Source organism: Komagataeibacter europaeus, from assembly GCF_002173515.1.
Classification (GTDB): domain Bacteria; phylum Pseudomonadota; class Alphaproteobacteria; order Acetobacterales; family Acetobacteraceae; genus Komagataeibacter; species Komagataeibacter europaeus.
Genome location: NZ_CP021467.1, coordinates 65,001 through 180,343 on the forward strand (window position 1 = coordinate 65,001; position 115,343 = coordinate 180,343).

Annotated in this window: 94 protein-coding genes, 1 tRNA gene, 2 rRNA genes and 6 pseudogenes (2 of these 103 cut by a window edge); 61 read left to right on the plus strand and 42 right to left on the minus strand. The window is 58.2% G+C overall.

Annotation, left to right across the window (positions count from 1 at the left end; all coding sequences use genetic code 11):
• The 3 genes from S101446_RS00305 to S101446_RS00315 form a co-directional block, all read left to right on the plus strand.
• Window positions 1-2,426 (plus strand): 23S ribosomal RNA (locus S101446_RS00305) (it extends 313 nt beyond the left edge of the window).
• 114 nt (window positions 2,427-2,540) lie between these two features.
• Window positions 2,541-2,656: ribosomal RNA gene (gene rrf, locus S101446_RS00310) — 5S ribosomal RNA — on the plus strand.
• Window positions 2,657-2,677: 21 nt separating this feature from the next.
• Window positions 2,678-2,754: transfer RNA gene (locus tag S101446_RS00315), tRNA-Met, on the plus strand.
• A 155-nt stretch (window positions 2,755-2,909) separates the two neighbouring features.
• On the opposite strand, the gene S101446_RS00320 is transcribed toward S101446_RS00315, so the two are convergent.
• Window positions 2,910-3,800, minus strand: a complete 891-nt coding sequence (locus tag S101446_RS00320) for a LysR family transcriptional regulator (RefSeq protein ID WP_087607217.1) — start codon at window positions 3,798-3,800, stop codon at window positions 2,910-2,912.
• Between the two features lie 392 nt (window positions 3,801-4,192).
• On the opposite strand from S101446_RS00320, the gene S101446_RS00325 reads away from it, so the two are divergent.
• The 26 genes from S101446_RS00325 to S101446_RS00460 all read left to right on the plus strand — a co-directional run bounded on the left by S101446_RS00325 (window position 4,193) and on the right by S101446_RS00460 (window position 28,757).
• Window positions 4,193-5,152, plus strand: a complete 960-nt coding sequence (locus S101446_RS00325) for an MFS transporter (protein WP_341865149.1) — start codon at window positions 4,193-4,195, stop codon at window positions 5,150-5,152.
• A gap of 493 nt (window positions 5,153-5,645) precedes the next feature.
• On the plus strand, window positions 5,646-6,842 hold the full coding sequence (locus S101446_RS00330; protein ID WP_196778589.1) for an AAA family ATPase: 1,197 nt from the start codon (window positions 5,646-5,648) through the stop codon (window positions 6,840-6,842).
• A complete protein-coding gene (locus S101446_RS00335; RefSeq protein ID WP_087607218.1) occupies window positions 6,839-9,061 on the plus strand; it encodes a S8 family peptidase in 2,223 nt (740 codons plus the stop codon). Before S101446_RS00330 ends, S101446_RS00335 begins: the two co-directional genes overlap by 4 nt.
• Before the next feature lie 99 nt (window positions 9,062-9,160).
• Window positions 9,161-10,354 (plus strand): nucleotidyltransferase domain-containing protein, encoded by a 1,194-nt coding sequence (locus S101446_RS00340; RefSeq protein ID WP_208620528.1) that lies wholly within the window; start codon window positions 9,161-9,163, stop codon window positions 10,352-10,354.
• A 486-nt stretch (window positions 10,355-10,840) separates the two neighbouring features.
• Window positions 10,841-11,833 carry a CBASS cGAMP-activated phospholipase gene (locus S101446_RS00350; protein WP_087607221.1) on the plus strand — a complete coding sequence of 331 codons (993 nt, stop codon included), beginning with the start codon at window positions 10,841-10,843 and terminating at the stop codon, window positions 11,831-11,833.
• 255 nt (window positions 11,834-12,088) lie between these two features.
• Complete coding sequence (locus S101446_RS00355; protein WP_087608783.1) at window positions 12,089-14,158, plus strand: ParB/RepB/Spo0J family partition protein; 2,070 nt, start codon at window positions 12,089-12,091, stop codon at window positions 14,156-14,158.
• 138 nt (window positions 14,159-14,296) lie between these two features.
• A complete protein-coding gene (locus S101446_RS00360) occupies window positions 14,297-15,499 on the plus strand; it encodes a DUF932 domain-containing protein (RefSeq protein ID WP_087607222.1) in 1,203 nt (400 codons plus the stop codon).
• 83 nt (window positions 15,500-15,582) lie between these two features.
• Window positions 15,583-16,014, plus strand: a complete 432-nt coding sequence (locus tag S101446_RS00365; RefSeq protein WP_087607223.1) for a hypothetical protein — start codon at window positions 15,583-15,585, stop codon at window positions 16,012-16,014.
• The gene (locus S101446_RS00370) at window positions 16,014-17,060 is read left to right on the plus strand and encodes a DUF7146 domain-containing protein (RefSeq protein WP_087607224.1); all 1,047 of its coding nucleotides are present in this window, start codon (window positions 16,014-16,016) and stop codon (window positions 17,058-17,060) included. Before S101446_RS00365 ends, S101446_RS00370 begins: the two co-directional genes overlap by 1 nt.
• A 361-nt stretch (window positions 17,061-17,421) precedes the next feature.
• Window positions 17,422-18,351 carry a DUF2493 domain-containing protein gene (locus S101446_RS00375; RefSeq protein ID WP_087607225.1) on the plus strand — a complete coding sequence of 310 codons (930 nt, stop codon included), beginning with the start codon at window positions 17,422-17,424 and terminating at the stop codon, window positions 18,349-18,351.
• 193 nt (window positions 18,352-18,544) lie between these two features.
• Window positions 18,545-18,985: a hypothetical protein gene (locus S101446_RS00380; RefSeq protein ID WP_087607226.1), complete on the plus strand. Its 441-nt coding sequence runs from the start codon at window positions 18,545-18,547 to the stop codon at window positions 18,983-18,985.
• A 599-nt stretch (window positions 18,986-19,584) separates the two neighbouring features.
• Window positions 19,585-19,911 (plus strand): DUF736 domain-containing protein, encoded by a 327-nt coding sequence (locus tag S101446_RS00390; protein ID WP_087607227.1) that lies wholly within the window; start codon window positions 19,585-19,587, stop codon window positions 19,909-19,911.
• Window positions 19,912-20,247: 336 nt separating this feature from the next.
• Window positions 20,248-20,400 carry a hypothetical protein gene (locus S101446_RS17930; RefSeq protein WP_162900377.1) on the plus strand — a complete coding sequence of 51 codons (153 nt, stop codon included), beginning with the start codon at window positions 20,248-20,250 and terminating at the stop codon, window positions 20,398-20,400.
• 264 nt (window positions 20,401-20,664) lie between these two features.
• Entirely contained in the window at window positions 20,665-20,865 is a 201-nt protein-coding gene (locus S101446_RS00400) for an XRE family transcriptional regulator (protein ID WP_456303536.1), read from the plus strand.
• Between the two features lie 130 nt (window positions 20,866-20,995).
• Window positions 20,996-21,259, plus strand: coding sequence for a DNA -binding domain-containing protein (locus tag S101446_RS00405; RefSeq protein WP_087607229.1), 264 nt, complete (start codon window positions 20,996-20,998; stop codon window positions 21,257-21,259).
• Between the two features lie 140 nt (window positions 21,260-21,399).
• Window positions 21,400-21,618 carry a transcriptional regulator domain-containing protein gene (locus S101446_RS18285; protein ID WP_087607230.1) on the plus strand — a complete coding sequence of 73 codons (219 nt, stop codon included), beginning with the start codon at window positions 21,400-21,402 and terminating at the stop codon, window positions 21,616-21,618.
• Window positions 21,619-21,637: 19 nt separating this feature from the next.
• Window positions 21,638-22,186, plus strand: a complete 549-nt coding sequence (locus tag S101446_RS00415) for a DUF2285 domain-containing protein (protein ID WP_244184318.1) — start codon at window positions 21,638-21,640, stop codon at window positions 22,184-22,186.
• A gap of 223 nt (window positions 22,187-22,409) precedes the next feature.
• Window positions 22,410-22,661, plus strand: a complete 252-nt coding sequence (locus S101446_RS00420) for a helix-turn-helix transcriptional regulator (protein WP_087607231.1) — start codon at window positions 22,410-22,412, stop codon at window positions 22,659-22,661.
• Window positions 22,658-23,749, plus strand: coding sequence for a replication initiator protein A (locus S101446_RS00425; protein ID WP_208620530.1), 1,092 nt, complete (start codon window positions 22,658-22,660; stop codon window positions 23,747-23,749). Before S101446_RS00420 ends, S101446_RS00425 begins: the two co-directional genes overlap by 4 nt.
• Complete coding sequence (parA, locus tag S101446_RS00430; protein ID WP_087607232.1) at window positions 23,746-24,384, plus strand: ParA family partition ATPase; 639 nt, start codon at window positions 23,746-23,748, stop codon at window positions 24,382-24,384. The genes S101446_RS00425 and parA overlap by 4 nt, the downstream gene beginning before the upstream one ends.
• Window positions 24,381-24,623, plus strand: coding sequence for a hypothetical protein (locus S101446_RS00435; RefSeq protein WP_087607233.1), 243 nt, complete (start codon window positions 24,381-24,383; stop codon window positions 24,621-24,623). Before parA ends, S101446_RS00435 begins: the two co-directional genes overlap by 4 nt.
• The gene (locus S101446_RS00440) at window positions 24,620-25,120 is read left to right on the plus strand and encodes a DUF2840 domain-containing protein (protein WP_087607234.1); all 501 of its coding nucleotides are present in this window, start codon (window positions 24,620-24,622) and stop codon (window positions 25,118-25,120) included. Before S101446_RS00435 ends, S101446_RS00440 begins: the two co-directional genes overlap by 4 nt.
• Window positions 25,117-25,674 (plus strand): S26 family signal peptidase, encoded by a 558-nt coding sequence (locus tag S101446_RS00445; RefSeq protein ID WP_087607235.1) that lies wholly within the window; start codon window positions 25,117-25,119, stop codon window positions 25,672-25,674. The genes S101446_RS00440 and S101446_RS00445 overlap by 4 nt, the downstream gene beginning before the upstream one ends.
• Window position 25,675: 1 nt before the next feature.
• On the plus strand, window positions 25,676-26,014 hold the full coding sequence (locus S101446_RS00450; RefSeq protein WP_087607236.1) for a DUF736 domain-containing protein: 339 nt from the start codon (window positions 25,676-25,678) through the stop codon (window positions 26,012-26,014).
• Window positions 26,015-26,018: 4 nt separating this feature from the next.
• Entirely contained in the window at window positions 26,019-26,735 is a 717-nt protein-coding gene (locus tag S101446_RS00455) for a lytic transglycosylase domain-containing protein (RefSeq protein ID WP_087607237.1), read from the plus strand.
• 282 nt (window positions 26,736-27,017) lie between these two features.
• Window positions 27,018-28,757, plus strand: a complete 1,740-nt coding sequence (locus S101446_RS00460; protein WP_087607238.1) for a relaxase/mobilization nuclease domain-containing protein — start codon at window positions 27,018-27,020, stop codon at window positions 28,755-28,757.
• A 13-nt stretch (window positions 28,758-28,770) separates the two neighbouring features.
• Here S101446_RS00460 and S101446_RS00465 read toward each other — a convergent pair whose 3' ends face one another.
• The gene (locus S101446_RS00465; protein WP_087607239.1) at window positions 28,771-29,199 is read right to left on the minus strand and encodes a type II toxin-antitoxin system VapC family toxin; all 429 of its coding nucleotides are present in this window, start codon (window positions 29,197-29,199) and stop codon (window positions 28,771-28,773) included.
• Window positions 29,199-29,453, minus strand: coding sequence for a type II toxin-antitoxin system Phd/YefM family antitoxin (locus S101446_RS00470; protein WP_010517990.1), 255 nt, complete (start codon window positions 29,451-29,453; stop codon window positions 29,199-29,201). Before S101446_RS00470 ends, S101446_RS00465 begins: the two co-directional genes overlap by 1 nt.
• A gap of 288 nt (window positions 29,454-29,741) precedes the next feature.
• On the opposite strand from S101446_RS00470, the gene S101446_RS00475 reads away from it, so the two are divergent.
• The 12 genes from S101446_RS00475 to S101446_RS00530 all read left to right on the plus strand — a co-directional run bounded on the left by S101446_RS00475 (window position 29,742) and on the right by S101446_RS00530 (window position 41,801).
• Window positions 29,742-31,733 carry a conjugal transfer protein TraG gene (locus tag S101446_RS00475; RefSeq protein WP_010517992.1) on the plus strand — a complete coding sequence of 664 codons (1,992 nt, stop codon included), beginning with the start codon at window positions 29,742-29,744 and terminating at the stop codon, window positions 31,731-31,733.
• A 7-nt stretch (window positions 31,734-31,740) separates the two neighbouring features.
• Complete coding sequence (locus tag S101446_RS00480) at window positions 31,741-32,187, plus strand: hypothetical protein (RefSeq protein ID WP_010517994.1); 447 nt, start codon at window positions 31,741-31,743, stop codon at window positions 32,185-32,187.
• A gap of 145 nt (window positions 32,188-32,332) precedes the next feature.
• Complete coding sequence (gene trbB / locus S101446_RS00485) at window positions 32,333-33,337, plus strand: P-type conjugative transfer ATPase TrbB (protein ID WP_087607240.1); 1,005 nt, start codon at window positions 32,333-32,335, stop codon at window positions 33,335-33,337.
• The gene (locus tag S101446_RS00490) at window positions 33,334-33,702 is read left to right on the plus strand and encodes a TrbC/VirB2 family protein (protein WP_034933525.1); all 369 of its coding nucleotides are present in this window, start codon (window positions 33,334-33,336) and stop codon (window positions 33,700-33,702) included. The genes trbB and S101446_RS00490 overlap by 4 nt, the downstream gene beginning before the upstream one ends.
• Window positions 33,702-33,980, plus strand: coding sequence for a VirB3 family type IV secretion system protein (locus tag S101446_RS00495; RefSeq protein WP_087607241.1), 279 nt, complete (start codon window positions 33,702-33,704; stop codon window positions 33,978-33,980). Before S101446_RS00490 ends, S101446_RS00495 begins: the two co-directional genes overlap by 1 nt.
• A 15-nt stretch (window positions 33,981-33,995) precedes the next feature.
• Window positions 33,996-36,449 carry a conjugal transfer protein TrbE gene (gene trbE / locus S101446_RS00500; protein WP_087607242.1) on the plus strand — a complete coding sequence of 818 codons (2,454 nt, stop codon included), beginning with the start codon at window positions 33,996-33,998 and terminating at the stop codon, window positions 36,447-36,449.
• The gene (trbJ, locus tag S101446_RS00505; protein ID WP_034933520.1) at window positions 36,446-37,249 is read left to right on the plus strand and encodes a P-type conjugative transfer protein TrbJ; all 804 of its coding nucleotides are present in this window, start codon (window positions 36,446-36,448) and stop codon (window positions 37,247-37,249) included. Before trbE ends, trbJ begins: the two co-directional genes overlap by 4 nt.
• Before the next feature lie 5 nt (window positions 37,250-37,254).
• A complete protein-coding gene (gene trbL / locus S101446_RS00510; protein WP_034933517.1) occupies window positions 37,255-38,682 on the plus strand; it encodes a P-type conjugative transfer protein TrbL in 1,428 nt (475 codons plus the stop codon).
• A gap of 5 nt (window positions 38,683-38,687) precedes the next feature.
• Window positions 38,688-39,371 carry a conjugal transfer protein TrbF gene (trbF, locus tag S101446_RS00515; RefSeq protein ID WP_087607243.1) on the plus strand — a complete coding sequence of 228 codons (684 nt, stop codon included), beginning with the start codon at window positions 38,688-38,690 and terminating at the stop codon, window positions 39,369-39,371.
• Window positions 39,368-40,369 (plus strand): P-type conjugative transfer protein TrbG, encoded by a 1,002-nt coding sequence (gene trbG / locus S101446_RS00520; protein ID WP_007397924.1) that lies wholly within the window; start codon window positions 39,368-39,370, stop codon window positions 40,367-40,369. Before trbF ends, trbG begins: the two co-directional genes overlap by 4 nt.
• Window positions 40,366-41,565, plus strand: a complete 1,200-nt coding sequence (locus S101446_RS00525; RefSeq protein WP_029329795.1) for a TrbI/VirB10 family protein — start codon at window positions 40,366-40,368, stop codon at window positions 41,563-41,565. The genes trbG and S101446_RS00525 overlap by 4 nt, the downstream gene beginning before the upstream one ends.
• A complete protein-coding gene (locus S101446_RS00530; RefSeq protein WP_007397926.1) occupies window positions 41,562-41,801 on the plus strand; it encodes a DUF2274 domain-containing protein in 240 nt (79 codons plus the stop codon). Before S101446_RS00525 ends, S101446_RS00530 begins: the two co-directional genes overlap by 4 nt.
• 1 nt (window position 41,802) lies before the next feature.
• Here the strand turns inward: S101446_RS00530 and S101446_RS00535 are convergent, their stop codons facing one another.
• From S101446_RS00535 to S101446_RS00590, 13 genes and pseudogenes are all read right to left on the minus strand, one after another.
• Window positions 41,803-42,447 (minus strand): LysR family substrate-binding domain-containing protein, encoded by a 645-nt coding sequence (locus S101446_RS00535; RefSeq protein ID WP_228120804.1) that lies wholly within the window; start codon window positions 42,445-42,447, stop codon window positions 41,803-41,805.
• A gap of 84 nt (window positions 42,448-42,531) precedes the next feature.
• A pseudogene (locus S101446_RS18710) lies at window positions 42,532-42,723 on the minus strand (LysR family transcriptional regulator); the annotation flags it as partial.
• Between the two features lie 178 nt (window positions 42,724-42,901).
• Entirely contained in the window at window positions 42,902-43,792 is an 891-nt protein-coding gene (locus S101446_RS00540) for a CopD family protein (RefSeq protein ID WP_034931184.1), read from the minus strand.
• Window positions 43,789-44,166, minus strand: coding sequence for a copper homeostasis periplasmic binding protein CopC (copC, locus tag S101446_RS00545; protein WP_010517558.1), 378 nt, complete (start codon window positions 44,164-44,166; stop codon window positions 43,789-43,791). The genes S101446_RS00540 and copC overlap by 4 nt, the downstream gene beginning before the upstream one ends.
• Before the next feature lie 99 nt (window positions 44,167-44,265).
• The gene (locus tag S101446_RS00550; RefSeq protein WP_007397930.1) at window positions 44,266-45,537 is read right to left on the minus strand and encodes an aminotransferase class III-fold pyridoxal phosphate-dependent enzyme; all 1,272 of its coding nucleotides are present in this window, start codon (window positions 45,535-45,537) and stop codon (window positions 44,266-44,268) included.
• A 65-nt stretch (window positions 45,538-45,602) separates the two neighbouring features.
• Window positions 45,603-46,778 (minus strand): methanobactin export MATE transporter MbnM, encoded by a 1,176-nt coding sequence (locus S101446_RS00555; RefSeq protein WP_208620531.1) that lies wholly within the window; start codon window positions 46,776-46,778, stop codon window positions 45,603-45,605.
• A gap of 1 nt (window position 46,779) precedes the next feature.
• Window positions 46,780-47,685 (minus strand): MbnP family copper-binding protein, encoded by a 906-nt coding sequence (locus S101446_RS00560; protein WP_157132976.1) that lies wholly within the window; start codon window positions 47,683-47,685, stop codon window positions 46,780-46,782.
• A complete protein-coding gene (gene mbnC / locus S101446_RS00565; protein ID WP_010517452.1) occupies window positions 47,682-48,257 on the minus strand; it encodes a methanobactin biosynthesis protein MbnC in 576 nt (191 codons plus the stop codon). The genes S101446_RS00560 and mbnC overlap by 4 nt, the downstream gene beginning before the upstream one ends.
• Window positions 48,244-49,065, minus strand: coding sequence for a methanobactin biosynthesis protein MbnB (gene mbnB, locus S101446_RS00570; protein WP_010517450.1), 822 nt, complete (start codon window positions 49,063-49,065; stop codon window positions 48,244-48,246). Before mbnB ends, mbnC begins: the two co-directional genes overlap by 14 nt.
• Window positions 49,066-49,119: 54 nt before the next feature.
• Window positions 49,120-49,218, minus strand: a complete 99-nt coding sequence (gene mbnA / locus S101446_RS18680; RefSeq protein ID WP_082770916.1) for a methanobactin — start codon at window positions 49,216-49,218, stop codon at window positions 49,120-49,122.
• Window positions 49,219-49,343: 125 nt separating this feature from the next.
• On the minus strand, window positions 49,344-51,524 hold the full coding sequence (locus S101446_RS00580) for a TonB-dependent receptor domain-containing protein (protein WP_087607244.1): 2,181 nt from the start codon (window positions 51,522-51,524) through the stop codon (window positions 49,344-49,346).
• A gap of 145 nt (window positions 51,525-51,669) precedes the next feature.
• The gene (locus S101446_RS18685; RefSeq protein WP_029329788.1) at window positions 51,670-52,161 is read right to left on the minus strand and encodes a DUF2946 family protein; all 492 of its coding nucleotides are present in this window, start codon (window positions 52,159-52,161) and stop codon (window positions 51,670-51,672) included.
• Window positions 52,162-52,519: 358 nt separating this feature from the next.
• Window positions 52,520-53,689, minus strand: coding sequence for a site-specific integrase (locus S101446_RS00590; RefSeq protein ID WP_034931190.1), 1,170 nt, complete (start codon window positions 53,687-53,689; stop codon window positions 52,520-52,522).
• Window positions 53,690-54,156: 467 nt separating this feature from the next.
• Between S101446_RS00590 and S101446_RS00595 the strand changes: the two genes are divergently transcribed.
• On the plus strand, window positions 54,157-55,524 hold the full coding sequence (locus tag S101446_RS00595) for a hypothetical protein (protein WP_087607245.1): 1,368 nt from the start codon (window positions 54,157-54,159) through the stop codon (window positions 55,522-55,524).
• 59 nt (window positions 55,525-55,583) lie between these two features.
• On the opposite strand, the gene S101446_RS00600 is transcribed toward S101446_RS00595, so the two are convergent.
• Complete coding sequence (locus tag S101446_RS00600; RefSeq protein ID WP_087607246.1) at window positions 55,584-56,483, minus strand: LysR family transcriptional regulator; 900 nt, start codon at window positions 56,481-56,483, stop codon at window positions 55,584-55,586.
• Window positions 56,484-56,599: 116 nt separating this feature from the next.
• On the opposite strand from S101446_RS00600, the gene S101446_RS00605 reads away from it, so the two are divergent.
• A complete protein-coding gene (locus S101446_RS00605; protein ID WP_087607247.1) occupies window positions 56,600-57,523 on the plus strand; it encodes an alpha/beta hydrolase in 924 nt (307 codons plus the stop codon).
• A gap of 218 nt (window positions 57,524-57,741) precedes the next feature.
• Here the strand turns inward: S101446_RS00605 and S101446_RS00610 are convergent, their stop codons facing one another.
• The 4 genes from S101446_RS00610 to S101446_RS00625 all read right to left on the minus strand — a co-directional run bounded on the left by S101446_RS00610 (window position 57,742) and on the right by S101446_RS00625 (window position 60,479).
• Entirely contained in the window at window positions 57,742-58,125 is a 384-nt protein-coding gene (locus S101446_RS00610) for a DUF2513 domain-containing protein (protein ID WP_087607248.1), read from the minus strand.
• Between the two features lie 243 nt (window positions 58,126-58,368).
• Window positions 58,369-59,211, minus strand: coding sequence for a PhzF family phenazine biosynthesis protein (locus S101446_RS00615; RefSeq protein WP_087607249.1), 843 nt, complete (start codon window positions 59,209-59,211; stop codon window positions 58,369-58,371).
• A 27-nt stretch (window positions 59,212-59,238) separates the two neighbouring features.
• Window positions 59,239-59,775: a sugar O-acetyltransferase gene (locus tag S101446_RS00620; protein ID WP_087607250.1), complete on the minus strand. Its 537-nt coding sequence runs from the start codon at window positions 59,773-59,775 to the stop codon at window positions 59,239-59,241.
• Window positions 59,772-60,479 (minus strand): DUF1349 domain-containing protein, encoded by a 708-nt coding sequence (locus tag S101446_RS00625; protein WP_208620532.1) that lies wholly within the window; start codon window positions 60,477-60,479, stop codon window positions 59,772-59,774. Before S101446_RS00625 ends, S101446_RS00620 begins: the two co-directional genes overlap by 4 nt.
• A gap of 68 nt (window positions 60,480-60,547) precedes the next feature.
• Here S101446_RS00625 and S101446_RS00630 point away from each other — a divergent pair, with 68 nt between their 5' ends.
• Entirely contained in the window at window positions 60,548-61,111 is a 564-nt protein-coding gene (locus S101446_RS00630) for a TetR/AcrR family transcriptional regulator (protein WP_087607251.1), read from the plus strand.
• On the opposite strand, the gene S101446_RS00635 is transcribed toward S101446_RS00630, so the two are convergent.
• Together S101446_RS00635 and S101446_RS00640 are read right to left on the minus strand one after the other, a co-directional pair.
• Window positions 61,080-62,387, minus strand: coding sequence for an FAD binding domain-containing protein (locus S101446_RS00635; RefSeq protein ID WP_087607252.1), 1,308 nt, complete (start codon window positions 62,385-62,387; stop codon window positions 61,080-61,082). The genes S101446_RS00630 and S101446_RS00635 overlap by 32 nt on opposite strands.
• Window positions 62,384-64,516, minus strand: coding sequence for a xanthine dehydrogenase family protein molybdopterin-binding subunit (locus S101446_RS00640; protein WP_087607253.1), 2,133 nt, complete (start codon window positions 64,514-64,516; stop codon window positions 62,384-62,386). Before S101446_RS00640 ends, S101446_RS00635 begins: the two co-directional genes overlap by 4 nt.
• Before the next feature lie 151 nt (window positions 64,517-64,667).
• Between S101446_RS00640 and S101446_RS00645 the strand changes: the two genes are divergently transcribed.
• On the plus strand, window positions 64,668-65,249 hold the full coding sequence (locus S101446_RS00645) for a TetR/AcrR family transcriptional regulator (RefSeq protein WP_087608788.1): 582 nt from the start codon (window positions 64,668-64,670) through the stop codon (window positions 65,247-65,249).
• 192 nt (window positions 65,250-65,441) lie between these two features.
• Here the strand turns inward: S101446_RS00645 and S101446_RS00650 are convergent, their stop codons facing one another.
• Window positions 65,442-66,956, minus strand: a complete 1,515-nt coding sequence (locus tag S101446_RS00650) for an FAD-dependent oxidoreductase (protein WP_208620533.1) — start codon at window positions 66,954-66,956, stop codon at window positions 65,442-65,444.
• A 67-nt stretch (window positions 66,957-67,023) separates the two neighbouring features.
• Here S101446_RS00650 and S101446_RS00655 point away from each other — a divergent pair, with 67 nt between their 5' ends.
• The 4 genes and pseudogenes from S101446_RS00655 to S101446_RS00670 all read left to right on the plus strand — a co-directional run bounded on the left by S101446_RS00655 (window position 67,024) and on the right by S101446_RS00670 (window position 70,206).
• Window positions 67,024-67,476 (plus strand): MarR family winged helix-turn-helix transcriptional regulator, encoded by a 453-nt coding sequence (locus tag S101446_RS00655; RefSeq protein ID WP_087607255.1) that lies wholly within the window; start codon window positions 67,024-67,026, stop codon window positions 67,474-67,476.
• Between the two features lie 281 nt (window positions 67,477-67,757).
• The gene (locus S101446_RS00660; RefSeq protein WP_087607256.1) at window positions 67,758-68,675 is read left to right on the plus strand and encodes a DUF3883 domain-containing protein; all 918 of its coding nucleotides are present in this window, start codon (window positions 67,758-67,760) and stop codon (window positions 68,673-68,675) included.
• 244 nt (window positions 68,676-68,919) lie between these two features.
• Window positions 68,920-69,153, plus strand: coding sequence for a transposase (locus S101446_RS18715; RefSeq protein ID WP_087607257.1), 234 nt, complete (start codon window positions 68,920-68,922; stop codon window positions 69,151-69,153).
• Between the two features lie 134 nt (window positions 69,154-69,287).
• A pseudogene (locus S101446_RS00670) lies at window positions 69,288-70,206 on the plus strand (IS630 family transposase).
• Window positions 70,207-70,218: 12 nt separating this feature from the next.
• Here S101446_RS00670 and S101446_RS17530 read toward each other — a convergent pair.
• On the minus strand, window positions 70,219-70,824 hold the full coding sequence (locus S101446_RS17530; RefSeq protein ID WP_208620534.1) for a hypothetical protein: 606 nt from the start codon (window positions 70,822-70,824) through the stop codon (window positions 70,219-70,221).
• A 224-nt stretch (window positions 70,825-71,048) separates the two neighbouring features.
• Window positions 71,049-71,309: a hypothetical protein gene (locus tag S101446_RS00680; RefSeq protein ID WP_087607259.1), complete on the minus strand. Its 261-nt coding sequence runs from the start codon at window positions 71,307-71,309 to the stop codon at window positions 71,049-71,051.
• 193 nt (window positions 71,310-71,502) lie between these two features.
• Here S101446_RS00680 and S101446_RS00685 point away from each other — a divergent pair.
• The 4 genes and pseudogenes from S101446_RS00685 to S101446_RS00710 all read left to right on the plus strand — a co-directional run.
• A pseudogene (locus S101446_RS00685) lies at window positions 71,503-71,996 on the plus strand (IS5 family transposase); the annotation flags it as partial.
• A 69-nt stretch (window positions 71,997-72,065) separates the two neighbouring features.
• Window positions 72,066-73,165 (plus strand): annotated as a pseudogene (locus S101446_RS17535) (IS3 family transposase); the annotation flags it as partial.
• Window positions 73,166-73,232: 67 nt separating this feature from the next.
• A protein-coding gene (locus tag S101446_RS00705) for an IS3 family transposase (RefSeq protein ID WP_118963845.1) occupies window positions 73,233-74,419 on the plus strand; the annotation gives its coding sequence in 2 pieces (ribosomal slippage) (window positions 73,233-73,491 and window positions 73,491-74,419; 1,188 coding nt in all).
• A gap of 57 nt (window positions 74,420-74,476) precedes the next feature.
• Window positions 74,477-74,740: pseudogene (locus S101446_RS00710) on the plus strand (transposase); the annotation flags it as partial.
• A gap of 137 nt (window positions 74,741-74,877) precedes the next feature.
• Here S101446_RS00710 and S101446_RS17540 read toward each other — a convergent pair.
• Window positions 74,878-76,407: a hypothetical protein gene (locus tag S101446_RS17540; RefSeq protein ID WP_157684786.1), complete on the minus strand. Its 1,530-nt coding sequence runs from the start codon at window positions 76,405-76,407 to the stop codon at window positions 74,878-74,880.
• A 537-nt stretch (window positions 76,408-76,944) separates the two neighbouring features.
• Here S101446_RS17540 and S101446_RS00720 point away from each other — a divergent pair.
• Both S101446_RS00720 and S101446_RS00725 read left to right on the plus strand, forming a co-directional pair.
• Window positions 76,945-78,201 (plus strand): phosphoribosyltransferase-like protein, encoded by a 1,257-nt coding sequence (locus tag S101446_RS00720; RefSeq protein ID WP_087607263.1) that lies wholly within the window; start codon window positions 76,945-76,947, stop codon window positions 78,199-78,201.
• 254 nt (window positions 78,202-78,455) lie between these two features.
• On the plus strand, window positions 78,456-79,574 hold the full coding sequence (locus S101446_RS00725) for a reverse transcriptase family protein (protein WP_157684787.1): 1,119 nt from the start codon (window positions 78,456-78,458) through the stop codon (window positions 79,572-79,574).
• Between the two features lie 376 nt (window positions 79,575-79,950).
• Here the strand turns inward: S101446_RS00725 and S101446_RS00730 are convergent, their stop codons facing one another.
• From S101446_RS00730 to S101446_RS00745, 4 genes are all read right to left on the minus strand, one after another.
• Window positions 79,951-80,958, minus strand: a complete 1,008-nt coding sequence (locus S101446_RS00730; RefSeq protein WP_087607265.1) for an aldo/keto reductase — start codon at window positions 80,956-80,958, stop codon at window positions 79,951-79,953.
• 455 nt (window positions 80,959-81,413) lie between these two features.
• Complete coding sequence (locus S101446_RS00735) at window positions 81,414-84,431, minus strand: type I restriction endonuclease subunit R (RefSeq protein WP_087607266.1); 3,018 nt, start codon at window positions 84,429-84,431, stop codon at window positions 81,414-81,416.
• A 51-nt stretch (window positions 84,432-84,482) separates the two neighbouring features.
• Window positions 84,483-85,793 (minus strand): restriction endonuclease subunit S, encoded by a 1,311-nt coding sequence (locus S101446_RS00740; protein ID WP_087607267.1) that lies wholly within the window; start codon window positions 85,791-85,793, stop codon window positions 84,483-84,485.
• A complete protein-coding gene (locus S101446_RS00745; protein WP_087607268.1) occupies window positions 85,790-88,183 on the minus strand; it encodes a type I restriction-modification system subunit M in 2,394 nt (797 codons plus the stop codon). Before S101446_RS00745 ends, S101446_RS00740 begins: the two co-directional genes overlap by 4 nt.
• Before the next feature lie 406 nt (window positions 88,184-88,589).
• On the opposite strand from S101446_RS00745, the gene S101446_RS00750 reads away from it, so the two are divergent.
• From S101446_RS00750 to S101446_RS00765, 4 genes and pseudogenes are all read left to right on the plus strand, one after another.
• Window positions 88,590-89,786, plus strand: coding sequence for a DUF932 domain-containing protein (locus S101446_RS00750; protein ID WP_087607269.1), 1,197 nt, complete (start codon window positions 88,590-88,592; stop codon window positions 89,784-89,786).
• Window positions 89,787-89,868: 82 nt separating this feature from the next.
• Window positions 89,869-90,309, plus strand: a pseudogene (locus S101446_RS00755) (hypothetical protein).
• A complete protein-coding gene (locus tag S101446_RS00760) occupies window positions 90,296-91,342 on the plus strand; it encodes a DUF7146 domain-containing protein (RefSeq protein WP_087607270.1) in 1,047 nt (348 codons plus the stop codon). Before S101446_RS00755 ends, S101446_RS00760 begins: the two are co-directional and overlap by 14 nt.
• 323 nt (window positions 91,343-91,665) lie before the next feature.
• Entirely contained in the window at window positions 91,666-92,592 is a 927-nt protein-coding gene (locus S101446_RS00765; protein ID WP_087607271.1) for a DUF2493 domain-containing protein, read from the plus strand.
• Between the two features lie 18 nt (window positions 92,593-92,610).
• Here S101446_RS00765 and S101446_RS17545 read toward each other — a convergent pair whose 3' ends face one another.
• From S101446_RS17545 to S101446_RS00815, 11 genes are all read right to left on the minus strand, one after another.
• Window positions 92,611-93,201 carry a hypothetical protein gene (locus S101446_RS17545; RefSeq protein ID WP_157684788.1) on the minus strand — a complete coding sequence of 197 codons (591 nt, stop codon included), beginning with the start codon at window positions 93,199-93,201 and terminating at the stop codon, window positions 92,611-92,613.
• Window positions 93,202-93,458: 257 nt separating this feature from the next.
• A protein-coding gene (locus S101446_RS00770) for an IS3 family transposase (protein WP_087607272.1) occupies window positions 93,459-94,597 on the minus strand; the annotation gives its coding sequence in 2 pieces (ribosomal slippage) (window positions 93,459-94,354 and window positions 94,354-94,597; 1,140 coding nt in all).
• A 536-nt stretch (window positions 94,598-95,133) separates the two neighbouring features.
• Window positions 95,134-95,739 carry an invasion associated locus B family protein gene (locus S101446_RS00775; protein ID WP_244184321.1) on the minus strand — a complete coding sequence of 202 codons (606 nt, stop codon included), beginning with the start codon at window positions 95,737-95,739 and terminating at the stop codon, window positions 95,134-95,136.
• Window positions 95,740-95,825: 86 nt separating this feature from the next.
• Entirely contained in the window at window positions 95,826-102,416 is a 6,591-nt protein-coding gene (locus S101446_RS18295; RefSeq protein WP_167376408.1) for an autotransporter-associated beta strand repeat-containing protein, read from the minus strand.
• Window positions 102,417-103,014: 598 nt separating this feature from the next.
• Window positions 103,015-103,203, minus strand: a complete 189-nt coding sequence (locus S101446_RS00785; RefSeq protein ID WP_279629053.1) for an IS630 transposase-related protein — start codon at window positions 103,201-103,203, stop codon at window positions 103,015-103,017.
• A gap of 81 nt (window positions 103,204-103,284) precedes the next feature.
• Window positions 103,285-104,613 carry an MFS transporter gene (locus S101446_RS00790; RefSeq protein WP_087607276.1) on the minus strand — a complete coding sequence of 443 codons (1,329 nt, stop codon included), beginning with the start codon at window positions 104,611-104,613 and terminating at the stop codon, window positions 103,285-103,287.
• A 27-nt stretch (window positions 104,614-104,640) separates the two neighbouring features.
• Window positions 104,641-106,308, minus strand: coding sequence for a GMC oxidoreductase (locus S101446_RS00795; protein ID WP_087607277.1), 1,668 nt, complete (start codon window positions 106,306-106,308; stop codon window positions 104,641-104,643).
• A 44-nt stretch (window positions 106,309-106,352) separates the two neighbouring features.
• Window positions 106,353-107,450 (minus strand): Gfo/Idh/MocA family protein, encoded by a 1,098-nt coding sequence (locus S101446_RS00800; protein ID WP_087607278.1) that lies wholly within the window; start codon window positions 107,448-107,450, stop codon window positions 106,353-106,355.
• Between the two features lie 16 nt (window positions 107,451-107,466).
• Window positions 107,467-108,510, minus strand: a complete 1,044-nt coding sequence (locus tag S101446_RS00805) for a sugar phosphate isomerase/epimerase family protein (protein ID WP_087607279.1) — start codon at window positions 108,508-108,510, stop codon at window positions 107,467-107,469.
• Entirely contained in the window at window positions 108,507-109,448 is a 942-nt protein-coding gene (locus tag S101446_RS00810; protein ID WP_208620536.1) for a sugar phosphate isomerase/epimerase family protein, read from the minus strand. Before S101446_RS00810 ends, S101446_RS00805 begins: the two co-directional genes overlap by 4 nt.
• A 123-nt stretch (window positions 109,449-109,571) precedes the next feature.
• Window positions 109,572-110,585, minus strand: a complete 1,014-nt coding sequence (locus S101446_RS00815) for a LacI family DNA-binding transcriptional regulator (protein ID WP_087607280.1) — start codon at window positions 110,583-110,585, stop codon at window positions 109,572-109,574.
• A gap of 598 nt (window positions 110,586-111,183) precedes the next feature.
• Here S101446_RS00815 and S101446_RS00820 point away from each other — a divergent pair.
• The gene (locus S101446_RS00820) at window positions 111,184-113,517 is read left to right on the plus strand and encodes a TonB-dependent receptor (protein WP_408884624.1); all 2,334 of its coding nucleotides are present in this window, start codon (window positions 111,184-111,186) and stop codon (window positions 113,515-113,517) included.
• Between the two features lie 431 nt (window positions 113,518-113,948).
• On the plus strand, window positions 113,949-115,343 hold the 5' portion of the coding sequence (locus S101446_RS00830; RefSeq protein WP_087608790.1) for a carboxylesterase family protein. 225 nt of this gene lie beyond the right edge of the window; the window shows 1,395 of its 1,620 coding nt (coding positions 1-1,395); its start codon is at window positions 113,949-113,951; the stop codon falls past the right edge of the window.

Here is a 115,343-nt window from a genome sequence, read left to right on the forward strand (position 1 = left end):
GGGTGATAGCCCCGTATGCGTAGTGTCAGGAATGATCCTTGAGTAGGGCGGGACACGTGAAATCCTGTCTGAACATGGGGGGACCACCCTCCAAGCCTAAATACTCCCTGGTGACCGATAGTGAACAAGTACCGTGAGGGAAAGGTGAAAAGCACCCCGACGAGGGGAGTGAAATAGACCTGAAACCGAATGCCTACAAGCAGTCGGAGCCTCTTATGGGGTGACGGCGTACCTTTTGTATAATGGGTCAGCGAGTTTCTGTTTGCAGCAAGCTTAAGCCGTTAGGTGTAGGCGCAGCGAAAGCGAGTCTGAACAGGGCGACGAGTTGCTGGCAGAAGACCCGAAACCGAGTGATCTAGCCATGGCCAGGCTGAAGGTGCGGTAACACGCACTGGAGGGCCGAACCCACGCCTGTTGAAAAAGTCGGGGATGAGCTGTGGCTAGGGGTGAAAGGCCAATCAAACTCGGAAATAGCTGGTTCTCCGCGAAATCTATTGAGGTAGACCGTCGAGTATTACCCCGGGGGGTAGAGCACTGGATGGGCTAGGGGGGCCCAAAGCCTTACCAAACCTAACCAAACTCCGAATACCCGGAAGTATGAGCTCGGCAGACAGACAGTGGGTGCTAAGGTCCATTGTCGAGAGGGAAACAGCCCAGACCACCAGCTAAGGCCCCCAAATCGTGGCTAAGTGGGAAAGGATGTGGGGATTCCAAAACAACCAGGAGGTTGGCTTAGAAGCAGCCATCCTTTAAAGAAAGCGTAATAGCTCACTGGTCTAATAGAAACCCTGCGCCGAAAATGTAACGGGGCTCAAGCCACGTGCCGAAGCTGTGGGTGCATACTATGTATGCGCGGTAGCGGAGCGTTCCGTAGGTCTGTGAAGGAGACGGGGTGACCCTCTCTGGAGATATCGGAAGTGCGAATGCTGACATGAGTAGCGACAAACAGTGCGAGAAACACTGTCGCCGAAAGTCCAAGGGTTCCTGCGCAAGGTTAATCCGCGCAGGGTGAGCCGGCCCCTAAGGCGAGGGCGAAAGCCGTAGTCGATGGAAACCGGGCAAATATTCCCGGGCCTGCCAGAAGTGACGAATGCAATATGTTGTCGGGTCTTATCGGATTGATCCGGCTTTTGGCGCATTCCAGGAAATAGCTCTGGCATATAGACCGTACCCGAAACCGACACAGGTGGACTGGTAGAGAATACCAAGGCGCTTGAGAGAACGATGCTGAAGGAACTAGGCAAATTACTTGCGTAACTTCGGGATAAGCAAGACCCGTCAGTGGGCAACCATTGGCGGGTGGCACAGACCAGGGGGTAGCGACTGTTTAGTAAAAACACAGGGCTGTGCGAAGTCGAGAGACGACGTATACGGCCTGACGCCTGCCCGGTGCCGGAAGGTTAAGAGGAGGTGTGCAAGCACCGAATTGAAGCCCCGGTAAACGGCGGCCGTAACTATAACGGTCCTAAGGTAGCGAAATTCCTTGTCGGGTAAGTTCCGACCTGCACGAATGGCGTAACGACTTCCCCGCTGTCTCCAGCATCGGCTCAGCGAAATTGAATTCCCCGTGAAGATGCGGGGTACCCGCGGTCAGACGGAAAGACCCTATGAACCTTTACTGCAGCTTTGCAGTGGCATCAGAGACATTCTGTGTAGGATAGGTGGGAGGCTTTGAAACCGGGGCGCCAGTTCCGGTGGAGCCATCCTTGAAATACCACCCTGACTGTTTCTGATGTCTAACCGAGGCCTGTTAGCCAGGTCCGGGACCCTGCATGGTGGGCAGTTTGACTGGGGCGGTCGCCTCCCAAAGTGTAACGGAGGCGCGCGATGGTGGGCTCAGGTCGGTCGGAAACCGACTGTCGAGTGCAATGGCATAAGCCCGCCTGACTGTGAGAGTGACAGCTCGATCAGAGACGAAAGTCGGCCATAGTGATCCGGTGGTCCCGCGTGGAAGGGCCATCGCTCAACGGATAAAAGGTACTCTAGGGATAACAGGCTGATCTCCCCCAAGAGTCCACATCGACGGGGAGGTTTGGCACCTCGATGTCGGCTCATCACATCCTGGGGCTGGAGCAGGTCCCAAGGGTTCGGCTGTTCGCCGATTAAAGTGGTACGTGAGCTGGGTTTAGAACGTCGTGAGACAGTTCGGTCCCTATCTGCCGTGGGTGTTGGAGACTTGAGAGGATTTGTCCCTAGTACGAGAGGACCGGGATGAACATACCTCTGGTGCACCGGTTGTCGCGCCAGCGGCACAGCCGGGTAGCTAAGTGTGGACGGGATAACCGCTGAAAGCATCTAAGCGGGAAACCCACCTCAAAACAAGGTCTCCCCGAGGGCCGTGATAGACCATCACGTCAATAGGCCAGGTGTGGAAGCGCAGCAATGCGTGCAGCTAACTGGTCCTAATCGCCCAACAGGCTCATTCCATCGCCACATGACGTGGCAACATACATGCACAGCAGTCATCCACTCTTCAACACACCATAACAGCACCAACCCATCACATCCTCTCAGCCCCTCCCAAAGGGATGACTGGATGACCTGGTGGCCATGGCGGGGAATGATCCACCCGATCCCATCCCGAACTCGGCCGTGAAACACCCCAGCGCCCATGATACTGTGCCTCAAGGCACGGGAAAGTCGGTCGCCGCCAGGTCTTCCAGTCACCCCTCACCACCGCGGGGTGGAGCAGCCCGGTAGCTCGTCAGGCTCATAACCTGAAGGCCGCAGGTTCAAATCCTGCCCCCGCAACCAAAACTTATCCAATATCATCAGCATGTTAAGCCGTCCTCAAGGGCGGCTTTCTGCGTTTGGGACATACGCGCAGGATGCGTATAGGATGCAGATGGGAGTGAAACTCCAGCGTAGTTTGGGCTGATTTCACGTGTGCGTGAACCGCCAGAGCGAGGTCATTTGGGCGGGAACAGATTCGCCGTCATGAACTCGATAAACACCCTGAGCTTCGGTGAGAGATAGGGGCTGGACGGCCACAGAAGACGGAAGACCCCCGAATCTTCGGTATGGTCGGACAGCACAGGAACGAGGTGTCCTGTCCTGAGATGCTCGTGAAGCACAAAATCCGGCAGGCTGACGATACCCAGCCCGGCTTCGGCCATGCTGATCAGCGGCTCCAGCGCCGAGGCAACGACGGTTGCCGGTGGCTCAATAGTCCCAGCCATGCGATCCTGCCGCAGGGGCCATGCTTCCAGTTTCCCGGTGGTGGGATATCTGTGGCGCAGGCAGGCATGATGCGCCAGATCAGCCGGTTTGATGGGTATCCCACGGCGATCCAGATAGGCGGGGCTGGCAACCAGCCGGTGATGGAACGTGCCGACGATGCGGGTCATCAGGCGTGAGTCCGCGGCATCTCCGGTTCGGAGAACCACATCGAAGCCTTCGCCGATGACATCCACGAGACGATCGGTGAAATCAAGATCGGGCTCGATTTCCGGATAGGCCTGGATAAAGGCGTTGACCGCCGGCATCAACAGCATGCCGACCATGGGGAGGCTCACGCGCAGACGTCCCGATGGTGCGGCGTGTGTATCCGCCAGTTCCTGTTCTGCAGCCTCAACCTCTCCCAGAATCCGACGGCAGCGCGCCAGAAAGAGATGACCTTCCTGGGTCAGCGTGATCGTTCGCGTGCTGCGATGAAACAGCCTGACGCCGAGACGCCCTTCAAGACGGGCAATGGCCTTGCCGACCGCAGAGGCAGACAGGCCCAGTTGCTGACCGGCGGCCGTGAAGCTGCGTGTTTCGGCCGCCTGAATGAAAATGGGAAGAGCACCCAGACTGTCCATCGCATGATCCGGCTATTGCGGACATCTCTGTCCATTGTGTGTGGAACTATAGCCTGATTAATCCGGAGCAGGGACCATCTTATCGTGAGGGCAACGAGGGGCCAGAGCGGCAGACAGCTCTGCGCCACGGCATGCTTTGAGATGGATGACTCCATGACCTCAGAAACCACAGAATGCAACCTGTCCACATCGGAGCGCCTGCCGTTGGCGGGCCTCCTGGCCCTGGCCACATCTGGCTTCATCACCATCCTGACCGAGGCTCTGCCAGCAGGCCTGTTACCGCAGATGGGTAGTAGCCTGAACGTAGCGGATGCGATGGTCGGGCAACTTGTCACACTTTACGCAATCGGTTCCCTTGTCGCGGCCATCCCGCTGACCAGCGCCACGCAGGGATGGCGACGGCGCAGATTGCTGCTTCTGGCTATTGGTGGCTTTGCTGTCGTCAATACGGTCACGGCCGTCTCAACCAGCTATGTCCTGACCCCGCCGCCCGTTTTCTGGCAGGGGTATCGGCCGGACTGCTGTGGGCGCTGCTGGCGGGCTATGCCAGCCGGATGGTGGCACCCGCCTTGCAGGGACGGGCCATCGCTGTTGCAATGGTCGGGACACCGCTTGCCCTGTCATTCGGCATTCCTCTCGGTACCCTTCTCGGGACGGTTGTGGGGTGGCGTTACACTTTCGGTATCATGACCGTGCTGACCGTCGGGCTGCTGGGCTGGGTCGTGGCCGCGGTGCCGGACTTTCCCGGCCAAGGTCAGGGACGACGTCTGACGCTCAGGCATGTGTTCCTGATGCCGGATGTGCGGACAATCCTGTCTGTCACGCTACTGTTCGTCCTGGCCCATAATATCCTCTACACATATATCGCGCCTTTCCTGCTGCAGGCCGGCATGGGCGGACAGGTGGATAGGGTGCTGCTGGTATTCGGTCTCACCGCTCTGGTCGGGATCTGGCTGATCGGCGCCCTCATCGATCACTGGCTGCGGGCGCTGGTCCTGGCGAGTATTGCTCTTTTCGTGATCGCAGGCTGCACATTGGGTTTTGCAGGGACCAGTCCGATTGCAATTTACATCGGAGCCGGTCTGTGGGGGCTGGCCTTTGGTGGCGCGGCCACGCTGTTCCAGACGGCGTCCGCGCGTGCAGCAGGCGAGGGGGCCGATATCGCCCAGTCGATGATCGTGACCGTATGGAACGCGGCCATTGCCGGCGGCGGGATCATCGGGGGTCTGCTTCTCGACCATCTTGGCACGACCGTCATTCCGTGGGCAGCAACAGTTTTGCTGCTCTGTGCCCTGATGATCGTCGTGATGGCGTCAGGAAGCGGGTTTACACGCATGCCACGCAATGGCTGACTGAACGCGCTTTTTACTCCCCCGATAGCTGGCTGGGACCGATGCACATATTCTTCTTTAGAAAATCAAGAACTGCCCTGATCCGCGCGGACAGCGTGCCACGATGTCCCAGATAGACGGCTTGCACATCGACAAATCTGTCGATCTGAAAAGTGCTCAAGCATTGAGGTCAGCCGCCCAGCGATGATGTGTGGATCAACTTGAAACGCCGCAAGGTGCGCCAGCCCCGTACCCGGCAGTGCGAGTTCCAGCATCGTGTCGGGTTGGAGTGCCACGAAAGCGCCGAGAGAATGGACAGGGAATGACTGTGAACGTTGAGGAAGAGACGTTCTCTTTGATCATAGACTTCCTGCCTTGATGCGCCCGCTCTCATATATGGTCATGGCTGATCATGACCGCGCCAAGAGTGGTGAGTGGGCGATTGGTCCTGATCGCTCAGAATATCTTTCCAGCAGACAGAAAATATGAGAGAATAATTTTAGTCCATTTTTGAATGAAAAAAAGTGGTTTATATGAATGGGTTACAGTGTTTATGGACGATTCTAGTGGATTGAAGTCTGATTTAGCCCAGATTGTTCGGCTCGCCTTGGCCGAGCAAACGGAGGACGTACGCCTGTTCGCCGCACGGCTAGTTAGAAAATATCGAGGGACTGAACCTGAGTTGGCAGCACAGGTAGATATGTTCCTTCGTTCCAAACCGCATCGCACCGGAGCTCCGTTACGGAAGGCAGTTACACCATCCTCTCCGGAACAGGCTTTGCCAGTGGACGATGAGTCGCGCTTGTCACTGCTTAAAGAGTTTACGGATCTTCCAGATCAGGAAGCGCCACTGCTTTCTCCCGGATTGGAGGAAATGCTTGGACAGTTGATCTTGGAGCGTAAGCAAGCTGAGCGTCTTGTCGCAGCGGGCTTGGTGCCAACACGCTCTGCAATATTTGTTGGCCAACCTGGACTGGGTAAGACACTCACTGCGCGTTGGTTGGCATCTCAGCTAGGTGTACCGCTGTATGTACTCGATCTTACTGCGGTTATGAGTAGTTTGTTGGGGCGTAGCGGTAACAATTTACGCGCAGCTCTTGATTTTGCTAAACAACGCCCTTGTGTGTTGTTGCTTGATGAAATCGATGCAATTGCCAAGCGACGTAGCGATGATTCCGATGTGGGTGAACTCAAGCGTCTTGTGACAGTGATTTTGCAGGAAGTTGATGAGTGGCCTTCTACCGGGGTGTTGTTGGCCGCAACTAATCATCCAGAGCTGATTGATCCTGCGTTATGGCGACGGTTTGACTTGGTTGTCGAATTTAAGACACCTGAGCCCGTAGCGGTCAAAGAAGCTATTAAACGGTTCTTGGGACCTGATTTCGCGTTGTTTGCTCGGTGGGTAGATATTCTGACCTTCGCGTTTCGTGGACAGTCCTTTAGCGATATAGGAAGAGAGATACAGCGCTTTCGGCGAGCAGTAGCATTGGGAACAGCTCCAGATGTCGATTTAATTGAGGAATTCATTAAAGCTCGCGCTCTATCATTGGATCGACAGGGGCGTATCGATATGGCTGTTTTACTCGCTAAACAAACACGCCTGTCTCAGCATAGTATTTCGGATATTACAGGTGTGAGCCGAGATACTATTAGAAAATACACGACTGACGGTCCTGCCGTCGTTCCTAAAAAGCGGAGACGTGAAGGATGAGTCAGACCAATTTTTTGATAGGACGAGGCGAACTCCTTACTTATGATATTAAAGGTCCTCGACGGAAGATAACGAAAGCTGAAGTTTATACGCTGCAGCAAGCGAGAACACGTTTGGTGCCGCAATTTATCGAAACATCGATAAATCTCGATAGGTTGCCCTCCAAAGCCTGTCCGGGCGATTTGAGTGTGGCCCGTCTCGCCTTGAATCCCAGTTACATCGCGCGTTCTTTTTATCCTGTCGCAATGTTGCGCAGTGCTGGTCTTGAGTCGGTCGGGAGTAGAGCTGTAAAACTGACCCCGGAGGCTTGGGCAAAAAAGGGTTCTCCGCGCGAGTCAACGACCACGGAGCTTTTTGTGGTGGGACGGCGAAAAGCGTTTCGTCAGTTGGCAGATTGGGCTGGAGAAGTTGAAGAAGGGTCCAGTGAAGCCAAAGACCTTTCTCATATTGAGAATTTTTCTGCATTTGAGTCAACAGATCGCATTGTGTCATTCGAAAAATCCCAAGATCGTTTTTTCGAAGTGGGTGTTCATCTGTTACCCGGAGATAACTCTCAATTTGTACAACGCGCATTTGCCAAATATGCGACCGACGTTGGCGTAAAGCTGCACCTCGATCTGGCATTTAGCGCAGGGAATCTATGGTTTCTTCCTGCAGAGGGCGATAGTGAGAGCATCAGGCACCTAGCTGAGTTCTCTTTTGTACGTGTAATTCGTTCCATGCCCAAGTTGCGTGGTATGCGTCCGATACAACGGGCTTCTGGGGTGACTGTGCCGTGTAGCCTGCCCACGGAGCAGCCGCTGTCGTCAGAGCCTAAAGTCGCCATTTTGGATGGTGGTTTGCCGACAAATAGCAGTATCACTCCGTGGATAAATACTTATCGCGTCATGGATGAGCATGCGGAAGATGATCCAGGCGGCATTGAGCATGGGCTTGCAGTCACGTCGGCATTCCTTTTTGGACCGATCATACCCAATAGCACTCCGTCTCGGCCTTATTCTTATGTTGATCATCTCCGCGTTCTGGATCGTGAAACTGATTCAGAAGACCCATTGGAATTATATCGTACGCTGGGGTTTGTGGAAGAAGTTCTTCTGTCTCGATATTATCAGTTCATCAATTTGAGTTTGGGACCGGATCTCCCAATTGAAGATACAGATGTACACGCGTGGACTTCTGTGATTGATGATTTGTTGAGCGATGGCGATACATTGATGACCATAGCCGTTGGAAATAACGGCGCTATGGATCGCTCCACAGGTAACGCACGTGTTCAGGTGCCATCGGATTGCGTGAATGCGTTGTCCGTAGGGGCTGCTGACAACGTTGATAAAACTTGGGGTCGGGCCGCTTACAGCGCCGTTGGACCCGGTCGTAGTCCAGGCGTAGTAAAACCTGATCTTATGGCTTTTGGTGGGGCCGCAGAAAATTCTAAATATTTTCATGTTCTGGCATCGGGAGCCAAGCCGTCCCTAGTGCCTCAATTGGGAACAAGTTTTGCATCACCATATTTATTGCGCAATGCTGTTGGAGTTCATGCGGTTCTTGGGTCGGATTTATCGCCGCTCGCTATTAAAGCGTTGCTTGTTCATAGTGCTGATCCCTCTGAACACGATAAAATTGAAGTCGGTTGGGGTAAAATTCCAGAAGATTTGATGGAAGTTATTACTTGTCCGTCTGGCGTGGCGCGGGTGGTCTATCAAGGCGAATTAAAACCCGGGAAATATTTACGCGCGCCGCTTCCAATACCAACTGGTGGTCTACAAGGTAAAATACGCTTGAAGGCAACATTTTGTTACGCGTCTCCGACGGATCCGCAGGATGCTGTTACCTATACTCGAGCTGGTTTGGATATTGTCTTTCGTCCCAGTGATAAGAAGGTAAAAGAAGGTAAAGCGAACGCCGATACAAAAGGCTTTTTCGATATGAAAAAATACGCAACCGAAGAGGAGCGTCGTTCGGATATGGGGAAATGGGAAACTGTTCTACATGGCGATAAACGTATGCTCGGGCGTAGTCTCGATAGCCCAGTGTTCGACATTCATTACAATGCGCGTGAATCAGGACATGCTACGACAAGCGCTGAGAAAATTCGTTATGCTCTAATTATCACAGTAGAAGCTGCTAAACATCCTGATCTCTATAATGATATTTTGCGCAGTTATACAAAGGCACTTGTGCCAATTCAGCCAAAAATAACCCTGCCAATTCGAACATAGGAATTGTTCAAATTGGGATTTCTTATTTTTCAAATTGACTAAATGTTTCGACATTTTTGCGAATGGGTTCGGCCCATTTGATCAGAGGTTGCAATGTATATGGAACGGCGCCCTGCGCTCAGAAAGGTAGAGATTTTTGGGCTCTTGGAGCGGCTTTGTGAGCGACTGGAGCCAAGTGAAACCCAAACTAATCGTGCCCAATCCAGTTATGAAGCGGTGGGCCGGTGGTTGGCCGATGCTGAAGATAACCGGCTTGCCACCAGCGGTATTTACTTGCAAGGCTCGATTGCGCTAGGAACCACGGTAAAGCCGATTGGCCAAAATGAGTACGATGTTGACTTAGTTTGTCATCTTCCTGCTTTCGGTCAGTGGTTGCCGCCCGCTCTGTGCAAGCAGATAGTAGGTGATCGATTGAAGGCCAATCAGCGTTATAATAATATTCTTCAGGAAAAGCCGCGTTGCTGGCGACTAAATTATGCAGATGAATTTCATCTGGATATAACCCCGTCCATTCCAAACGCGAATTGTGCCAACGGCGGAGAGTTGGTACCTGATAAAGCGCTTTCTACGTGGAAGCCTAGCAATCCCAAAGGATACCGAGACGCATTCAAGCGTCGGGCCGAGCTGGTTCCGCAGATGCGTCTTCTCATGAGCTATGCGGAAGATCGAGCACGCGCGGACGCGGACATTGAACCGTTCCCTGAGCGTCCTCGCTTTAAAGGGCTTTTGTGTCGGATTGTGCAAATTGCAAAGAGACATCGCGATAGTTATTTTCTCGAACGTAATATGTCTCTCGCGCCGATTTCAGTAATTATCACTACACTTGCCGCATGGAGTTACGAACACTGTGTTCGGACGATGGTGTTCGACAGCGAGCTGGATGTTTTGCATGCCGTGATTCGTCATATGCGCACTTTTATCCTATCGAATACGATAGAAGGACGCGTCTATTGGGCTATCTGGAACGAAACAACGGAGGGTGAGAACTTCGCTGAACGTTGGAATGCGGAGCCCGCCAAGGCAGCAGCTTTTTTTGAGTGGCACGCTGCAATAATGCTGGATCTAGAACGGTTGAGTGCTGCTGAGGGGCTCGATGGTTTGGGTAGAACCCTTGCATCATCGTTTGGACAGGCTCCTGCGCGAGAAATTATCCAGGAGATGCTCGATAGCATGTCGACCGCGCGATCCGCCCGTATGCTGGCCGTTGCTCCAGCGATTGGTTTGACAACTGCAAAAGTGCCTGTGGCTCGAGCGACATCGGTCCGCAGTAATACGTTTTATGGGGCGTCATAGTCTCGATGCGCTTCGATCTTCCTCGGCCACTGACACCTTCACAGCAGTATATCGCGCTACGGTCTAACCCGATCTGTGAAGGTCACGGGAAACTGCGCGGTAATATTCTTACGTGGAACTTTCTGGTTACGCCTACGCCCTTGAGCAGGTTGTATCATGCCCGGATAGAATATCGGCAAGGGAAGGCACCGGCAGTCTATATTGACCAGCCTGATCTTACGATTTTGGCTGAGGGAAGAAAACTACCGCACGTATATGAACAATTGCCAACGCGGCTTTGTCTTTATCTTCCAAACTCGGGCGAGTGGGGAAATTGGATGCGGCTAGACCAGACGATCGTACCATGGACGGCACTCTGGTTGTTCTATTTCGAAGCATGGCTGCTGTCCAATGAATGGTCAGGTGGCGGACTACATCCTAGAGTGCGGGACCGATCCGATAGTCATAAACCGAAGCGTAATATTCTGATATCAAATAGAAAACGTCATGAACATGCAAGATGATCAGGATAAGTCTTATCGTATTCTGTGTTTGGATGGAGGGGGAATCCGAGGAGTATTTCCTGCAGCTTTCCTTGCCCGACTTGAGGAATACATCGAGCATCCGATCGGTCAATACTTCGATTTGATAGCAGGCACGTCGACCGGCGGCATTATAGCTGTTGGTTTAGGCTTAGGACTTTCTGCAAACGAGATTCTGAAACTTTATGAGGAGCGTGGACCGGCAATCTTCGATCAGCAGCACGGCACTATTGGTAATTGGCTCCGTCAGCGCTGGCGAAGCGCGCGGCACTGGGTTGGCAGCAAATATGAGGCGACAGAACTCCGCGCTGCTCTCGACGGCATTCTCGGAGAACGGCGTCTTGGGGAAAGCGCAACTCGATTGCTTATCCCTGCGTGGCACCCGATATTGGAACGCGTTTACATCTACAAGACGGCCCACCATCCGCGGCTGGAGACTGATTTTAGGCAGTTGGCCGTAGATGCAGCGATGGCTACTGCTGCGGCTCCGACATTTCTGCCTGCACATAATACATCTGATCAAGTCGAGCTTATTGACGGTGGTGTCTGGGCCAATAATCCGATTGGCGCAGCGGTGGTCGAGGCGGTCGGAACGCTGGGATGGCCCGCCAAGAGACTGAAAGTGCTTAGTATCGGGACTATCGCAGAAGTTAATGCCCCGCCTCGATGGGCTGGAAAATTGCCGATGGCTGCTCATGTCACTCGGCTGTTCATGGCAGGTCAATCTCATAGTGCGCTCGGCGCTGCAAAAATCCTTACAGGAGATGGCCACGGCCATCAAGCTATTTGGCGTGTAGACCAGATAGCCCCATCAGGTCGTTACACATTAGACAATGCTGGTCGTATTGCTGAAATGAAGAATCGCGCAGTAGTGGAGGCGCGTGAGAAGCTTCCTGAACTTCGACGGAATTTTTTTGATAAACCTGCCGATAAATTTGTGCCATATCATCTGCTATAAACCTGCGTAAGGATAGTAAATCATTATCTCTTTAGGCTCAGGTTACATAGATAGAGCGTAATGGTTGCAACGAGGCAGATCTTCAAGGAGAGAAGCCTTCTGCGTTCTCGTCTTTATTCTTCTTTCCTGCCGGGAAAGGAGGAGAGCGTGCTTGTTCGGGTATAGCCTTCAGAGGCAGAGGGCTGCGGGGATTTTCGTGACGGGTTGAGAGGGTGGGAGAGAGGCTCCTGTCCGCCCGTCATGGAGCTTTTCGCCATGGCGACCGCTATTCCCAAAATCACCCTGAGTTCCTCCCGTGACATCCCCTTCAACCGGCTGGTGCTATCCCAGTCCAACGTCCGGCGTGTGAAGTCCGGTCTGTCGATCGAGGAACTGGCCCGCGACATCGAGCGCCGCGGGCTGCTGCAGAGTCTGAACGTCCGCCCTGTTCTCGACGACACCGGGGCCGAGACCGGTACCTATGAAGTGCCTGCCGGTGGACGACGCTTCCGTGCCCTCGAACTGCTGGTGAAGCAGAAGAAACTGGCGAAGATGGCCCCGGTACCGTGCGTCGTGCGCGAGGCCGGGTCGGCCATCCTCGCCGAGGACGATTCCCTGGCCGAGAACGTTCAGCGCGTGGCCCTGCATCCGCTGGACCAGTTTCGCGCCTTCCGTGACATGCTGGAGAAAGGCATGTCCGAGGAGGAAATCGCCGCAGCGTTCTTCGTCGCACCGGCCGTGGTCAAACAGCGCCTGCGGCTGATGACCGTGTCCGACAAGCTACTGGATATCTACGAGCAGGACGGCATGAAGCTGGAACAGCTGATGGCCTTTTCCATCAGCGATGACCATGCCCGCCAGGAGCAGGTCTGGGACATCGTGTCCCAGAGCCATAACCGTGAACCCTATGTCATCCGCCGCATGCTGACAGAAAAGACTGTGCGGGCCTCGGACGCCCGTGCCCGCTTCGTCGGGCTGGAGGCCTATATCGCAGCGGGCGGTCATATCATGCGCGACCTGTTCGAGGCCGATGACGGCGGCTGGCTGCAGGATCCGGGTATTGTGGACCGGCTGGTCATGGAAAAATTGCATGCAGCCGCAGAAGATATCCGTGCCGAGGGCTGGAAATGGGTCGAGGCGGCCCTGTCGTTTCCATGGGGGCATACCCGGCAGTTCGCGGAAATTGATGGCACGGAAGTGCCACTGGCCGATGAAGAGACGGTCCGCCTCGAAGCCCTGCGTGTCGAGCAGGAAACCATCGAGGCCGAATACGCCCAGGCCGATGAATATCCCGATGAGGTGGATGCAAGGCTGGGCGAGATCGAGCAGGCCATTCTTGCTCTGGAGGAACGACCTCTGGCGTTCGATCCTGCCGACATGGCGCGGGCCGGAGCCTTCGTCAGCCTTGCCAGCGATGGCATGCTGCAGGTCGAGCGGGGCTTCGTCCTGCCCGAGGACATGCCGGCCGAGCCCGAAGAGACCGATGATGCCGATGGATACGATCATGCTGGGTATGATGGGCGGGACCACGATAGCACAGGCCATGGTTACCAGGAGGGGGAGGGCGACAACATCGCTCCCGACGTCGAGCCCGAGGAAGAAGACGGGATCAAACCACTGCCTGACCGGCTTCTCACCGAACTGACGGCCTGGCGCACGCTGGCCCTGCGGGATGCTTTTGCCAGCAACCCGCACATCGCGCTGACCGAAATGCTGCATACGCTGGTGCGTGATGTTTACTGGCAGACATCGGGTGCGGACTGCCTGGAAGCCTATGTCCGGGAAATTTCTCTGCCGGTCCATTCGCCTGACATGCCGGGCAGTCTGCTGGCCCATGCGCTGCGCCAGCGCAACGAGGGCTGGAAGCATGATCTGCCGGATGACGAGGATGCGCTGTGGCGCTGGATCGACGGGCTGGATGATGCCAGCCGCATGGCGCTGCTGGCCCATTGCCTGTCCTTTGGGGTCAACGCGCTCTACGAGCGCATGCCCGCCTACGGCGCGGTGTCCCAGCGCAGCGTCACCGAGCGTCTCAAGCGTGCAGACCGTCTGGCATCGGCCCTCAGCCTCGATCTGGTCGAGGCGGGCTGGCAGCCCACGGTCGAGAACTATCTCGGCCGGGTGACCAAGGCGCGCATCCTGCAGGCTGTGCGCGAAGCACGCGGTGACGAGGCGGCAGAGCGCATCGCCCACCTGAAGAAGCCCGACATGGCGCGCGAGGCCGAGCGGCTGCTTGAGGGTTCCGGCTGGTTGCCCGAGGCATTGCGGACCGTGGGACTGACAGATCAGGTACAGGTTGAAACAGTAACGGCAGGCGGGGATATGGAAGCCATTGCCGCCGAATAGCGTAATGGATTTTTGGAATGGTGAGACAGCGGCTTCCGGTGCCCGGAAGCCGCTTTTTTCATGTCCGGCGCCCCGGAAAGAGGGAGAGGTCGGCTTCGCCTTGGGTGCCGAATAACCGGCATCAGAGGAGAGTTTTCCATGACCACAACCACCATCCTGCCCCCTGCGTCCCGTGGCGCCGCGTCTGGCGGCTTCCGGATCGATCCTTCGCGTGGGGAGCGCAGCGCCCGCGTATCGTCCGAATGGTTCTCGCGGCCCGATGACGAGCGCTACCTGTCCCTGTCTGACCTGCATGCCGCCACACTTGCCCGTGCCGAGCGCGCCACCGCCCGCACGGTGGAAAGCCGCGCCATTCGCGTGGAAGCATCCCGCGACGATGCCGAGCGCCTGACTTTGACCGTTCCGGGACAGCATGAGCCAATCGCACCGACCCACTGGTCCTTTGGCCAGATGTGCAGTCTGGTCGGTGCGCCGTCGTCCTATCTGCGCAATCTTCCCGCCCCACTGGCGGCGATCAACCTGCAGCACGGCCTGCTGTCGCATCGGGCCGAACTGGTCAAGACGCTGGAAACCGAAGACGGTCGGGTGGAACTGCGCGCCGTCACGGGGCCGGATTACGGCCGCATCTGGGACCATGAACTGGTCGGCGCGGTGCGCAAGATCGCCGGCGACGGCACGGGCGATACCAACTGGAAGGTGCCCGGTGTGATCGACTGGGCTACCATGACCCATAATCCGTACGTGGACATCACCAGGGAAACCACGACGCTGTATGCGTCAGACAGGGACGTGTTCCTGTTTCTTGTCGACGATACACACCCGATCGAGGCGGGCCGCCTGCCGAACGGCGATCCCGATCTCTATTTCCGGGGCTTCTACGCCTGGAACTCGGAAGTCGGCAGCAAGAGCCTCGGCATTGCGTCATTCTATCTGCGCGGGGTGTGCCAGAATCGCATGTTGTGGGGCGTGGAAAATTTCGAACAGATCACGATCCGGCATAGCAAGTTTGCAGCGTCCCGTTTCGTGCATCAGGCGACACCAGCCCTGCGGAATTTCGCCACAACCAGCCCGGCCTCGTTCGTCTCCGGCATTCAGGCTTCGCGTCGGGCGCTGGTGGCAAAAACTGATGAGGACCGCGAAAGTTTCCTGCGTCGTCGTGGGTTCTCCAAACCGGAAACCACCAGGATCATCGAAACAGTGCTGCACGAGGAGGGACGCAAGCCCGAGAGCGTGTTCGATTTCGTGCAGGGCATTACCGCACTGGCGCGGACGAAGGCCAATCAGGATACGCGGCTGGATCTGGAGGAGAAGGCCCGCAGGCTGATGGAGCGTGCGTCCTGAAAGCCGATTTTCCGTTTTTCTGTAAAGCCGTTTTTACGAGCCCGGCCCCTGCGCCGGGCTTTTTCGTTTCGGGAGTTATTCCGATGGCCGATTTCTTCACGCATTTTTCCTGCGTGCTCGATGTGGGCACGGTGGAAAACGCTGCCAAGGCGCTCGACCTCTATAATAAATTCATGGACGAACTGGCGGCGGAAGACCCGCCCTCTGACGGTTTTGTCCTGTCGATCGTGCCTGAATATGGCGGCACGCAACTCTGGATACACGATGAGACGACCGGCGATCCGCAGCAGGTCGTGGACTTCGTGCTGCGCTGCGCACGGGCATTCCGGCTGCGGGGCCGATGGGGGTTCCAGTGGGCCAATACGGCCTCACGTCCCAGGATCGGAGCCTTCAGCGGTGGCGCGCATCTGCTTGACCTTGGCAGGCGCAAGACGATTTCATGGACGACCACCGATCGCTGGCTGGCGATCGCCCTCGACGGAGGCGATCCCGAAACAGGAGGAGGGCAAGGGTAATGGCCTCGCATGATGCAGGCGATCTGGCCCGTCGTCTGGCGGAGAACGCGGAGGCGGTGTGCCGGCGGTATCTTTCCGCCGGTCGCCGTCACGGCAATTACTGGCTGGTCGGTGACGTACGCAACACGCCGGGGCGGTCGCTGTTTGTCCGGCTGCACGACACCGCCAATGGCAGGGCGGGAAAATGGACGGACGCACAGTCGGGCGAGCATGGCGACCTGCTCGACGTGATCCGCGAAAGCCTCGGCCTGGGGGATTTCCGTGACGTGGCCGACGAGGCGCGCGCCTTCCTCAGCCTGCCTCGACCCGATCCGGTACCGTCGTCGCGGGATCGTCCGGTTCAGGAACGTGGACCTGCCAACTCTTCCGAAGCGGCGCGACGGCTCTGGGCCATGTCCGGGCCGATCGCGGGCACGTCCGTAGAAGCGTATCTCCGTAGACGCGACATTACGCTTTTGCACGGAACCGAAGCCCTGCGCTTCCATCCGCGCTGCTTTTACCGGCCGGACGAAGACAGTCCGACCGAGACCTGGCCCGCGATGATCGCCGCCGTCACCGACCTCGACGGCACTCTGACCGGTGTGCATCGCACCTGGCTGGCGGAGGAAGGGCGCGGCAAGGCACCGGTCGATCACCCGCGTCGTGCCCTGGGGGGCCTGCTCGGCCATGCCGTGCGCTTCGGGGTGGCATCCGACGTGCTGGCCGCCGGGGAAGGCATCGAGACGGTGCTGTCGCTGCGGCAGGTTCTGCCCGATCTACCGCTGGCCGCCTGCCTGTCCTCGGCGCATCTCGCCGCCCTGATCTTTCCGCCACTGCTGCGCCGTCTCTACGTCCTGCGCGATGACGATCCGGCCGGGGACCAGGCGCTGGCGACGCTGCACGCCCGTGCGGATGACGCCGGGATCGAGGTGATCGGCCTGTCGGCACGGCTGGGCGATTTCAACGATGACCTCAGGGCCTTTGGGCGCAGTGCGCTGCGGGCGATCCTGCATCCGCAACTCGCGCCATCGGACGTGGCACGCTTTCTGGAGACCGCCGGCACCTGAGCGGGCCGGAAAGAGGGGCAGGCGGTTCCAGTCTTCGTTCTCTGCGGGCCTGTTCGTGTCCTTCCGTCCGGCAGGTCCACGCCCCGGCCTTTCAGGTGGGGAGCGGGCGTCAGCCGGGCCAGGCCTTCAATGGCGGGGACCGGCTATTTTCCGCCGCGCCCTCACACCCCACGCGGCAGGCCGCGTGGGGACCCCGGTTCGGCGCGCTTTGCACCGCGAAGCAAAATAGCCGGCCCCCTGCCATCCTTCGCTGTGCTGCGGCCGCGCGCGAGCGCGCGGTTCCGGCCTGTCCCTGGTCTGCCGCTATCCGCCCCCGGAAAGGCCGCGAAGGGCGCGGCCGGAGACCTGGGAGGACCGCATCATGACCCGCACGACCGACGATTTCGAACTGCCGCACGCCGCTTCATCCACCGCCCACGTGCTGGCCGAACTCCAGATGTATGGCTACCGTCCTTTCGAGGACGAGCCGGACCCGAGGCCGCTGCCCGAAGCTCCGCGCATCGGAGGTGCTGTGGCCGACATCTTCGACGCCATTGCCGCGACGCTGACCGACACACGGCTGGAACCCGATCTTGAAGCGTTGCTCTGGTCTGCCGTGAACATCTTCCACCGCATGGCCGGCCAGGTCGAGCGTGAGCTTGACCGCAACGAGCAGGCGCAGAAGCGCAGTCAGCAGGAACAGGATGGCAGCGAGATCCGCTCGGTGGAGCTGGAGCGGTTGATTGCCGAAGGGCTGACCCTGATCGAGCGTCGCAACGCCTATGAGATCTTCCGCGACGAGGCGCAGGAGCAGTTCGAACGCCTGACCCTGAGCGCGTGGCGACCGAAGACCGGCTCGCTGGTGTCACGCCGCACCATGACAGCCTCCATGATCGACAGCCGCGACTTCCTCAATGCCCGCCGTAAGGCCGAGGGCGAATTGCTGGTTCCGCCCGGTCCTAAGGTGGTCGTGACCGGCGGTCTCGATTTCGACGACCATATCCTGATCTGGGATCGGCTGGACAAGGTACGTGCCAAGCATCCGGACATGGTTCTGCTGCACGGCGGCTCGCCCAAAGGTGCCGAATTCATTGCCTCACGTTGGGCCGATCACCGCGAGATTGTACAGATCGCCTTCAAGCCGGATTGGACGAAGCATGCCAAGGCAGCCCCCTTCCGTCGTAACGATGCGCTGCTCGACACCATGCCGATCGGCGTCATGGTCTTTCCCGGAACCGGCATTCAGGAAAATCTGGCCGACAAGGCGAAAAAGCTCGGCATCCCTATCCTGCGGTTCGGAGGCGGCGCGTGAGCGCCGTCTTCACTCCGGATTATCCGTGACGGCGATCCGCGCGGCGCGGGCATAGAAGGCCAGTTCGGTATCGCCGGACGCCAGTACGATTCTCGTTCCGTCGACACATCATTTTCGCTATGATGCGAGTGCGCCGTGGTGGTGGTGGCAGGCGCACCCGTCCGACATCGTCGATTGCACGGAGACCACCACCATGTTCATCCTTGCTCCCTTCCTGCTCGTTGCCGGCATTGGCTTCCTGTGCTGGTTCTTCTTCACCGTCGCAGTTTTCGCACTGCCCTGTGCTACCGGTCTGATGGCTGCGCTCTGGGCCTTTGATACCGGTGCCGGCCTATTGGGTGCGGTCATCATCGGGTTTGTCGCGGGAGCCGCGACCTTCATTCTCGGCCAGATCGCATTCGCCTGCGTGCCTTGGGCGTGGCTCAGGCTGCTGATTGTCCTGCTCTATACCGTGCCCGCTATCATCATGGGCTACAGCACCACACATGGGATTGCCCAGATGATGATGCCGTCTGCGGCATGGCAGTTCTTTTTTTCCGTCATCGGCGCGAGCGCGGTGGGGATCACCGCTTTCATCCGTTTTACAGCCGTGGCCCCACCCGGACCGTCCGGCGGGAACATCGCGCGCGTCTGACCCCGTCCCGGCAGACTGCAGGCAGGGGACCAGACCAGATGCTTCGTATGGCTGCCAGTCCTGTCATCGGGGGAGGGCGGCTGACGCGGCGTTGGCTCGTCTCAACGCGTTGCTGGCCCTGGTCGCTTTCCTCTTGGAACCTCTCGGTCATGGACGGCCCTCGCCTGCGACTGGCTGGCAGAAACAGCGGATAGCGCGGCCACCTGTCTGGCATCGTCCCCAGCCACCGGGTCATGTCATGGCCCGAAACGAACGCGTGACGACGCTCATGCTCTTTCCTGCCGGACCCTGTACGCCGAGGGGGCCTCATGTCCTCCGTGATGGTCGCTCTGTCGGGCCACGCACGCATACGGCCTCTGAAAATGGCTGATCTAGCCGAGGGGCGGCTGCGCCTCGATCGTCTCTGGCGCAACGGCAGGCCGTAATTTTCTTCCCCTGACGGCTGCGCCGTCATTCCTCGCGAGACAAGAAAATTCCGTCCCGCCGTCCTCCGCTGCGCTGCGGCCCTGAAGGGTGCGCCGCCGATCGCCCCCGGCTCGTCGATCGCCATCGAGGCCGCAATGGTGCGGGCTCGATAACAGAGATCACGGAGCAGTATCATGGCCACCATCGGCACCTTCAAGAAGTCCGGCAACGAGTATGTCGGCGAGATCGTCACCCTCTCGGTTCAGGTCCGCAATGTCCGCATCGTTCCCGAGACCGGACGCCAGAGCGACAACGCCCCCAGCCACCGGGTGTTCGTCAACCGGGCCGAGATTGGAGCCGCCTGGTCCAAGCAGTCCAACGAGGGACGCAGCTATCTGGGCCTCAAGCTCGACGATCCGAGCTTCAACGCCCCGATCTTCGCCAACCTCTTCAATGACGAGGACGGCGAGACCTGGAGCCTGATCTGGTCTCGCCCCAACGGTCGCCGCAACGGCGACTGAGGTGCCAACGATTCCCCGCCCGGCCGGTCCGGGCGGGGCCTTCGTATGATCGGTCGGGAAACGGCGGGCGTCCCCATCGCGTCGCGCCCGATCCACCCGTGTGCGGGCAGGGAAGGGGAACAGGGCTTCCCTCAGCCTTCCCATTGTACCATGCCCGACGTGAACCGCCTCAAGGACGCGCGGTCCCCCCAATTTTGCCCGGCGCACCCTGCGGGCACACCAGACAAAATCGGCTCCCCCGCGCGCCGCTGGCGCGGTCGCCTGCGGCGATCCCTGACCCGGTTCACGCGCGCATGAGGCGACGGCCTGTCTTCGACAAACGAAAGGAGCAGGACGATGACCACATTACACGACCATATCCAGATGCTGCGCGCCGAACTGACCAGCTTTCACCTCAGCCACCGTGAGCGGGCCAAAATCGAGCGTGAACTGAAGCAGGCATGTGTGCAATTCGCAACGAAATGCCGCGACGGAGAGGCCCCCGCATAGAGCGGGGGTCTTTTCGTCTGGTCGCCCGTACCCATGGCAGGCCCACTGGCGGTCCTATCGGAAGCAGGACGCCGGTTTTTCCTCACCATCCCCCTGAAAGAACGATATTGAATCTCCACGATACGACTATTATAGTCGTATTTCTGGTGTGGATGTCTGGCATGTCGGATGTGATCATGGATGATCACTGGCCGACAGGTTAGGGCGGCACGGGCACTTCTGAACTGGACACAGGAACGGCTCGCTGAAAAGGCCCTCGTAGCATTGACCGCGCTCAAGCGCCTCGAATCCGAGCGCGGCCTTGGCGTTCAGGAGGGCACGATCGATCAGGTCCGCCGCGCATTGGAGGCGGCGGGCATCCTGTTCATCGAGTCCGGACAAGGGCGTGGTGTGATGTTTCTTCACGAGACTTCCGATCCCCAAGCGCGACAGAATGCGGGGCGTCGCGGACGCAGCCCGTCCTGAGCGACCTGATTTTCGTAGTCATTCTGTTGGGCGCTGCGTTGTTTTTATGTCAGCGCGGAACCATCGGACGATCATCATTGCATGGATTTGTTATCACATCGATCTGATTGCGGTATCACGAGGGACCGCCATGACCGACCTGCCTTTTCAGGATTGTCCACCTCTGACGGCGCGTGTGAACCCATACGACGAGCAGCATCTCGAACTTTACCTGCGCCTGCTGATCGCCGAGGAGGAAGGTGCCGACTGGCGTGAAGTGGTCGAGGTGCTGTTTGGGCTCGATCCCGCGCGCGAACCCGAACGTGCCAGAACTGTCCATGCGAGCCATCTGGCACGGGCGCGCTGGATGACCGAAGTCGGCTACGGGCATCTGCTGGCGCCACGTCTGCAATAGCTGGACTTCGCCAGCCCGCGTCTTCGTCCTCCTCGACACTCTCCCCGATAAAAATTCAGGGTCTATGCACTCGCGGTTCCGGTCCGGTTAATCGAGGCTGCCCCCTTGCCGTATGAGGGGCCAGACAGAGAGAGGCCGTCATGCCGACACCCTTCTGGCGTTCACCGGAAATACGCGATCATATCAGCACTCTGGACCGTTCCGGTTTTGCCGTCGAGTTCCTGCGTCGTAACGCGGCGTATCGTCGCGACTACGCCCGCCTGCAACGGCGGATCGCGCGTCGGCGTGTCGATGCTGCTGCCGAGTGCGCGGCGTTTGTCCATCGCTGGGGGCTGTGCTTTTGTCCATGCTCCCGATGAACCTGCCCGGCGTGGTCGTATGGTCTGGCGGCCGGAGGTTTCACCGGCGACGCTGATCCTCACGCCAGCGCCGTCGGATTTCGCGGTCGTTGCCCCCATTGAGCCGACGGTGCTGGGGACGATCCTGTCCCGTCATGACGACATGGACGACACGTGGCTGGCGATCGGAGATACCGCTGGCGATCTGTTCGTCCGCCTTCTGGCTCCATCGGCAGCAAGCCGCCCTGCCGTGCTGTTGCCGATGGATGCGGTCGCCGAACTGCGTCTGGATGTGGCGCTGCGTTTTCTCCGCAGGCAGCGCGGTCAGCGCGTCGCCCTGCTTCCGCGTGCCCTCCAGCTCACGCCGCTCCAGCGTGCGCGGCAGATCATGCTTCTGCTCGCTTTCGATATCCGCGAGGCTGGTGGAACCACACGCGACATCGCCGTCGCGGCGAACCGTTCATGGCAGGCGGGTTTGCCGGCTGTCGAATGGCGCAACACGGCGGCGCGTCGCCATGCGGAACGCCTGCTTCTTGATGCCGAAACCCGGGTCCGGGGCGGCTATCTCGATTTCTTGCGCGGCGGATAGCGTCAGCCGTTTTTTCGCTCTCCTGCGCTGTTTGCCTCCCTTTTCCCAACGCTGTCCCCCGCCCGGTTACGTCCGGTCGCGCTCCGGCGCGTCACGACCCGTGGAGGGTGGACATTGAGTCCGAAAAATCTTCGTCCACCCCCAACGCCTGTTTTCTGCGCCACCGTCATCCTGATCCGCCGCCCCATCCCTGCGGCGCTTCGAAACCAGATGGAGGCGTACCATGCTTGACCGAACCGCACCGTCGCCGACGCGCTATCTGCGCACTCATGAAGCCGCCCGGATTCTCGGCCTTTCCCCGCGCACGCTGGAAAAATATCGCTGCCACGGAACGGGACCGACGTTCCGCAAGCTTGGCGGTCGCGTCGTCTATCTGATCGACGATCTCGACCTCTGGGCTGCGGCCGGTGCGTGCAAGTCCACCTCTGACCCGAATTACGACGCGGCGCGTGCCGCCGGGCAGGTTCCGCGATGAATACCGCGTCAGGCATGTCGCACTCCCGGTCCGCCAGCGAGCGCAGCAGGCTTCACCCGTTTGTGGTCTCCGGCGGGGATGCCAGCCCGCGCGATCAGCGTGACCTAATGGAACGACCATTTTTCTCGCTCGCCAAGGCGAAACGCACGGTGCCGATCCTCTACGCAGCTGGCGACGTCCGTGTCGAAGTCCTCGGCATGCCCGAACACGGCATGGCGACGATCTGGGATGCCGATGTGCTGATCTGGGCTGCCAGCCAGATCGTCGAGGCGGAAAATCTTGGTCTTACGACATCGCGCTTCCTGCGTTTTACGCCCTATCAGCTCCTGAGCGGTATCGGGCGTCAGACGGGGGCGCGGGATTACGGGCTGCTCAAGGCGGCCCTGGCCCGGCTCCAGTCCACCGTGGTCGCCACCACGATCCGCAACGGCCAGAACTGGCGCCGCCAGCAGTTTTCCTGGATCACCGAATGGGAGATCTGTGCCAGCCAGACGGGCCGCGCCGCCGGTGTCGAGATCGTCATTCCCGAATGGTTCTATCGCGGCGTGATCGACCGTTCGCTCGTGCTGGCCATCGATCCGGCCTATTTCCGCCTGACCGGCGGCATCGAACGCTGGCTCTATCGCGTCGCCCGCAAGCATGCCGGGCGACAGCAGGCGGGCTGGGCCTTCGAGATTGCCCATCTGCACCGAAAATCCGGCAGTCTCGCCAGGGTGGCTGACTTCGCCTGCGACATCCGGCGCATTGTCGCCCGTCAGTCCTTGCCTGGTTACCGGCTGGGCATCGAGCGCGATGGTATGCGCGAGTTGCTCCGCATCCTGCCTGCCGACTTATCCACAGATCCTGTGGATAGTCATGTGGATGGTATCGGGACTTCGGGCGTTGGGACTATCGGGACATCAGGCGTGCCACTATCGGGACTTCAGGCGTGCAAACCCCAGCTAAGTCTTTGGCCTGAAACGGCGATTCCAGCCCTTAACTTATCTAACTTAGAATCTAACTCTTATGTTGTTGGGACGGGCCGCCTTGCGGATAACGGCCGTGACCCATCCGTCTCCCGCCGGCAGGGGCGTGGAGGCGGGCCATGATCGTGGCGCTCCTCAACCAGAAGGGTGGTGTCGGCAAGACGACGCTGGCGCTGCATCTTGCCGGCCAATGGGCTCGGGAAGGCCGGCGCGTGACGGTCATCGACGCCGACCCGCAAGGCTCGGCGCTGGACTGGTCAGCACAGCGGGCGAGGGAAGGGCTGCCCAGACTGTTCGGTGTCGTAGGACTGGCGCGCGACACGCTGCACCACGAGGCTCCGGAACTGGCTCAGGGGGTGGATCACGTCGTCATCGACGGTCCTCCGCGTGTGGCGTCCTTGTTGCGCTCCGCCCTGCTGGCCGCCGACCTGGTGCTGATTCCCGCCCAGCCTTCGCCGTTCGATGGCTGGGCCTCGGGCGAGATGCTGCGGCTGCTGGCCGAAGCGCGGCTCTTCCGTCCCGGTCTGCTGGCCCGCTTCGTGCTCAACCGCTGCGCCACGCGCACGGTCATTGCCCGCGAGACCCGGCTGGCGCTGGCCGGGCATGACCCGGCGGCGCTCATGGCGCGGATCGGCCAACGGGTCGCTTTCGCCGATGCCGCACGTTCCGGCCGCCTGGTCTGTGACCTGCGACCGCAGGGTATCGCAGCCCGTGAAATCGCCGCGCTGGCGGCCGAGATCGGGGGGCTGGCGTCATGACCGGGACACCATCCCGAAACGGCTTCGCATCGCGTCCTGCCGACCCCGAGCGTTGGGTAAAGGCAGCGGACAGGACTGCGCTCGCCAACAGTTTTACCGCCCGGCTGACGATCGACGTCACACCGGCCTTGCGCGCCCGCATCAAGGTCGCGGCGTTCCAGCGCGGCATGACCGTCGCCGATACGCTGCGCGCGCTGCTGGCCCGCGAATTCCCTGACAATTCCGGAGACGTGCCATGAATGGACGACTTCCTTCGCCGACGCATCTGCGCGCGGCGTCGCTGACCCATGTCGAACTGACCTGGATCGAAAAACGTGTCGAGCACTGGTTGCGCTTCGGTCAACGCGCTGACGAACAGATCCTTGACGATCGCCGTAGCATTTCCAGTTTCGCGCCGGGCAGCATCTTTGCCTTCGTCCGCTGGGCGTCGGACGATCTGGGCATCACGGTCTCGCGCATCGACATCGTGCGGGCGGTGGCGGTAGGAAGCCCGTTCCAGACCCTCCCGTTTGTGCGTCCTGGCGGCGAAATCCTGCTGCGTGTCGATAGCTGGCCGAGGGTTGAACGTGTGCTTCAGGCGATCAACGCCGTTGAGGCGCTGGGTCTCGATCCGGCGGACGCGGCACCCGAATACTGGCGGCATCTGCACCATCGCATCACTGTCGGACATGAGCCGCGTGCCTATACGCGCGAGCAGCATTCAGCATGGCTCAAGCGGCGGCAGGTGATGTCATGACCCGGCGTGGCTGGTTCTTTGCGACCTATTTTGCCGTACTCGGTGTGGGTGCGTCGATGGTCGTTCATCCTGCGCCACGGCTGATCTGGAACGAGACGGCGAGCGTGCCCGTCGGGTTGTACCGATTGCATAGGAACCCCACACCGCATGTCGGTGATCTGGTCGCCGTCCGTCTGCCAGCGCGCGAGGCGATGCTGCTGGCAAAACGCGGCTACCTCCCTCCCGGTGTGCCCCTGCTCAAGCCTGTAGCGGCTATCGCTGGGCAGTCCGTGTGCCGTATCGGGCAGCGCGTAACCATCGACGGAAAATTCACTGGCGACGCGCAATCCCTCGATCACCGGGGCCGTCCATTGCCCGTCTGGCAGGGGTGCCGACATCTCGCTTTCGGGGAAGTCTTCGTCATGAACCCGGCCGAGCCACGCAGTCTCGACGGTCGGTATTTCGGCCCGTTGCCCCTGTCCACCGTCATCGGTCGCGCCACCCCGGTCTGGCTTCCATCCGGGAACAGGCAGCCTGTCACCGTGACCTTCAATCCGTCACTGAAAGGGCAATGAAATGGCACAGATCGGTCTTTTTACCCGCACCAAAGCCGGTTTTGTCGGGCGTATTCGCACCCTTACCGTGACACAGGACATCATCCTCGTTCCGGCTGAGTTTTCCGATGCCGAACATGCGCCGGATTACCGCGTCCATCTCACCGACGCTGATGGCCCGGAGGTTGGTGCGGGCTGGAAACGCACTGGCGAAAGGGCAGGTGATTACATCGCCGTGGCACTCGATGATCCCGCCTTCGCGCAGCCGATCCGTGCCAATCTCTTCCGTGCCGGTGGGGAGCGTGCGGTCTGGGTGCTGAACTGGACGCGTCCGTCACGGCGTGTCGAACGCGGGGAATGAGACGATGCGACGCATCTTCTTCCTCGCTGTCGGTGTTATTGCAATCGGCGTATCGGGCGCACCTGACCTGTCATGGGCGGCATCGGTTCCAGCGCCCGCTGACACCGATCCTTATGGTGCGGTGATCGCTGAAGCCGTGCAGCGCTTCAACATTCCCGCCACATGGATACGGGCCGTCATGAGCGCTGAGAGCGGTGGTGATATTGGCGCGATTTCATCGAAAGGCGCGCTCGGCCTCATGCAGATCATGCCCGCGACCTGGAGCGACCTTCGTACCCGTTACGGGCTGGGAAGCGATCCGTTCGATGTGCATGACAACATCCTCGCGGGCGCTGCGTTCCTGCGCGAGATGCACGATCGTTACGGCTCGCCGGGTTTCCTGGCAGCCTATAACGCCGGGCCGGGGCGCTATGAGGACTACCGTGATCGGCAACGTCCGCTGCCACCCGAAACGCGCGCCTATGTCGCCGGATTGCTGTCCCTGATCGGTCAGGGCGGTGGTGAATCGTTGCTGCCGGTTTCGCATCCTGATCCGCTGTTCTGGACCCGTGCACCGATTTTCGTCGTGCAGTCGGACGACGCGAGGAAAGGCGTTCCGGTTGCAATGAAGCTGCCGTCGCATGGTGTTCGAAGTGACATCATCGCGCATGGTCTCGCGCCTGTCAGGCCGCTTTCGGATGGGTTGTTCGTTGTCTCTTCCGCATCGGGAGCAATGCCATGAATGCGCACTTTTCCGCTCTCTCTTCTGCCGATTTTCCACGGTTCGTGGGTGACGCTCGGGGCAGCAGACATCATCGCGGGGTAGGTGCAGGCAGGGGTGAACAGGCGCTCTGGGGCAGGGGGAATGAGAGGCGAGATAAAAGGGCGCACATTGCGCCTCGGTTGGGGTGTCGGTTTTCCTGCGTTTTTTCGTTCTTTCAGCAATGTTTCCTCTTCTTTGGCAATGTTTGCCGACCCTGTTTTCCTTTGTTGCACCAGCCTTTTTCGCACATTGGAGGGTCCAATGGCCCGCGAGAATGACTTCCGGCCCCGTCTGGGTCGCATCCGCTCGCCGCGCGCCCAGCGGCTCAAGCCCTTCGTCGCCCAGGCCCTTGCTTCGGCCCAGCGTGCCGGTGGCGGCGGGTTCCGCTCGGGCCGCAACGGCAGTGGTTCCCGTTCGTCCTTCGGGCGTGGCCGCATCGCGGCAGCCAGGGCCAATCGCCTGCTGACCAGCCGAGCCCGCCGCGTGACCGTCAAGGCCCGTGTCGTACGCCATAGCGGGCGCAAGGCGCCGCTCGCCGCCCATCTGCGTTACCTGCGCCGGGAAGGGGTCACGAAGGACGGTGAGAAGGCACGGCTCTTTGGTCCCGGCATCGACGATGCCGACCCGAAGGCGTTCGCCGAACGCTGCGAGGACGACCGTCACCATTTCCGTTTCATCGTCTCGCCCGAGGACGCGCCCGACATGGCCGACATCAAGGGCTATGCCCGCGAACTGGTCGGGCAGATGGAAAAAGACTTCGGCACGAAACTGGACTGGGTGGGGGTGGATCACTGGAACACGCAGCACCCCCACGTCCATATCCTCGTGCGCGGTGTAGCCGAGGATGGCAGCGACCTTGTCATCTCGCGGGATTATATCAAAGACGGGTTGCGCGCCCGTGCCCAGGATCTGGTGACGCAGGAACTCGGGCAGCGCAATGACATCGAAATTCACCGCGCCCTCGAACGTCAGGTCGATGCCGAATACTGGACCCAGCTTGACCGGCAGCTTCAGCGCGATGCGGGGCGCGATGGCGTCATCGACACGGCGCCTTCGCCTGGTGAGCAGCCCGATCCGTTCGGGGCATTGAAGGTCGGACGCCTGCGTCGGCTGGAAGGGCTTGGTCTCGCCCATCAGGTTGGAGAGGGGCAATGGTTGCTGGATGAGACGGCCGAGGCGACGCTGCGTGAACTGGGCGAACGCGGCGACATCATCAAGCGCATTCACCGTTCCCTGGCCGAGCGCGGGATCGAGCGGAGCACGTCGAGTTATGTGCTGGCGGGCGAAAGCCTGGATGTTCCCGTCATCGGCAGGCTGGTTGATCGTGGTCTGGACGATGAACTGAAAGGCACGGCCTATGCGGTCATCGACGGCGTGGACGGGCGTACGCATCATATCCGCTTTCCCGATCTCGATGCGACCGGGGACAGTGTAATGGGTTCGGTGGTGGAACTGCGCGCCTTCGATGACCGGAAGGGGCAACGGCGTGTGGCGCTGGCTGTGCGGTCTGATCTGTCGATCGAGGATCAGGTGATGGCGCGAGGGGCCACCTGGCTCGACCGGCAGGCAGTGGCGCGCGACCCTGTTGCATTGGGGCAGGCGGGCTTTGGCGCCGAGGTCCGTGAGGCGATGGAGCGCCGGGCGGAGCAACTGATTGAGCAGGGTCTTGCCGAACGTCACACGCAGCGGGTGGTTCTGGCGCGCAACTTGATCGGGACGCTCAGGGACCGGGAGGTCCGGGAAGTTGGAGAGCGGCTGGCCGTCGAGACGGGACGGACATTCAGCCAGTCGGGTTCGGGGGAGTATGTCACCGGCACCTATCGTCAGCGCATGGTGCTGGCCTCGGGTCGCTATGCGATGATTGATGACGGGCTTCAGTTCCAGCTTGTGCCCTGGACGCCATCGCTGGAGAAGCAGCAGGGCAGGCACGTCTCCGGTGTCGCGCGCGACAATGGCGGGATTGACTGGAGCTTCACCCGGAACAGGGGGCTGGGTTTGTGAACCAGCGCTCCTGTCAGTCCGGCTGGGGTTCCCACGGGTTGAGCAGGGGGACACCGCATGGCAGGAAATCCGCGACGTTGCGGGTCACGACCGTCTTGCCATGAACCAGCGCGGTCGCGGCGATGAGGGCATCACGTTCCGAACGGGGATCGGGGACATGGAGCCGGGTGCAGCGCAGGGCTACGGATGTATCGACGGGAAAAATACGCCCTTCGAACGCAGGAAGGACATGCTGTTCCAGCCAGGTCCGCAGGATCGTGCCAGTGGCTCCGTCGCGGCGCTCCACGCGCAGGATGCCGTTTTCCAGTTCCATGACGGTGATGGCGGAGAGATACAGATCTTCTGCCTCCACGCTATCCGCCCATGCCGCGACATTCGGGTCGGCTTTCCCGGCACGGATTTTTCTCAGTTCTGAAACGACGTTCGTGTCCAGCAGGAACATCAGGAAAAATCGGCCGGGCGGAGTGTGATATTGGCGCGAGGCGGATCGAATGCGATGTCCGCAGCTTCCGGCATCGCCAGAGCGTCCGCGATCTTGCGCGGATGGTGTGTCAGACGGCGGTATTCCTCAATACTGAGCAGGACATGGGCCGTGCGTCCCCTGTCGGTGATGAACACCGGTCCCTCGGCCGCCGCCTTCTTGGCCCGGCTGGTGTCCTGGTTGAACTCGCGGCTTGAAAGTGTGGTGATGCTCATGTCCGGCCTCCAGACTGCAATGTAGGAACATTACTACATAATGAGAGGGAGTGCCAGAAAATCCATGTCTGGTCGGGGTTCGCATCATCGTTGGCCGCAGCACCCGTCCAGCCACAAGACCCGGTTATCATTCGACTCCCGCGACCTTCGCTCAATGTGATGACGGTCTGGGCCGCACCGGACAAGTATTTTTTCCCTGCCATGCGCCGGGATGCGACGACGCGGGAAAAGCCCTTGCGGAACGGAAAATGGCCGCCCGACCTGTTCCTGCGCAAGGAGGAATCGAAAATGCCGGGAACCAAAATTCAATGGGGACAGGTCGCGGTGGTCCTGTCCATTGTCGTCCTGTCCTGGTGGGCCGCGACCCAATGGACGGCCTGGGAACTGGGCTTCCAGCCTGAACTCGGTCGGCCCTGGTTCGTGCTGTTCCATCACTGGTCGGTCTACGCGCCGCCGCTGTTTTTCTGGTGGTGGTTCGAATTCGACGCCTATGCCCCGAACGTCTTTGCGCGCGGGGCGTGGATGGCCGGATCGGGTGGGGTGCTGGCTTTCGCCGCCGCCGTGACGCTGTCGGTCCATCGCGCCCGTGAAGCCAGGAAAATCGAAACCTACGGGTCGGCACGCTGGGCGGACCCGGACGAGATCGCGAAAGCCGGGCTGCTTGACCCGGATGGGGTGGTGCTTGGCCGGTATGGCAAGGCCTATCTGCGCCATGACGGACCGGAGCACGTCCTGACCTTTGCACCAACGCGCAGTGGCAAGGGTGTCGGTATGGTCATCCCGACGCTTCTGACCTGGCCTGGCTCAGCTATTGTCCACGACATTAAGGGCGAGAACTGGGAGTTGACGGCGGGATTTCGCGCCCGTTTCGGTCGCGTCGTGCTGTTTGACCCGACCAATGCGATCTCGTCCGCCTATAACCCGTTACTGGAAATCCGGCGTGGAGAGTGGGAAGTCCGCGATGCCCAGAATGTCGCCGATATCCTCGTGGACCCGGAAGGCAGTCTGGAGAAGCGCAATCACTGGGAGAAAACCTCACACTCCCTGCTTGTCGGCGCCATCCTGCATGTCCTCTATGCCGAGCCAGACAAAACCCTCGCCGGTGTCGCCAATTTCCTGTCGGACCCGAAGCGCCCGATCGCCACCACGCTGTCGGTCATGATGCGGACAAACCATCTGGGTGAGAAGTGGCCACATCCTGTTGTTGCATCGGCCGCGCGCGAGCTGCTGAACAAATCGCCCAATGAACGCTCGGGCGTGCTCTCCACTGCCATGTCCTTCCTTGGCCTGTACCGTGATCCGGTGGTGGCGGAAGTCACCCGGCGCTGCGAATGGCGCATTGCCGACATCGTTGGAGGGGACCGCCCAGTGACGCTTTACCTGACCGTGCCCCCCTCGGATATCAGCCGCACCAAGCCATTGATCAGGCTGGTGCTGAACCAGATTGGCCGTAGGCTGACGGAAGACTTGGAGGCTGCGGCACAGCGACGGCGCCTGCTACTGATGCTCGACGAATTTCCGGCCCTCGGGCGTCTGGATTTCTTTGAATCGGCGCTGGCTTTCATGGCGGGCTACCGGATCAAAAGCTTCCTGATCGCCCAGTCCCTCAACCAGATCGAACGGGCTTATGGGCCGAACAATTCGATCCTCGACAACTGCCATGTCCGGGTGAGCTTCGCCACCAACGATGAGCGGACGGCGAAACGTGTGTCTGACGCGCTTGGGACTGCCACCGAGATGAAGGCGATGAAGAACTACGCGGGGCACCGGCTTTCGCCCTGGCTGGGCCATCTGATGGTTTCGCGCTCGGAGACGGCACGCCCGCTGCTGACGGCGGGAGAAGTCATGCAGCTCCCGCCAGCGGACGAGATCGTCATGGTCTCCGGTCTCTATCCGATCCGCGCGAAGAAGGCCCGCTATTTCGAGGATGACCGCTTCCGCGAGCGCGTTCTTCCTCCGCCTGATCTTCCGCGCCCGAAAGATGGCCGTCCCGACGACTGGAGCACGCGACCGTTGCCGCCACGCCCACCGGCGCCGGATGCCGGGGCGGAGCCGACGGAGGACGAGGGGGATGAAGACCCGAAACAGTCTGCCCGCCGCCGTCAGCCAGAACTGGGTGAGGGAACGGTCGAGAAGAAGGAGCCGATGGAAAATGAATTCGCACCCGACCCGACTGACGAATTCGACGACATCGCGCCCCGTAACAACCGGATGAACGATCTCATGCGCGGTGTGGCCCGGCAGGCATCGCTCGACTGTGGCGACGAGCTGGAACTGTGAGGAAAGTATGGTGATGGCAAAAAAGAAAGCCCAGATCTCCGTCTATCTCGACCCTGATGTGATGAAGACCCTCTCCGCCTATGCCGCGCGACGTGCGCAGCCGATGTCCCTGATCGTGGAGGCTGCCGTCGCTTCCTTTCTGTCGCCCGACGGGGAGGAGCGCCGCGAGGCTGCAACATCGAAGCGCCTCGACCGGCAGGACCGGCGTCTTGCGCGGCTGGAGCGCGATATCGGCATCACGGTGGAGACCCTGGCGCTGTTCATCCGCTTCTGGCTCACCACGACCCCGCCCTTGCCTGAACCGGCTGCCAGGGCAGCACGGGCGCAGGCCGGGGCGCGTTACGATAATTTTGTCTCGGCCCTCGGTCGCAGGCTGGCCCAGGGACCGAGACTCCAGCAGGAAATTCCAGACGATGTTTCCGATCCTGCCTTACAGGATGAACCGGATTCGTAATTTCCGCACCCTGCAAGTATTTTTGCCCTACGTTTCCCCACCGCCCTACGACGCATGAATTCCTGTTGAACCGCGTGGTTTCCTGCCTTTCTTAATTGCCCCGTTGCTGTCCGCGCATCGTGTTCGGCTCATAGCGGGGAAAATCATGTCAGTTTCCAGCATCCATGAAAGGGCCACGGTACGCGGCATGTCCATGCTGCGCACGGCGATGGGACCGGCGATTGCCCGGCACCTCGCTGATCCTGCCATTGTCGAGGTGATGCTCAATCCCGATGGCAGGCTGTGGATCGACCGCCTGTCCGAGGGGCTGGGCGATACCGGCGACAGGGTTACGCCGGCCGATGCCGAGCGCATCGTACGCCTGGTCGCGCACCATGTCGGGGCGGAGGTGCATGAGGCAGCACCGCGCGTATCGGCGGAACTGCCAACCGGTGAGCGGTTCGAGGGATTGCTCCCGCCCGTCGTGACCGCCCCGAGTTTCGCCATCCGCAAGCCCGCCGTGGCCGTGTTCACCCTCGACGATTATGTCGCCGCCGGAATCATGACGGTGGGGCAGGCGGTATTTCTGCGCCGCGCGGTCGCGGAACGGAAAAACATCCTGGTCGCCGGCGGGACATCGACCGGCAAGACCACGCTGGTCAATGCGCTGCTGGCCGAGGTCGCGAAAACCGGTGATCGCGTCGTGCTGATCGAAGATACGCGGGAACTGCAATGCACAGCCCCCAATCTGATCGCCATGCGTACAAGGGATGGTGTCGTAACCCTGTCCGAACTGGTGCGGTCCGCCCTGCGCCTGCGGCCCGACCGTATCCCGATTGGTGAGGTGCGCGGCCCCGAGGCGCTGGACCTGCTGAAAGCATGGGGCACCGGCCATCCCGGCGGTATCGGTACACTACATGCCGGATCAGTGCTCGCGGCCCTGTATCGGCTGGAACAACTGATCCAGGAGGCGGTGGTCACAGTGCCACGCGCCATGATCGCGGAAACCATCGACGTCATCGCGGTCCTGTCCGGACGCGGCACGGCCCGCCACCTGTCCGAACTGGCAGAAATCGATGGCCTAGATCCCGTGACGGGTGCCTATCGCATCCGTCCGGTCAGCTTCTCGTCTCTCGAAACATCCTGCTCTGCCAATGGAGAGTCATCATGAGGCCGCCTTCACGTCTGCGCGCCGTCGTGTGCGCTGTCGCACGTCCTGACTGGCATGTGCGGGATCTCCGTGTATTCGGAACGTCCCTGTTGCTGTCGTTTGCTTTCGCGTCGTCGGCATGGGCGTCAGGATCCAGCATGCCGTGGGAAACCCCGCTCAACGAGATTCTGGAATCCGTGCAGGGACCGGTCGCCAAAATCATCTCGGTGATCATCATTACCGTGACCGGCCTGACGCTGGCCTTCGGGGAAACATCCGGCGGGTTCCGCCGCCTGATCCAGATTGTCTTTGGTCTATCCATTGCTTTTGCCGCGTCCAGCTTCTTCCTGTCGTTCTTTTCGTTCTCCGGTGGGGCGCTGATCTGATGGCCGTGGGATATGACGATGATGCCGTGCCGGGCTTCCATGTCCCGGTGCATCGCTCGCTGACCGATCCCATCCTGCTCGGTGGTGCGCCCCGCGCCGTTGCCATCGCCAACGGCACGCTGGCGGCAGCGATCGCCCTTGGTCTGCGGCTGTGGCTGATCGGGGCCGCATTCTGGATCGTCGGCCATGGGCTCGCGGTCTGGGGTGCGAAACGCGATCCGGTCTTCATCAAGGTGGGACGACGGCATCTCCGTTATCCCGCCTGGCTTCGTGCGTAGAGGGAGGACAGGGCCATGATGTCCCTTGGCGAATATCGCAACCGAAACTCCCTGCTGTCTGATTTCCTGCCCTGGGCCGCGCTGGTCGAAAAGGGCGTCGTCCTGAACAAGGACGGCAGTTTTCAGCGCACCGCAAAAATACGTGGTCCCGATCTCGATAGCGCAACACCAGCGGAACTGGTCGGTGTGACCGGAAGATTGAACAATGCGCTCCGTCGCCTTGGCTCAGGCTGGGCGGTGTTCGTGGAAGCGCAGCGCGTCCCGGCGACACTCTATCCTGACGGTGACTTTCCCGACGCAGCCAGCCAGATGGTCGACCTGGAGCGCCGGGAGCAGTTCGAGGATGAGGGCGCGCATTTCGAGAGTCGGTATTTTCTGACCCTGGTCTGGCTGCCACCGGCGGAATCATCAGGTCGCGCCGAGCGTTTTCTCTATGAAGGCAGGGAACGCGATGGTCCCGATCCGCATGGCATGCTCCATACGTTCGTGGACCGCACGGATCGGATGCTGGCCTTGCTGGATGGCTTCATGCCCGAGGCGGCATGGCTGGATGACGGTGAGATGCTGACTTATCTGCACAGTACCATCTCCACCCGGAACCAGCGGGTCCGGGTGCCGGAAATTCCGATGCATCTGGATGCCCTGCTGGTGGACCAGCCGCTTTCGGGTGGTCTGGAGCCAAAGCTGGGCGATGCCTTCCTTAAAACCCTGACCATTACGGGTTTCCCGTCGCGGACTTTCCCCGGAATCCTGGACGACCTGAACCGGCTGGCCATGCCCTATCGCTGGTCCACCCGCGCCATCCTGCTGGACAAGACCGACGCCACCAAGGTGCTGACGAAAATCAGGCGCCAGTGGTTCGCAAAGCGCAAGAGTATCGCAGCCATTGTCCGCGAAGTGATGACCAATGAGGCGTCAGTTCTCGTGGATAACGATGCCGCCAACAAGGCAGCCGATGCCGATCTGGCGTTGCAGTCGCTGGGCGCGGATGATGTCGGGCAGGCTTACATCACGGTCACGGTGACGGTGTGGGATGGCAGCGCCAGCATAGCGGCGGAAAAACTTCGCCTCGTGGAAAGGATCATTCAGGGCCGTGACTTCACCTGCATGGCGGAAAGCCTGAACGCGGTGGAGGCGTGGCTGGGATCTCTGCCGGGGCATGTCTACGCCAATGTGCGGCAGCCCCCGGTCTCGACCCTGAATCTGGCGCACATGATTCCGCTTTCCGCCGTGTGGGCAGGGCCGGAGATGGATGGGCATTTCAAGGCCGCACCGCTGTTTTATGGCAAAACGGCAGGGGCCACGCCGTTCCGGTTTTCCCTGCATGTCGGCGATGTGGGTCATACGCTAATCGCGGGACCGACCGGGGCAGGTAAATCCGTGCTGCTGGCGCTCATGGCGCTCCAGTTCCGTCGCTATGCGGGATCGCAGATTTTTGCCTTCGATTTTGGCGGGTCGATGCGCGCGGCAACGCTGGCGATGGGAGGCGATTGGCGCGACCTCGGGGGTGGACTGACAGATGCCGATCTGTCTGGAGAAGAGGGCAGCGGCGTATTACTTCAGCCGCTGGCGCGGATCGATGATCCGGATGAGCGCAAATGGGCCAGTGAATGGCTCGGTCAGATCCTTGTCGGCGAGGGGGTGGCGCTGACCCCGGAGGTGAAGTCTCACCTCTGGTCGGCTCTGAATTCGCTGGCATCGTCGCCTGCCCGTGAGCGGACCCTGTCCGGCCTGGTCGCGCTTCTCCAGTCCAACGCCCTGAAGCAGGCGTTGGCGCCCTACTGCCTCGGTGGTCCCTACGGCCGCCTCCTGGATGCGGATGCCGAGCGTATCGGGGATGCCGATGTGGTGGTGTTCGAAACCGAAAGTCTGATCGGCTCGGGCGCGGCCTCCTCCGTTCTGTCGTACCTGTTCCACCGCATCGAAGGCCGTCTGGACGGCCGGCCGACCCTGCTGGTCATCGATGAGGGCTGGCTGGTTCTCGATGACGGGGATTTCTCCGGCCAGTTGCGAGAGTGGCTGAAAACCCTGCGCAAAAAGAACGCCAGCGTCATCTTCGCCACCCAGTCCCTGTCGGATATTGCCAATTCCCGCATTGCTCCGGCGGTGGTGGAAAGCTGCCCGACACGGATATTCCTGCCTAACGAGCGGGCGATCGAGCCGCAGATCATGGCGCTCTATCGGGATTTTGGCCTGAACGACCGACAGATCGCCATCATCGCGCGGGCCGCGTCGAAGCGGGACTATTACTGCCAGACGCAACGCGGCAATCGCCTGTTCGAACTGGGGCTCGGGCCTGTCGCACTCGCCTTATGCGCAGCATCAGGGAAGGACGATCACAAGCTGATCGATGCAGTGCTGGCGGAACACGGCCGGGACGGTTTTCTCCTCGCGTGGTTTGACGCGCGGGGCGTGTCATGGGCGGCGGATCTGTTGCGCGACGATCGCGGGGCGGAGGACGTGCCATGACGGAAAGACATTGCCAGCTTCGGACCGATTTTTTTGCGCGTGTGAGAGAAAAACATTTCCATCGCACTGCTCTTGTCGCCTCTGTTACGCTGGCATTCGGTGCAACGTTCGACCTTTCACGACCGGCCCGTGCCCAATGGGCGGTCTATGATGGGGCGAACCACGTCCAGAACGTGCTGATCGCGGCCCGCACGCTTCAGCAGATCGACAACCAGATCACATCTCTTGCCAATCAGGCGCAGATGCTGGTCAACCAGGGCCGTAATCTGGCGAGCCTGCCACTGTCGACATTGTCGACGCTGCAATCAACGATTTCCCAGACAACAGCCTTGCTCGCGCAGGCACAGAACATCGCTTATTCGGTGACCTCGGTCGAGCAGCAATACCAGCAGGCGTACACCTCAATCTCGTCCGGCATGTCAGACAGTGCCCTGTTCAGCCAGGCACAGACACGGTGGCAGAATTCCGTGGGCGGGTTCGAAGATGCCCTGAAGCTTCAGGCTCGGGTGGTAGGAAACATCCCCAGCGACAGTTCGGCCATGACCCAGCTTGTCTCTTCCAGCCAGACCTCCACGGGCGCGTTGCAGGCGGCGCAGGCAGGAAACCAGCTTCTGGCGCTACAGTCCCGTCAGTTATCCGACATTCAGGCCGAACTTGCTGCCAATGGCCGCGCCACAGCCCTGCAACAGGCGCGCGATGCTGCGACGGAAGCGGAAAGTGAAGCTCAGTATCAGCATTTTTCACAGCATGACGCCTATGTGCCCGGCACGGTGTCCATTTTCGGCAGCAGCGGGAACTGACCGCCATGGCGATGGGCAATGTGGGCGTTATCGACACTTTCCTGAATACCTTCACCACCACCATCGACAGCGGCTTCGGTCTGGTGAAGGGGAATGTGATCTCACTAGCAGGAACACTGTCCGTGCTGGATATGGCGCTGGCTGGCCTGTTCTGGGCCTGGGCTGCTGATGAGGACATCATCCAGCGTCTGGTGAAGAAGACGCTCTATATCGGATTCTTTTCCTTTCTGATCAGCAATTTCTCCAGTCTGTCGAAGACCGTCTTTGACAGTTTTGCGGCCCTTGGCCTGAGAGCCGGTGGCGGCAATCTGGCACTCGGAGACTTCCTGCGGCCCGGCCGACTGGCATCCACGGGTTTCGATGCAGCCCAGCCGCTTCTGGATTCAGTCCATAATCTCCTTGGTCCTGTCGCCTTCTTTACGAACTTCATTCAGATCTTTGTGCTCTGTCTGTCGTGGCTGATCGTGCTCGCGGCGTTCTTCATTCTGGCCGTGCAGCTTTTTGTTGCCCTGATCGAATTCAAGCTGACCACGCTGGCGGGTTTCATCCTGATCCCCTTCGCCCTGTTCAGCCGCACCGCCTTTCTGGCGGAAAAGGTGCTGGGCAATGTCGTCTCGTCGGGTGTGAAGATCATGGTGCTGGCGGTCATTTCCGCTATCGCGTCGGTTCTGTTCGCCCAGTTCTCAACCTCCTACGGCAGCGACGTTCCCACGATCGGGCAGTCCGTCTCGGTGGTGCTGGCCTCCCTTGCAATTGTCGGCCTGTCCATTTTTGGCGGCAGCATCGCCAATGGGCTGATTTCCGGCGCACCGCAGCTTGGCGCGGGAGCGGCAGTCGGTACCGGCATGGCGGTTGGCGCCATGGGTGCTGCTGCGGCGGCCGGTGTCGGGGCTGTTGCTTCCGGTGGTGCCGCAGCCCTCGGCGCCACGGCTGCCGCCGCGCGGGGAGGGGCCGCGATTGCCGGGGCTGCTACCTCCGCCTATTCGGCCGGAGCCGCAGGCGCGTCTGGCGGCGCGGGCAGCATGGCCGCCGGGATCGGAGGCATGGGCCGGGCCGTCGGTGGAAATGTCGCGAATGCCGTCAAAGGGGCGGCTTCGCGTGCCGGTTCATCCCTCAAGGAAAGCTATGCCGCCGGTGGACGCTGGGCCGCGCGCGGGATGGGGGAGGGAGGCGAAGGCGGAGCCGGGGATAACGGACCGGCACCTTCTGGAGGCGGTGGTCCTGCCGGAGAAGGGGATGGCCCCACGGGTGGCGGCCCTACCGGTGAGGGTCCGTCTGGTGGAGATGGTGGCGGTTCCGGCGAACCGCCCCGCTGGGCTCAGAAGATGAAGCGCCGCAATGCCGCCGCTCATGCTGCTGAGGCCGCCCATGTTATCCGCTCCGCCGATGGCGGGGGCGGATCTTCCTCCATCGATCTGTCGGAAAAGGAATGAGGACGATGTTCCGTCGCTCCACCACCCGCTACGGGACCACGCCCGAGCCTGTCACGCCCTATCAGAAAGCCGCGCAAGTCTGGGACGAGCGCATCGGCTCCGCCCGTGTACAGGCCCGTAACTGGCGGCTGATGGCGTTCGGCTCTCTGCTTCTGTCCGCAGGCCTTGGCGTAGGGCTGGTCTGGCAGTCCGCGCGCGGTACCATCACGCCGTGGGTCGTGCAGGTCGATCGGCTGGGGCAGGCGCAGGTCGTGGCCCCCGCGATAGCGGGCTATATGCCCGCCGATCCGCAGATCGCTTGGTATCTGGCGCAGTTCGTTCATGACGTGCGCGCTCTGTCGTCGGACCCTGTGGTGGTGCGGCAGAACTGGCTACGCGCCTATGATTTCACCACCAAGTCGGGCGCTCAGGCGCTTAACGATTATGCCCGCCTCAATGATCCGTTCTCGCGCATCGGGCATGAGCAGGTCGAGGTGGACATCGCCTCGGTGATTCGGGCGTCTCCCGGCAGCTTCCGTGTCGCCTGGAGCGAGCGCCATTACCGCGACGGCGCGTTCACCGGCACCGAACGCTGGACCGCCATCGTGTCGGTCGTTCTGCACACGCCACGCGATGCCGACCATCTCAGGAAAAATCCGCTCGGAATCTACGTCTCCGCCATCAACTGGTCGAAGGAGCTTGGTCAATGACGCGCTTCATTTTCGCAGCCCTTCCTGTGGCGCTGCTCTCGCTTGCCGGTTGCGCGGGCAGTTACCATCCGCCCGTCATCCGGTACGATGACGCCGCGCGCGCGACGAGAATTCCCGATCCACCGAAGCCCGTGCAGGTGGTGGAGGTGCCACAGCCACTTCCTCTGCCGGGCCAGTTCAAGCCACTGCCGTCACGACGCACGGCCCATCCGGTCCCCGAGGTTACTGATCCGACCACGCGCGTGACCCAGGCTAATCTGGCGGCGCGCATCCAGCCGACGCGGGCCGGTTTCATCAATGCGGTGCAGGTCTATCCCTATTCTCCGGGTGCCCTCTATCAGGTCTATACCTCGCCAGGCGAGATCACGGACATCATGCTCCAGCAGGGTGAAAAACTGGTGGGCACCGGCCCAGTTGCTGCTGGGGATACGGTGCGCTGGGTCATCGGTGACACCGAAAGCGGAGAAGGGGCGACCAAACGCATCCATATCCTGGTGAAGCCGACCCGGCCGGATCTGACCACTAATCTGATCATCAATACTGACCGACGGACTTATCTGGCGGAATTGAGGTCAACACCCCCCACATACATGGCGTCGGTCTCGTGGAACTATCCCGAGGACGATCTGATTGCCCTGCACCGGCAGGACGACGCGGCCGATGACTCTGCCCCAGTGGACGCGGGGCTGAATCTCGATACTCTGAATTTCCGCTATGCCATCCAGCCGGTGAAAGGCGGCACGCCGCCCTGGTTACCCGGCCGGGCCTTTGATGACGGTCACAAGGTCTATATCGCTTTTCCATCCGGGATCGGGCAGGGGGAACTGCCGCCGCTCTTCGTGCTGGGGGCGGATGGCGGCCCGGAACTGGTCAATTACCGGGTGCGGCAGAACTGGATGATCGTGGATCGGCTGTTCGCCGCCGCTGAACTGCGGCTGGGCGATAAGCATTCCGAGCAGCGGGTGCGCATTGTCCGCATTGACGGCAGGAAGTCATGACCGGGCAGGCTCACACAGTGGGAGAAAATTCTGCGGCTCCGGCCACAGGGGGAAATTCCGCAGCATCACCGCCGCCACCTGATCTGCGTCTGCGGACGGAACGACCGCGTGTCGTGCGGCTTTCCCGCACCGTGGTCTGGTCGCTGGGCGGGGTTGGTATGATCGCGGTGGCCTTCGCGCTGGGCTATGCCCTTCAGGCAAGCCATCGGGTGTCATCCACGCCTGCCGCGCAGGACGCGGATGTGCGTCCCTCTGCCGACGGGCTGGCGGGACTGCCGTCCGACTATGTCGGCAAGGATGTGCCGAAGCTGGGACCAGCGCTGCCCGGTGATCTGGGGCATACCATCCTCCACGCACAGGAGCAGGGAAAGGCAGCCTCGGGTGGCGACGACCGCCGTGCCGCGCAGGAGGTCGAGGCCGCAATCGCCAGCAAATTGTTCGTGCAGACGGGAGAACGCGACCGGGGTACCGACCAGGCAACTCCGCCCACATCGGGTGCATCTGCGTCCCAGGCAAATCCATCTTCTTCGACCGACGCCCAATCAGGCAACCGTGCCTTTCTGGCAGGCCAGCCTGACCGCGCGACGACCAGCCCGGATCGCATCATGCCGTCAGCTTCGCCTTATATCCTTCAGGCGGGCACTGTCATCGCGGGGGCGCTGAACACGAAAATCAGCTCTGACCTTCCGGGTCAGATTACTGGCCATGTCACGCAGAACGTCTATGACAGCCCGACCGGTCGTTTCCTGCTGATCCCGCAGGGAAGCCTGCTGTTCGGGGCCTATAACAGCGGCATTTCTTTCGGGCAGCAGCGTACCCAGATCATCTGGACCCGGCTGATTTACCCGAACGGCGAGAGCCTGGTGCTGGAAAAACTGCCCGGTGGCGACGCCATCGGCCAGTCCGGCCTGTCCGATGAAGTGAACAACCACTGGGGCCAGCTTTTCAGGGCTGCCATCGTGACCACGCTCCTGAGCGTCGGATCAGAGGCCGGAACCAGTCAGAGCGAGAACAATCTGGCGCAGGCCATCCGTTCTGGGGCCAGCAATGGGTTTTCCATGGTTGGTAACCGGTTGGTTGATCGCAGCCTCAACATCCAGCCGACCCTAACCGACCGGCCGGGGCTGCCTTTCACCTTGATCCTTAACCGCGACCTTGTCCTGCAACCTCGCCACGCAAAGGAAACAGCACCATGACAACGCTGCGCATCACTGAAATTCCGGATGAAAAGCCGGTCCGCATGCCCGTGGACTTACCGGCGGACCTCCATCGTGATCTGGTGACTTACGCAGCACTGGTCAGCCAGAATGGTCAGCCCGTCGATCCAACCCGTCTCGTGCCGCACATGATCCGTGGATTCATTGCATCTGATCGAGCTTTCGCGAAGCTTAAGCGTGCGCGAGCTAAGCAGATAGTAAGCAGAGAAACTTAGTCTATTCGAGATTCTGCTTTCCCAAGAAAACAAGTATTTTATGTGCGACGGTCGACAAATTTCTATCGCGCCATCCAATGCCGTAATCAAGATGTGAAAAACCGTCGCCGTCGCGCACTTCTAGCACAGTTACCTGCTCAAGGATCGTACCTGGAAAAAATGCGAGCCAGCCAGCCGGCATGAGCGTAATACCATGTCCGTTAATGACGAGAGCGATCGTCCGCAGACTTATGATTTCTTCCCTACACACTGTTGGTAGAAAGCCAGCAATGCTTGCTTTGCGTTTTAACAGTGTAGACATGTCCTCTCCTGTATCATCGTTACCGAAGACAAAAGTTTCTTCCCGTAAATCGCTCCAACATGTCGTGACAGACGAAGCAAGAGGATGGTTTGTCGGTGTCACAGCGACAATTCGATCGCTCCACAGTGGTAAGGTAGCTGCGCAAGATTCGTTCAGCGGAAGGGCTATAATTACTAAATCAACGATACCGTCGAAAAGAGCCGAAATTACATCTCTCTTGGATACGTCACGATATATAAACGAAATACCGGGATAAAGAATTCTATACGGTTCGATGAAGGCCGACACCCGTCCTGGCGGTACATTACTTTGTATTCCTATTGATACGATACCGCTTTCACCCAAGGCGCATCTCCGAGTATATTCATAAAGAGCATTTGTGTCGTGCAACAGAGCCTCAGCTTGTCGGAGGAATGCTTCGCCGACTGGCGTAGGCGTTGTGCCAGATGATGTCCTGCGGAAAAGCTGAATTCCGACGCGCTCCTCAAGTAGCCGAAGTGAACGACTGACTGCGGACTGTTTGGAATTTAGAGCGCGTGCCGCGCCATGGATGCTTCCTTGAAGAGCAATTGCGCATACGCATTGCAGTTCCCGTAGATCAAGAGGAGGGTGTCTTACCATTCCATTTCTTTCCTCTCATACAAATTAAAATTCGACAGTTTGTAGTGTGAGTGTTGTAACGCACAATAATATAATTTATGTATACGTGAAAATATAATGTAATATTTATATATTTCTTATATACCACAATTAATACCTAGATATATTTATTCGCATCTATAGATATGCGCGCATGACTCTAGTTTGTAGGCAGAGATAAGATTGTCGGGTCCATTCTCCCAGCAACGGCAACAATTGCAATAACAGCAATAGAAAGTGCAATTTCGGCTATTGTTCCGCGTTGAAGATATTTAAGGCTAACCGTAATGTTTCTTTTCTGGCGTAGATTTTTCACGTATACATAGCGGTTGACGCAGGCGATACAGACCATACCGCTCGTTAATCCCAGCTTGAGAATGAGTAGTGTAGAATAGACAGTGACATGCTTCGGCCATCCCCCCAGGATATTCAGGCCGAGTCCAGAGCCGGTAAGCAGGACCAGAAGCACCGCGATATGCCCCGCAGCCGAGTACCGTGCTAACGCCACTTGCATGGAGCAATCCCACTTCTTTTTTCGTGTATCACTGACAAGCATGGCAACGGGGATGAGGCCCCCGCACCAGAAACTACCTGCAAGCAAATGCACGGCCTGGAAGAACATCGCGCCCACACCGATCATGCGCACGTGACCTGTCAAGGCTGTCGCCGTCAGAAGCACGCATGCGGGTATGACCGACAGGACCGCGCCGCATTTACGCCAAGTTAGAAGTAGAAGACAGACGCCAGCTACGGCCTGAATGATCCATGCCTGTCCAATGGTGGTGTCAACAAGCACGGCTTTGCTTAAAGTCGGCGAGAAGGCATCCTGCCATCCATCTCCGACCTCGGAGACTTCGGCTGGCAGTGTTGCAACGACGATTACCGTCGTAAAAACGCTCCCCCATGCCCAAAACTTTCCCAGGCGGGCAGAGAGTGCGTTTCCGAGTTTGCGCGGAGCCAGCCACCCTGCAAAAAGCAGGCTACCTGTAAGAAAGAGCGCCAGGCTGTCTCGTGCGGCGCGACATAGGATCAGGAAAGCATCCGGTGTCATCGGTTAGTAACTGTGAACCCGTAGACGCCATGAGTCTTGTGTCCATCGACGGCAAGGGCGTGCCAGGTTACGGAATATCGTCCAGGCACGAGGTCAATTTTGAGCGGGATCGTCAGAGTCTTGCCGTCATCCGACAGGGAAACGTTTCCTGTTTCTATAACATTACCCTTGGGGCCAGTGACAACGACGCCGGTGAGCTTGACAACTACTGCTTCAGTAAAGCCTAGCGTCAGGCTCTGCGGCGCCGTTCCCGTGCTATCCGCAGCGGGTATTTCGGCGTTCAGGTGGGCATGTGCATAGGCAGGGTCCGCCATCTGCAGAACGAAGTTCCCTGCGAGACACATAGAGGCAACGATTTTACGGATAGAAGTCATGTTTACTTTCCTTGCTTGGTGTGAATTACAGCAGAAAGACAAATATTTTCAGAGAAAAAAGTCTCTTATTGACCAACGAAAAGGATACCTTCGACGCAGCTATGCTGTTGAAAACAGAATAGTATTGAAAGCTTTCGTCATGCGTTGCTCAAGCTCATCAATGTCTTTTTTAGAAATAATGAGAGGTGGTGCTAAAATTATGCTATCGTGTGAGATTCTTATCAGGACGCCGTGTTCCATACATGCTTTCACAACTGACCGTTTGATGTCTCTCTTCTCATCATTTCGGAAATCAAGCTCCCTGTAGCTACGGAATCCGACTTCAATCGCGCTTAATAATCCGATTGTCCGTGTGGATCGGACCAGTTCGTGTGCCGCAAGTTTCGAAATCATCTTTATCCAATGTTCTGAAATATCCCGCACATGATCTACTATTCTTTCATCCTCATAGATTTTTAGCGTTTCAAGGGCGACGGCAGCGGCAACAGGATGTGCGTGATATGTGCCGCCATGATGAAACCCATGGTGCATAATCGAGCAGTCCACCAATGCGGAGTGAAAATCATCATTCATGACGACCGCCGAAATCGGTTGATAGGCCGCTGAAAGCCCCTTCGATGCGACGAGGCAGTCGGGAGTCTGGTTGACGGTCTGGCTTCCCCACATCTTTCCGGTTCGACCGAAGCCCGTCACGATTTCATCGAAATAAAGAGGAATATCGCGCATCGACAAGACGTTGCGTATTGCTTCAAAATATCCTTCCGGCGCTGGGTACATGCCGCCAGCAATCGAGACTGGCTCGCAGAGGAAGGCCGCGATATTTTCGGCACCCGTGTGATCTATCAGTTCTGCCAGTTCCAGCGCCAGGCGATGTGCATAATCTTCTTCTGTTTCTCCAGCCAACGCGTCACGTGGCCAGCGGGGTTGCGCAGCATACAGAATATCGTCACCCGTCAGATCGAATGAATTGATAATGCTTTCGATCCCGCCAAGTCTCGTGGCAAATATCGTCGATCCATGGTAGCTCCCCCGACGCGTGATTATTTTATGCCGTTTTGGATTTCGTTGTTTATTGATATACCAAGTCGTTTTAATGAGAGTTTCGATAGCTTCCGATCCGGTTGTGGCGAAAAGAACGTGAGCGTCCGGTATCGGCGCTGCCGCGCTGAGCGCGTCCGCAAGCGCGTGGACGACAGGGACCGTCCGGTTTAGCGCGGTGGGATAGACTGGCAGCTCTCGCATCTGGCGTGTGGCGGCTTCGATCAGGCGTTCATTATGAAAGCCGAGCGTAGCGCAAAACAGTGCCGACACCGCGTCGATATAGTCTTTACCCGAAGAATCGAAGACGAAGACACCAGATCCAGATACCATATCGACGCCTGATGACATGGCGGAGTTGCTAAGATGCGATAAGCCGTACACCAGTCGCGAAGTCATCATTGTGCGCCTTTACCAGAGGGAGAGGCTGAGGGCAGAGCCAAAGGGCAGGTCTTTCCCGGATCTGAGAACGCCGGGTTGGTGATGAAGCTCTGATCCGTCAGGGAGTTCAGGAAGGCGATCACGTCCGCGATCTCCGCCTCGCTGATATCGAACGGCTCTATGAACTGGTCGCGCAACGGGTTCTCTCCGTGTGGCCCTGTCGCCGACCGACCTCCCTTCGAGTAATGTGCTGCCAGCACGTCGTGCAGCGTGGCGATGGAGCCATCATGCATATAGGGACCCGTCAGAGCGACGTTGCGCAGGCTTTCCGTGCGGAATTTCCCCTCGTCCTCGGCATTGCCTGTCACTGTCCGCAGCCCGTGATCACTGGCAGGATAGGCCCCCTTGCCGTCCTCGTTATACAAGCCGGTATTGTGAAAGCCTGTTTCTGGAAAGGGCATGTTAGCCGCGCGGATATTGTCGGTCAGATTCAGGCCATTATGGCAATGCGAACATTCGAGCTTCTCGCCGAAGAAGAGCGCCTCGCCTCGTTGCGCGGCCGGGGACAGCGCCGTCTTGTCGCCATGCAGCGAGTGGTCGTAGGGACTGTCGAAGGACAGCAGCGTGCGCTCGAAGGATGCAATCGCCTTCGTGACCGTGGAGAGTGTGATCGCGCCCTTCGCCTCGGGGAAGGCGACACGGAACAGGCGCGCATAGCAGGGATCATCCGAGAGCCGGGCGAACAGCGCCTTTTCCTGGCCGCCCATGCCCAGCTCGACCGGTTGGTCGCTGAACATCGGGATCAGCATCTGCTTTTCCAGAGTGGTGAGCTGTGGATTGGCCCAGGTGTAGCTCGGCAGATAGGCTACGTTCGCCAGTGGCATCGGCGTGCGTAGTCCCGGCTCGCCATGCGCGCCTACATGCGTCGGGACACCAGAGGCAAAGCCCAGTTTCTGGAGATGGCACGACGCGCAGGCGAGCGTCCCATTCTCCGATAGCCGTTTGTCATAAAACAGCCGTCGTCCCAGTGCGACCTTCTCTGCCCTCATCGGATTGTCGGACGGGACGACTGGCGCAGGCGCCCAGGAGGGGATGTCCCAATGCCACGTCGTGGGCCGGGTTGCGGCCGATAGAAGCAGCGCCCCCCCACCCAGAAGGGCCATCTGGAGAACTTTGCGAAATAACGTGCGCATCTTATCGACCCCGAAATACCGACTGAGCCGGCGGAGAGGTCTCTGATCCGAATGGCAGGCCGAACTCACGGAACACACCTGCGCAATCCTTGTCGTCCGGTCCAGACATGCAACCTGGCGCACTATTAATCTGGTTGGTGCTGACATTACTCAGAGCGAGCAGTCGACTTATGTCGAGCTTCACGGTCTGATGCGCCGGATCGAACTCCGGCAGCGTGACCGTGACGAGGTTCGGGGCCGTGCACGCGCCCTTCGGCGCCTCGACCGCGCTGGCGGACTCACAGCCGGTGCTCCCGATATGGACAGGGAAGCCGTGCGGTCGCGCTTTGTCGCCAGGCTTCGGAATCATCGTGATGTCGAGCGTGAAAAAACGATATCCTGACTGCCAGGTCCAGAACATGCTCGTCATGTTCAGTGGTGGCTGTGCAATCGTAGGATCGCCGTGATTGGCGGCCATAGGCAGCCCAACGGTGAAGCGCAGGCCGGTGAAATGGCCTTGCGGCCAAACAAAACTGATAGCCGAGTTCGGCGACGGAGTCGTATCGCTGCATGGAATATTGCGATCGATCAGGTCGATCAGCGCTATCCCGTCACGCTGCCAGAGGCCGGACGGCCCTGGCTTGACCAGCACCGCACGGCCGTCCTTCGTGAGCAGCGCCACATCGTGGATGTAGAAGCGTAGATCGTTGATGCGGACCGTATTGTCGCTTGTCCCCACCGGGCTTATGGTTCTAGCACAACTTACCGGCTGGTTTCCGAATGCCGCCTGGAAAGTAAGGCGCCCGAGCTTTGGTGCTGCGTGGGCTTCGTTTGAAGAAAAGGCCGGGAAAATAAATAGACCCATCCCAATGAATAACAAAAAAAAATTTATTCTATACACTGACGGCGCATAGGTCAAATTGCTCACAGTATGCGGCTCCATCCAGGGAATACAGAAATTTTGTTATCAAAAATAAGGAAATACGACGGAATATCATCTTCCGGGCTTAAATCCGCACCAATTTCAATTTCTTGAATTTCTCGTTGCAGATCTACCGCACGGCACTTCCAGCCGACAGTCCAGTTTTGTTTGATACCGCGGTAAATGGCGATGCCTAGTGCTTCTGTGCGATCAGATATGGCCCACCGAGCAGCTGCAGCTCCCGCCAATTCCGATAGAATGATTTCGGAATTAGAACTATTCAGCATCTCATTTTCTTGCAACCAAATGATAACCCAGAGGTGTAATGGCCAACCAAAACAAATTTTTCGCTCAGAACCCCACCTCATAAAGGGCCGAAAAATATTGAATCCGTCTTGATCACCAGAAAAATCCAGTAGGGATGGACATGGATCATAAAGAGCATGCCAATAACCGCGCCACGCAATATCTAATCGCACCAACGCGCGCCTGTTGTCAGAAAACAAAGAAAACTGATCTGGGCGCGACATAAAGTCTATGACATCGATATCACGCAAATATTTTCTATGATTGTTCATTGTATACACTCTGGTTTTTCGATTTCAAGCGAAGGCTGTTTAAATCTTCCACTATAAGGTCGTAATCAAAATTTCCGTCTCGTTCGTAAGTAATTGTAGTATTTTCACGAAAAAACAGATCAGCATAACGATCTATGAAGATCTCCGTTTCTGATGAAATCTGCTCCGAATGTGAATCAATTAAAATATTATTATCGCTTGGTGCTGGAGTGTATCCTGCAACATGATAGTGTAGCGTTTTCGATATTACATTCTTCCAGTCGTCTATGTCTGCGCCCGTATTCCTAGAGGCACAAACAGCATTGGATATATCAAACAACACATTACATTCAGTTTTCTTTGATATATGCTCGAAGAAAGTTGGAGCTTCATAAGAACCGTCGAGCAGTGAAGGATAATTCTCTAAATATAGAGTATGACCAAGCATATCCTGCCATCGCCGAATTTTATCAAAATATATTGACCCTATTGCATAATTTATTTCGGCGAGTTGATAAAAATTAGTTCCGTTATGCTCGAAAAGTGCGATATGATCGGAAATATAAAGTGGCTGAAACGCCTCAGACATTTGCGTTATTCTGCTTGATATATACTTTAATTCTTCCTCACCTCGCTCCAAAAAACGGGATTGCATAATATGGAATGCGACAGGGCAAGGAAATTTCTTTGCAATTTCTGTTGGATTGAGATGTAAAAAATTGTCGATCAGGAGTTCGACGTAATCTATATGTCCCTCGTCAATAAGGGACATAATAGATGAGTAAGATTGGCCGCCAGTGAAATTTATGCCAATAGAACCGTTACACATCGTATACCTCCTAGTGCGAGACTGGCGCGGAAAGGCGCCAGTCTCTGTATTGTTTTAAGCGTTATAACCGCAGACACCCGAACCACACTGCAGTCCGGCCCGGACAGGTACAGAAATTTGTTTGGTTTTAAGTATAGTTATAGTAATAGTCATTTCATACCTCCAGTAACCACAATAGACATTCTATGTGGCGTCTAATTATACATAAAAACAGGAAATAAATCAATGGAATTACGTGTAATAATTTGATTTATTTCAGAATAACCTCCTGGCAATTGTCAAAATCTATATGATAGATCAAAGCGAAAGCTGCGACCTACTTCAGGAAAATCAACGTTTGTGGAAGCCATTTTATACATACTGTATTCCTTGTCGAATAAGTTGGTAACAGCAAAATTAATTCGCCAAGGCTTGCGAGGAGGTGCCCAGGTTGCGAGTATGTCGTGCACCATATAGCCGGGACGCCGACGAATAATAGTTGCATCGTAGTTCTGAGCGTCTACGGCCATGAGGCTGTACATTAAAGTCAGTCCGATGTTCGGAAAACGGTAACGCATATCAGCGGCAACTTTATCTGGAGGCGAGTACAACCCAGCACCGGTCAGAGCGTTTGTGACTCTTATGTGGCTGAAGCTCAGATCAAACCCCCAGTTTCCTATGTCGTAATTACTATGTAGCTCAATACCGTAACGTGTGGCGTGTCCAACGTTCTGATATTGATAAATGGGTCTGTTTTTCCCATATTTTCCATTAAAACGCCCGATAGCAACTTCTTGAATGAGATTGGTTACGTCTTCGTAAAAACCTGTAGCGCGGACGCTCGCACGATCGTGCTCGCTAAACAGTGCGCTCTTTGTATAAGTAAATCCGCCTTCGTATGTTTTGGCAGATTCGGGTTTTAGATTTTTGTTAGAAACAAAATTTGCGAACCATTGATTGCCTGTCAAATCCATGTCGCTTTGCGCTGGGGTGGGAGCATTATAAGCTTTCCCCCAACTGAGATATATCATCCATTCGCGTGTTGGTTGCCACGATAATGTTATTTTTGGAAGAATAGCACCGTTTGAGCTATTTGAGAGACCTTTCCCGTGTTCAGGAAAGGTATTGTATCTATCGTAACGCAAGCTAGGGGAAAGAGTGACATGGTGGCGAAATTTTATTTCATCTTGCCCGTAAACCCCATATACCTGCTGTTGTGCGTTGGGTGTATTTGAACCAGATGTGGTGTACGTATAAAAATCGCGGTAGTAATTTACGCCTCCAGTAAATTTATGTCTTCCAAACAATCCGAAATTACGAAAGTATGATTTTTGTAAGTCGAAACCATAGGTCTCAAGGACAGTGGACCCGCCATTAGAGTCCATGCTGTTCGGCACCTGCTTTGAGGCCATTTTCGTTCTGTAAAGGGTCAGCCTTCCATCTTCCTCGCCTTGCTCGTTACGTGTTGTGAGGTGCAATGTTGACTCGTCCTGTCGGACATTTTGCTCTTGGCAGGTAGAACAGTGGTAAGTGGAAGGACCTTTTTGTGGCACTGAAGATCTATAGTTTTCATCAAGATAAAATTGCTGACCAAAATCTATTCTAATTCGGTCATTGATGTCATATCCAAGTTTAAGTAGTGCGCTGTGGCTTTGCCCGTCATTGGGTGAAAGTCTCTCGCCGCCCCCTAATCGTATCGAGTTGAAGGTTTGCCCAGAATAAGCAAGAAGCGCATCGAACTTGCCCCATTTTCCGTATATTTTTGCTGATCCCTTCCCATTTCCGTTGGCGCTTTGATAGCCGCCATCAATTTCTCCGCCCAAGCCTTGACCCGGTTTCAGAAGGGACTTTGCGTCAATAGTCTTAATTGACATAACTCCGCCGAGACCACCTGTTCCATAAAGAGTGGACGCTGATCCGGCGACAACTTCTACACTCTGGATAAAGGCGGGATCGATATAAAGCGGCGCTTCAATCCCTTGGGAATCCCAATTACGCCGTGCGCCATCGACCATCAAAATGATCTCGCGTCCCGCAAACCCACGGATTTGGGGAACCTGACCTTCCATACGCGCCGTGCCGACCATATCGACATCAGGCAAGCGATTGAGGGCATCTGAAATCGTGGAAGATTGCCTCATTTGGATGTCCTGACGTGTTATCAGGCTGACCGAGGCGGGAACGTCCTGGATCTGCTGTGGCGTTCGCGTGGCTGTGACAACGAGCCGCTCAGCTGCGTTGCTGGATATAGGGACGGCTGCTCCTGTTTTTACGTGAGCGCCGAGTTGTTTTGACGTGTTTCGTGATGACTGTTCCGGAGTTTTTTTAATCGCCGCCTGCCTGGTTGATGCGGCACTCTCACGCTCTTTTCCGGGCAGTTCATTGGCATGCGCCGCGAAGGACGGGATAAGAAAAATTGCGGCGGCAGAAAGTAAGTGCGCGCGGTGGAACGTGTGTGCGCAAACATGTGTCGAAGACATGAAAGCTGATCCTGAGCTGAGAATATCGTTCAGCCAGCAGGACGGTCATTGTCTTTTTCGTCATTAGTTTATGACGTCAGCGACGCACTATGCGTTAAGTGAACGCGTACGGTCGATGAATGACAGCTTAAACGGCCTGCGGGCGCTAGAAGACCGCAGACACAGGGGGGCCACAGGAGAAAGGAACACCAAGTGTGATGACAGGTGGAGCACGGGGGTTAACGATGTTGACGTGGCGTTGCCAACGAATAAACGCCAGTGCCAGCAAGATCACGAGAGCTGTGAACAGGAATACTGGCAGGTGCAGGAGGGGGCATAACGGACAGCTTCCATCGTGATGAGAAGGATGCCCGGACATGTGGTCGTGGTCGCCCTCATTGTCGGCTGACACAGCCTGCGTCACATTGTCCATTGTCATGCCAGGCATATCCGCACAGACGGAGTGCTTATGTGGCGTGTGATAAAGATGTGGAGCGATATCAATGCCTGTCAGGCGCAGGATGGTAGCACGAGGCATTTCTCCCGGCATTGCCTGACTCTGGATCAGGAGTTGCCCCAGAAAGCCCATGAGCGTGAACGCGACCAGAAACCAGCGGCTCAATGAAGAGCGGGGCGCAGGATGTATGGCATGGGCCATCTTTTGAAAACATATGCTCCTGTCACGGTAGACTTTTTATAAAATCCATTATGGTTGCGAGCCTGTCAACCCGATATTGCACACACATGGCAGGCATTCCTACCAGGATGCTTGAAGAGCCCATTTTGGCTTGGCGGCGGCTTTGTTTCGCAAATACGTGGAAGATCGCCGAAGTTCACATCCACGTTGCTACTTTTAACCGCTTCACAACGCTCGGAACCTCAATCACTTAGGCGGTCGTATAACAAAAAACATAAGAGCGTTCAGCACGACCAATCAGTGAATTGTGCAACAAAGCCGAATATATTTTTAGGTATTTTTAAAAATAGTTCTGTGAGGCAGGGCATAATTGACGTGTTCAGATGTTGCTCTCGCTGCCTCCTGAAACAAGTGCCGTAAAAATTTTCAAATCGATCCCTTTGACTGCACGCTGGATTGGTTCTTTCTTGAGGTGAGCATAACGTGCGGTCGATTTGAGATCGCGATGACCCAGCAGTTTCCCGATCATGACCAGATCCTCGCCGAGTTCCAGCGCATCGGATGCAAAGGAATGGCGGAGATCGTGAATGCGGACATCATGCAGCCCGGCTTCCTTTCGGATGCGCCGCCACGGCTTCTCCAGATCGGTCAGGTGACCACCGTCTTTCCGTCCCGTGATGACATAGGGATTGCCCTCAACCCGCGTGATGTCTCCAAGCAAGCCGATCGCACTCTCGCCCAACTGAACCGTGCGGGCACCATTTTTGCTGTCAGGTAATCTGATTATCCCTTCGTCCAGAAAAACATATTCCCATTTCAGACGTTGGATTTCCCGCAGGCGGCAACCGGTTAAAAGCAGGAGTTGGAACGCGTTGACGGCTTCCGGCATTGCGGAACGGCCGTCGTCGAGTGCTTTGCCAAGACGCTGATGTTCTTCTGTTGTGAGGTAGCGCTCGCGCTTCTGCTCCTTATAGCGTTTCACGCCCCTGCATGGATTGACGTTGTCTGTCCGCACACCCCAGAGGATTGCCAGAGAGAACATTTTCGACAGCACACCCAGAGTCCGGTTCGCCTGATACGGGATATGGCGATAGGCGTGGTGGAATGCGACCACATCCGAGTGGGTCAGGGTGGCCACCATCCGGCTGCCAATTTTTTTTATAATGAACAGGTCAATCGCGCGTTGATATTCGGCTTGTGTGGTTGATTTCAGATGCGTCTTTACATGCCGTTCAATGAAAGTCTTGCAGAACTGACTGATTGTGGGGGAGGTCCGCTCTTCGCCGCGTTCGGTGTTTGGGTCGTTGCCGTCTTTCACACGAGCGAGGATTTTAATCGCTTCATCGCGTGCTTTGTCTGCCGTCCAGGGACCATGATGGCCGATCGTATAACGTCGGAACCGGCCATTGGCTCGATAATGAACCACGTAGCTCATCCGACCCGAAGGCCAGACCCGCAGGGCGAAGCCGGCGACCTGATCGTCCCAGACGATGTAGTCCTTCTCAGCAGGCTGGAGGGTGGCGATTATGCGCTTTGATATCCGGGGCATGGCTGCCTCCACAGGATGCGTATAGGATGCAAATGGGATTGAAACGTCAGCGTGAGTAAGCGTAGACAGAAGAGCCAAAATGAACGACTTATTCAATTAAAATAATAGGATAGTAGTGGTTCTTCGGGATGCGTCGGGGAATTTCGTGGCAGGGCGTAGCTCTTGCCTACAAACTCATAACCTGAAGGCCGCAGGTTCAAATCCTGCCCCCGCAACCATGCTTAATACACTGAATATAATGCAAAAATGCCGCCCCTAGAGGCGGCTTTTTTGCGTCCAAATTTCCACTGCAGGAAACACATAGGAAACAAACGGAAAGGTACCGAGGCGCGATTTTGTCCACTTTCACAAATGCGTGAAATCCGGGGAGGGGCATCCCGTTGCCTGTTTCAGGGTATGATCCTGTCTTGTCGAGTCAGGACAGTATTCCCCTCTGCTGTCCATAACGGAAGTAGCAGGAAAGCCTCATGGCCGCAGACGAACTCACGGGACTGATCAGATATCTCGGTCAGGACGACTGGCAGGAGTGTTTTGGCGAAGTGCTCGGCGATCACATCGGTCCGGCGCTGGAAGCGGGCGACATCTCCTTCGAGGATCTGGCAGAGATGATCGGCCCTGACGTTGCCATGACGCTGTGGGGCTGCGCTTTCGAAGATTTTCTCGGGCAGGACTGGGACGATGGTCGGAACTTCGTTGACGTTTACCTCAAGCGTCGGAGCTGGAAGGAAGGGCCGCGCAACAGCGCCTACATGCGTGCCCTCAAGGCTTCGGTCATGAGCCTGTATGAAGTCTCGGATATCAAACCCGGCCAGAGCCTGATGGCGCGTGACCTGCTGCGGGGTGGGGAACCCGTTCTGGTGCATGAAGGCACGGCTACCCGGACGCTGGAACAGTGGGACCGGATTGCAGCACGTCTCGTGCCGTCCGATGGAAAGACCATTCTGGCAGGTGGGTTGCTCGCCTATTCACGGGGTGCTTGCGAAGATCTGGCTGCGAACCTTTACAGGGCTCTGCGGAAAAGACGGGGCAGGGCCGAGTTTCCAAAAGTCGATACGCAGACGCTGCATGAACTTGCGCCGATGTTCACGCTGACCTGGCTGTTTCGGACACTGGAGGACATGGCCCGGCAGATGGAGGGGCCAGCGCTGTTCAATGGGGACGGAGAGGATCTGGTCTTCCACGAAGTGTGTTTCCCGCTGGCAAAGGGCGTGACACAGAAGACAGTGGCGGACGTGCTTGACGGGATCATGGCCCTGCGACCGGAAAACCGGTCATTCTGGAACTGGCTGAAAGAGCCGAGTAATCCCGTGGGCAAGGCTGGACGAGATGAAAACGGGCGGTTCCTGCGCACCGAGATGGATGATGGTGCGATCGTGCTCGGCACGCTGGATCTGAAGGGGCGGCAGTTGCGGCTGCAGGTGAACTCGAAAGAGCGTGCCGAACGTGGCCGCGCCATGCTGCAGGCTGGTCTGGGAGATCTCGTGCGCGCTCCGCTCACGCAGATCATGACGCCGGCGCAGGCTATGGAAGACCGGGGGACGCATGGACGTGAGGTCTCGCTAGAACTGCAGATCCCGCCCGAGGAGGAAGCCCGGATGATCGGGCAGATGCTGGAGCGGCACTATCGGCAGGTGCTTGATGAGCCAGTCCCGGCCCTGGGGGATATGACGCCGCGCCAGGCCGTCCAGACAGCCTCAGGGCGTAAAAAGGTGGCCATCTGGTTGAAGGATATCGAAAACACTACGGTCCGCGCCCAAGGGAGTGGCGGTGCCATGGCTGCCTACGATTTTGGGTGGATGTGGCACGAACTCGGAATCATCAGGCTCAGGAAATAGTCCGCTTACGCCTCGTGTCAGACAATGCGTGTGAATGTTGGATATCCCAAAAGCAGACACTACTCCCGTACTGAAGCTTGCAATGCGGCGATGAAAGCAGTCATCGCCGATGAGTGTTGGCGACGGCTTGGATAGTAAAGGTGATAGGGCTCGAAAACCTTTTGCCATTGTGAGAGCACCTCGACCAGCTCTCCTGTCGCAATTCGGGAAGCCACAAGATCATGCGGCAGCCAGGCCAGCCCCAGCCCGCCCAGACAGGCCTCGCGTATCTGAAAAAGGCTGGTCAGAACAAGTTGCCCAGACGTTGTGATTCGTATGTCCTTGCCGCTTTTCCTGAACTGCCAGGGGAAAAGTTCGCCGTGTGTCGGCAGCCGCAGATTGATGCAAGGAAACTCGGCCAGATCACGCGGGTTTCGTGGACTCCCATGCTGCTTTAGAAACGTCGGCGTGGCTACGACGGCCATCGGCACATCCGGTCCGATCCGCAATGCGATCATGTCTTTCGAGACTAGCTGGCCGCGTCTGACCCCGGCATCATACCGTTCGCGCACGATGTCAGTCCGACCGTAATCGGTTGTGAGATCCACATGGATCTCCGGATAGTCAACAAGAAAGCGCTCCACAACCGGCCAGAGTACACTACGGATCGCATATTCATCGGCTGAAATGCGGATCGTACCAGACGGACGCTCGCGCAAAGTGCCAAGCTGTTCCAGTCCGCGTTCAATCCGGGCAAGCGCCGGTTCCACCTCTGCCAGAAGCCGCTCTCCGGCCTCGGTCGGAGAGACGCTTCGCGTCGTACGGTTGAACAGGCGGATTCCCAAGCGTTCTTCCAAATTGCGGACTATCTGACTGAGCGCGGACTGGGACACGCTGAGCCGTGCGGCGGCCCGGGTGAAGCTCCCCTCGGCTGCCACGATGACAAAAGCATTCAAATCGCGAAGATTTTCATTCATCATTCAGAAGTATGGCTAATGATTGTATGCGGAACAAGCCATCTAAACTTATAAGAAGAGTTGTTTCATCTTTCCTCCTGTCGGGCGTTTCGGGCTCGAAGCGGAAAGGAACGATGACAATGAAAACCGTGACCTTCAAAAACAGAACCTGGGATATGGCGGGGGATCTGCATTTTCCGAAGGATTTTGATAAGAGCCTGAAATATCCGGCCCTTGTGGTGGCTCACCCGATCAGCTCCTGCAAAGAACAGACTGCCGCCATTTATGCTGCGGGATTGGCGGAAGCCGGATATGTCTGCCTTGCCTTCGATGCGTCCACCCAGGGCGCAAGTGGCGGTCCCGGACGCTATTTGGAAGATCCGGCCTTGCGCGTCGAGGATTTCCGCGCGGCGGCCGATTACCTCACAACGCTAGGGTTCGTTGACGAAAACCGGATTGGCGTGCTCGGCATCTGTGGTGGCGGTGGCTACGCCGCGAATGCCTCCATGACAGAACGTCGTTTCAAAGCCGTTGGCACTGTTGTCGCTGCCAATTATGGTCGTCTGTGCTGCGAGGGGGACCTGTCTCCAGATGCTGCCCTGAAGGCTATGGAAGGCGTCTGTGCCCAGCGCACAGCTGAGGCACATGGGATTGCAGCCGCCATTACAAGCTACATCCCACAGTCGGAAAAGCAGCTTGCGTCCTGCGACATCAAGGATGTGGATATTGTTGAGGCTGTCGATTATTACACGACGCCCCGTGGCCAGAAGCCCGGTTCGCCCAACAAACTCAATGTGGTCAGCACGGGTGCAGCCTTTTCGTGGGATGCATTCCACCTGGTGGACCGTCTGCTGACCCAGCCGTTGCAGGTCATTGTTGGCGGCGGTCAGCCCGGTATTTTCGGTTCCTATCGCGACGGCTTCGAGCTGTTCGACAAGGCCCGGTCCGAGAAGAAAAATATCTTCGTCGTACCTGGCGCGACGCATTACGACTTGTATGACAAGCCGGAATACACAAGCCAGGCGATTGCGAAACTGAAAGAGTTCTACGGCGCGTATCTCTAACGCCATGCCTTTAAGAGCCTTGGCAACTTGGAACGTCCGATTACGTCCTCAGATTTACCGTAATCGGACCTTCCGTTCACCCCCCCTGATCTGCCTGTCAGCTTAGTGACGCAGGAGCAGACAGGCAGTAATCGCCTCTCTCCAGACATGGAAGCGGTTGTCACAGTTACCCGAAAGCCGACACGCCCTAAACAGTTACTTATCGGTTGCATGACCTTTCAGCCTATATCCAATCCTGTAAGAGACTTTATTCTGTCTTTGAGAACTGCCTTTGCAACGGCGGTGAGGATATCGAAGGAGGCGCTACCGGCTTTCTCTTTTGTTTTTTTCCAGATGCTATCGTCCCGAATGGTATCTAGAAACTCTTGCCCTTTCCACGACAGGGCTCGGAACGTGACTGTCGTCATCGCTCTGCCTCCAACACGCTCTAAAAAACCAGCTTCTTCAATTTTGGTGAGATGGAAGTAAATCTCATCAGATGTCCGACCGTCGACGGCGACCTCTTCAGAGTTTCCACCGATAAGGAGAACATCGTGAGGCCCCTTCTCAATGCTTTCCAGCTTCAGAAGTAATTGGCGAACCAAATCCATATCGCGTCTCATTTCTTTCCCCTACGTTGACGCTCCATATTTGATGAGCCTGACATTCCTTTAGTAGTGAGACAATAATTAAAAATATCTGATCCACGCTCCGAAGCGGATGGTCCGTAATCCCCCCTAAACAGCCTTTCTGCTCAATAATACAGGAGCACACAGACAGCCTTGGTAAAAACATGCTCAATGATGAAAGCCGTTGTCTGTTGACCCGCTCTTCTGGAAAGGTCCGTTGCATTCCCGCAGGAAGGATCATAACCGCAGCACACCTGCAATCAGGGTCATTGTCACCCCGCCAACCCAGATTTTTCCATCTTCGAGATCGACATGCACGCGTCCGGCCCGGCCAAGGCAGGTGCCCTGGCTGGCAATGTAATGCTCGGGCGCGAGCCCGCTGCCTATGAGCCACTGCGCCAGCCCGGCGTTCAGACTACCGGTAACGGGATCTTCATTGACTCCGCAGGCCATGGCGAAGGCACGCACCTCGAACTGCGCCTGTTGTCCATCATGGATGGGATCCCAAGGTCCTGTTACGCCGATACACAGGTCCGACAGGGCCGCGTAATCGGGTTCAAGCGCCAGAACCTCCCTGCGCGACCCCAGCATGACGGACAGCCATCCCGGCCCGTTATCAGTCCATGCCGCGGCCCGGATGGATGAGGCAGGAATCTTCAGCCCATTCGCAACCCGGTGCAGCAGGCCGGGCTCCACCGCCCCCGATCGCTGCAATGGGGGCGCTGCAAAAGCAAGGCAGCCATTATGCGCGCGCACCGGCACAAGACCCAGACCACATTCCTGCACGATCGTATTCCCGCGCGGCTGGCCGCCCGCAGCCAGCCAGGCATGACAGCTACCCAGGGTAGGGTGGCCCGCAAACGGCAGTTCAGTCCGGGGCGTAAAGATACGCACCCTGTAATCTGCTTCCGGCGTTGTTGGACGGAGCAGGAACGTGGTTTCACTCAGGTTGGTCCAGTTGGCAAAGGCGGTCATCTGCTCCGTGGTCAGGTCGTCGGCTCCGATCACCACGGCCACCGGATTGCCCCTGGTCGGCTCAGTGGAGAATACATCGATCTGTTGAAACTGGAATTCAGTCATGGGTGTATCTGTTTGCCGAGGTTATGATCACAGATGCAGAGGCCGCCCCGGATTGCCGGCCACGGTTGCGCCAGCGGCCACATCATGGGTGACGACACTGCCCGCCCCGATAATGGCATCATCCCCGACCGTGATCCCCGGCAGGATGATGGCGCCGCCACCGATCCAGACATTGCGGCCAATGGTAACAGGGCGGCCAAATTCCAGCATTTTCTGGCGCAAAGCCGGATCGCGCGGGTGATCGGCTGCCAGGATCTGCACGCCCGGACCGATCTGCGTGCCATCGCCAATCCTGATCGGAACCACATCAAGCACGATGCAGTTGAAATTGAAGAATACGTTGTTCCCCAGAAAGAGATTATAGCCGTAATCACAACGAAAGGGTGGGCGGATGCAGGTATTCTCTCCAACCGCGCCCAGCCGTTCAGGCAGGGTAGCGTTGGCGTTGTTGTACCGGGCAAGCCACCGGGCACACTGCGCCATATCGTGCTGCAATTCGGGGTCGCTGGCCACATACAGTTCGCCCGCCAGCATTTTCTGTTTTTCGCTGCGGTGGGGCATCATGTCAGGTCATGCAGCGCCTTGCCCAGCGGCGGGGTCAGTTTCCAGTCAGAAAAACGCACCTTCAGCCCTTCGCGCTCCGGCGTGCAGCACATCGGCCCGACCAGATAGGACTCTGCCACGGGAAAGGGGGCCAGGCGCACAAGCGGCCAGGTCTTGCCATCCCCCGAGACCTGAAGCCGCAGCACGCCATCAGCTACGCTTGCACGCATCCAGAAATCTTTCGCGTCGCCCTCATAGGGGGCCGTGGCCCAGTCCGAGCGGCCATCGGTCAGCACGCTGCTGAGCATGGCGCGGCCATCCGAGAGTTCTATGCCAGCCTTGACCCAACGCGTCTCGTCAATGCGCACCATGAGACCGGCCTGATCGTACAGCTTCTCATACTCGGCGCGGATGCGCAGCTGCGCGGTAAAGCGGGCAGGGGCATGCATGCCGTAGAAATGACCGCTATCACGTGTGAAGCCATAAAAGGTCTCGCGCCAGAAGTCGGAGCCCTTGTCCGTTGTCATCTCAAGCGCATCGGCCCTGATCGCGCTCTGATGTGGTTTGTTGAGCCAGACCCCGCCCCGCCACGGGCCGCGCGCGCTGGCATGCGCCACCCCGCCGCCAAGGGCCATGCCACCAGCTACTGCGCCTGCTGCGATGACCGTGCGCCGTGTCATGCCGGGGGAAGCGTTCTTTTCGGTATTCTCGCTCACTGCTACCATCCCGCGTCGTTGAGATATTCATCTTGTGTACGAACGTACACATCGCGCAAGGCTAAACCTGTTTCCTCATGTCAAGCAACCCTTCAGCCATCCGTCGCCCCGACCCCGACCGCAAGCAGCGCATCATCAATGCTGCCGTGGATGTGATCGTGGAATATGGCGTGCAGGGCACGACGCACCGCCGCGTGGCCAAGGCGGCGGGCGTGCCGCTTGGCTCGATGACGTATCATTTCAATGGTATGGACGATCTGCTTCATCTGGCTTTCACGCAGGTGGCCCATGCCAGTTCCGCAGCCTTTGTCGGGCGGCTGGCCGAGGCCGGAAACCGGGAGGAAGCGATAGGAGCGCTTGTCGATATCATTGCCGGAAACATCTGGTCCACGCCACGCACGCTGCTGCTGAGTTATGAACTATACGCCTTTGCCGCCCGTAAGCCCGAACTTGCGGCCATCATGCGCGACTGGATGCAGGCCAGCCGGGAGGCGCTGGGACGTTTCTTCGATCCGCTGACCTGCCGCGCACTTGATGCTCTGGTCGAGGGCATGGGCATTCACGGCTCGGTGGATCATGCGAAACTGGACCGTGGGCAGATAGAAGACATCATCCGTCGCCTCTGCCCGCCGCAGGGCTGAAAAGCACCCGGCAATGCCGCATGAGAAGGTTGCCAGCCACGCGCCTGCGGTAGGCAGCGGTAGAGCGCATGTCATCGATCGGCGTAATTTCAGACATGGCCAGTGCAGTCACGGCGTTGAGATGCGCTTTATCCCGCGCCCCTGAGGCGAGAGAAGCATGCGCTTTCGGGCACGTCATGGGAACGGGACCGACAGCCCCGAACGCAAAGCTGATTCCGGCCGGGTCGTCAGGCACTCTGACCGTTGCGAGGGACAGTTTCGAGATCGCCTGCGCCCTGCGTGGGCCGACCTTGGTGAAGGCCTGTGGCTGGCCCAGACATTTTGCGGGAATGACAAAGCCGGCAATCAGTTCTCCTGCCCTGCGTTGCGTGCGCCCGGCCCCCGTGATGAACGCGGCAACCGGCATCTCGCGGCTCCCATCATGATGGATGAGCCGGACACGGGCCTGAAGGGCGACCAGCGCCGGAAGGCTGTCACCTGCCGGGGAGGCGGTGGCCACATTGCCGCCAATGGTCGCGGCATTCCTGACCTGCGGGCTGCCAACCCCATGCGCGACATCCCTGAGAATGGGCACAAAACGGGCGATGACAGGATCATGCAGGATATCCTGCCAGCGCATCAGGGCACCGATGACGAGATTGCCGTCCTCCCCAAAAACCTGATGCAGTTCCGGCGCATCCAGCCGCTCAAGCGAAAACAGCCGGAGGGCGCCGAGATCATGACCCGCGCGCACCACAAGGTCGGTTCCCCCCGCGATCGGGACCAGTTCAGGATCCTGCGCCAGACTGGCCAGCCCATTCTGCAAGGACAGGTCCGCCTTGCCGGAAATGGTGCCCCTGCGTGGCGGAAGGCAGGCTGCTTGCTCCAGCGCCGCGCGGATTTTCACATAGCCCGTGCACCGGCAGAGATTGCCCTCAAGGGCATCATCGGGGCTGTCATCACGGTGCCGCCCGGCCCATGCCATGACAATGCCCGGCGTGCAGAAACCGCATTGCACCCCGCCCGCGCGTGCCAGGGCGGAACAGATTTCTGATCCGTCCGGCGTCGGGGCCAGGGATTCAATGGTTGTCACCGTAGCGCCTTGCAGCGTTTCGGTTGCCACAAGGCAGGAACAGACCGGCCGCCCGTCCACCATAACCGTGCAGGCCCCGCATTCGCCTTCACCACAGCCAAGCTTGGCGCCGCTGAGGTGCAGATCATCGCGCAGCACCTGCAACAGGGTCTTGCCCTCATGCGCGATCTGGACCGGTGCGCCATTGAGCTGGAATGTGATCATGACAGAGCCCTTTCCATGACAGGCAGAATCGCCTCCGGCCTGATCGGGAACTGGTCGAAGCGATGGCCAAGGCAGCGCGCAAGGGCATTGGCGATGGCCGCCGCAGCAGGTGTCAGCCCGACTTCGGCAATGCCGCGCGCACCCAGCGGGTTTGATGCATCAGGGTGATTTATCAGGTGAACACGGACCTCCACCGGCACATCGCGGATGGTGGGAAGGATGTAGGATGAGAAGCGGTTGTTCAGGACGCGCCCCTCGTGCTGCACAAGATCCTCGCTCAGCGCAAAGCCCAGCCCCTGCGCCAGACCGCCTTCGATCTGCCCAGTCACCCCATCAGGATTGATGACCGTTCCGGCATCGAGCCATGTCTCGACTTCTTCTACCGTAACGGTGGCGGTGGCCACGTCCAGCGCAATGCGCACGGCCTGTATGCCGTAGGAATACCCCACGTGCGGCGCGCCCAATGTCAGTTTTTCGGGGAAAACGGGGGCAAAATGCGCGGTTTCTTCCAACGCCCCGTTTTCACCCGCATCAATCCGCACTGCCAGCTGACGGGCCGCCTTCGCCACGGCATTGCCCGTCACGACCACGGAGCGGGAGGCGTTCGTGGACCATGAATTCGTATTATCCGTGGTGCCGATATCAAGCCCGATGTCATGCGCCGCGCAACCCAGCATTGACGCGGCAATCTGCTGGAATGCGGACAGATTGCCCTCGCCAAGGTCTGCACTCGAACAGTCCAGCCAGAACTGCCCGTCTGCGTCGCGGCGCAGGGTGACGCTGGAACCGGGTTCGGCCCCGGCCCCCAGCCCGAACCCCTGCCAGACAAAGGCAAAGCCGGTCGCGCGCAGCTTCCCATCCTCATCTGGCCGCAGGGGCTCCGCCTCAGACGCACGGAGTAATGGCCCGTTGCGGGCTGCTGCAATCAGGCGTGGCAGCGTAACATCATTGCGTACGATATGCCCGGCCCCGGCCCGGTCACCGCCGCGAAGCAGGTTGTGCACCCTGAAGTCCACCGGGTTCATGCCGCATTTCGCCGCCAGCGCGTCCATCGCCTGCTCAATGCCTAAAATGACCTGGGGATTGCCAAACCCGCGAAAGGCCGAGGCATTGCCGGTATTGGTATGGACGGCCTTGCCCTCAATCCGGCTGGCCTGAAAACGGTAGGGGCCGGAGGCATGTTCGGCTGCAAGAACAAGGACGGCCGGCCCCAACGTCATATAGGCCCCGGTATCGGCCAGAAGGCTGGCCTTAAAGCCCGTCAGCCTGCCCGTGGCATCACAGCCCACCGCGACATCGACCTCAAAGCGGTGCCGCTTGACGGAACAGCCAATACTTTCTTCACGCTCATAGACATAGCGGGCAGGGCGACCCGTAGCATGTACCGCCAGTGCCAGATGGGCCTGAACATTCAGGTCTTCCTTGCCGCCAAAAGCGCCCCCCATGGGTGGATGCGACACATGGACCTGCGCCAGTGGAACACCAAGGATGGCGGCAATCTGCTTCTGGTCCGCAAAGGGGTTCTGTCCGCCACAGGTTATGGCGATCCGCTGCTTCTCATCACGCCAGGCGATGCCCGCTTCGGGCTCCAGAAAAGCATGTTCCTGCCGCCCCGTACTGTAGGTCAGGCGCACGATGTGGTCTGACGCTTCCAGCGCGGCATCTACGTCGCCAAAACCCAGATCGACCTCATGGCACAGATTGCCGTTTGGCCCGATCTGCGGCGCATCGGGGGCGAGTGCCTGCCGCGCATCCAGCAGGGCGGCCAGGTCTTCATATTCGACGTGGATCAGCTTGCAGGCATGACGCGCCTCCTGCTCGCTCTCGGCCACTACAAGGGCTACGGCATCACCACAAAAGCGCACCCGGTCATGACACAGGACAGGTTGATCGGGCGCGATCAGACCGAAACTGTTGAGGCCCGGAATATCGGCATGGGTCAGAATCCGCACGACCCCAGGGGCCTGCCGTGCCGCATCCGTATTGATTGACACGATCCGGGCATGGGCACGTCCGGCGCGCAGGACCCTGAGATGAACACAGTGGTCGCGATACAGGTCAGAAGGGTAGGGGAAAGCCCCTCTGGCTTTGTCGAGGGCGTCCCATTTCTGGATGGATTGTCCAATCACAGGTTTGCTCCGGTGTCTGTCCTGTCCTGACCGTTATCAGGATAGGACCAACACTTATGATACGCTCCGTATCGTAGTCAATAAACGATACGGATCGTTGCGAAAAACATCGGACGGTGGCAGTTTTCCCGCAGTGTGCTGGAGAACGATCTTGAACAGTCCCGACCCATCTCATGCTGCAAAAGCTTCCTCAACAGGAAGCGGCCGCAAACGCAGTCAGCAGGCGACCGAGGCCGCACAGGGGGCAGCGCTGCAACTCGCCTATGATCTGGGCCCGGAGCGGGTAACGATGGAGGCGATTGCAAGTCATTCAGGGGTGGCGAAAACAACGCTCTACCGGCGCTGGAACAGTGCCGCTGCCGTTGTGATGGACGCATTCCTGTCGGAACTGACCCCACAGATTGCCTACAGAACGGGGCAGGACGTCAGGCAGACGCTGGTTTTCGCGCTTGAAGACCTCAGTGCGGCGCTGGACGCACCACGGCGGAAACTCCTGCGGCACATGATTGCCGCCGCTCAATCCTGCTCCGTGCTCGAACAGGCATTCTGGGATCGGTGGATTGCCCCAAGGCGGCAAGCGGGAAAAGAGGCGCTCGAACAGTTCGGGATCTCTTCAGAAGAGGCCGAACTTACCCTCGACCTGCTATATGGCGCATTTTATTACCGGATGCTGATTCCGTATGCGCCCATCACAAGCACATGGATCCAAAAAATCGTGGATCAGGTTTCCTGAATGTTGTCGTATTCCGTAAACGGCGAGGGTGCAGACGGAAATGTGGAGCGATAGGCAGCTATCGTCGGGATCAAGCCTCATCGGGGCTGATCGGTTGTTACTGAGGTGTCCGGCTGTCAGAGGTTTTCACAGTATTGATTGGGTGCTTTTCTATTATTCCGATCTGACAGCCGACCGTCCGCTTCTCCCCCATCATGACCCTGCGAGTGTATCGGTCGGGCCGGACGGCAGCACATGCGCGAGGTAGCGCGAAAGTTGCGGCTCCAGTCCGTCAGAGGGAAAGATCCCGGCGATGTAACCGTCCGGACGTACGAGCACCCACTGACCGGGTTCGATCCCGTAAGCTTCGGCGATATTGCCATCTTCGTCGACGAGTTCATGCTCCGCACCAACGGCGACGATACGGACGCCCGCGATGGCCGACGGCCGGTCGTGCGGCTGGTAGCCGAGCAGGGTCCAGTGAGACCCTTGAAAAATCATGAACAGCCGTGTCCGTTGCCCCGCCTGCCCGCGACAGGGCGCATCGGGTGCGCGATCGCCCGCCTGCACCCTGCCGCCCACCGAACCGGGCGCGCTCAATGATGAGCCGCGATAGCCGAGGTCAAGCTGACGCGCTTCGCGATCGCGCCGCATGGTGCCCTGCTTTGCTTCACCAAGCAGCCGCGTCGAGAGATGAAGCATGTTCGACGCGATAGGTCGGCGCTCCGCCTCGTAGCTATCAAGCAGCGCTTCCGGCGCACCCGCGAGCGCGGAGGCCAGCTTCCAGCCGAGATTATAAGTGTCCTGAACGCTGGTATTGAGACCCTGACCACCGGTTGGCGGGTGAACATGGGCGGCATCCCCCGCAATGAAGATGCGTCCGACCCGGTAGCGATCAGCCAGACGCGCATTCATCGTATAAACCGAGGACCAGGACACCGAACGGACGACGATGTCCCCTCTGCCGGTCCGGGCCCTGATGAGCGTGGTCAGTCCGGCCGAAGACAGGTCGATCTCCCCGTCCAGTGCCACGGGCGCCTGAACCTGGAACAGATCGGTTCCCGCCAGTGGACAGATCATCACCTGTGTCGCCGGTGAACCGAGCTGGAAACGATGCCAGACGGACCGATCAAGACCCTCCAGCCGTACATCGGCAACGATCGCACGCACGCCCAGTGCTTCTCCCGGAAAATCAATAGCCAGGGCATGGCGCACGAAGCTGCGGCCGCCGTCGGTTCCGACGAGGAACCGGGCGCGGATCATATGCTCGCCGGTTTCTCCTCCCATCCTTGCCGTTACGCCATGTGCGTCCTGTTCAAATCCGGTCAGCCGTGTGCCGAAGCGAGGATGATGCCCAAGCTCGGCAAGCCGCTCCCGCATGACGGCTTCGGTTGCGAACTGCGGCAGCATCAGCGGCGCGGCATAAGGTTCGGCGGGAGTGGGGAAGACTTCCGCCTCCGTCAGAAGCGACACGTTGTGGGTTCCATCAGGACGATACTGGCACAGCGGCGGGTAGGGGCCGCCTGCGGCCGCCACGCGGTCGACGAAGCCGAGATCCTCGAAGATCTCCATCGTCCGGGGCTGGATGCCTTTCCCGCGCGATCCGCTGAACGGCTGCGTGTTCTGTTCGATCAGTCGGAACGAAACCCCGCGTCGGGCAAGGTCGATCGCAAGTGTCAGGCCTGCGGCCCCCGCACCCGAGATCAGGACGTCTGTATCGAAGGACACTGGCAACTCCGCGAATCAATGTGTAATATTCACGTATCTCAGAGCGGCGTCCAGGGCAACAAAAAGCGTGAATAATACACATGATCCTGATATCCTGCGCGGACTGCATGCCGCGATCATCGATCTGGTCGATGAAATCAACCGGCCGCGTCGGGATGATCGACTGATCGAAGAAGCGGGCATTCCACTGGATCGCGCCCTGTTTCCGCTTCTGGCGCGCGTATGGCGTTACGGTCCTGTCGGTGTTGTCGAACTCGCGGACCGTACAGGGCGTGATCACACGACGATCAGCCGACAGATGACCAGGCTGGAAGAGCTGGGCCTTATCGAGCGCCACCCGTCTGCAACGGACAGGCGTATTCGCGAAGCGACAGTGACTGAAAAGGGACAGGAAATGGTCGACCTGCTGAATGCGGCCCGCCAGAGGCTGGCGAACCGCATTCTCGTCGACTGGACGGATGCCGACCTCGATCAGTTACAGACGCTTTTGCGGCGCTTCGCTGACGATCTGATGCGATGATAAAACCAATGAAAATCTGTCACCAGAATCAAACCGGTTGCTTCCCTCGTAAAGCCGTATGTCGTCTTCAAGAATGGAGCAGACAGGCGACAAACGCCCTCACGTCGGTCGTAAGTGGGGCCGTTTGAGTTTCCGGAAAGCGGACAGTCCGCTTTGCCGGCAAGCCCTTTGAAAATAGCTTTAATTTAGTAAAGTGCACTGGGAGAGACATACAAGATCCTATATCTTGCAAGTAATGTTGAGTATCTTGAATTGCTGAATTTATAAAAGTGGGTTGCGTAATGAAAAAAATTCTTGTCGCTAATATTGGCTGGATGTCAGCCTATAAAGGGTTAGATAAAAGGCCTGACAATATTGTAGGTGGTGGCGCGCATGTAGATACATGTGGGCATGGTCATGAATGCTGTAATTTTCTGCCGTGCGAGGACGGATATATTTACGGGCATGTTGAGACTATTCGCGGCGAAACAGACACACGTATAGCGCTTGAAAGAATAGGAGGGACTCGTGGAGCGGATGTTGTGCAAGGGATAGATGTTGTTTGGACGGCGACACATCCGCAAGAGAGAGGACGACGTGTTATTGGTTGGTATCGAAATGCTGATGTTTATCGTTCACGTCAAAAATTTAAAGATTTCCCATCTGCTCAACATAAAGCCGATAGAGTTGATACGTTTATAATACGTACTAAATTAGGTAATGAAACTCTTCTTCCGTTAGAAGCGAGAACTCTAAAACTCAGTGATGGACCTGGTTGGATAGGGCAAAAAAATTGGTGGTATCCGTTAGAAAGCAAAAATCAAGAAGTTAATAGCTTTATACAGAAACTACAAAACTTAATGCTTTACTCACCTTATTCAGCGCAGGAAAATAAAAAAGGATGGGGGAGAGGGAATAGAGATCCCAATAGAAACGCAGAAGTTGAAAGAATTTCTATAAATTTTGTGAAGAATTATTTTTCTGATTTTGTTGTTAAAAGTGTAGAAGACGAAAATTGTGGATGGGATTTAGAAATATATGACAAAGGAAATATCATATATAAAATTGAGGTTAAGGGAATTTCATCAGAAAATATGATGTTTGGTCTTACTCCAAACGAATATAGAAAATTCTTGTCACATCAAGCCGGACAAAATCAGAATTACAGAATTGCGGTTGTTTGTAATGCTTTGGGAAAAAACCGCGAGGCGTTATTCTAAAATATGATACTGAAAAAAATATTTGGGTTGATGAATTAGGGAGGGAATCTATAAATATAATTATAAATGAATCTATATCCGCTATAATATCAGAAAAGAAAATTCATTGATTTTAGTCTGCATGTAGGTTGCGTGATGCTGTTGCGTCACATACTTGCGTTATTAGCTTCTGTTGACAAAAGATCTACCGGTCTGGGGCAAAGTATGACTCACTGCTTGTCGCAGTGATGGCAGCGTAGTGGGTATGGCCCGAAGCGAACTGAGGGATCAGGAATGGACGATAATTGGTTCGCTCCTTCCTTCTGGACGTGGGCGTTGGGCGCCTCCAGTGCGAGATAATCGCCGGTTTCTCAGTGGTATGCTGCATGTCTTGCACGTTGGTTGTCCATGGCATGACATGCATGAGCACTATGGAAAACGGAGCTTGGTTTATGTCCGGTTTCGCCCTCATCTCGGACATAAAATCGCCGGATGCTGATTCTGCATAGCGGACATGGGAAACGCGATCTCTCGCAACCCAGTTTAGAGCCTAATCCGCCCTGACGGAGTTGTTTTAGGATTCCCGTCGTGCTGGAAATCTGATTCATGCTTCCTGCCGGGCGGGAGGCTGGCGTGCATGACCCGAGCCCTGTCGACCGACCTTCGCCAACGCACACTTGCCGCCGTGCGGCGGCGGCTCGTTTTGGTGTTTCTTCGTCGAGCGTGATCCGGCGGGTGGCGGAATGGCGCGCCAGCGGCCACGACCATGCGCTGACGCAGGGCGGCGATCCTCGTTCGCATCGGATCGAGGCCTGGTCGGACTTCCTGCTGGCCGAGATCAAGGCTCAGGGCAATATTTCGCTCGTAGAACTGGCGGACAGGCTGGCGACGACGCACGGCGTGCGCTTCGCGCCGAGCACGATCTGGCGTTGCCTCGACCGCCACGGCATGACCATCAAAAAAAAGCGCACGCCAGCGAGCAGACACGGCCCGATGTCGCGGCAAGGCGCGAGGCATGGTTCGAGAACCAGCCTGATCTCGATCCCGAGCGCCTAGTCTTCATCGACGAGACTGCCGTTTCCACAAAGATGGCCCGTCTGCGTGGACGCTCAAAGCGGACACGCGCTGCCGGATGCTGGTGCCGCACGGGCATTGGAACACAACGACCTTCATTGGCGGGCTGCGTTTGTCGGCCATGACGGCACCAATGACGCTGGACGGGCCAATGACAGGGGAGTGGTTCGCGGCCTATGCCCGGCAGATACTGGCTCCAAGTCTGTCGGCAGGAGACATCGTGATCCTCAACAACCACCCCGCCCACAAAGGTGCCGCGGCCCGGGACGCGGTCGAGGCTCGCCTGCTGTTCCTGTCGCCTTACAGCCCGGACTTCAATCTGATCGAGAACATCTTCTCCAAGATGAAAGCATGGATCAGGCGGGCTGTCCCGCGCACCGTCGAGACCCTGCAGGATGCCGTATGCGCCGCCATTGATGACGTCGGCCCAAAGCAGGCCACCGCGTGCTTCTCCGCCGCAGGATATGAACCAGACTGATCGGATTATGCTCTAGCTCTGCCCGCTCGCGTCGTCATCCGCACTTAGTGCGCGAGCCTTATTTTCAGCTTCGATCCTTTCCAAACCTTCCGGCTGAGCCACATCAATCAAAACCCCTATTTCTTTAAAGTTATTCCTCTGTTGGCTAAGTCTCTTTCCGGCCTCTTTGGTTATTCTTACCTCTGGGTGAGTTAAAAGCAAGATATTGGCTTGGAACGTTGGGCTTCTACTTAAGTGGGCCGCATGATTGTCAATCATGTCAGCAGAAACTGTTTTTCCACTTTTCACATCAATTCTAACTTGAAGTATTCCGTCCTCAGCGGCATTATCCAGAAACCCTAGGTTTTCTGGTTTGGTTGTGGTCATTGTGGCGAGAAGTTCTTTTACTTCATCAACACGTCCTCTTACGTCAATGTCATGCCCGCCGTCTGGACAATTGGTGATTGACGGTCTTGTAACTTCTAAAGTTGCGGTGTGTTCAGCACGCGTAGATAGCGCGGAAAGACATCTGTGTTCTGCTTTTCTCGCAATGTCGGCAGTCGTTGTATTCGAGGTAGGGCCGTTAACTGAGGTATTCTCGACCGCAGCATTCTCTGAAGCCTCACCAATTTTAGCCAAACACATTTCTATCACCCTACTTTCAGAACTGCATTAGGCTCGTTGATGTAATTTGTCTGCATTTCACTAAAAATATCAATGAGGCTGATCAAAACTCGAAACCGTACAATGGCTACCGACGTCTGATCTAAACCGTTCTGATTAGAAGAGCCAGTAAATACAGCAAGATCGGAAGTTTTCAGCCTAGGAGATGGCTCATGCGCTCCTGGATTTCGCAATAGATACTAATACTCGATTAAAATATCAAAAAGATTTCGGAGATAGTTGATAATTTTAGGAATATCATCCCTCGCAAAGAAGTCTATTTCAAAAAAATCTTCTTTGGTGTCATCGTAATAAACCTTGCATTTCTGAGAGGGAAATTTTTCCCTAATAGCATCCAGCATTGATAGGGGAATTTCCTCACACCTGACAGTGCGCATTTCCTCCTCGACCAGATCATCATTATTACGCTGATAAATCACCAGATTTAAGCTTGTCGACATTTATATTCCTTGTCCGCCAGTCAACTGAATAGCGCTTACAGAGTGTATATCCGAGATTACCAGGTTGCTAAAATAAAAAATCGTTCTCAGGCGCGAAAGCGCTTCCTACGGCGTGTCGTCAGTTATCCCCTGAGTGTTGTAATTTCCGGCGTCCTGTGCTGACTGTTTTCCTGGTTTTTGGTGAGACAGACGGATGCGTCGCTACGGTTTGCGTGATGACCAGTGGGAGCGAATAAAAGATCTTCTCCCCGGTCGGGAAGGTCATGTCGGCGGCACGGCTGCGGACAACAGCTTGTTCGCGGAAGCCGTGCTGTATCGCTACCGCGCCGGCATCCCGTGGCGTGATCTTCCTGCCCGTTTTGAGGACTGGAAAAACGGGCACAGACGTCTGCGCCGCTGGTGTGAAAGTGGTGTGATCGAAAAGATTTTTCGTCATCTGGCGGCAGATCACGATAATGAATACATGATGATCGACAGCACGATTGTCCGGGCGCATCAGCATAGTGCCGGAACTCTCAAAAAAGGGGCACGGATCAGGCAATCGGACGATCACGAGGCGAGTTGACGACAAAGATCCACGCCATCTGTGACGTCCTCGGGAACCCGGTGAAACTCGCCCTCACACCGGGACAGGATGCGGATATCAGCCAGGCGGAACCGACGCTCGAAAACATCGATCCGAACGCCTTCAGAGGTGGTCCCCATTTTTCGGACAGGGCGATAAGCTATCATCTGGCCTGAACGAGGACGGGTTTTATGGGCAAGGTTACGCGGAAACGGTATGCGGCAGAGTTCAAGTCACGGGTTGCGCTGGAGGCGATCCGTGGGGAACTGACGCTGGCGGAACTGGCTTCGAAACATGGCGTGCATCAGACGATGATCGCCCAATGGAAGCGCCAGGCGATCGAAGGCATGGCAAGCCTTTTTTCTGGTAAGTCAGTAACGGAACCTTCAGTCAGCCCTGCTGATGTAGAGAAACTGCACGCCAAGATCGGCCAGTTGCTGGTGGAACGGGATTTTTTGCGGGATGCCTCTGCTCGGTTGGGCGTGATCAGAGGCGGCAGATGATTGACCCGAAAAGAGCATGCCTGCCGATAATCCGGCAATGCACGCTGCTGCAACTCAACCGGTCGGGCGTCTACTATCGGCCTGTGCCACAGAGCGAAGCCAATCTGGAGCTGATGCGGCTGATCGACGCCCAGTTCCTGGAAACGCCGTATTATGGCTCACGGCAGATGACATGGCATCTGCGCCGCCAGGGACATGAAGTGGGCCGCAAGCGGGTCCGGCGGCTCATGGCGATCATGGGCCTGCGGGCGATCTACCAGAAGCCGCGCACGACCGTGCCCCATCCGGAGCATCGGAAATATCCATATCTGCTACGGGATCTGGTCATCAATCGGCCTGACCAGGTCTGGTGTTCCGATATCACATATATTCCCATGAAACGGGGATTTCTCTATCTCGTGGCGATCATGGACTGGTTCACGCGCAAGGTCCTGTCCTGGCGTCTGTCGAACACGATGGACGTGGAGTTCTGTATCGAGGCGCTACAGGATGCCCTCATGCGCTATGGCGCCCCGGACATTTTCAATACTGACCAGGGGTCGCAATTTACGACACCCCGTTTCAGCGGGATACTGGAAGAGCGTCAGATCCGCATCAGCATGGATGGGCGCGGTCGCTGGCTGGACAACGTGTTCATCGAGCGTCTGTGGCGGTCGCTGAAATACGAATGCGTCTACCTGTACGCGTTCGAGACCGGATCAGAGCTGAGGGCCGGGCTTGGCAGATGGATCGCCCATTATAACGAAAGGCGTCCGCATACGGCACTGGCTGGACGAACGCCCGATGAGGAGAGGTGGTCCCCATTTTTCGGACAGGGCGATAAGCTATCATCTGGCCTGAACGAGGACGGGTTTTATGGGCAAGGTTACGCGGAAGAGGTATGCGGCAGAGTTCAAGTCACGGGTTGCGCTGGAGGCGATCCGTGGGGAACTGACGCTGGCGGAACTGGCTTCGAAACATGGGGTACATCAGACGATGATCGCCCAGTGGAAACGGCAGGCGATCGAGGGGATGGCGGCGACCTTTTCCGGGAAGACGGTGGCTGAGCCCCCGGTCAGCCCAGCTGACGTGGAGAAACTGCACGCGAAGATAGGCGAACTTCTCGTGGAACGGGATTTTTTACGCGATGCCTCTGCTCGGTTGGGCGTGATCAGAGGCGGCAGATGATTGACCCGAAGAGAGCATGCCTGCCGATAATCCGGCAATGCACGCTGCTGCAACTCAACCGGTCGGGCGTCTACTATCGGCCTGTGCCACAGAGCGAAGCCAATCTGGAGCTGATGCGGCTGATCGACGCCCAGTTCCTGGAAACGCCGTATTATGGCTCACGGCAGATGACATGGCATCTGCGCCGCCAGGGACATGAAGTGGGCCGCAAGCGGGTCCGGCGGCTCATGGCGATCATGGGCCTGCGGGCGATCTACCAGAAGCCGCGCACGACCGTGCCCCATCCGGAGCATCGGAAATATCCATATCTGCTACGGGATCTGGTCATCAATCGGCCTGACCAGGTCTGGTGTTCCGATATCACATATATTCCCATGAAACGGGGATTTCTCTATCTCGTGGCGATCATGGACTGGTTCACGCGCAAGGTCCTGTCCTGGCGTCTGTCGAACACGATGGACGTGGAGTTCTGTATCGAGGCGCTACAGGATGCCCTCATGCGCTATGGCGCCCCGGACATTTTCAATACTGACCAGGGGTCGCAATTTACGACACCCCGTTTCAGCGGGATACTGGAAGAGCGTCAGATCCGCATCAGCATGGATGGGCGCGGTCGCTGGCTGGACAACGTGTTCATCGAGCGTCTGTGGCGGTCGCTGAAATACGAATGCGTCTACCTGTACGCGTTCGAGACCGGATCAGAGCTGAGGGCCGGGCTTGGCAGATGGATCGCCCATTATAACGAAAGGCGTCCGCATACGGCGCTGGCTGGACGAACGCCCGATGAGGCGTATCATGACGTGCCGACGCCATCTGGTCCGGGGTTAACCCCGGACCAGATGGCCAACAGCAACGCCGTCAGAAGGGCGGCATAACAACAACCGGGTATAGCTTATCAAGCCCGCAAAACTGTCCGAACGGACGGGACCACCTCATTCCTAGCCGACAGGGCCTATGACGCAGACAGGTTGATCGACCGACTGACAGAGCGCGGGATGACCGTGGTCATCCCGCCAAAACGCAACAGAACGACACAACGAGAAACAGACTTCGCTCTTTATAGGGAGCGAAACCTTATCGAGAGCTTCTTCAATAAACTCAAACAGTTCCGCGCTATCGCAACCCGCTATGACAAACTAAAATCGACCTTTCTCGCAGCCGTTCAATTCGCCTCAATCATCATCCTGCTTAACTGACGACACGCCGTAGTATTTTAACTTCCAAGTCTTTGGTTTGGAGTTCATTAATCAGGCTTAAAACCTTAATGGCGTTACGTCCGTTCATCCTGCTAGGTGTCTAAAAGCGGTCAGGCCGCTCTCCCCCCCATAGCGTCTCATAGATTAGCGAGCAGATCCCCACCATTTAGTTCAAGTATTCCGTCGCCCAGTCGGGTCTTTAGGGCCTCGAAACGTCTGCGTAGCGCCGGAAGATGCCGCGACGCTGGCCCCTTTTCAGTTGTAGACTCCAAGATAACTGGGTCACCCAAGACGACTTTAAGTTGGCGTTCTTCGAGGTCTTGAATGAGGCACGGGCGTCTTACTATAGCTGTAAAGGTTGAATCGCCAGCTTCCAGCCAGACGAAATAGGCTACGTTGCGGATCGTAATGTCCTGCGGTGGGAGCTTCTCGAACTCCAAGGTGATTGTGAAATCACCGTCTGAAAGGGCGCCAACAAAATTCGTAACGATGTCAGATTGGAATCCAAGATCATCTAGAGAAAAAATAGGTTTTTTACTGTTGAATACAAGATCATTGAGGCAAGTAAGCACCTTGTCAAACCAGTTGATCCAGTTGTTTCTGATCGGCTTACAATTCATTTCATCCGTGATCAGGACTTCCTTTCCGCTGATATCAAGCGCAATCGATACGGGACCGAGCAGGAGGACAGCATTAAGCGACAAAAGGTTATAATGCTCGGCAAGTGTCCTACGTGAAGTAGTCGACATGTCGTAGTTAAGCGTCATCTCTGAATGTCCTTGGATGACGGCTGATATTCCGTTCGACGTGAAGGTGGCACGGGATCGGTCGAATGGAAGACCAGGCAGATTGAATGATCGAAACTGTCCTTCAAAAGCGGCACTACGTCCGTTTGTTCCTTTCACACGAATGCATGCTGACCGTGGAGAAGTTTTAAATTTAAAGGAGAGAGGTTTTCCATCGAAGATCGGCGTACGTGCTGGAATTCCACAACGCTTATCGTTAAAGCACGCGCGTTCGACTTCAAAGCTTGCGGGCAATCCAGCTGCGTGGTCGATGAACGGCTGAATCTGACTTAGGGCAAGAGTGAATGTGCCACTAACCGACGATTTCTCATAACCAAGTGTCGCGTTCAGTTTCGCTTTCTGGACTGCATAGTCTGTACCGGAGCCAGACGACTGGAGGCGGAGCGCCTCGATCGGGTCAGATGCACGGTCTTTGGGGCGAAAGGTAATTGGTATTCGGATTTTGTGTGTATTAAAAATACTATCTCGGTCAGCCTCACGAGATTTTCTGAGGGTTAGCGTCATGAGTTCTTCATCAAATTCTCGAACGTAATATTCGATCAATCCGGTGTCTTTTTTACGGTGCATAAGAAGGATAAAACAGGGGTCTGGTTCCCGGCAGAACCTGAGTGCATTAGATAGTTTCAACTCTATGCGCGGACTTCCGCCTGTTTTTGACTTGATCTGTACACGACAGGTTATACTACCACGCTGGCGGTCAAGCGGCACATCAGGTTTAACAGGCTCGTCAAACTCTACGATGTAATCCCAGCCCGCACGATCTTGCGTTGACTTATTGCGAATCACGTTTTGGGCGTCGCATAGAACGGCGAATTGGCTCTCTGCCCAGTCGGGCAAATTTTTGATGGCGCGTAAGGACATTGGTTCTCTAATTAGAATTTTACTCTATTATGCGCGAGGCAAGGTACAATTCAATATGGCGAAGCATCAGACAACTATGTCGTCAGAGCAGCAGCATCCTTTTCGTGACCTCATTTTTCTGGAATTGCAAGACGTTCCAGCAGCAAGCCTCAGAACTCGCATTAGTGACCGGTCTTTATTTTACCACTTGATTGCAGACCGTCTGCTTTCCCCCTGATCTGCCTGTCTGCTTAGTGATGCAGGAGCAGACAGGCCGCAGTCGCCTCATTTCGGACATACATGCCAACGCACAGCTTTCCGTACAGCGGACATAAGCAGCCCGGCGTATTTTGGCCAACAACGGTAATTACGCATCTGGTGCAGAACGCCGGGCTGATCCAGCATGAGTAGCCCGTTTGCACAGTGAAGCTGTTCGCCCGACGGCACGCTGGCTCTCCGCGACATCAAAGTGTAGAAAGTGAACATTTGGACTGGCGAAGACGACCGATCAGTGGGTACGCTCGCTCGTAGTATTGGCACAGGCGGGAGAAGGCGACTTTGGCCGGCAACTCGGCATTCTTGAAAGCGGAACCGACTCTGGCGTGGCTTGGCCAGTTCGAGCCGGAGGACCAGCCGGTCGCTATCGCTTTGTTGCGGGCGATGACCTTAGTCTCGCGTGATGCGTTCGCGGAAGGACTACGGGCGCTACTACTGTCCCGGTTGGCAAAGGGAAACGGGCCGATTGGCGTTTATGTCGAGCGCGAGCTCCGCCATCGGCACGGCATCCCGTTTCGTCTCTTCAAAGAATCCAAGACGAAAGTACGTCGGGCGCACGGTGTTGGGCCACCTCCCGTCCAACCAACCCAAGCTTATGACGCGGATGTCGGCAGCGAAGGCTTAGTGGCGCAGATGGTCTCTGAGGTCTGCCGAGCCCATTCTCAGCAAGTGTTCAATCATCCCGGTCCCGACGCCATTCGCAAGTATCGCATCCGGCGCTTCGTTCTCGTCACGGACTTCATCGGGTCCGGTAAGCGGGCGCGCACTTACCTGCAGGCGGCTTGGCGGGTTCGGTCGGTCCGAAGTTGGTGGTCCGGACGCGCGACTAAGGGGCTTTCGTTCGAGGTGGTCGCTTATGCTGCAACGCAGACTGGGCGCGCGGTCGTCGAGCTCCACCCTTCGCGTCCCAAGGTTCACGTCGTCATGGGCTGTCCAACCCTCGGCACCGAATTCTCTAACGGCGATGCGTACAAACTCTGCGTGAAGTATTCGCCCGTTCCCTCAAGTGTGATGCCGCCGACCGGCTACGCCCACGGCGGCGCCCTGATCGCGTTCGCCCACGGTGTCCCGAACAACGCGCCTCTAATCTTGCACAAGCGCGGGTATGGCTGGGCCCCGCTGTTCCCCGCGCGGGTCACGTCAGCGACCCGGCAGCATTTTTCTACGGCGCAAGACGCAGAGACGGTCCGAATGCACCTTGTCCAAATGCGCCAGGCCCGGCTCGCCGAAGCCGGTCAGGTCGCTGGCGCTAAACCCCACGCCCAGAACTTGTTGATGGCTCTCGCAGCCTTGAGTCGGCCGCCGCGTGAAGCCGAAGCGATCTCCCGAAAAACCGGTCTGACAATGATCGAGGTCGAGGCAGCTTTAAAAGCCGCATTGAAGAACGACTTGATCGACGGTCAGTATCGCCTGACCGACCTAGGCCACGCGCAACTCAAGCAGGCGCGTAAGGCGCCTGCTGACAACCCACTTTCCGTCGAAGCGCCGCCGTTCTACTATCCGTCCTCGTTGAGGGCGCCGCAGGGACTTTCTAGTTGATGCCGGTCGAGAGGCCGGCGCCGGGCCGAAAGCCTTCGGGCTTGACGTCCATGGGCCGCAGACTCTGCGTGTCTACGGAAAAGCGGGCGCTTGAAGCTAAGGCAGATCGCGAAGTGCCGCCTTCGGCGGTTCGCGGTGATGTCTTGCTCCACTCCGCGATCTGTCTCACCCCTTGGGTGTCAAAGTAGATGGTCGGGTGGCGCCCTCAACTCTATGCGCGAGAAGGTCGAACGCGGAGCGTCGATGCCACTGTCTTGGCAAATGCGCTGGCAACGGCGTCCCAGCTAAAAATCCCCTCGTTGCCGCCGGTGTTCACCTTAGCCCACCTAGCCCAACAGGCAGGAGTCGACTACGGCGTGTTGCGGCGGGTAGCCCAGCGCTCACCGAACGAGGGGTATCGAGTTTTCCGCATTCGGAAACGCCCGGCCTACACAGGTGAGCGACGCTACCGACAAATCGCGGTTCCTTCGCCCCAGTTGATGAAGGTGCAGCGCTGGATCACGCAGGCAATCCTTAGCAAGGCGGCAGCCCATTCGGCGAGCGTGGCCTTTTCGAAGGGCGATAAGCTAGCCGACGCGGCCGCACCTCACTGCGGCTGTAAATGGCTGATCAAGATGGATGTTCGGAATTTCTTTGAGTCTATCAACGAAATCGCCGCTTACCGCGTGTTCCGCTCTCTCGGCTATCAGCCTTTGGTATCGCTGGAGATGGCGCGGATCAGCACGCGGCTTGCTGGCTGGAGCCCGCGGCGGGCAACTAATCGCTGGCGCGTGGAGGATTGGCGGCACATGGAGCGGCGCTGGTCAGAAATCGAGGCCTATCAAGCCTACCGGGACGATTCTGGGCCGCTCCTTGGTCATCTGCCCCAAGGAGCCCCCACGAGCCCAATGCTTGCTAACTTGGCCATGCGGGAGTTTGACGCCCAGGCAGCAGCGATCGCCGAACAGAACGGCATGATCTATACGCGCTATGCTGACGACCTATCTTTCTCGACCGATCAGCCCATTACGAAGGCTGACTGCAGGAGGCTCATTGGGACGATCTACAATCTGATGGGCACAATCGGCCTCTCGCCAAACGTCACGAAGACTCGCGTTTCACCCCCGGGCGCGCGGAAAATCGTCCTCGGCCTCCTTGTCGATGGGAAGAAGCCGAGACTCAGCCGCGAGTTTCGAGCGTTGATGCGGCAGCATCTGCACTACCTCATGAAGGATGGCGTCGGCCCGGTGCGGCACGCTAGAGCGAGGGGGTTTGTCTCCGTTGCAGGGTTTCGGAACCACCTGCGCGGTCTTGCTACCTATGCGCGGCAGATCGACGTCGTCTACGGCGATGGATTGCTGCGTGAGCTAGACAAGGTATCTTGGCCGGTTTGATCCGAACCTAAGTCCGCCGACCAGCCGTTCGATCCAATTGAAGGCGAATTAGTGTTTTAAGGTTGCTTGACTTCGACCACGACCGGCTGGGATGGGCAGCCGTCACACGCAGGTGAATGAACGGCAGGACACGTTGGCTCGGCGCTCCAAAGTAGCCTGACCGCTCCCCCCAACCAGCCTGTCTGTTCAGGAGAACCGGAATAGACAGGCGGCGGTCGCCCTCATGACGGACACAAGAAGCATCATGCTAAATTCGGAAAAGCGGACGTAAGTGTCTGTATCTGCCAATCAGAAAAAAGCTGAAGATCACCGCCAGTGAGGGTGGTAAAGATAAGAGCCGGGCGGCCTAGATACCTGCACCGGCTCTATATTACTCCTAACCCTTCCCGAACTCCGATTCCTCGCTGTCGAGTACCGCCATCTGCTTCGGATCGTAACGTTCCCCGGCCGCAGCTCCTTTGGGAACAGCCTGCTCGATAGCCGCCAGATCGTCGGGCGTCAGCGCAAGATCAAGCGCACCCAGCGCCTCGGAGAGCCGATCGCGCCGGCGGGCTCCTACAAGTGGTACGATATCGTTACCCTGTGCGGCCACCCAGGCGATTGCCAGCTGGGCCACGCTTGCGCCCTTGGTGGCTGCAATTTCGCGCAATGTCTCCACAAGGGCCAGATTGCGCTCGACATTGCCTTCCTGAAAGCGGGGACTACGAATCCGAAAGTCCCCTAGCCCCTTAGCCCCTTGCCAGTGCCCGCTGATTAGACCACGCGCGAGCACGCCATAGGCTGTTATGCCGATGCCAAGTTCACGACAGGCAGGAAGAATTTTGTCCTCGATGCCACGTGAAATCAGCGAATATTCAATTTGAAGGTCGCTGATCGGGTGGACGGAAGCCGCGCGCCGGATGGTTTCCGGGCCAACTTCCGAAAGACCGATATACCGGACATAACCCGCCTGAACCATCTCGGCGATGGCGCCAATCGTATCCTCGATAGGCACAGCCGGGTCCAGCCGTGCAGGCCGGTAGATGTCGACATGATCAAGCCCGAGCCGTTGCAGGGTATAGGCCAGGAAGTTTTTCATGGCAGCAGGCCGTGCGTCGTAGGAGCCCCAGTTGCCGCCCGGATCCCGCATCGCACCAAACTTGACGCTGACGAGGAATCTGTCGCGAGGAATATCCCTGATCGCCTCACCGATCAGCATCTCGTTATGGCCCATGCCATAGAAATCGCCGGTGTCGAGAAGCGTGATCCCGGCGTCCAGCGCGGCATGGATGGTAGCGATGCTTTCTTTCCGATCAGCCGGACCATACATGCCGGACATGCTCATACACCCAAGACCGATTTCGGATACCTGAGGGCCGCTCTTACCAAGTTGCCGCAATTTCATACTTAAGAAAAATCCCTGTTTCCTAAAGCAGAACCCTACCACACGGGTTATCTTTCGATAACCTTTCTTCCGTGCAGCTTTTCGTCCTTTGGAACGGAACGAATTTTCTGTTTGATGGAACAAGCGGACAGGCGATATTCGCCTACTTCTCGGACGTCAATGTGCAGCCGGGGGCTTCTCCGAGGCGGACACGGCTCAAAGCTTGCAGGAATTGGTAACCGTCAATCCCGGGGCGGTTCAGTCCTTTAAGCCTAAAATGACGGGTGGCCTGTGCCGCAAGTGGCCTAAAGGCACAGAGCCAGACGTGCTTGTCATTCGATCAACCTGCCGACCAACAATATCAAACTGGCAGACCCTGGTTATGATCGAGGGACAATCGGTGGAGGAGGTCAATTCGAGTTCATTGGACGAATTCATCGTCGCCGAAGTCTGGGTGGGCACGCTTCAGTTCATTGTCAGCGCAGGCTCTGTGTCAGCGCCTCCTTGACGCTTAGGTATAGTGCAGATCTGAACGCCTCGTCTTGGTTGTGAAGCTTGTAGAGTTCCAACTCCTCTTTCCGGCGTTTTAGCATGACTTCTTTCATAATTTTTTCAAATGCCAAGTTACGGCTGTAGGGATCAGAATTTTCATCAAATTTCTTTTCGAAATCGGGGTGGGCCTGAACACTTTCAACGATGTTCAGAAACTTGATCCGTTGTTCTTCCGGGGTGGCGCTCCAGCCTTGGAACCAACGTTCGTTGAAGCTGCGGATGATCTCTTCCAACGGGTCTTCCTGCACCGCTCCTTCGCGATAGCCGCGGGGGGTGGGGTTCTGTGGATCTAGCTCTGCTTCTGAAGTGTCCAGGCCGATGGTCTGGTTTAGTTTTGTCCGCTCTAGCCCATATGACGAAAGGTCAACGGCCTCGAGCAGGTCATCCAACGCATCCTGATTCGGGTCCTTGATGTTTAGCTTCGGGATCAGGAACTTCAGGAACCAGAAGAGCTTCTCCCAAGCCTCCACTTCGAACGGCATGATTGCAGCCATCTGGCCGTAGATCTTCACGAACTGCTTCGCTTTGATCTTGAAGTCGATCTTCTCCGGGTCTTCCAGTTCCAGGCCGGTGTTGAAACGTTCGGCAGCCACGTCAATCGGGGGGCTGAGTTTCTCGGAATCTTCGCCGTCAAAGAACCTTTTGCAGAATTCCTCTACCTCTGACCATTCGTAGACGCCGACATCATCCAAAGATGCTTTCAGCTCGTGTAAGACGTTCACGTCCGTCGCCTCGGATAGGGTCGTCACCGTGAAGAACGGGTCGAAGGCAGCCTTGATGTCCTCGATCGAGTTGAAGAAGTCGAGAACGAACAGATCCTCGGTCCGTTTGCCTAGCTTGGGGGAGGACCGGTTCAAACGGGACAGGGCCTGGACTGCCAGAACCGACTGCAGCTTTTTGTCGACGTACATCGTACAGAGCTTCGGCTGGTCGAAACCGGTGAGATACTTGTTTGCGACGATCAGCAGGCGGAATGCATCCTTGTCAAACTCGCTGCGGGTCTTGTCCTCAGATACGTCATTCATCTCGGTCTCGGTGTACTTGACCCCATCGACCTCTTTCTCGCCCGAGAAGGCGATTAGCGCCTTGAACGGGTTACCGCGTTTGGCAAGTTCTGCCTGTACGGCCTTGTAGTAGCGGATCGCCACCTCGATATTTTGGGTTACGATCATCCCTTTGCCTTTGCCGCGCAGTTTCTTGGGGTTGACCACCTTGTCGATGAAATTCTCGACCATGATCTCGGCCTTGGTGTTGATCGTCTGCTGGCTCCGCTCGACATAGGCGCGCAGCTTCTTCTGCGCCTTGGATGTGTCGAACAGGGGATTGTCCTCAATGGACTTCTGGATCTCGTAATAGCCCTTGTAGGTCGTGTAATTCGCCAACACGTCGAGGATGAATCCCTCCTCGATCGCCTGCTTCATGCTGTACAGGTGGAACGGGCGGAAGCGGCCGTCCGGCTGCTGCTCACCGAACTTCTCTAGGGTGATCGGCTTCGGCGTCGCGGTGAAGGCAAAGTAGGACGCATTGCCGCGCATCTTGCGGGCCTGCATGGCCGCCAGGATCTTGTCCTGCACGTCATCTTCGTCTGGGTCGCCGCCCATTGCCTGATTCATCTTGTCACTGGCGATGCCGCTCTGGCCGCTGTGCGCCTCGTCGATGATCACTGCGAAACGCTTGTCGCCTAAATCCTCTATATCGTCGATGATGAAGGGGAACTTCTGGATGGTCGTGATGATGATCTTCTTGCCGTTCTCCAGCGCTGCTTTCAGGTCCGAGGACTTCAGCGCCGGGGCCACGATATTCTTGACCTCGGAGAAATCCTTGATGTTGTCGCGCAACTGCTTGTCCAACAGGCGGCGGTCGGTCACGACGATCACGCTGTCGAACAGCGGGGCGTCCAGCGCCCTGACGCCGGGCAGGCCTAGCTTCGCCGGATAGGTCTCGATCAGCTGGTAGGCGGCCCAGGTGATGCTGTTGGATTTTCCCGAGCCGGCAGAGTGTTGGATCAGGTATTTATGCCCTACGCCCGTCTGAGCGGTGTGGGACAGCAGCTTTCGGACCACATTCAGCTGGTGATATCGCGGGAAGATCAGCGTCTTCTTCGCCAACGGGTCGGTCTTCTTGCCCTCCAGCAGGACGAAATGCTGGATGATCCCGGCAAGGCTCTGCGGTTGCAGAACCTCTTCCCACAGGTAGGCCGTCTTGTGGCCATTCGGGTTCGGCGGGTTGCCCGCGCCCTCGTTATGCCCCTTGTTGAACGGCAGGAAGAAGGTCGAGGCGCCCTTCAGCTTCGTTGCCATCCACACCTCGTCGGTGTCGGCGGTCATGTGGACCAGCACGCGACCAAAGCGCAGCAGGGTCTGGTTTGCATCACGCTCACGGTACTGCTTCTGGCCGTGGTAGCGGGCGGTCTGGTGGGTCCAGGCGTTCTTCAGCTCCAGCGTCACCAGCGGCAGCCCGTTGAGAAACAGCACCATGTCCACCGATTCATTCGAGTTGGCGGTGCTGTGATGGACCTGCCGAGTCACGCTCCAGATATTGGCGGCGAAGTTGTCGTGGACCTTTTGCGCCGAACTGGCCAGCGGAGCGGGATACATCAGGTGGAAATGCGCGTTGTCGACGGGCAGGCCCTTTTTCAGGACGTGCAGCAGGCCCTTGGACTTGATCAGCTTGTCGAGCTGGCCGGTGATCTTGGCCTGCCAGTCGGCGGGGTTGTGCTGCTTGAGCTTGTCGAGGTCTTTGGATTGGGTGGCTTCGAGGAACTCCCAGAACTTCGCACGGTCGAGCGCGAGGGTCGCGTCGAAATCAGCGGGCTGGCCGATGCGGAAAGGGCCAGAGGCGATGGCCCCGACGGCCAGCTCTTCGGAGCTCGCGCCGCAAAGCCGTCTCTCGATGGCCTGTTCGAGGGCGATTTCCTTGGTGTTGCTGACCGCGACATTCATGGCGTTGCTTTCAAATGAGTTTCTACCCCGCCACATCGAGGGGCCGGGCGTTTACAATACCTTGATCTTTCCAGTCACCGCCGCGTTGATCAAGCTCGTCTTGTATTCCCGCAATGCGGTGATTTGGGATTTCTTCAGCTCGATTGCGCCATCCAGATCTTTGGTCTTGCCTTCCAGCCAAGTTGCAATCCGGGCCTGTTCATCTGGGGGAGGCGCAAAGACGGGTAGGTTCTTCAATAACTCTTGGCCGAGGGAAGCCCGGGTCACGATGTTAACTTCGTGGGCGAAGAACACCCGAACGTAATCAGAGCGGAATAGGAAGCGCGCATATTCGGGAACGATCCTGCCAGCCTTAGGGCGAAAACGGATGAGAAAGCCGGAAAATGTTGCCTTGGGAATATCAGACGTCGCGGCCGATGCGATGCCGATCTCCGATGCAACCTCCGATGTTCTCGTAAAGAAGATATCACCAGCTCGCACTGAATACAGGGTTTGAGCTCGGCTGTCTGATTTCGCGAGACCAGATGCATTTTGTGGCAATACCTCGTTATTGAAGACGTCACCGTAGGTTATGAATGGGTGTCCAGAGCCAAAATACTCAGCCGCTTCGCTAATCCCGTTTTGGAAGCCTCCCATGTCGCGCAGCTTCAGGATCTCCCAATGCGCAGGGATCTGGCCGATCCAGTCGATGCCGCTGTCCTTCATGGGGGCGTTGGGGTTCAGGCCGCGGGTGACGGCCTCTTGGATCAGGATCTGCCTGCGCTCGGCCAAGAGCCTGATCTGCTCCTCCTTGATCCGCACCGCCTCGTCAATCATCGCGCATTTCCCATCCAGAAACGCTGCAATGGCGCGTTGTTCAGGGAGGGGTGGGAGCGGCGTCTTGAAGGCCGCAAACGTGTCCTTCGGGATAGTGTTGCGTAGGCCCTTGTAGAGGCTGCGAAGCTTCTTGTTGGTATCTGCGTGCAGGTAGAAATAGTAGAGAAAGCCGGAATCCGCATCCCCCGTCGGTTCATAGACCGTATAGGCGCCAGTGATCATCCCATGGTGTGTTGAGAGGCCGACCGTCCTCGGGGTTTCTTCGACGTCGAAATGACAGAAAACGAAGTCGCCCGGACGGACTTCTTGATAGGTGTCGAACTCCGCCGGAAATTTGCCCTCCGGGTTTTCCATGTCCCGCTTGATGATGCCGCGCAGCGTCAACGAAAGCAGGTCATACTCTGACGACCGTTTGCCGACCTGCGTTTTCCGAAGCCGGAACAAGTGCTTGTTGGCAACCTGCTCCCAAGTCGCGGGAATCTCGCCGACCCAGTCGATTCCGCTTACCTTGTATGCATCGTAGGTTTGCTGTGCCGCGATGGTCATTCCGCCGGCTCCAGCTTGGTCGCGACCTCGACACCAAGGATATCGGCAATCAGCCCGTCGGCTTTTTCTTCCAAGGCCAAAATGTCCTGCGTCACTTCTTCAAGGCTGCGCAGTGGCTTGTGGCGGTAGAAGTACTTGTTGAAGCTGATCTCGTAGCCGATCTTCACGCTATCAAGGTTGATCCAGGCCTCATTCACATGCGGCTTCACCTCTGCCAGGAAGTAGCGGTGGATGTCGTCTTTTAGGGCCACGCTTTCGGCATCGCGCAGCTCTGCGGTGCTCTCATAGGTCAGGTAGCTGCCGTCCCTCTGCCGGTACCAGCCGAAATCGGCCAGATCCTCCGCCGCACAGCCCAGATGCGTGGTCAGCTCCTCAACCTCTGCGCCGGTCAACTTGTGCTTCTTGGAGATGACCTTTTGCGCGGTTTCGTCGTACCAGCTGACGGCGTTCAGGATGGCGTTCTTCTCGGTCACGCCCAGCTTGATCTTACGCGTCTTGATCGCGGCGTTGACCGCCTTGCGGAAGGCGTTGAAGTCGTCGGTCTCCTCAAGGCCCACATCGCCCATGATCTGGGTCGCCGTGGCCAGCAGGTCGCGCAGCTTGACCCAGTAATTGGTGTCGAGCAGCTTGGCCTTCGCCTTGGCGTTCAGGGTTAGTCCTGCTTCCTCTACCCAAGCGGAGATCGCCTTGGTCTGTTCCTTCAGAAAGCCCGGCTGATAGACCTGATCCCCGTGTTCGTCGTAGAGCCATTCCATGGGCTCGCGCAGGGACTTGTCAAAGCGCAGGGGGGCGAGGCGTTCGGCGCTGAAACCCGCGCGGCGGCGGTCCGGGCGTTCGATGGTGACTTTGTGATAGCCGAAATCCGCGTTGTCGAAGACTTGCACGGCGATGCCCTCCGGATCTCCCGCCGCGTCGATCTGGCGCTCGACAGGGGCGAAGTTCAGGAAGGCCTCGGTGATCTGCTGGATATGTTCGTCCGAGAACTCGCAGTTCTTGTCGCCAAGGTTCTTGCGCAGCTTGCGGAACATGAGGTTGGCGTCAATCAGTTGGACCCGCCCGCGCCGTGCCTCGGGCTTGGCGTTAGACAGGAGCCAGATGTAGGTGGTGATACCGGTGTTATAGAACAGGTTGTTGGGCAGCTGGATGATGGTATCCAGCATATCATTTTCGATGATAAAGCGGCGGATGTTGGATTCCCCGCTGCCCGCATCCCCAGTGAACAGGCTGGAGCCGTTGTGGACCGACGCGATGCGCGAGCCCAGCGGGCTGGCGCTGGTGGGTTTCATTTTGCTGATCATCTCCATCAGGAACAGCAGCTGGCCATCCGATGAGCGCGGGGTGGCATCCATCGTTTCGACATTGCCCCAGTAGTCGGCCAGCTCGACCTGAAAACGGGGATCAATGACGTCCTTGCCGTCTTTGATGTACTTCACCTCGCTGTTCCAGCTTTTGCCATAGGGCGGGTTGGACAGCATGAAATCGAAGCGGTTGGCGGAGAATTCATCGGTGGAGAGGGTGGAGCCCACGCGGATGTTTTCAGGGTTATTGCCCTTGATCATCATGTCGGATTTGCAGATCGCGTAGGTTTCGTCGTTGATCTCTTTGCCATAGAGGTAAACGTCCCCGTGGGCATGGAAAGGGCCATCTGCGTCCGTGATATAGTTCTGAGCCTCGGTCAGCATGCCGCCCGACCCGCAAGCCGGATCGTAAATCGTCAGGATCCGGGGCAGACGGTCCTTTACCGGGTCGAAAAGCAGGTGCGTCATGAGGTGGATCACCTCGCGCGGGGTGAAGTGTTCCCCTGCCTCTTCGTTGTTCTCTTCGTTGAACTTACGGATCAGTTCCTCAAAGACGTATCCCATACCCAGGTTAGAGAGGCCCGGAAGCGTGTTGCCTTCCGGATCCTCAATGTCATTCGGGGTCAGGTTGACCCAGGGGGAGACGAATTTCTCAATGACGTCCAGAAGCACCTGCTTCTCCGCCATATGGCGCATCTGTTCGAACAGGTTGAAGCGACCGATGATCTCTTTGACGTTGTCACTGAATCCGTCGAGGTAATCCTCAATATTGGCTAGGAGGATCTGCTGGTTGTTGGTGGCGGTGTTGTACAGCTTCTTTAAGGTCCAGTGGCTGGTGTTGAAGAAGACGTAACCAGAGGCATCCTTGAGCGGCTCATCGTCCAACTCCGTCGCGCCAATGTCTTCTTTTTGGTACCGGACCTCTTCCAGAACGGCGTCCTTGGTCGGCTCGAGCAACGTGTCAAGGCGGCGCAGCACAACCATCGGCAGGATCACATCGCGATACTTGCCCCGTACGTACACATCGCGGAGGCAATCGTCGGCAATGCGCCAGATGAAAGAAACAAGGCTGCTGTGAGACGTCTGGTTCAATGTGGGCCTCAAAAGTTGATGCGAGGGCAATAGCCCTTCAACGACTACTCTTAAGGACTTGATTCTGCAATCAGCCTTGGGATGGGCTCTGTTGTCAGCTGCTCCGTCTGTTGGGCGTAAAAGAAACCCCACTTAACTTCACGTGGCCAGGGGACGAAGTCGAGGACTGAACTGCACCGAGATCGGCGGTCATGTCTGCTTCCAAGCGCTCGCGACGCGAAGCGGACAGACCGGTTTCCCCCCATTGCAGTCGTGATTTCCGGTAGATGACGGGGACGCCGTGTTCCGGAACGAGGGGCTAGGTGTCTCTGGGATTGGATGGGATCCCGCGTGGGAAGTGGTGATCAGAGGAAGAGGGCGGCTTCGCCTTTGGTGCCGAATAACTGGCATCAGAGGAGAGTTTTCCATGACCACCATCCTATCCCCTGCGTCCCGTGATGCCGCGTCCAGCGGCTTCCGGATCGACCCCTCCCGTGGCACCCGCAGCGCCCGCGTATCGTCCGAATGGTTCTCGCGTCCTGATGACGAGCGCTACCTGTCCCTGTCTGACCTGCATGCCGCGACGCTGGCGCGCGCGGATCGGGCCACGGCCCGCACGGTGGAAAGCCGCGCCATTCGCGTGGAGGCCGCGCGCGACAATGCCGAGCGCCTGACCCTGACTGTGCCGGGACAGAATGACTCGGTTGCGCCCACGCACTGGTCGTTTGGCCAGATGTGCAGCCTGGTCGGCGCGCCATCGTCATACCTGCGCAATCTTCCCGCACCACTAGCGGCGATCAACCTGCAGCACGGCCTGCTGTCGCACCGCGCCGAACTGGTGAAAACACTGGAGACCGAAGACGGTCGGGTGGAACTGCGCGCCGTGACCGGCCCCGATTACGGCCGCATCTGGGACCACGAACTGGTCGGTGCGGTGCGCAAGATCGCCGGAGATGGCACGGGTGACACCAACTGGAAGGTGCCCGGTGTCATCGACTGGGCGACCATGACCCATAATCCCTATGTTGACATCACCAGGGAAACCACGACGCTCTACGCATCGGATCGCGATGTGTTCTTGTTCCTCGTGGACGATACACACCCGATCGAGGCCGGACGCCTGCCCAATGGTGACCCCGACCTCTACTTCCGGGGCTTCTATGCCTGGAATTCGGAAGTCGGCAGCAAGAGCCTTGGCATTGCGTCATTCTATCTGCGCGGAGTGTGTCAAAACAGGGTGCTCTGGGGCGTGGAAAATTTCGAACAGATCACGATCCGGCATAGCAAGTTCGCCGCCTCGCGTTTCGTGTATCAGGCCACACCCGCGTTGCGGAATTTCGCCACGGCCAGCCCGGCCTCGTTCGTCTCTGGCATTCAGGCCTCGCGCAAGGCGCTGGTGGCGAAGAATGACGAGGATCGTGAAAGTTTCCTGCGTCGTCGTGGGTTCTCCAAACCGGAAACCACCAAAATCATCGAAACCGTGCTGAACGAGGAAGGTCGCAAGCCCGAGAGCGTGTTCGATTTCGTGCAGGGCATTACCGCACTGGCGCGGACGAAGGCCAATCAGGATACGCGGCTGGATCTGGAGGAGAAGGCCCGCAGGCTGATGGAGCGTGCTTCCTGAAAGCCGCTTTTCCGTTTTTCCGCAAAAACGTTTTACGAGCCCGGCCCCTGCGCCGGGCTTTTTCGTTTCGGGAGTTTTTCCGATGGCTGATTTCTTCACGCATTTTTCCTGCGTGCTCGACGTGGGCACAGTGGACAATGCGGCAAAGGCGCTCGATCTCTACAATGAATTCACGGACGAACTGGCGGCGGAAGACCCGCCCTCTGACGGTTTCATTCTGTCGATCGTGCCCGAATATGGCGGCACGAAACTCTGGATGCACGATGAGACGACCGGCGATCCGCAGCAGGTGGTGGAATTCGTGCTGCGCTGTGCGCGAACATTCCGGTTGCGCGGCCGATGGGGGTTCCAGTGGGCCAATAGCTGTTCACGTCCCCGGATCGCCGCCTTCAGTGGCGGCGCGCATCTGCTTGACCTTGGCCGGCGCAAGACGATTTCCTAGATGACCACCGATCGCTGGCTGGCGATCGCCCTGGACGGAGGCGATCCCGATACAGGAGGGGAAGGCGATGGCCGGGCATGATGCAGGCGATCTGGCCCGTCGTCTGGCGGAGAATGCGGAGGCGGTGTGCCAGCGGTATCTTTCCGCCGGTTGCCGTCATGGTAATTACTGGCTGGTCGGCGACGTGCGCAATACCCCCGGCCGGTCGCTGTTCGTCCGGCTGCGCGACACCGCCAATGGCAGGGCCGGAAAATGGACCGATGCACAGTCGGGCGAACATGGCGACCTGCTCGACGTGATCCGCGAAAGCCTCGGCCTGGTGGATTTCCGCGACGTGGCCGATGAGGCGCGTGCCTTCCTCAGCCTGCCGCGTCCCGATGCGATACCATCGTCACAGGACCGGTCTGCCCGTGAGCGTGGTTCCGCCAGTTCTTCCGAAGCGGCGCGACGGCTTTGGGCCATGTCCGGGCCGATCGCGGGGACATCCGTAGAAGCGTATCTCCGCAGACGCGACATGACGCTTTTGCACGGAACCGGCGCCCTGCGCTTCCATCCGCATTGCTATTATCGCCCGGACGAGGACGGTCCGACCGAGACCTGGCCCGCGATGATCGCCGCCGTCACTGACCTCGACGGCACTCTGACCGGTGTGCATCGCACCTGGCTGGCGGCGGATGGGCGCGGCAAGGCGCCGGTCGATCATCCGCGCCGCGCCCTGGGCGGTCTGCTCGGCCACGCCGTGCGCTTCGGGGTGGCATCCGACGTGCTGGCCGCCGGGGAAGGCATCGAGACGGTGCTGTCGCTGCGGCAGGTTCTGCCCGATCTACCGCTGGCCGCCTGCCTGTCCTCGGCGCATCTCGCCGCCCTGATCTTTCCGTCACTGCTGCGCCGTCTCTACGTCCTGCGCGATGATGATCCGGCCGGGGATCAGGCGCTGGCGACGCTGCACGCCCGCGCGGATGACGCCGGGATCGAGGTGATCGGGCTGTCGCCACGGCTGGGCGATTTCAACGATGACCTCAGGGCCTTTGGGCGCAGTGCGCTGCGGGCGATCCTGCATCCGCAACTCGCACCAGCGGACGTAGCACGCTTTCTGGAGGCCGCCGGCACCTGAGCGGGACGGAAAGAGGGGCGGGCGGTTTCCGTTTTCGTCAGGCGGACCTGTTGTGCCTCCCGTCCGGCAGGTCCGCGCCTCGGCCTTTCGAGTGGGGAGCGGGCGTCAGCCGGGTCGGGCCTTCAATGGCGGGGACTGGCTATTTTCCGTCGCGCCCCTGTGGGGGCGCTTTACATCGCGAAGCAAAATAGCCGGCTCCCTGCCATCCTTCGCTGCGCTGCGGCCGCGCGCGAGCGCGCGGTTCCGGCCCGTCCCTGGTCTGCCGCTATCCGCCCCCGGAAAGGGCGCGAAGGGCGCGGCCGGAGACCTGGGAGGACCGCAACATGACCCGCACCGATGATTTTGAACCGCCGCACGCCGCTTCCTCCACCGCCCATGTGCTGGCTGAGCTCCAGATGTATGGCTACCGTCCCTTCGAGGACGAGCCGGACCCGAGACCGCTGCCCGAAGCGCCGCGCATCGGGGGTGCTGTGGCCGACATCTTCGACGCCATCGCCGCGACGCTGACCGACACACGGTTGGAACCCGACCTTGAAGCGCTGCTCTGGTCTGCCGTGAACATCTTCCACCGCATGGTTGGCCAGGTTGAACGCGAGCTTGACCGCAACGAGCAGGCGCAGAAGCGCAGCCAACAGGAACAGGACGGCAGCGAGATCCGCTCGGTGGAACTGGAGCGGCTGATCGCCGAAGGGCTGAGCCTAATCGAGCGCCGCAACGCCTACGAGATATTCCGCGACGAGGCGCAGGAACAGTTCGAACGCCTGACCCTGAGCGCGTGGCGGCCGAAGACCGGCTCGCTGGTGTCTCGCCGCACCATGACGGCCTCCATGATCGACAGCCGCGATTTCCTCAACGCCCGACGCCGCGCCGAGGGTGAGTTGCTGGTCCCGCCCGGCCCCAAGGTGGTCGTGACCGGGGGCCCGGACTTCGACGACCATATCCTGATCTGGGACCGGCTCGACAGGGGCCGGGCCAAGCATCCCGACATGGTGCTGCTCCACGGTGGCTCGCCCAAAGGTGCAGAATTCATTGCCTCACGCTGGGCCGATCACCGCGAGATCGTGCAGATCGCCTTCAGGCCGAACTGGACGAAGCATGCCAAGGCAGCGCCCTTCCGCCGTAACGATGCGCTGCTCGACACCATGCCGATCGGCGTCATCGTCTTTCCCGGAACCGGCATTCAGGAGAACCTCGCCGACAAGGCGAAGCGTCTCGGTATCCCGGTCCTTCGGTTCGGCGGCGGCGCGTGAGCGCCGTCTTGTCGGTTCCTATGACAGTCGGGGGTAGAATTTTTCACTTTGCATGAGCTGGTATGCGCGGTTCATTTGCAGGCCACGCCAGAAACCTAATATAGCGAGGACAAGATAAGAAATAACTAAAAATGCACCAATAGCCTGACTTTTATGTTGGATGAAAATGGCAAAAGCCATCACCGGAAAATAGGAAAAAGCAGATATCCCATAAGATAAATTACTTTGGACGTAGAAATATTTCGCACTTTTCTTTCGAGGACTCTCGATGATGTTTTTTTCTACATTTAGTCGCACCAGGTGTCGCACGGCTCTCATGTCTCGTAGCATGACGAGAGGATTGCTACGTGCAAAAGCGAATTCAATTTCAGGTATTGGATAAAAGCTACTCAACGCATCTCCGACCGCAATGTACAGCGCGTATCTGTTGGCTGTATTTTTGCACGGGTCTTGAGAAAAAAGAGCAAAGATTCTTTCTGTCTTTGACTTTGATATGTGAAGAAATCCAAATCGTATTTTATAAATAAACTTAAAAAAATTAGCGGCTGCAATAGATATTGGAGCAATGTATTTTATAAAATATCCTATAATGTCCGAAGTGGTAAGCATTTTTTCACTCCAATTGTCGTCTTGGTGAGGTGGTCCATTTTGAATTCCTTAAAGGAATTCTGTGGTTTTCTTATGTCTGCAATATTTTGGTGGACGACATTGCGTTCGCCCGCTTTACCGGCATGGCTCCGCCCGGACCGGCCGGCGGGAATATCGCGCAGGTCTGACTGCCTGTACGGCAGTTGGCGGGCAGGCCTGGATCACGCACCGGCCTGTCTTTGGACTTGTGACGGTTTTGTGCCAGTATGTGATCTCTTTTACGCGGCTTTGGCCTCGAAAGCGAGTGGGCTGATATTCCCGAGATAGGAGTGGCGCCGTCGCGGATTATAGAAGCCGTTGATGTATTGAAAGATGGCGGCTATTGCTTGACGCCGTGTAGGCCAACTTTGTCTCCAGAGCATTTCGGCCTTCAGGCTCTTGAAAAAGGTCTCGATCACGGCGTTGTCGTAGCAGTTTCCCTTGCCGGACATGGACGGTGTCATCCTGTGTTCCATCAATTTTTTCTGGAAATCATGGGAGCAGTATTGGCTGCCGCGATCAGAATGGAAAATACAGCCAGGTGGTGGATTGCGTAGACGCACCGCCATATCGAGCGCCCTGATAGCAAGGTCCTTTTTCATCCGGTCACTGGCGGCCCAACCGATAACGCGGCGGCTGAACAGGTCAATGACGACAGCAAGGTAAAGCCAGCCTTCGCTGGTCCAGATATAACTGATGTCGCCTGCCCATTTCCGATTGGCGGCATCAGTCATGAAGTTGCGGCCCAGAATATTGTCTGCAAAACCAAGGGTATGATGACTATCGGTCGTGACTTTGTGCCGACGCGTACGCACGGGACGAAGATCGTTGGCTTTCATCAGTCGCCCCACACGACGCTCACCAACAGCAAGCCCTGCTTCCTTGAGCTCCATGGTCATCCTCGGACGGCCATAGGTCCGGTTGCTCAGGGCAAAATGCTCGTGGATATGCGCCAGGCCCTTCAGGTCGGTGCGCTGGCGCTCGCACATGGGCCTGGAAACCCACGCCCGGTAGCCACGCGTCGAGACCTGCAGGACCCGACACAGGCGCACGATGGGCCAGCGGTCACGATGCGTCCCAATAAACGCGAACCTCACGTCTTTTGGCTCGCGAAGAACTGCGTGGCTTTTTTTAATATTTCCCTCTCCTCCCGTAGGACACGGTTTTCCAGGCGAAGGCGCTCGTTCTCCCAGACGGGATCCGTCTGCGCTCCAGGCGCTGTTGCTGTCAGATCGCTCGACCGATACTGCGAAATCCAGTGGCTCAGCGTTGATTTGCCAATCCCCAGATCCGCTGCCGCCTGTGTCCTGGGCAAACCGCTGCTGAGTGCGATCCTCACCACCTCGCGGCGAAACTCTTCTGTCTGCTTCAATGCCATGGTCTCATGCCTCTCTTGTTGAAAGCTTTAAACGCTCAGTCAACCGGCACAAAACCGTCACAAGTCCACCTGGAACCGCGGTTCAATACTCTGTGCCCGGAGATATTTCCGGATCGTATTGCGTGACAGTCCCGTTCGGCGTTCGATCTCGCGGATCGGAAGATGATCCCGGCAGTGCCACCGACGGATCACACTCAGAAACTCCATGTCAATCACTCCTCAAACCCCCAGCAGATGCTGCCGGGGAGTGTGAAGGCATGGGTCAAATCTCGATGAAAATTTCCGCCCTACCCGGGTCAGTTCTCAGTGAAAATCAACAATCAAGGCACCGGAAGCGTGGCACGACAGAAAAATCCCCAAAAGTTGCATACCTTCAGGATTTTTCAGCTTCTTTTCCGCAGTACAAGTCCTCGCACCACACACTTTGCGGAAGAGCCCAGTTCTCAGTGAAAATCAACAGCCATTTATGATTTTGAGGAATTGCAATAGAATAAACGTCAGGAAACAATAATTTTTTATAATACATAGCAAAAGATTTATTTACTTATTTTATTTATTCTATCAAACGCATTGGAAAAACCATTCAGGGATACCGGGAAGGCAATGGTCTGCCCGCTTGTGGAAACTGCGGCAACCTGCATGGTCTTGCTGGTCCGCAGGCGCGCAAGGACAGAGGCATCGAATGCAAAGGGGGCGATACATCCTGACGGCAGGCATGTCCTGAAGCCGACCGGCTGCCCGACGGGTGCGTTATCCGCCTTTACCGTGACCCCCTTGCCCAGATCCAGCCCGAACGGAAGTACGACAACACCGCGCAGTCCCTGCGGATCGGTGGTCAGTTCCATGTTCATGACCATCCGGTGCGTTTTCTTGTCCATGATCTGCTGCACCATGATGCAGCCCGCCGCCTTGTCGGTCTGCTGGCATATGACCCGCCAGTCCTGATAGGTTTCATTGATGGACGTTGCGCCACCAGGCAGCAGATGCGTCGCCGGTGCGGGTGCCGGTGCGGAAGGCGTGGCCGCCGGGGCAGTCCTGGCTGTAGCGGTGGAGGCCGTGGCATGCTGGGCAACCTCTGTTCCCGCCACGGCGAGGATGGCAAGGGAGGCTGCCGCGCCTGCCATGATTTTCCAGTTCATCATTCCACATTCCATACAGGCATCTGGCCGGAACAGGGCGCCCGGCCAGATGGTGATTGATTGATCAAGAGAGGGACGTCGCCGCCCGGTCAGAACTTCCAGGCGAAACGGCCGCGCAGGCCACTATCCACCGACCTGTTGCCATACTGGCCGATATAGGAAATGCCCAGTTCCAGACGATCCGTCAGGTGTGCGCGCAGCCCGGCATTCAGCACGGCGGCGTCACGCGACAGGGGAACGCCCGCGACATCAAACGAACTGCCGCCCGCGGCAAAGGCTTCCCGCGTGGTGGGCACCGTCGCACCAAAGGTATGACGGTAGGCCAGGCTGCCTTCGGGCACCAGCAGGACATTGCCCGCATGGAATACGGACGACATGCGCACGCCAAAGGTGGAATAGGTCGTGCCCGTATCGATGGCGCGCCCGTTCAGCGCCGCCGCCCCGCCATGTTCACGGAAACTGTCCGTATGCATGTTGACGTAGGCCACGTTACCAAACGGCTCGATCGCGGTCTTGCCCAGGTCGAAGCGATACCCCAGGTCACCAAAGCCCTGCGCCACGCCGCCATTGTAGCTGCTGTTCAGTTTTTCATAGAAACCGGGGAAGGACGCGCTCCGGCTGGTGGACATCATCGCCCAGGTATAGGTCGCCCCCATGCGCAGGGCCAGATGACCCCAGTGCGTCCCGGCATAGCCGCCAACCGTGACGTTGTTGCTGTGCCCGTAGGCATCGGTCCCTTCGGAACTGAAGGTCGAACGGCCATAGCTGACCAGTCCGCCAACGCGCCACGTATTGAAGACCGGCGCATCCGCGCCCAGCACGAAGCCACCAACGGAATGGTTCATGCCGCCTGCATTGCCATCGCCGGAATTATGGCCCCACGACCCGAAGGCCTCGCCCCACAGCGTCACGCGGTCCTGCATGCAGGTGCCGTCCGTCCTGCGGCCCTTCAGGGTTGCCGTCTTCTGGTTGGCGTCGGCGCCGGGATCACACGCGGCATTGCGCAGGCGGTCGATCGCGGCGTTGCGGACATAGAAACTGTCCTCGATCAACGCGGTCCGGGCGGATGCATGGATCTCGCCCGACAGGGCGTCAAAGGCCTTGCGCGCCTGCGCCCCGTTCAGCTGCTCGATGGCGGTCACCATCGCATTGCTGCCACCCATGCCATCCAGCACGGCCGCCACGTCGCGTTCATTGCGCGTATTCGCAACGGATTCGAAGGTCGTGGTGTTCCGGCCCAGCGTAATATCCACGTCGTCCGCAGTATAAAGCAGTTCAGGCGAGAGGAAGGTATAGGCATCCGACAGGTTGGTCGAAAGCCCCGCGAACTGCCCCGTCACCCCGTTCTGGGTGGTCAGGATGGTATATTCGGTCCCGGGTTTGAGTGTGGTGCCACTGGGAACCGTGAATTCAACCGTGCCGCCGGTCAGGGTCGCCCCACCGGTGACCGATACCAGGTCGCTCTGTCCCGCGGTCCCGCCATTGACGACATAGGTGGAACCGGCACCCATGTTCAGGTTGCCATCAACCGTCAGCGTCCCCAGCGCATTGCCACCGGCGGGTGACAGGGTGCCCCCACTGGCAACGGTGGTCGAGCCCACGGTCCCGGTGCCAGCCAGCGTCCCCGCCCCGGCGACGGTCACGCTGGAATTCGCCAGCGAGCCATCGACCGTCAGGGTGCCGTCATTGACACTGGTGTTGCCGGTAAAGCCGGAATCATCACTGGCGATCGTGACATCACCGGAACCATCCTTCACCAGCGCGCCGGAACCACTCAGCCCGTTGCCCAGCGTGCCATCCGTGCCCTGGTCCAGCGTCAGGCTGGCGCCCGTTTCATCATTGATCGCACCCGTGCCGAAGCTGGATGTCGTGCCCACCAGCGTGCCGCCCTGGATATCGGTCCCGCCACTATAGCTGTTGTTTCCGCCCAGGATCAGCGTGCCGCCATCGGTCTTGGTCAGGGTCGTGCCACCCGCGACCTTGCTGTCGTCAATCTTGGAATCAATTTCCGCGACCGTCGCCGCGCCGGCGGCCGTACCGTCACCGACGCGCAGCGTCAGGTCCGATCCGGATGAATACAGCGTATCACCGGTAATGACATATTTGCCGCCGCTGGACGCATCGGAATTGGCGAACTGCGCGCCACTCAGCGTGACATCGCCGCTGCTGTCATCAACGGTGACGGTGCCGCCCTTGCCTTCGAATATGTCGTATGCGCCCTGTGTGGAGGGGGTGTTGCCCGTTCCGGACGAACTGGTCCAGTTGCCATCACCACTGCCACCCGGCGCGGTCCAGACGCCATTCCCGCCATCGACCTGTCCGTTGCCGGACGTGCCATCGCTGCCGTGGTCGCCGTTGACGTTGCCGCCATCCCAGTACTGCTCCTGCGTGCCAGCCGCCGCCACGACCAGGTTGACTTCGTTATCAACGGATGTCTGCAGTGTTTCACCCGTCCCGGCCAGCGTCACGCCATTGTTGGTCAGCGTGCCGCCATAATCATACAGGCGATACACACCCGGCCCGAAATCACCGCCCGGGCTCTGGCTGACATTCAGGGTGCCGGCAATCGTCAGGTTGCCCCCGACACTGACCAGATCGTTATATTTCCCACCAACGGTCCCGGCCTGCCCCATATCGAAATTCGCGATGGACCCGCTGCTTTCGGTCAGGTTCCCGGCAATGGACAGGGTGCCGACGCTGTTGGCGCCATCACCGGGCGAGAGCGTGCCGCCACTGGCGATGGTGACATCCCCGCCCATGGTCCCGACACCCGACAGCGTGGCGCCCGACGCAACCGTTGTCGTGCCGCCGATCTGGCTTTCATTGCCATCGACCTGCAGGGTGCCCGCTGCAACCGTCGTGCCACCGCTGTAGCTGTCGGCGGCGTTATCCAGCACCAGCGTACCGCCGCCTGTCTTGGTCATGCTGCCGGTGCCCGTGACCGTGTTGGCCAGGCTGTCCGTATCGGTGGAGGCGACATCGACATCCAGCGCCGCGTCATCGGTAATCGCGCCCGAACCGAAGCTCGAGGTCGTGCCCGCCAGCGTGCCGTTGGAAATGGTCGTGCCACCGCTGTAACTGTTGGTGCCAGTCAGGGTTGTCGTGCCCGTGCCTGCCTGAACCAGCGCGCCGCTGCCGGAAATCGGTGCCGACAGGGTGGATGCATCGGACCGGTCCACAACCAGCGTGCCATCATCGCTGATGCCGGACGTGCCATCAAGTGAACCGGACATCCCCCCCGTGCCAAGCTGCAGCACCGCGCCGGACGCCACCGTTGTCGCACCGCTGTAGGTATTCGCCCCCGACAGCGTTTCCGTGCCGCCAGCGACCGTCAGGCCGCCCGTGCCCGACAGCCCGCCGGAATAGGTATCCGCCGCGTTGGTCAGGGTCAGGGTGCCATCCAGCGCGGCATTGCCGCTGCCCGACAGCGAGCCGGCCGACGCGCCGTTCGTCGTCACGTCGAGGCTGCTCCCGTTGCTGGCCAGCGTCCCACCAATGGTGTCGCCATCCAGTGTCAGCGCGCCACCCGCAGCGTTCGTGACATCACCCGTCACCGTATTGCCCGCACCCAGCGTCAGCGTGCCGGCATTGGTGACGCTGCCGATCGTCCCGCCGGTCGCCGTCGCCGTGCCGGCTGCCTCGTTCGTCAACGCGCCCGTCACGGTGCTGTCCGTCAGGGTCGCGGTCCCGGTATTGTCCAGCGACGCCAGCGTGCCGTTTTCCGCCGTGACCGTGCCGCTGTTCGTCGTGGCGCCCACATTGCCGCCATTGACGTCCATCGTCCCGGTGTTGCCGACCGTACCGGCGACCGTGCCCGTCACGTTCAGGTTGCCCGCATTGCTGGCATCCCCGGCAATCGATCCCGTCACATCCAGGGTGCCAGCGGATGCCACCGTGGTCACACCATTATAGGTATTGGCTCCCGACAGCGTTTCCGTCCCGCCGGCGACCGTCAGGCCGCCCGCACCCGACAACGCGCCGGAATAGGTATCCGCCGCATTCGTCAGCGTAAGCGTCCCGTCCAGCGTACCATTGCCGCTGCCCGACAGCGAGGCCGCCGATGCGCCGTTCGTCGTCACGTCGAGGCTGGTTCCGTTGCTGGCCAGCGTCCCGCCAATGGTGTCGCCATCCAGTGTCAGCGCGCCACCCGCGGCGTTCGTGACATCACCCGTCACCGTATTGCCCGCGCCCAGCGTCAGCGTGCCGGCATTGGTGACGCTGCCGATCGTCCCGCCGGTCGCGATGGCCGTGCCAGTTGCCTCGTTCGTCAGCGCGCCCGTCACGGTGCTGTCCGTCAGGGTCGCGTTGCCCGTATTGTCCAGCGACGCCAGCGTGCCGTTTTCCGCCGTGACCGTGCCGCTGTTCGTCGTGGCGCCCACCGTGCCGCCATTGACGTCCATCGTCCCGGTGTTGCCGACCGTACCGGCGACCGTGCCCGTCACGTTCAGGTTGCCCGCGTTGCTGGCATCCCCGGCAATCGATCCCGTCACATCCAGCGTCCCGGCGGGCCCCACCGTGGCCGTGCCGGTATAGCCGGTGCTCTGCCCCGACAGGGTTTCCGTCCCGCCAGCCACCGTCAGGCCGCCCGCACCCGACAGCGCGCCCGCATAGGTATCGGCCGCGTTGGTCAGGGTCAGGCCGCCTGCCAGCGTGCCCGCACCACTGCCCGACAGGGAGCCTGCCGTGCCACCATTGGCCGTGACGGCCAGAGTGCCATTATCGGCAACCGTGCCGCCAACCGTGCCGCCATCCAGCGTGGTCGTGCCGTTATCCGCAACGTTGCCCGCGACACTGCCCGACAGGTCCAGCCCGGCCCCCGATGCAACCGTCGTGCCGCCTGTATAGGTATTGGCGCCCGACAGGGTTTCCGTGCCGCCCGCAACCGTAAGGCTACCCGTGCCGCTGGCGCTGCCGCTAAAGACGTTTCCGAATGTGGTATTGCCGTCAGCGATGGTCAGGTTCTTGTCGCCCAGCACGACCGTGCCGCTTCCATCCAGCGCATTCACGGTCGTTCCAGCAACGCTGACACCAGACACATCGAATGTGCCGCTATTGTCATGCACACCGCTGGAGGATGCGATACTGCCAGCCCCATCAAGCGCCAGCGTACCGTTCTGGATCGTGGTGGCACCGGCATAGGTTTCCACTGCCGTAAGATCTGTTGTCCCGCTGCCACTCTGGGTCACGCTGCCCGTGCCCGAGATGACCTGCGACAGGGTGGTGGTGGTCGGGTTATCGACCGTGAGGTTGCCATTATCAACAATGGCAGCTGAATTTGCGATCGTGCCGCTGGTCGTGCCATCGCCCAGTTGCAGGCTTCCCTGGGAGATTGTGGTCGTGCCGGAATAAGTATCGGCATTTGTCAGGATCGTGGAGCCGGTTCCCGCCTGGGTCAGATTCTGGGTGCCGGAAATGACGCCGCTCAGCGTTGCGGCGCCCGCACCGACCTGGCTGATATTCCCGCTACCGGAGATGTTTCCGGCAAATGTGGTCGCATCAGAACGGTCAAAAACCAGGTTGCTGTTGTTGGTGACGTTGCCAGTAATCGACCCGGTGGTGCTGCCGTCTCCCACCTGCAGCGTTCCGGCGGAAATGACCGTACCGCCACTATAGGCATTGGTACCGGTCAGAACCGTCGTGCCGTTACCCATCTGATCAATGCCACCCGTGCCGGTAATATTGCTGGCAAAAGTCTTGGAGTCGGACCGGTCAAAGGCAAGCGTACCATTATCGTAGGTAATGCCGTCGACCCATCCACTGGTCCCGCCCTGTCCCAGTTGCAGCGTTCCGCCGGAATTGATTTTGACTGTCGCCTGCGTCACGCTTGTATCGCCAGCCAGGACCAGCGTGCCGTCATTCACATTGACGGCAAGGGTGGGGCTGAGCGACGTTAGCGGCGCATCTGCCGATCCAACAGTCCATGACCCCGTCCCATCTTTGTCGAGGGTACCGAACCCGCTTACACTATTCGCCAGAGTATCGGTCTTATCATCACCTGTAAGATCGAGGGTCGCCGCATTGCCGCCACCGGACACCGAGCCGTTGACGGTAGAACCTTCGTAAAACGTGACGACATTTGCCAGGGAGCCGGATGACCCAAGCGTGATGTTGCCATTGACTGTCGCACCTGACTCATTGGTGAAATGGACAACGCCAGAATTGCTGTTGCCGATTACAGTGCCAGTTCCCTGCGAACCGGCCGTAATCGTACCATAATTATCAATTGTATTAACGTTGCCATTGGCGGTTGACTGGGTGCCCTGAAACCAGATATCCGCAGCACCCGTATCGGTTTTGATCGTGCCGTAGTTGGTAATCGTATTATTGTAACCCGTCGGATTGATGGCTTCGGCCTGATTCGACCCCCCAGCCACAACTTCGACCACGCCACCCCGGGCAATGGTCAGGGCGGTGTTGCTGCCAAACTCAATGGCGTTGCCGCCAATGCTGTCGGGGCCCTGGTCCTGACCGCCGCCAAGCACGGACCCATTAATCGTGATCGTATTCGGTGTCGTTGGCGTGCTACCGGACCCCACACTGATGACCGTCCGGTCATAGGCTGCTGTTGCGCCTGCGGCCACGGTAACCGAAGAAATCGAACTGCCAAGACCGGTTCCGATCAGTGCCGTCTTGCTGGGCTCGACCGTTGTCGTGCTGCCAGTGTTACCGGTACACGTCACACTGGTGCCGGATGTGACGCACTGCGCAAGCGCTTGCCCCGGAGCAATCAGAGCCAAGCCGGTTGCCGACAGCAGCCACATACGCAACTTGGTTGGTGATCCGCACCCGTACCACACAGAACTTCCAGCCGCCATTAGGAATTATTTCCCCACTTCGATTATGTTTAGCCGAAAAAAACAATATTATTTCAAAGATAATGTAACTTTGGTGGAATATATCTATTCGTAAAAAATGGTCAAGTAGATATTGACCTGAATTCCATTGTGGTATTGCCAGACAACCAGAAGGATATCAGGAAAAAATATCCTGCATCCGGGTATCGGATGTTATTGATGGAAAAGCATAACCATTGCCTAACGATTGCCGAACCCGGACGGGGCGGTGCATTCCCGTCACCGCTTTGGGCACCGATAATATTTCCAGCCCGTCTGGAAGATCACCGGGAATCCAGCCTCCCTTTCATGCGTCGGACCCGGAAGGCTGGTGCTCGATGGGACTTGGGGTGAATCGCATCAGCTAGCAGGCAATTCGATCCATCCGTTCGCTCAAAGTTACAGGGATCCGATCGCAGACACCCAGCCGAGTTCAGCAGGTAAATTAATTATATAAGATCCGGTCGGGCCTACGGCGCGCCACCCGTTCGCCGCCTTCACGCTCACGCCGAAGCCACCGGATCGCCGTCGAAATCCCGATCCCGAACCGCTTCGCCACTGAACGGGCTGACCCGCCCGCCGCTCCGGCTTCCGGAACGTGCATCCGAAGATCGTCACTCAATGCTCGCGCCATCACCATCTCTATCAATGGAAACGGTGAATCACAATCCATGCCCGTGTCACCCCACACGATTCATAGTGCAGTGGACGTGCTCTAGCGTTCTGTGACTGTGGCCACCGTGCCGCATGGCCATAGGGCCAGAAAGACGAGTTGCAGGGCGACTGCCCCAAGCGGAAGCCAGACAAAGCCTGCCATGACCCAGTGTTTCAGGCTGGGTAAAACGATGTGAGCATTGGCTGCATAATGGCCGTAGGCAAGAAAAGAGGCGAGTATGAATCCCGTCACACCCATGGACATTTTTGTGACCAGAGTATTGATTGAATAGGCCATTCCGGCTGTATTTACCGGCGACGTCATCCTGCCCATATCTATGCCATGTGCCAGAAGCACATAATACAGCGGGGAGGTTACACCCTGTGCCAGCGTCAGTATGACAAAGCCCACAAAGAAAAATGATAAGGAGTGTCCGGCTGATACCAGCAGCAGATACGCCATGACCTGAATGATCACGCAGACAATTGCGCTGCCGATGACACCAAGGCGGCGGACGACGTGAGGACATATAACGGCACCGACAAACCCCATTATGGTGGCTACGGTCAGGAGGATACCCCCCATTTCCTCGGTGCCTCCCAGAATGATGCGGGCATAGTACAGGGCAAAACCGTACAGCGCGGCCAGCCCGGCAAACTGCAGGAACACCAGGGCATTGCACAGCCACCAGCACCGGTTCTGCGCCAGCGTGCGCAACACAACCACAGGTGAATGGCACGCGGGCTGTGGCGGGTAACGTGTAATGCAGGCGCGGCCGACATATCGCCACAGGATTGTCGCGGTAAGGGCAAGGCCCAGCGCATACAGCGCCATGCCATGCTGGCGCTGCATCATGCCGGTTCCACCACCAAGCCATGTAATGGCCGGAATTGTAGACAGCGATACAATGAACTGCCCACCCTGGCAGCCCATCATCCTGAAGGCATTCAGCCCAACCCGGTCATGCGGCTGGCGGGTGATCATCGTACCCAATGCACCATAGGGCGTATTGATGCAGGAATAGATGGCGCCCAGGACAATATATGTCAGTAAGGCCCACAGTATTTTCCCGTGCGGGGAAAGTGGCAGGGGCAGGAAGCATGCAAACCCGGCCACCCCGAACGGAAGTGCCAGCGAACGGATCAGCCGGGGAACAATCTGTCCGCCCTGGCGATCAATGACATAACCGATAGCGGGATCACAGAACGCGTCAAACACCCGCGCCACCAGCAGGATCCACCCCACGGCGGCCACAGGCAGCCCGTATATGTCTGTGTAGTAATACATGAGGTATGACGAAGTCATGCCCCACATCAGGTTGGAAGAAAGGTCGCCGCATCCATAAGCGACTTTCTCACGCAGGGAGACTTCACTGGTTATGGATGACATCACTGGCCTCCAGGCTGGAATGAATGGTTACAGGCGCCCAGCCCGGAGTTCTTTGGCCAGATGATTGCACGCCCGCATGCTGACCGCCATGACGGTCAGTGTCGTGCCCAGTGCCCCGCCAGTAGGAAAGCTGGAAGCATCCGTGACAAATACGTTGGGCACGTCCCATGCCTGACAGAATGGATTGAGCACGGAAGTCGCAGGATCATTGCCCATCCGTGCCCCGCCGCTTTCATGAATGGCGGCCCCCATGGTCATGCTTTTTGGAAACATCTTGCGTATGAACCAGCGTATGGGAAAAGGTTTGCCAGGGTAAAGCCCTGCGTCACCTTCCCCCAGCCCAAGGGGCGAGGCCCAGAAGTCAACATGACCGCCACACGTCTCGATCATGTCCGCGCAATCGCGGATCTGCTTGCGCAGCATGGCGCGTTCATTTGCATGGGGTGCGCAGCGGATATGGGGCAGGGGTATCCCCCACCTGTCACGTCGGCGTGGGTCAAGGGTGATGGCGTTGGTGCGATAAGGCAGCATTTCCCCAAAGCCCATGATCGTAACCGGCACTTCGCTTCCCCCGACTGATGCATGACGGCCAATGGAGCCCTGGTATGTATAACCGCGCTTGAAAGCGGGATCATGTGCTCCACAGGCATTTTCGTAACGGGGAATGTACAGCCCGCCCGTAGTGCCAAACAGGGTATGGACGGGCAGGGGCGCATCCTCACCTTCCCGGCTGGTTGCGGGCCAGCGACCAAACATGAGGCTTGGGCACTGGTCCATGAAATAATGACCAAGCGTGCCGGAACTGTTCCCCAGTCCATCGGGATGCAGGCGACTGCGTGAATTCAGCAGCAGACGCACGCTTTCTATGGGCGATGCGCAGACAACCACCGCTTTCGCATGGGCGACGCAGGCCGTGCCCGTCCTGCGATCGACATAGCATACACCTGTCGCGCGTCCCGACGCGGGGTCTGTCATGACTTCGCGCGCCACGGCGTCTGACTGGACCGTCAGTCTTCCTGTTGCCATTGCAGCTTTAAGGGAGTTGGGAAGCGGGCCGCCATTATGGGGATTGAAACGCCAGGGCACCACATGCCGGTTTGGCCAGCGTGTTTCTACTGCGTTGCGGAAGCTGCGTTCCTCTGGCGTCAGGGGGGTGGACTGGGCCATTACACCATCAGGCGCGGTTTCAATGCCATCACGGGTGCCATGGATGCCAAGGAATGTTTCCACCTTTTCATACCACGGCGCGAGATCTGCATATGATATGGGCCAGTCCACGCCCCCGGCACCCTGGTCTGCACCCTTGAAGTCATAATCGGACCATCGGAACAGTACGCGCCCGAACGCATGCAGCCGCCCGCCCGTCTGTCGTCCCCGGATCCACAGGAAAGGGGCGTCCTTCGGGGTCGTGTAGCCATGCTGCCGGTCGTTGACGAAAAGGTGCTTCAGCGTCTCGCTGAAGAACGCCACGCGGGACTGTATGTGCTGGCCCGACAGTGTGGCCCTGATACGGGGGAAAAGCTGCACGTTGTCGCCGCCGCGTTTGTTCGCAGGCGGTTTGATGTCGCTGTCGGAAAGTGAGCGCCCGGCTTCGATCACCAGCACGGACAGCCCCTGTTCCGTTAGTTCCTTTGCCGCGAAGCCGCCGGCAGCCCCCGATCCCACGACAATGACGTCGTATCCTGTTCCGGTCATATTCCGTTCCTGATGGTGCAAAAAATTAAGTCGCGGCCGTGTGGCTATGCCTGCAGCAGGGTCCATGCGCCGAACTGCGCGCCGGATTCCAGTGCGGCTTCGATAAACTCCTGCCCCCGTATTCCATCGGGCAGACGGGGCAGGAGGGGGGCGTCATGACCACCCAGCAGGGATGCCGTATCGGCATAAAGCCGGGCAAAGGCTTCCTCATATCCTTCGGGATGGCCGCGCGGCAGCAGGGAAGGGGTCTGGACCACGCTTCCCCCACGCGCGACATGGGTCGTGCGGCCATCCGCTGTGGAAATGATCAGGCTGTCCGGCTGTTCCTGGTTCCATTCCAGTCCGGCTTTTTCCCCGAACAGGCGTAATCTCAGCGCATTGCCACATCCGGTTGCAACCTGACTGACCCACAGGCTACCGACCGCATTGTTGGAAAAGCGTAGCTGTACCTGCGCATCATCCGGCACGGCGCGGCGGGGTACAAGTCGGGAAACCCGGGCCGAGAGCACTTCGCACCGCAGGCCGGATACGAATTCCGCCAGATGGAAGGCATGTGTCCCGATATCCCCCAGGCAGCCCCCCGCGCCACCGGTGCGCGCGTCAAGCCGCCATCCGCCATCGCTATCAGCATCGCCAAGCCAGTCCTGCAGGTATTCAACCTGAATATTCCTGAGCGCGCCCAGTGCACCATCCTGCACCAGCCGGCGCGCTTCACGTACCATGGCGTAACCACTATAGGTATAGGCCACGACCATGTCCTGAGCCTGCGCGATGAAACGCTCGGCAAAATGCCGGGCCTGCTCCAATGTGAGTGCAAGGGGTTTTTCGCACAGTACAGGGATGCCTGCTTCCAGAAAGGAGGCAGCGACGGGCAGGTGCATATCGTTGGGGGTGACGATAATGGCAAGGGCGATACCGTCCGGCCGGGCCGCTTCGGCCCGTGCCATCTGCGTCCAGTCAGTGTAGGTGCGCGCCGGGTCCAGTCCCAGCGCCTGTCCTGCCTTCAGTGCCGGGCCAGCATGTCGTGACAGGCACCCCGCAACCAGCGAGAACTGTCCGGTCAGGGCCAGCGCGCGGCGATGCACGTCTCCCATAAAGGAGCCGGGCGCGCCGCCGATCATGCCGACAGGCCATTTCTTCATGTCATTCTCCTGAAATTTACAGGCCAAGACAGCGCTGCCGTTCGTCATCCGACAGGGAACTTGCGGCAAAGTCATCAAATGACTGCGTGGTCATTTCGATCATGTGGCGTTGTATGAAGGGTGCGCCTTCACGCGCGCCCTGTGCTGCGGTCTTGAGGCAGCATTCCCATTCCAGTACCGCCCAGCCGTCATAGCCATACTGGGTCAGGCGTGAAAAAACGCCGCCGAAGTCGATCTGCCCGTCGCCAGGGGAACGGAACCGTCCGGCCCTGTCGCGCCAGTTGGCAAAGCCGCCGTACACGCCCTGCCTGCCGGTTGGGTGAAATTCGGCATCCTTGACATGAAACGCGCCAATCCTGTCGTGGTACAGGTCGATAAAGGCAAGGTAGTCCATCTGCTGCAGCAGCATATGACTGGGATCGTACAGGATTGCACAACGCGGGGCGTTGCCAAGCAATGCGGCAAAATGCTCGAAGCTTGTGCCATCATGCAGATCCTCGCCGGGGTGCAGTTCAAAACACAGGTTGACGCCAGCTTCATCAAACGCATCCACAATCGGGCGCCAGCGTGCTGCAAGCGTGGAGAAGGCAAGGTCGATCAGACCGTCATCACGTGGCGGCCATGGGTAAAGATACGGCCACGCCAGCGCGCCGGAGAAGGTGGCATGCGCCTTCAGTCCCAGCCGTGATGACGCCCGTGCGGCCAGCGTCAGCTGGGAAATGGCCCATTGCGTGCGCGCCGCGGGGTTACCCTGCACGAATGTGGGAGCAAACCGGTCGAACTGGATATCATAGGCCGGATGGACCGCAACGCACTGGCCCTGGATATGGGTGGACAGTTCAGAGATGACCAGACCATGTTCCGCCAGCATCCCCCGGATCTCGTCACAGTAATCCTGACTGGATGCCGCCCGTTCAAGGTTGAAGATATGGTCGAGATGCGTGGGAAGCTGGAGTGCTTTGTATCCAAGTCCGGCTGCCCACTGCGCCAGGCCGGGCAGGGTGTTGAAAGGGGCGTCGGGCCCGATGAACTGGGCAGCGAAAATGCCGGGGCCTTTCATGCCATACCCCTTCTGGTCAGGAGGTTGACGAACGTAACGCCCCGCCGCAGCGCGGGCACGGGCCGGGGACACGCATCAAGTTCCAGAATGGGGCCGCACCGGAGCGGCGCATGGGCAAGCAGGGTGGCCAGCCGGCCAAAATCGGCCTGTCCATTGCCCAGTTCACAAAAATAGTTCCGGTGCCGGGCATGAATGTCCTGCCCGATGGGGGTATCGACCGGCATGGCCCGGGTTGCGTCTTTCCAGTGCATGGCCACGACACGTTCAACATGCCGGCCAAGCACATCCGCCGGGTTTCCCCCTTCAAGGATGATATGCGCCGGATCGGGGCACAGCGAAACATAACGCGGATCGGTCAGCAGCATGAACAGGTCTACATCACGCGGGGCGCAGGCAACGGTGTGGGCTTCCGTATGGATCGCCAGCGTGATGCCATGGCGGGCAGCCGTGTACCCCATGCGATTGAGCAGGCTGGCGATGGGAGCGGCAAAGGCAAGGTCCACAAACGCGGGCGGTTCGGACAGAAAGGTGGCGCGACAGGGCAGTCCCGCCACCAGCACCGTTCCCCCCGTTGCGGCAAGGAAGCGCGCTGCTGTCTCGACCCGCGCCAGAATCCGTGGTTCGGCGCTGGCGTATTCACCAACGGGAATACGATCCAGAGCCGGAAAAAAGGCTGACCAGATTTCCAGGTTCCGGGTTTTCAGTTCATGGGCCAGGGCGGATTCCGACCCGAATGCCGCCATGGCGCCGGCCTGGTCAAATGGCGGGAAGGTCAGTTCAATCCCCGTTATTCCTGCAGCGTGCAGGCTGTCGAGTATCCGGGTCCAGAATGTCCGGCCATCCGCTGCGGCCAGACTGTCGACTTCCGGCTCCGTACTGACATCCCAGAAAGCAGGGTTGTAGAAAGTAACCAGATCTGTTCCGATTTTCACCTGCATGCGCTCCCTGATAAGTCTACATGCGGCGCGGGTATGTATTAACTGTAACGAAACGGCCGCAAATGTAGTCTCAGGACCTACATACAGGAATGCAACAGGAATGCAAACGGTTGCCGAATCAGATCACGTCGACTGGCGCGCAACAAAGGTTGGCGCAAGGGCGACAAGGCGGGGGGTCGTGATCCGGCCATTGTGAATATCGGCCAGAACCTGCACTGCAACGCGGCCGATTTCCAGCGTGGGCTGGATAACGGTGGTCAGGGACGGGCTGGTAAAGGCGGTGTAGTCCATGCCGTCATAGCCTGCGATGGCAACATCCTCCGGCACGCGCAGGCCGCTTCCCAGAACCGTGTGCATGAAGCCCAGCGCCAGCCCGTCGCTGCAGCAGATCACGGCGGTTGGGCGTTTTTTCAATGCAAGAAAGGCCTGAGCCGCCTTCGTGCCTGATGCCATGTCAAACGGACCGCCCTCCAGACGTACCAGTTTCTTGCCCAGCCCAAGTGTGGACAGCCTGCTTTTGACTGCATTATAGCGAATATGTTCATGGCCGATGCCTGCCGGCCCGGATACGAAGGCGAAGTGACGGTGTCCACGTTCGACCAGATGATCGACAATCGCGACGTATCCGTCCACTTCCTGTGTCATGACGCTGGTTAGCCCGGAGGTCGTCAGATCATTGAAAATACTGACAACCGGCAACGTTCCCTCATCCGGGCTCCGCTCTGCCGGTGGCAGCCACTGTTCGGTCGCCACCAGCAATACGCTGTCCGCCACGCCAGCCTGCAGGTAGCGCATGACATCGCTGGCTGAAATCGTCTGCTCCAGGTACTGTCGCAGCATGACGTTCAGGCCAAGGGCTTTTGCCTCTTCGCACACACCCAGCAGAATTCCGGTAAAAACCGGAGAAATCGCCTGGCCTGAAAAGCTGGAGGCCAGCACCAGAATGGTGTCCGTTGTGCCACGGCTCAGGTTTCGGGCGGCAACATTTGTTTCGTAGCCGAGTTGAGAGGCGACCTTTTCAACCAGTCGCCGCGTCTCGTTGCTGACCCGGTCCGGTCGTGACAGGGCGCGGCTTACGGTAGAAATGTTCAGGCCGGTCTGTTCCGCCAGGTCTGCCAGGGTTATGCGCTTGGTCACCTGTCTGGTGTCTCCTCGGTTTTCACACCCACGCAGGTGGTGGGAAATACAACGTATTCAGGCTGCCGGTCCGGTTTATGCCCGATCTCCTGATCCCTCAGGATATTGCGCTGTGGGGCATAGGTCGAGGGCCTGAATGCAGATGTCGCGCGGCCGTGTGGCCAATCGCAGGCTGCTTCGATGTCGTGGTGTCCAGCGCGCGGCGTCAGGGTGGGAAGGCTGTTCCGGCATGCGCTTCTGAACTGTCGTCAATCTGCAACACCCGCGCTGGAATATGAATTACGAAAGCGATGGGCCAAAGTGGCCATGGCAACGGAAAACCGCCATTGCCAACGGTTGCCATATATTTTTGTAATGCAATGATAAATGGTGGTTTTCAGTTGGATGCATAGGGAGGGAATGGGCCTGCTGTATGCAATAAGACTGCCTATTTTTGGCTATTTTTGGCGAAATACGGAATAAATTTATTATTCCTATTCGGCAACAATAGGATGGACTTGGTATTTAGAATCATGGCAATCGTTTCCCATACACGCTGTTCTGCCGGGTGACGCAGTCCATCAGGTAAAGCATGTTATCGTTTACGGGGGGATCCGATATGGTTGCAGGTGCCATGTTTCACGGCAGATACTGGTTATTAACGACATTTCTTCTCGGTACCACCGGGTTTGTTGCTGTTTCACATGCGCAGGGCGTGAATGGTACGAACGAGACGACCAAAGTCCGTCATGCCGCATCTTCCGGATCCCCTGCTTCATCATCCGGCACGGTGGCGCGGGGCGCGCATTCCGTGCAGGCCACTTCGGCCCCGGAAATCCTGCAGGTCAGTTCCGGCCGGGCAGGCGGCGGCGGCATGATGCGGCAGGAAAGGGCATCGCACAGCATCCAGACTGTAACCCGGCAGTTCATGGATATGCGCAGTCCGGCGGGGACGGCGCTGGATATGGTCAAGAACCTGCCCAGCCTGAACGTATCAACGCAGGATACATCGGGCATGACGGGCGGTTCGATTGAAAGCCGCAGCCTGAACGACGGGGATATGGCACTGCTGATTGATGGCGCGGTCGTGACATCCGGCACCGAATACCTTCAGGAAGACATCGATACGGAAAACATGGACCGTATCGAGGTCACGCCGGGAACATCCGCCATTGACCAGCCCGTTACGTCGGCGGCGCTGGGGGTCATGAATGTCATGACGCATACACCCAGCCACAAATTTGGCGGCCTGACGGATTTTTCATATGGCACCAATGACATGTCCCGGCAGTTTATCCGGCTGGAAAGCGGGGACATTGGCAAGACCGGCCTGCGCTCGTTCTTTTCGTTTTCGCATACCCATGCCGATAACTGGATCGGTGCGGGCGCATCGGACAAGAAGCATATCGATTTTGGCGTGCAGAAGGATATCGGGACGGATTCCTACATAAAATTCTTCCTGTCATGGAACCAGGAACGTTACGGAATCTATAACTATCCCACGGCTGACCAGTTTTATGCCAAGAAGCACGGAACGGGCACATGGGGCGCCAGCAGTGATCCGGGCAGTCCGAATTTCTGGGGTAATCACCAGGAAGGGCCATGGAATGAAGTATTCATGACCCTGCCCGTGCATCTGCGTCTGACAAACCGGCTGCATTTTGATCTGGTGCCCTATTTTGCCTACGGACGTGGATGGAGTTCATCCGTCAGCGGCGAAGCCGGGTCCGGACTGACCTATGCCAATGGCAGTGCGGTGTCACCCTCGCAGCTTTCGGTCAATTACTATGACCAGCGTACACCCACTACGGGCGCCACGATCAAGCTGACCTACGATATTTCACGTCATAACCAGATGACATTTGGATACTGGTATGGCTATACGCAAAGTCGGCAGTGGGGCCCGAACAGCGCGGTAAACCAGAACGGTTTCTCCAATGATCCCGATAACCTGTCCACCGCCTATTTCCAGAACGGTCAGCGTGATTATTCGTCAAACCAGCAGACAGGCGACCAGATTCACGCGCTGTTCATTCAGGATACGGCAAAATACCTCCAGAACCGTCTGGTCGTGTCCGCCGGTTTCAAATTTGCCATGATGAACTACTGGTTCGACAATTATCTGACGCACCAGACCATGGGGTCGAATTCTGTGGTGCCCCTGCCGCGTTTCTCGACGTCGTACACCTTCAATCGCCACCATCAGATTTACGTCAATGCGCAGGGGGATTTCCGCGCGCCTGATCCCAGCAACCTTTCGGCAAACACATCGCTGCCCCGCAATCAGTACACGATCAAGGAAGAACTGGGGTACCGTTATAATAACCGCTATATCATTTTTGACCTGTCGCTATTCAACTATGCGATTACAAATCGTCTCCTGAGTGTCTATAACGCAAATAATTCGTACAGTACCGTCAATGCGGGCAACCAGACGGCACGTGGTTTCGACATCATGCTGTCCACGCATCCGTTTCATCATTTCAGCCCCTATGTTTCGTTTGAATACCTCAACGCGCACCAGGATTCGAATGTCCAGTATGGCACGTCCTATCTGCCCACCAAGGGCAAGGAAGCGATCATGGCGCCTCATGTCATGGCCAATTTTGGCCTGACTTACGATAACAGGCATTTCTTCGCCAATGCCACCGTGCATTATACAGGCCCGCAGTCCGTTACCCTGGTAGGGGATGAGAGGATACCGGGCTATGTCACCGATACCATCTCGCTAGGGTATCGTTTTTCGCCCTTCCTGGTGGCGAAATCCCCTACGTTCCGGTTGAATTTTACAAACCTGACCGGTTCCATGGTCCGGACGGGTACGACCGGGGTCGCGGATAACTATCATGCGGTAACGCTGCTGAATGGACAGCATATTGCGGGTTCATCTGGGGCACAGTTTTATGTTGAACCACGTTTCAGCATGACCGGAACCATCTCCACTTCATTCTGATCGCAATCTTGCACGATCAGGCAGGCTGCATGGAGGATCCTTTTGGACGTGCTGTAGCCTACCTTTTTGCGGGACTGATGGGCGCTTGCCCGTTCCTCGGATCAGTAATGGTTTTGCGCGCCGGGTTGGGGATCGGGCACGACCGCAAGGTAGATAAAACCTTCCACATTGCGGAAAACCGCCGGGCCAGCGTGTTGTCGACCATCAGGGAAGGTCTTTGCCACTAATTGCTCCGGGATTGGTGTCTGTAATCAATCTGAGTCTTGATACCCGCCAACCTTGCCCGTTGCGGCTACGCGGTTCAGGCAGCAGGCATCGTCCTGAGCGAGCAGATCATCGTACGGCGGCCCTGCGTGATGCAGTACCCAAACCGGATTGGCACGTTTTTTGTGATGATAGGGAAATGCAATGAATTACGATCAGGTGATGATATGCGGAAACGGACGTTAGCGTGCAGGCTTCTGACGGCTGCTCTTGCTGCTGCTACCGGCATGCTGGCGGCACCGGCGGCGCAGGCCGCTGCCCCCTCGGTCACGGCGCCCGCGGGGGTGATCTCGGGCATGAAGCAAGGGAATGCGGATATTTTCCTTGGCGTTCCGTTCGCCGCACCGCCCATGGGACAGGCCAGGTGGCAGCTATCCACGGCCCTTGCGACCTATCCCGCCCCCATCCGGGCCACGGCCGCGCGCAAGGGCTGTTCCGCGCCGATCAGCGCCGATGTAGGCGAGACGGTGAATGAAGACTGCCTTTACCTCAACATCTATCGGCCCGCTGACGTGGATGCGCGGGCCCACCTTCCGGTAACCGTCTTCATTCATGGTGGCGGCAACCAGACCGGCACGCCCGCCAGCTATGACGGGACGGAATTCGCCACCCGCACCCATTCCATCGTCGTCATCCCCACTTATCGGGTGGGGGTTCTGGGTTTCCTGGCCCTTGGGGGTGACCGGGGGCACCCCCAGGGGGATCTGGCACTCAGCGATATCATCTCGGCGCTGAAATGGACCCACGACAATATCGCGGCGTTTGGTGGCAATGCCATGGGCATGAGCGTGGTGGGAGAATCCGCCGGGGCCGCCAATATATGTGACGTGCTGACCGCACCCGCCGCACATGGGCTTGTAACGCAGGCAATCATGCAGAGCGGCTTCTGTCCAGGTCGGCCCACGCGCGCGGTAATGGAGGCGATCGGCACGGCAACGGCGCAGGCGGCAGGCTGCACGGGGCCTGATCCACTGTCCTGCATGAAGCGCCTGCCGGTTCCAGCCCTGCTTGCGGCATGGAATACGGTATGGCAGCAACCAACTGTCCGGCTGAAGGACGGGACATCCGTCTCCCGTCCCCTGTTTCCGATCACGCCCTCCGGCAGCACCTTGCAGCCACAGTCGGTAGATGCGGCAATCCGGGCGGGCGCCGTGGGTTCCGTTCCGGTCCTGATCGGCTTCAACCGCGATGAACTGCGGACATTTCTTGCAGGATATTATCCGCTGTCAACTGACCGGTACCACACGTTGCTGCGGCAGGATTACAGTGGGTTCGCAGCGGATCTGCAAAAGGAATATCCTCTCGCTGCGGGGCAGGATCCTGTCTATACCCTTTCCGCCCTACGCACGGACCAGATGCTGGTCTGCCCCGCATTGCGAGGGGCTGCTGTGCTGGCTGGCGCAACACGTGTTGCCGTCTATGAATTTGCTGACCGGACAGCACCCCCCTTCCGCTCGCTTGCCATGAAACTGCCGGATGCCCCGGGATTTGACCGTGGCGCGTCCCATACGGCGGAACTGTTGTACCTGTTTGGTTACAAGTCCGTCGCCGGTCCGCTATCG

Coding starts and splice junctions, on each gene's coding strand:
- S101446_RS00320 (WP_087607217.1), bottom strand. CDS start 3,800: ATGGACAGTCTGGGTGCTCTTCCCATTTTCATTCAGGCGGCCGAAACA.
- S101446_RS00325 (WP_341865149.1), top strand. CDS start 4,193: ATGGCGACGGCGCAGATTGCTGCTTCTGGCTATTGGTGGCTTTGCTGT.
- S101446_RS00330 (WP_196778589.1), top strand. CDS start 5,646: ATGAAAAAAAGTGGTTTATATGAATGGGTTACAGTGTTTATGGACGAT.
- S101446_RS00335 (WP_087607218.1), top strand. CDS start 6,839: ATGAGTCAGACCAATTTTTTGATAGGACGAGGCGAACTCCTTACTTAT.
- S101446_RS00340 (WP_208620528.1), top strand. CDS start 9,161: ATGGAACGGCGCCCTGCGCTCAGAAAGGTAGAGATTTTTGGGCTCTTG.
- S101446_RS00350 (WP_087607221.1), top strand. CDS start 10,841: ATGAACATGCAAGATGATCAGGATAAGTCTTATCGTATTCTGTGTTTG.
- S101446_RS00355 (WP_087608783.1), top strand. CDS start 12,089: ATGGCGACCGCTATTCCCAAAATCACCCTGAGTTCCTCCCGTGACATC.
- S101446_RS00360 (WP_087607222.1), top strand. CDS start 14,297: ATGACCACAACCACCATCCTGCCCCCTGCGTCCCGTGGCGCCGCGTCT.
- S101446_RS00365 (WP_087607223.1), top strand. CDS start 15,583: ATGGCCGATTTCTTCACGCATTTTTCCTGCGTGCTCGATGTGGGCACG.
- S101446_RS00370 (WP_087607224.1), top strand. CDS start 16,014: ATGGCCTCGCATGATGCAGGCGATCTGGCCCGTCGTCTGGCGGAGAAC.
- S101446_RS00375 (WP_087607225.1), top strand. CDS start 17,422: ATGACCCGCACGACCGACGATTTCGAACTGCCGCACGCCGCTTCATCC.
- S101446_RS00380 (WP_087607226.1), top strand. CDS start 18,545: ATGTTCATCCTTGCTCCCTTCCTGCTCGTTGCCGGCATTGGCTTCCTG.
- S101446_RS00390 (WP_087607227.1), top strand. CDS start 19,585: ATGGCCACCATCGGCACCTTCAAGAAGTCCGGCAACGAGTATGTCGGC.
- S101446_RS17930 (WP_162900377.1), top strand. CDS start 20,248: ATGACCACATTACACGACCATATCCAGATGCTGCGCGCCGAACTGACC.
- S101446_RS00405 (WP_087607229.1), top strand. CDS start 20,996: ATGACCGACCTGCCTTTTCAGGATTGTCCACCTCTGACGGCGCGTGTG.
- S101446_RS18285 (WP_087607230.1), top strand. CDS start 21,400: ATGCCGACACCCTTCTGGCGTTCACCGGAAATACGCGATCATATCAGC.
- S101446_RS00415 (WP_244184318.1), top strand. CDS start 21,638: ATGGTCTGGCGGCCGGAGGTTTCACCGGCGACGCTGATCCTCACGCCA.
- S101446_RS00420 (WP_087607231.1), top strand. CDS start 22,410: ATGCTTGACCGAACCGCACCGTCGCCGACGCGCTATCTGCGCACTCAT.
- S101446_RS00425 (WP_208620530.1), top strand. CDS start 22,658: ATGAATACCGCGTCAGGCATGTCGCACTCCCGGTCCGCCAGCGAGCGC.
- parA (WP_087607232.1), top strand. CDS start 23,746: ATGATCGTGGCGCTCCTCAACCAGAAGGGTGGTGTCGGCAAGACGACG.
- S101446_RS00435 (WP_087607233.1), top strand. CDS start 24,381: ATGACCGGGACACCATCCCGAAACGGCTTCGCATCGCGTCCTGCCGAC.
- S101446_RS00440 (WP_087607234.1), top strand. CDS start 24,620: ATGAATGGACGACTTCCTTCGCCGACGCATCTGCGCGCGGCGTCGCTG.
- S101446_RS00445 (WP_087607235.1), top strand. CDS start 25,117: ATGACCCGGCGTGGCTGGTTCTTTGCGACCTATTTTGCCGTACTCGGT.
- S101446_RS00450 (WP_087607236.1), top strand. CDS start 25,676: ATGGCACAGATCGGTCTTTTTACCCGCACCAAAGCCGGTTTTGTCGGG.
- S101446_RS00455 (WP_087607237.1), top strand. CDS start 26,019: ATGCGACGCATCTTCTTCCTCGCTGTCGGTGTTATTGCAATCGGCGTA.
- S101446_RS00460 (WP_087607238.1), top strand. CDS start 27,018: ATGGCCCGCGAGAATGACTTCCGGCCCCGTCTGGGTCGCATCCGCTCG.
- S101446_RS00465 (WP_087607239.1), bottom strand. CDS start 29,199: ATGTTCCTGCTGGACACGAACGTCGTTTCAGAACTGAGAAAAATCCGT.
- S101446_RS00470 (WP_010517990.1), bottom strand. CDS start 29,453: ATGAGCATCACCACACTTTCAAGCCGCGAGTTCAACCAGGACACCAGC.
- S101446_RS00475 (WP_010517992.1), top strand. CDS start 29,742: ATGCCGGGAACCAAAATTCAATGGGGACAGGTCGCGGTGGTCCTGTCC.
- S101446_RS00480 (WP_010517994.1), top strand. CDS start 31,741: ATGGTGATGGCAAAAAAGAAAGCCCAGATCTCCGTCTATCTCGACCCT.
- trbB (WP_087607240.1), top strand. CDS start 32,333: ATGTCAGTTTCCAGCATCCATGAAAGGGCCACGGTACGCGGCATGTCC.
- S101446_RS00490 (WP_034933525.1), top strand. CDS start 33,334: ATGAGGCCGCCTTCACGTCTGCGCGCCGTCGTGTGCGCTGTCGCACGT.
- S101446_RS00495 (WP_087607241.1), top strand. CDS start 33,702: ATGGCCGTGGGATATGACGATGATGCCGTGCCGGGCTTCCATGTCCCG.
- trbE (WP_087607242.1), top strand. CDS start 33,996: ATGATGTCCCTTGGCGAATATCGCAACCGAAACTCCCTGCTGTCTGAT.
- trbJ (WP_034933520.1), top strand. CDS start 36,446: ATGACGGAAAGACATTGCCAGCTTCGGACCGATTTTTTTGCGCGTGTG.
- trbL (WP_034933517.1), top strand. CDS start 37,255: ATGGCGATGGGCAATGTGGGCGTTATCGACACTTTCCTGAATACCTTC.
- trbF (WP_087607243.1), top strand. CDS start 38,688: ATGTTCCGTCGCTCCACCACCCGCTACGGGACCACGCCCGAGCCTGTC.
- trbG (WP_007397924.1), top strand. CDS start 39,368: ATGACGCGCTTCATTTTCGCAGCCCTTCCTGTGGCGCTGCTCTCGCTT.
- S101446_RS00525 (WP_029329795.1), top strand. CDS start 40,366: ATGACCGGGCAGGCTCACACAGTGGGAGAAAATTCTGCGGCTCCGGCC.
- S101446_RS00530 (WP_007397926.1), top strand. CDS start 41,562: ATGACAACGCTGCGCATCACTGAAATTCCGGATGAAAAGCCGGTCCGC.
- S101446_RS00540 (WP_034931184.1), bottom strand. CDS start 43,792: ATGACACCGGATGCTTTCCTGATCCTATGTCGCGCCGCACGAGACAGC.
- copC (WP_010517558.1), bottom strand. CDS start 44,166: ATGACTTCTATCCGTAAAATCGTTGCCTCTATGTGTCTCGCAGGGAAC.
- S101446_RS00550 (WP_007397930.1), bottom strand. CDS start 45,537: ATGGTATCTGGATCTGGTGTCTTCGTCTTCGATTCTTCGGGTAAAGAC.
- S101446_RS00555 (WP_208620531.1), bottom strand. CDS start 46,778: ATGCGCACGTTATTTCGCAAAGTTCTCCAGATGGCCCTTCTGGGTGGG.
- mbnC (WP_010517452.1), bottom strand. CDS start 48,257: ATGAACAATCATAGAAAATATTTGCGTGATATCGATGTCATAGACTTT.
- mbnB (WP_010517450.1), bottom strand. CDS start 49,065: ATGTGTAACGGTTCTATTGGCATAAATTTCACTGGCGGCCAATCTTAC.
- mbnA (WP_082770916.1), bottom strand. CDS start 49,218: ATGACTATTACTATAACTATACTTAAAACCAAACAAATTTCTGTACCT.
- S101446_RS00580 (WP_087607244.1), bottom strand. CDS start 51,524: ATGTCTTCGACACATGTTTGCGCACACACGTTCCACCGCGCGCACTTA.
- S101446_RS18685 (WP_029329788.1), bottom strand. CDS start 52,161: ATGGCCCATGCCATACATCCTGCGCCCCGCTCTTCATTGAGCCGCTGG.
- S101446_RS00590 (WP_034931190.1), bottom strand. CDS start 53,689: ATGCCCCGGATATCAAAGCGCATAATCGCCACCCTCCAGCCTGCTGAG.
- S101446_RS00595 (WP_087607245.1), top strand. CDS start 54,157: ATGGCCGCAGACGAACTCACGGGACTGATCAGATATCTCGGTCAGGAC.
- S101446_RS00600 (WP_087607246.1), bottom strand. CDS start 56,483: ATGATGAATGAAAATCTTCGCGATTTGAATGCTTTTGTCATCGTGGCA.
- S101446_RS00605 (WP_087607247.1), top strand. CDS start 56,600: ATGAAAACCGTGACCTTCAAAAACAGAACCTGGGATATGGCGGGGGAT.
- S101446_RS00610 (WP_087607248.1), bottom strand. CDS start 58,125: ATGAGACGCGATATGGATTTGGTTCGCCAATTACTTCTGAAGCTGGAA.
- S101446_RS00615 (WP_087607249.1), bottom strand. CDS start 59,211: ATGACTGAATTCCAGTTTCAACAGATCGATGTATTCTCCACTGAGCCG.
- S101446_RS00620 (WP_087607250.1), bottom strand. CDS start 59,775: ATGATGCCCCACCGCAGCGAAAAACAGAAAATGCTGGCGGGCGAACTG.
- S101446_RS00625 (WP_208620532.1), bottom strand. CDS start 60,479: ATGGTAGCAGTGAGCGAGAATACCGAAAAGAACGCTTCCCCCGGCATG.
- S101446_RS00630 (WP_087607251.1), top strand. CDS start 60,548: ATGTCAAGCAACCCTTCAGCCATCCGTCGCCCCGACCCCGACCGCAAG.
- S101446_RS00635 (WP_087607252.1), bottom strand. CDS start 62,387: ATGATCACATTCCAGCTCAATGGCGCACCGGTCCAGATCGCGCATGAG.
- S101446_RS00660 (WP_087607256.1), top strand. CDS start 67,758: ATGAAAAAAATTCTTGTCGCTAATATTGGCTGGATGTCAGCCTATAAA.
- S101446_RS18715 (WP_087607257.1), top strand. CDS start 68,920: ATGGCCCGAAGCGAACTGAGGGATCAGGAATGGACGATAATTGGTTCG.
- S101446_RS00680 (WP_087607259.1), bottom strand. CDS start 71,309: ATGTCGACAAGCTTAAATCTGGTGATTTATCAGCGTAATAATGATGAT.
- S101446_RS17540 (WP_157684786.1), bottom strand. CDS start 76,407: ATGTCCTTACGCGCCATCAAAAATTTGCCCGACTGGGCAGAGAGCCAA.
- S101446_RS00730 (WP_087607265.1), bottom strand. CDS start 80,958: ATGAAATTGCGGCAACTTGGTAAGAGCGGCCCTCAGGTATCCGAAATC.
- S101446_RS00735 (WP_087607266.1), bottom strand. CDS start 84,431: ATGAATGTCGCGGTCAGCAACACCAAGGAAATCGCCCTCGAACAGGCC.
- S101446_RS00740 (WP_087607267.1), bottom strand. CDS start 85,793: ATGACCATCGCGGCACAGCAAACCTACGATGCATACAAGGTAAGCGGA.
- S101446_RS00750 (WP_087607269.1), top strand. CDS start 88,590: ATGACCACCATCCTATCCCCTGCGTCCCGTGATGCCGCGTCCAGCGGC.
- S101446_RS00760 (WP_087607270.1), top strand. CDS start 90,296: ATGGCCGGGCATGATGCAGGCGATCTGGCCCGTCGTCTGGCGGAGAAT.
- S101446_RS00765 (WP_087607271.1), top strand. CDS start 91,666: ATGACCCGCACCGATGATTTTGAACCGCCGCACGCCGCTTCCTCCACC.
- S101446_RS17545 (WP_157684788.1), bottom strand. CDS start 93,201: ATGCTTACCACTTCGGACATTATAGGATATTTTATAAAATACATTGCT.
- S101446_RS00775 (WP_244184321.1), bottom strand. CDS start 95,739: ATGATGAACTGGAAAATCATGGCAGGCGCGGCAGCCTCCCTTGCCATC.
- S101446_RS00785 (WP_279629053.1), bottom strand. CDS start 103,203: ATGGCGCGAGCATTGAGTGACGATCTTCGGATGCACGTTCCGGAAGCC.
- S101446_RS00790 (WP_087607276.1), bottom strand. CDS start 104,613: ATGTCATCCATAACCAGTGAAGTCTCCCTGCGTGAGAAAGTCGCTTAT.
- S101446_RS00795 (WP_087607277.1), bottom strand. CDS start 106,308: ATGACCGGAACAGGATACGACGTCATTGTCGTGGGATCGGGGGCTGCC.
- S101446_RS00800 (WP_087607278.1), bottom strand. CDS start 107,450: ATGAAGAAATGGCCTGTCGGCATGATCGGCGGCGCGCCCGGCTCCTTT.
- S101446_RS00805 (WP_087607279.1), bottom strand. CDS start 108,510: ATGAAAGGCCCCGGCATTTTCGCTGCCCAGTTCATCGGGCCCGACGCC.
- S101446_RS00810 (WP_208620536.1), bottom strand. CDS start 109,448: ATGCAGGTGAAAATCGGAACAGATCTGGTTACTTTCTACAACCCTGCT.
- S101446_RS00820 (WP_408884624.1), top strand. CDS start 111,184: ATGGTTGCAGGTGCCATGTTTCACGGCAGATACTGGTTATTAACGACA.